Genomic DNA, 111624 nt, shown 5'->3' with positions numbered 1-111624 from the left:
CAGCGCCCGGTCACCGGCACCGAGGCCTCGACCCGGCGATCGAGCTCGATCGGCACCGGCGAGTACCGGTTCAGGTCGCCGATGACGTCGGACAGCGGCTCGCCGAGGTAGGCGATGCTGCGCTCCAGGCCGTCGCCGGCCGGCCGCGGAGCCGACGGCAGCGGCCCGGACAGGCCCTCGCCGGCGAGCCACAGGCCGCGCTCGCCCGCGGTCAGCCGCAGCGGCCGGCCGCTGGCCGAACCGCGGCCGGTGCCGAGGTCGTTGAACTGCACCACGCCCTGGTCCACCGCGACCGCCACCGCGCCGCGCGGGCGCAGGCCGACGCTGAAGCGGGTGCCGATCGCCTGCACCAGGGTGCCGGCGGCGCGGACCTCGAACGGGCGCTCCGGCGCATGCGCCACCGAGAACCGGCCCACGCCCTCCAGCAGTTCCACCTCGCGGCGCGCATCGCTGTAGCGCACCCGCACCCGGCTGGCCGCGCCGAGCTCCACCACCGAGCCATCGGCCAGCGAGACCTCGCGATGCTCGCCGACGCCGGTGGCGATCTGCAGCGGTCGCTCGTCGCCGGAGTGCTCGGCGGCGCGCCACCACAGCGCGCCGACCGCGAGCGCGGCGCACGCGGCCGCAGCCGCGGCCAGCCAGCGACGGCGGCGCGGGCGGCGGGCCGCCGGCCGCGGCGCGGCGGCCGACGCCGCCGGCGCGCTCGCCACCGCCTCCGGCGGCAGCTCGCCGGCGGCGTCCCACAGCAGGCTGATGTCGTCGAATGCGCGCGCGTGCTCCGGATCGGCCATCCAGGCGGTCCAGGCCTCCAGTTCGCGCTCGTCGAGCGCAGGCTCGCGCAGCCGGAGCAGCCAGTCGGCCGCCTGGTCGAGGGCGTCCGCGCGCCCGCCCCTGTCCATTGCCCCGGTCATCGGGTCGCTCCCTCGTCGATCTCGTCCAGGCGCTGCTGGCAGTACGACAGCGCCCTCGCCACATGGATCCTGGCCATGCGCTCGGTCACCCCGAGCCGCTCGGCCGCCTCCGCGAAACTCTTCTGCTCCATCCGCACCAGCCGGAACGCCAGCGCCGTGCGCGGCGGCAACTCGGCCAGCAGCGCCGGCAACCGCTCGATCAGGATACGCGCTCGCGCCGAACGCTCCGGGTCCACCGCGGGATCGGGCCACAACGCCAGACCGTCCGGCTCGGGCAGCTCCATGTAGCGACGCCGGCGCAGCAGATCGGTGGCCAGGTTCTGGGCGATCCTGAACAGCAGCGCCCGGTGGTAGCTGGCCGCCTGCCCCTCGTCCAGGTTCAGCAGCCGGGCATAGGCCTCCTGGGCGATCTCGCGGGCGTCCTCGTAGGACCCCAGCCGGGCCTGCAGCATCCGGATCAGGGAGCGGTTGAACTCCCGCACCAGCGCCTCGGCGTCGATCCGGGCGCCGGCCGGGCCCGGATCGACGCCGGGACCCGCGGGGGGAATGTCGTTGGCGGTGGTCATGATGCCTGGACGAAGAAGGGCCTCGGAATTGAAACGGCAGGCGCGCTTGCGCCGCCGCCCCCGCATGCAGGATAATCGCCGGCTCGCTGCGCCCCGGCCTTTCGTTCCGGGCCATCGCGACGCCGGCAACGTGTGCCGCGCGCGCGACGCGGGCCGCGACCGATCCTCCCGCACACGTGGCGAAGCCGGCGCCTGCCGGACTCGCCGGGGCCGCCGCCTCCCTGGCCAAGGGAAGCCCAACGACACCACACACTTGAGGTGCGCAATGTCCCGAGTATGCCAAGTCACCGGCAAGCGTACGACGACCGGCAACAACGTCTCGCACGCGATGAACAAGACCCGCCGCCGCTTCCTGCCGAACCTGCACGAGCGCCGGTTCTGGGTGGCCAGCGAGAACCGCTGGGTGAAGCTGCGCGTTTCCACCAAGGCCCTGCGCACCATCGACAAGAACGGCATCGACGCCGTGCTCGCCGAGCTGCGCGCCCGCGGCGAGAAGATCTGAGGAGACTGACCCATGGCTTCCAAGCGCGACAAGATCCGTCTGACCTCCTCGGCCGGCACCGGCCACTTCTACACCACCGACAAGAACAAGAAGAACACCCCCGGCAAGATCGAGATCAAGAAGTACGATCCGGTGGTGCGCAAGCACGTGATCTACAAGGAAGGCAAGATCAAGTGATCGCCTGATCGCCCGACGATTGGGGAACGACGAAACCCGCCGCGAGGCGGGTTTCGTGCTTGGAGGGGCGCCCAGCCTGCCGGCCGCTACCAGTACAACCGCATCGGATTGTCCACCAGCAGCCTGCGCTGCAGGTCCGGCGTCACGGCGATCCGGGGAATGAAATCGACCAGGCGACCGTCGTCCGGCATGTGGCTCTTCATGTTGGGGTGCGGCCAGTCGGTGCCCCACAGCACGCGGTCGGGGAAGCGCTCGACCAGGGACTTCGCGAACGGCACCACGTCGTCGTAGCCGGGCGGACCCGATGCGGACAGGCGCTCCGGGCAGGTCACCTTGCTCCACACGTTGGGATGCTCGTCCATCAAGCGCACGAAGCGGCCGAATTCCGGCCCGTCCACCGGCCGGGTCACGTCCGGCCGGCCCATGTGGTCCACCACCACCGTGGTCGGCAGCGAGGCGAAGAAGTCCCAGCGCTCTTCGAGGTCGGCCGCCTCGAAGTACACCACCACCTGCCACCCCAGCGGGGCGATACGCTCGATGATGCGCAGGTAGTACGCGTCCGGCTTGGGATCGACCAAGCGGCGCACGAAGTTGAACCGCACCCCGCGCACGCCGGCCGCGTGCAGCTCGGCCAGCTCGGCATCGGCGATGGTGTCGCGCACCGTCGCGATGCCACGCGCGCGATCGCCTGCCGCGCGCAGCGCATCGACCAGGGCGCGGTTGTCGTCGCCGTGGCAGGTCGCCTGCACGATCACGTTGCGCTCGAAGCCGAGGAAGTCGCGCAGCGCGAACAACCTGTCCTTGCCGGCGTCGCAGGGCGTGTACTTGCGCTCCGGCGCATACGGGAACACGTCGCCGGGGCCGAACACGTGGCAATGCGCGTCCACCGCGCCCGGCGGCGGCACGAAGCGCGGCTTGCTCGGGTTCGGATGGAAGTCCAGCCAGTCGGGATCCTTCCGGAACGCGGCCATCACAGCCCCCTCGCCTTCAGTTGCGCGTCCAGTCGCGGGTACACGCGCCGGGCATTGCCCTCGTAGACCTTCCGCCTGTCCTCATCGGAGATGTCCAGCGCGTCGATGTAGCGCTTGGTGTCGTCGAAGTGGTGCCCGGTCAGCGGGTCGATGCCGCGCACCGCGCCGACCATCTCCGATCCGAACAGGATGTTGTCGATGTCGATCACCTCGAACAGGAGGTCGATGCCGGGCTGGTGGTAGACGCAGGTATCGAAGAACACGTTGCGCATCAGGTGCTCGTCCAGCGACGGCTTGCCGAGCATGTCCGCCAGGCCGCGGAAGCGACCCCAGTGGTAGGGCACCGCGCCGCCGCCATGCGGGATCACGAAGCGCAAGGTCGGGAAATCCTTGAACAGGTCGCCCTGCAGGAACTGCATGAAGGCCGTGGTGTCGGCGTTGAGGTAGTGCGCGCCGGTGGCGTGGAAATTGGCGTTGCAGCTTCCGGAGACGTGGACCATCGCCGGCACGTCCAGCTCGACCATCTTCTCGAAGAACGGATACCAGGCGCGATCGGTCAGCGGCACGCCGGTCCAGTGTCCGCCGGACGGGTCGGGATTGAGGTTGCAGCCGACGAAGCCCAGCTCGTTGACGCAGCGCTCCAGCTCCGCGATGGAATGGGCGATCGGCACGCCCGGCGACTGCGGCAGTTGGCATACGCCGATGAAATGCTGCGGATACAGCGACACCACGCGCGCGATCAGGTCGTTGCAACGCCGGGTCCATTCGCGGCTGACCGCTTCGTCGCCCACGTGGTGGGCCATGGCGCTGGCGCGCGGGGAGAAGATCGTCATGTCCGCGCCGCGTTCGCGCAGCAGGCGCAGCTGGTTCGCCTCCACGCTCTCGCGGATCTGGTCGTCGGAGATGCGGGGATATTCCGGCGCCGGCAGCCTCGGGTCGTCGAAGTGCGCGATCTGCGCCTTGCGGAAGGCGTCGTGCGCGGCGGGCGCGGTGGTGTAGTGGCCGTGGCAATCGATGATCATGCGTGTCTTCGGTCAGGGAAGGATCGTGGGGAGCTACCAGCCCAGCAACTGCGCGAAATGCACGTCCACGCGCAGCCCCAGGATCAGCGCGTCGGGGATGTCGGTGGTGCGGGTCGGCGCGTAGATCGGATCGGGATTGGCGACGTATTGCAGATTGGGCATCAGGCGGATGCCCGGGCGCAGCGCCCAGCCATAGCTGATCTCGGCGATCATCTCGTCGTCGTTCGGCGTGCCGCTGCCCCCGAGGGCGATGCGGCGATCGCGCAGGTAGGCCATCTGCTCCGGATCGAAGTGGATGTTGGAGACGAACATCGCGAAGGTGTCCCGGTCGCGGCCGGCGAACGTGCCGGTCTTGACCAGGCCGACGGCGGTGAAGTGCTTCACCGGCGCGGCATTGCCGGTGTTGACGAAGCCGCGCGCGAACAGCGCCAGGTTGCGCCGCCCTTCGCCGCGCCAGACGGTGCGGTCGGCCATCGCGTACCAGCCCTCCCGCGCGCCGTCGAGTTCGGCGAAGGGCCGGCCCGTCAGCGCGGCCGAATCGCCGTCGGCATCGAAATACGGACTCCTGCCGCCGTCGGTGTTGCGGTACATGCCGATCCTGTAGGTGCGCGGCAGGCGTTCGTCGGACAGGCCGGTCTGGTAGCCGGCCTCGAACGCGCCGAGCGTGCCGGTGCCGTCGCGCCACGAGAAGTCCAGACCGTGTTTGCCGGACCGATTGAGATCGTTGTTGTAGTCGAACGCGCCCGCCTGTACGTACCAGTGCGCCTTGCCGTCGTAGCGCGCCAACGCCGCCCACGAGGCGTTCGGATAGGCGGTGATGCCCAGGTCGGCGATGGGGCCGTAAGGCGTCAGGCACATCGCGTTGCTCATGAACACGCAGTTGAGCGGCGAGTTGTTGAAGTAGCTGTTCAGCGGCGCGCGGCCCGCCATGACGCTCAGGCCGTTCTCGAAGCGGCGGGTGACGGTCAGCCGGGTCAGGCGGCCGCCGTCCACCGGTCGCCAGGTCTGCTGGGCGCTGATCGAATTGCCGATCTTCTCGCGCGCGAGATTGCCTCCGTCGAACCAGGCGGCCTGCACGTCCACCTCGGTGCCGCGCACGCCGAAGAGCCGGTCCAGGTCGAACTTCGATTGCGCCATGATCCAGTACGAGCCTTCGACGCCCTGCTCGACGCCGCCGACCGGGTTGCCGGCGACGTTGCCGACGAAATCCAGGGTCAGATCGATGCCCTCGGGCACCTTCCCACGATCGGCTTCCGGCGCGGCCGCCTGCGCGGCCGGAACGGCCACGGCGAGCAGCAGCGCCAGTGCGGATGGGCTGTATCGGGACAAAATGGTCTCCTTCCCGGCCTTCGGCCGGCTCGATCGAGGTGGCGGATCGCGCGCGACGCGCGCGCTCAGAGTTGCCCGGCGACCAGGTGACGGCGGCGCAGGGCGCGGGTGCCCACGTGCTCGGCGAGCGTGGCCTCGTCGAGCCGACCCTCCCACTTGGCGATGAAGATCGCAGCCACCGCATTGCCGATCAGGTTCACGAAGGTCAGGCCCTCGGCGAGGATCCGGTGGATGCCCAGGATCAAGGCCATGCTGGCCACCGGAATGGTGCCGGTGGTGCCCAGGGTCGCGGCCAGCACCACGAACGCCGCGCCGGCCACGCCGGCCGCACCCTTGGAAGTGAGCAGCAGGACCGCGATCAGGCCCAGCTCGTGCCAGATGGTCAGCTCGGTATTGGTGGCCTGGGCCAGGAACACCGCCACCGTCGTCAGGTACAGGCAGGTGCCGTCGAGGTTGAACGAATAGCCTGCCGGAACCACGAAGCCGACGACGCTCTCCTCGCAGCCCAGCGCCTTGAGCTTCTGGATCAGGCGCGGCAACACGGTCTCGGTGGAGGTGGTCGCGGCGACGATGACGATCTCCTCGCGGAAGTACGCCATCAGCCGCGGCAGACTGACGCCGCACCACCACGCCACGCTGCCCAGCACCAGGAAGGTGAACATCGCGCACACCACGAAGAATTCGAGAATCAACTCGCCCAGCGACAGCAGCGAACCGGCGCCGAACTGGCCGACGGTGAAGGCGATCGCGCCGAACGCCCCCAGCGGTGCGAACCACATGACGTAGCCGATGATCCTGAACAACGCGTGCGATGCGCTCTCGATGACCGCCTTCACCGGCGCGGCGCGGTCGCCGATCGAAGCCAGCGCGATACCGAAGAGCACCGAAACGAACAGCACCTGCAGCACGTTCGGCTCGACCAGCGCGCTGACCAGCGTGGTCGGAATGATGTTCATCAGGTACGCGACCATGCTCTGGTCCTGCGCGCTGTGCACGTAGCCCTGGATCGCGGCCGTGTCGATCTTCGAGGCATCGATGTTCATGCCCGTGCCCGGCTGCCACAGGTTCACCATCACCAACCCGAGCACCAGCGCCAGGGTGGTGACGATTTCGAAGTAGATCAGCGACTTCAACGCGACCCGGCCGACGCTGCGCATATCGTTCATGCCGGAAATGCCGTGCACCACGGTGACGAAGATGATCGGCCCGATCATCATCTTGATCAGCTTGATGAAGGCATCGCCGAACGGCTTCATCGTCGCGCCGAGATCCGGGGCCAGCCAGCCGAGCAGAACGCCGACCAGGGTACCCACCACCACCTGGAACCAGAGCTGGCCCAGGATGCCGAAGCGGCCGGGCCGCCTCCGTTCGATTGCCATGCTTAACCCCTCCCAAGAAAACCGTGCTGTGGCGCAACGCCCGAATCAGCCGAACAGCACCCCGTCGAACAGCTTTCGCGCGGTGCGCAGCACCGCGGCACGCAGCACCTGCGCGCGCGCGTCGAGATCGATCTCGCAGTCGATGGCGCCGCTCGGGTGCTCGACCGCGATCCGCTGCCGGTGCCCGCCCGGCAGCTTCGCCAAGGCATGCGCCGGCGAGGCCGGCAACAGGCAGGCGCTGGCGACGCTGACCGCGCCGAGTACGCCGATCGACGCATGGCAACGGTGCGGGATGAACGAGCGCACGCAGATCGCGCCGCCGGCGCGCGGCGGCGCCACCAGCATCATCTTCGGCACGCTCTTGTCGGCGACCTCGCCCAGATGCATCAACGGCCCCGCCTCCAGCCGAATGGCCTCCAGCCGGGAACGGAGCGCATCGTCGGCATCGAGCGTGGCGCGATCCTCGTAGCCTTCGATGCCCAGATCCCGCGCGCGCAGCACCACGCAAGGCATGCCGTTGTCGATCAGCGTGGCCTCCACGCCACCGACGACGTCCATGGCGTTGCCGGTCGGCAGCAATGCGCCGCAGGTCGAACCGGCGATGTCGGAGAAGGCCAGCGGCACCGGCGCGGCAGTGCCGGGCACGCCGTCTATGCGCGCATCGCCTTCGTAGCGGACCCGCCCCTGCGGCGTGCACACCGTCGCGATGGCCATCTTGCCGGTGTTGGCCATGAAGATGCGCACCTCGGTCCGGCCGTCGCGCGCCGGCACCAGACCGCGCTCGATCGCGAACGGACCGACGCCAGCGAGCATGTTGCCGCAGTTCTGCGCGTCGCTGACCAGCGCCTGGTCGACGTGGACCTGCAGGAACAGGTAATCCACGTCGGCGCCCGGCCGCGAGGAGCGCGAGACGATCGCGACCTTCGAGGTCAGCGGGTCCGCGCCGCCCATGCCGTCGATCTGGCGCGCATCGGGCGAGCCGTAGGCGCGCAGCAGGAAAGCATCGCGCGCGGCCGCGTCTGCGGGCAGATCCCCGGCCAGGAAGAACCCGCCCTTGGACGTGCCGCCGCGCATCCACATCGCGCGCACGCCGTCAGACATACTTCAGGCCCTTGGCCGCCAGGCGATCGCGCATGGCGTAGATGTCCAGCCCCAGCTCGCCCCGCGCCAGCCGTTCGCGCTTCTCGGCCTCGCGCGCCTCGCGCGCCTGCGCCTGGGCCAGCACGCGCGGCGCATCCTCGCGCGGGACCACGCACACCCCATCGTCGTCGGCCACCACCACGTCGCCCGGGTGCACCAGGGCGCCCGCGCAGACGACCGGCACGTTGACCGAGCCCAGCGTCTCCTTGACCGTGCCCTGGGCATGGACGACGCGGCTCCACACCGGGAAACCCATCGCGGTCAGTTCGCGCACGTCGCGGACACCGGCGTCGATCACCAGCCCGCGGCAACCGCGCGCCTGCGCGGAGGTCGCCAGCAGGTCGCCGAAGTAGCCGTCGCAGCAGTCGCTGGTCGGCGCCACCACCAGCACATCGCCCTCGCGCAGCTGCTCGATGGCGACGTGCATCATCCAGTTGTCGCCCGGCGGCACCGAGACCGTGACCGCGCTGCCAGCGATCCGCGCTCCGGCGTAGATCGGGCGCAAGCGATGGTGCAGCAGGCCGCGACGGCCCTGGGCCTCGTGCGCGGTCGCCACGCCGGCAACGCCCAGGCCCGCCGCCACGGCGGCATCGACGCGCTCGATTCGGGTCACCACAGTCGCCATTGCCCATCCAGTCCGCGAAGAGATGGCGGAGTCTGTGCGCTCGTCGTGCGGCAGCTCAAGATCGTTTTGCGATAACGCCATTGCATCTGGTTATAGTTCTGCGCATGGAAAGAGGGCCGGAACTGAACCTGCGGCATCTGCACGCCGCCGTCGCGGTGGCCGCCAGCGGCGGCATCGGCGCCGCCGCGCCGCAGGTGAATCTGTCGCAGCCGGCGCTGACCCAGGCCATCGCGCGGCTTGAGGCGCAATTGGGCCAGCGATTGTTCGATCGCCAGCCCGGCGGCGTTACGCCGACCGAAGCCGGACGCCTGCTGGTGCCTCGCATCGAGCGCGCGCTGGCGTACCTGACGCGCGGCGTGCGTGCGGCACGGCGGTCGCTGCGGTTGCCGGCGCTGCCCGGCCTGGAACGCCGGGTCAGCCTCTCGCAGCTGCGCGCGCTCGCGGCGGTCGACGCCGCCGGCAACTACTCCCTGGCCGCCGCGCGCAGCGGCGTTTCGCAGCCGGCGATCTACCGCGCGGTGCAGCAGCTCTCGGCGCTGATCGAGGTTCCGCTGTGCGTGCGCCGCGGCAAGACCGTGCAATCCACTCCGGCGGCGGTGCGCATGCTCCGCTTCGTGCGCCTGGCGCTGTCCGAACTGGACGCGGGGATGGACGAGCTGGCCGCCCTGCGTTCGAAGGATGCCGGCCGGGTGGCCATCGGCGCGCTGCCGCTGGCGCGCGCGGTGCTGCTGCCGCGGGTCCTGGCGCGTTTCGCCCGCGCCCATCCCGGCGCCACCGTCAGCGTGGTCGAGGGCCCTTACGCCGAAATGCTCGCGCATCTGCGCGAGGGCGGGCTGGATCTGCTGGTGGGCGCACTGCGCGATCCGGCACCGGTGGGCGACGTGGTGCAGGCCGGACTGTTCGACGACGACCCCGTGATCGTCGGTCGTGCCGACCATCCCTTGCTGCGCGAGCCCGGATTCGCCTTCGAGCGCCTGCTGGACTATCCGTGGGTGATCGCCGCAACCGGCGCGCCGGTGCGCGCGCGCTGGGAGCGGATGTTCGGCGAGCGCGGCCTCGAACCGCCGCGGCTGCGCATCGAGTGCGGCTCGGTGCTGATCATCCGCGGCCTGATGCTGGAAGACGACTGGCTGACCCTGATGTCGCGCGACCAGTTCCTGTTCGAGCGCCGCGCCGGCGTACTGCGCGAGATCGGCGTGGCCGGGCCCGGGGGGCGCCGCCGCATCGGCATGACCACCCGCGCCGATTGGCGGCCGACACGACTGCAGGCGACGTTCGTGGAAACGTTTCGGGCGGTGTGCGCCGAGTACGGCGCCGGCGCGGGCCGCGAATGGCCGTTCCGGCACGCCGCGCCGAAAGCTTGAGACCGGGCCCCGCGCCGGAGTCCGGCATTCCCTCCCGCGACATGCACCGCCCCGACCGACCGGGCGATCGCGCCGGCCGGCGGGCTTTCGCCCGGCCCCGCCGCGCCCGCAGAATCGGACCATGGACGGCATCAACCTGGGGTTGTGGATCCTCGTGGCGGATTGGGCCATCCGCATCGTCGCGCTGGCCTGGATTCCGCTGCGCACGCGGCCGGCGGCCGCGCGCAGCTGGCTGCTGCTGATCGGCTTCGTGCCGCTGCTGGGGCTGCCGCTGTACCTGCTGCTGGGCCATCCGTGGCTGTCGCGCGAACGCGTGCGCCGCCAGGCCGAGGCCTCGGCCGCCGTGCGCGACGGCCAGGCGCCGCAGGCGGCGCTGCGCTGGTGCCCGGCCGAGGGCACCGTGGCCGGCGAGGCCGTGCCGCTGGTGGAGCGGCTGGGCGCGTTCATGCCGGTGCGCGGCAACGGCGTGGCCCTGCTCGACGACTACGACGCCTCGCTGGCGCGGCTGCTGGCCGACATCGACGCCGCGACCCACCGCGTCCACCTGCTGTACTACCTGATGTTCGACGACGCGGTCGGCGAGGCGGTCGCCGACGCGCTGGAGCGCGCCGCCGCGCGCGGCGTGCGCTGCCGGCTGCTGCTCGACGCGATGGGCGCCAAGCGCGGGCTGCGGCGCTACGCCCGGCGCCTGCGCCGGGCCGGGGTCGAGGTCCACGCCATGCTGCCCGGCGGGCTGCGCTGGCGCCGCAGCGGCCGCGCCGACCTGCGCAACCACCGCAAGATCGCGGTGATCGACGACGACGTGGCCCACGTCGGCTCGCAGAACCTGGCCGACGCCCTGTTCGTGCCCGGCCACCCCAACCGCGAACTGGTCGCGCGCGTGCACGGGCCGATCGTCGCCCACCTGGAAGCGGTGTTCGCCAGCGACTGGTACCTGGAGACCGGCGAGGTGCTGGAGGTCGCGCCGGCCCGGCCCACCCACGCCGACGACGTCGCCTGCCAGCTGCTGCCCAGCGGCCCCGCCTACCCCTTCCCCAACGCCGGCGACACCATCGCCACGCTGATCCACCTGGCGCGGCGCCGGGTGGTGCTGACCACGCCCTACTTCGTGCCCGACGACGCCATCCTCGGCGCGATGCGCATCGCCGCGCTGTCGGGCGTGGAGGTGCAACTGATCCTGTCGGCCAGCAACAACCAGCGCCTGACCGCGCTCGCCCAGCACGCCAGCTACGAGGAACTGCTGGCGTGCGGCGTGAAGATCGCCCTGCACCGGCCGCGTTTCCTGCACGCCAAGCACATGAGCGTGGACGACGACATCGCCCTGGTCGGCTCGATCAACCTCGACATCCGCTCGTTCGCGCTGAACGCCGAGATCGGCCTGCTGTGCTACGACCCGAGGGTGGTCGCGCGCATGCGCGCGGTGGAGGCCGCCTACCTGGCCGACGCCGAGGCGGTGGACCTCGCCGAATGGCGCCGGCGGCCGCGCTGGCGCCGCAGCCTGGAAGGCATCGCCCGGCTGGCGGACTCCTTCATGTAGCCTGCGGCGGGGGCGGCGGCGACCGGCCTCGGCGCGTACACTCGCGGCGTCGAAAGGGGGGCCGATGCTGCCGGACTGGGTACTGCTGCTGGTGTCGCTGGGCTACGCCGCGCTGCTGTTCGCGGCGGCGTGGTGGGGCGACCGACATCCGCACCACGTGCAGCGCGCCGGCCTGCGCCCGGTGGTCTACAGCCTGGCGCTGGCGGTGTACTGCTCGTCGTGGACGTTCTACGGCGCGGTCGGCAGCGCCGCCCGCAACGGCCTGGGCTACCTGCCGATCTACCTCGGGCCGCTGCTCCTGCTGCTGTTCGGCTGGCGGATCCTGGAGCGGCTGGCGCTGGTCGCGCAATCGCAGAGCACGGTCTCGATCGCCGACTTCATCGCCGCGCGCTACGGCCGCTCGCAGCGGCTGGCGGCGATGGTGGCGATCATCGCCCTGGTCGCGGCGGTGCCGTACCTGGCCCTGCAGTACAAGGCGGTGGCGCTGTCGCTGGACGTGCTGGGCGGGCCCGGGATCGGCCGCGGCGGCTTCGGCGATCCGGCGCTGTACGTCGCGCTGCTGATGGCGCTGTTCGCGATCCTGTTCGGCACCCGCCAGGTCGATGCCACCGAGCACCGCCCGGGCATGATGCTGGCGATCGCGCTGGAATCGCTGGTCAAGCTGGTCGCGCTGGTGGCGGTGGGCGTGTTCGCCATCGCCTGGTTCGGCGATGGCGCCCGTATCGTCGAGGCCAGCCGCGCGCTGCTGTCCAACGCGCCGGCGGAAGGCTTCGTCGGCCAGACCCTGCTGGCCTTCGCCGCCATCGTCTGCCTGCCGCGGCAGTTCCACGTGGCGATCGTGGAGTGCGGCGACGTCTCCGAGATCCGCCGGGCGCGCTGGCTGTTCGGCGGCTACCTGGTGATCGTGAGCCTGATGGTGGTGCCGATCGCCGCCGCCGGCACCGCGGTGTTCGGCGACGGCACGATCGCCGACACCTACGTGCTCGCCCTGCCGCTGGCCGGCCGGCAGGACCTGCTGGCGCTGTTCGCCTACATCGGCGGTTTCTCGGCCGCCACCGGCATGGTGATCGTGTCCAGCGTGGCACTGGCCACGATGGTCAGCAACGACCTGGTCATGCCGCTGCTGCTGCGCCGGCGCGGCTGGGCGCAGCGCCACGGCGGCGACGTCGCCGGCACCGTGCTGTGGATCCGGCGCGCGGCGATCCTGGCCTTCGCCGGCCTGGCCTACGGCTACTACCGCGCCAGCGGCTCCGACGCCACCCTGGCCTCGTACGGGTTGATGGCGTTCGCCGCGGTGGCGCAGTTCGCGCCGGCGCTGATCGGCGGCCTGTACTGGCGCGGCGCCAGCCGCCAGGGCGCCGAGGCCGGCATGCTGATCGGCTTCGCGGTGTGGATGTACACGCTGCTGCTGCCCACGCTCACCGACGCCGGCTGGTTCCAGCGCGCGTGGCTGGAGGCCGGCCCGTTCGGCCTGGCCTGGCTGCGCCCGCGCGAGCTGTTCGGCATGCAGGGCTGGGACCCGCTGACCCACGGCACGTTCTGGTCGCTGCTGTTCAACATCGGCACCCTGCTGCTGGTCTCCGCACGCTGGCGGCCGAGCCTGGAGGAACACCTGCGCGCCGGCCCGTTCCTGAACCCCTACGCCGAACGCCGCGCGCTGGGCAGCGGCGAATGGCGCAGCGGGCTGCAGGTCCGCGACCTGCTGGTGCTGGCGCGGCGCATCGTGGGCGCGCAGCACGCCCAGCGCGCCTTCGTCGAGCACGCGCGCGCGCAGGGACGGGCGCTGCAGACCGCCGCGCCGGCCGACCGCGCGTGGGTGCAGTTCACCGAGCGCCTGCTCGCCTCGGCGATCGGCGCGGCCTCCGCGCGGCTGGTGCTGACCGGCTCGCTGCGCGGCTACGGCATGGACCTGGGCGAGGTGGTGGCGGTGCTGGACGAGGCCGGCCAGGAGCTGCGCTTCAACCGCGAGATCCTCTCCACCACGCTGGAGAACATCGACCAGGGCGTGAGCGTGGTCGACCGCGACATGCGGCTGGTGGCGTGGAACCGGCGCTACCAGCAACTGTTCGACTACCCCGACGGCATGCTCTACGTCGGCCGCCCGGTGGCCGACCTGATCCGCTACAACGCCGAGCGCGGCGAGCTGGGCGACCTCAGCGAGGCGGCGGTGTCGGCGGAGACCGACAAGCGCATCGGCTACATGCGCGCCGGCTCGCCGCACGTGGCCGAACGCGTGCTCAGCAGCGGCCTGGTCATCGAGACCCGCGGCCAGCCGCTGCCCGGCGGCGGCTACGTGACCAGCTACAGCGACGTCACCGAGTACAAGCGGGTGGAGCGCGCGCTGCGCGAGATCAACGAGACGCTGGAGCAGCGGGTGACCGAACGCACCCGCGAGGCGGAGGCCGCGCAGCAGTCGCGCACGCGCTTCCTGGCGGCGCTCAGCCACGACGTGCTGCAGCCGCTCAACGCCGCGCGGCTGTTCACCTCGGCGCTGCGCGAGACCCACGAGCCCGCCGAGCAGCGGCGGCTGGCCGAGCGCGTGGACACCTCGCTGCGCGCGGCCGAGGAGCTGCTCGACGGCCTGCTCGACGTCTCCCGGCTCGACGCCGGCGCGCTGCAGCCGGAATGGTCGGATTTCGACGCCGCCGAGCTGCTGCGCGAGCTGGCCGCGCAGTACGCGCCGATGGCGGCCGCGCGCGGCATCGCGCTGCGCCTGTACGTGCGCGCGCTGCCGGTGCGCAGCGACCGCCGCCTGCTGCGGCGGGTCCTGCAGAACTTCCTCGCCAACGCGCTGCGCTACACCCGCGAGGGCCGCATCGTGCTGGCCGCGCGCTCGCGCGGGCACCTGGTGCGGCTGCAGGTCTGGGACACCGGCCCGGGCATCCCCGAGCACCACATGCGGCAGATCTACGACGAGTTCCACCGCTACCAGCAGCCCTTCGACTGGGACGAGCGCGGCCTCGGCTTGGGCCTGTCGATCTGCCAGCGCATCTCGCGCCTGCTCGACCACCGCCTGGAGGCGCGATCGCGCGTCGGCCACGGCAGCATGTTCTCGATCGTGGTGCCGCGCGCGGCGCAGGCGCTGCCGGTGCGGCGCGCGACGCCGCCGGTGGACCTGAGCGAATCGCTCACCGGGCTGCGCGTGCTGTGCGTGGACAACGATCCCGACATCCTCGCCGGCATGATCGCGCTGCTGCAGCGCTGGCAGGCGGAGGTGCTGTGCGCGACCACCGTGGACGCAGCGCTCGAGGCGATGCACGGCCGCCCGGACGTGCTGGTCGTGGACTACCACCTGCACGATCGCCTAGACGGCCTGGACACCCTCGACGCCCTGCGCGCGCAGGCGCCGGGCACGCCCGGCGTGTTGCTGACCGCCGACGGCAGCGACGCGCTGAAGCAGACCGCCCGCGCGCGCGGTTACCGGGTGCTGACCAAGCCGGTCAAGCCGGCCTCCCTGCGCGCATTCCTGGCCGCGCAGGTCCGGCGGGCGAAGGGCCCGCGCTGAACGGAAGCCGCCGCGCCGGCACCTCGCCTGACGCTTGCTACACTGCGCGGCCCGCGTCGCCGCCGCGACGCCACGCGAGGCGCCTCTTCCGCATGACCGCCCACGATCCCCGCCACGCCTCCCTCGGCGACCGGCTCGAACAGATCATCGCCGACCTCGACGGCGAGCACCTGACGCTCGGCGCGATCATCGAACGCATCGGCAGCGAGGGCCTGCTGATGCTGTCGATGCTGCTGACGGTGGTGTTCCTGATCCCGGTCTCGATCCCCGGCGTGAGCACGGTGTTCGGCGCGGCGCTGCTGCTGATCGGCGTGAGCCGGCTGACCCGGCGTCCGCTGTGGCTGCCGCGGCGCCTGCGCGAGCGGCGGCTGCCGGCGGACAAGCTGCGCAACGGCCTTACCCGCGGCCTGGGCTGGGTGCGCCGGCTCGAGCGCGTGGCGCGGCCGGGCCGGCTGGCGCCGCTGGCCGAGGGCCGCGCGATCGACACCTTCAACGGCCTGGCCTTCATCTTCGCCGCGCTGCTGCTGATGGCGCCGTTCGGCTTCGTGCCCTTCAGCAACACCTTCCCGGCGGTGGCGCTGCTGTTCTACGCCATCGGCATGATCCAGCGCGACGGCGGCGCGATCCTGCTCGGGCACCTGGCCACCATCGGCACGGTGATCTACTTCGGCGTGCTGATCGGCGGCGGCGGCTACGCGCTGCACACGCTGTGGCAGCGGATGTCGGGCGGCTGAAGCCCACGGGCGCGCGCTCGCGCGCGCCTACGCGTCCTCGTGGTCTTCCGGCGGCGGCGTGACCGCGGCCGGATCCACCGCCAGCCGGCCGGCGATCAGCACCGCCTGGGTGCGGTTGGAGGCGCCGAGCTTGCGCAGAATCGCGCTCATGTGCGCCTTCACCGTGGCCTCGGACACGCCCAGTTCGTAGCCGATCTGCTTGTTCAGCATGCCCTCCCCCAGCATCTGCAGCACGCGGAACTGTTGCGGGGTCAGGTCGCTCACGCGCGCGGCGACGTCGTGTTCGTCGGCGCTGGCCGCCGGCGCGGCGCTGGCCGCGGCCGGGACCCAGCGGTCGCCGTCGAGCACCCGCTGCAGCGCCTCGCCCAGGACCTGGGTGTCGGCGGACTTGGGAATGAAGCCCATCGCGCCGTGGTCGAGCGCGCGCCGCATCACCGTGGGCTCCTCGCGCGCGGAGACGATCACGATCGGCAGCTGCGGATGCTGCGCGCGCAGGTGCACCAGCGCGCTGAAGCCCTGCGCGCCGGGCATGTTGAGATCGAGCAGCAGCAGGTCGGCGTCGGGCTCGTCCTCGACCAGCGCGTACAGCGTGGCGGTGTCGTGCGCCTCGCGCAGGCGCGCGGCCGGCAGGCTGCGCGCGACCGCGCCGCGCAGCGCCTCGCGGAACAGCGGGTGGTCGTCGGCGACGAGGATGGTCTGGGACATGAGAGCCGGGATTGGGGAAGTCGGGACTCGGGACTCGGGACTCGGGACTCGGGACTCGGGACTCGGGACTCGGGACTCGGGACCCGGGACCCGGGACCCGGGACCCGGGACCCGGGACCCGGGATGGGAGCATACGGCGGCAGAGCGTATTCGAATTCCCCGATCCCCAATCCCGAACCGCGCCGTCAGGGCACCCGGCGCTGCTTCACCAGCGCGTCGACCACCGACGGGTCGGCCAGCGTGGTGGTGTCGCCGAGCTGGTCGGGCGCGTTCTCGGCGATCTTGCGCAGGATGCGGCGCATGATCTTGCCCGAGCGCGTCTTCGGCAGGCCCGGCGCCCACTGCAGGTGGTCGGGCGAGGCGATCGGGCCGATCTCCTTGCGCACGTGCGCCACCAGCTCCTTGAGCAGTTCGTCGCTGCCCTGCTCGCCGGCCACCAGGGTCACGTAGGCGTAGATGCCCTGGCCCTTGATGTCGTGCGGGAAGCCGACCACCGCGGCCTCGGCCACCTTGGGGTGCGAGACCAGCGCGCTTTCCACCTCGGCGGTGCCGATGCGATGGCCGGAGACGTTGATCACGTCGTCCACGCGGCCGGTGATCCAGTAATAGCCGTCGGCATCGCGGCGGCAGCCGTCGCCGGTGAAGTAGGTGCCCGGGTAGGCGCTGAAGTAGGTGTCGATGAAGCGCTGGTGGTCGCCGTAGACGGTGCGCATCTGGCCGGGCCAGGAATCCAGGATCACCAGGTTGCCCTCGGCCTCGCCGTCCAGCACCGTCCCCTGCGCATCGACGATCGCCGGGCGGATGCCGAAGAACGGCTTGGTCGCCGAGCCGGGCTTGGCGGGGATGGCGCCGGGCAGCGGCGCGATCAGGATGCCGCCGGTCTCGGTCTGCCACCAGGTGTCCACCACCGGGCAGCGGCCGTCGCCGACCACCTCAAAGTACCAGCGCCAGGCCTCCGGGTTGATCGGCTCGCCCACCGTGCCCAGGATCCGCAGCGAGGCGCGCGAGGCCGCCTTCACCGGCGCCTCGCCCTCGCGCATCAGCGCGCGGATCGCCGTCGGCGCCGTGTAGAAGATCGTGACCCGGTGCTTGTCCACCACGTCCCAGAAGCGCGAGACGTTGGGATAGTTGGGCACGCCCTCGAACACCAGCGAGGTGGCGCCGTTGGCCAGCGGCCCGTAGACGATGTAGCTGTGGCCGGTGACCCAGCCGACGTCGGCGGTGCACCAGTAGATGTCGTCCTCCTTGAGGTCGAACACCGCCTCGTGGGTGTAGCTGGCGTAGACCAGGTAGCCGCCGGTGGTGTGCAGCACGCCCTTGGGCTTGCCGGTGGAGCCGGAGGTGTAGAGGATGAACAGCGGGTCCTCGGCGTTCATGCGCTCGGGCTCGCAGGTCTCGGGCTGGTCGTCGACCACGGCGTCGTACCAGCGGTCGCGCGGCATCTGCATCTCCACCGCGCCGCCGGTGTGGCGCACCACCAGCACCGTCTCGACCGTCTGCGTGCCCGGCATCTTGAGCGCGGCGTCCACGTTGGCCTTGAGCGGGATGCGGCGCCCGCCGCGCAGGCCCTCGTCGGCGGTGACGATCAGCTTGCTGCCGCAGTCGGCCACGCGGTCGGCGATCGAGCCGGGCGAAAAGCCGCCGAACACCACCGAGTGCACCGCGCCGATCCGCGCGCAGGCCAGCATGGTCACCGCGGCCTCGACGATCATCGGCAGGTAGATCGTGACCCGGTCGCCCTTGCCGACGCCCAGGCTGCGCATGGCGTTGGCCAGCCGGCAGACGCGCGCGTGCAGCTCGCGGTAGGTGACGTGGCGGGCCTCGTTGGACGGATCGTCCGGTTCCCAGATCAGCGCGGTCTTGTCGCCGCGGCTGGCCAGGTGGCGATCCAGGCAGTTGACGCTGGCGTTGAGCTCGCCGTCGTCGTACCAGCGGATGCGGAAGTCCTCCTGCCGGAAGCTGACGTCGCGGATCCGCGTGGGCGGCGTCATCCAGTCCAGCCGCCCGGCGGCGCGGCCCCAGAACGCGTCCGGGTCGCGGACCGACTCCTCGTAGAGACGGGCGTAGTCCTCCGGGCCGATCGCGGTATCGGCGGCGATGGATTCCGGGACGGGATAGACGTCTGGCGTACTGGACATGGCGCGATTCCGTATGCGGCTGGGGCCTGGACCGGCAAGTGTGCCGCATCCGCCCGCCGCCCGGCTTAGACCTTGGTCTAAGGCGCGCGCGGTCTACGACCAATGGTGAATTGGCGCACCGCGCGCCTGCGCGCAGTCTCGGCCCTCGACCGGGCGCGCACGCGGCCGGGATCGCGTACCCGAGGGAGGGAGCATGATTCGAAACAGCATCCGCGCGGCGCGGCCGCGCCTGCTCGCCGCCGCGGTGGCGGTCGCCCTGGCCACGCCGGGGCTGGCGTTCGCGCAGACGGCGAAGGAGCGCGAACTGGAAGCGCGCATCGCGCAGCTGGAGGCGCAGGTGCAGGCGCTGCTGTCGCAGCAGCAGCAGACCCAGGCCGACGTGCAGGAAGTGCGCACCGCCCAGGCCGCGCAGCCCGCGGCGCCGGCGATCGCGGCCGCGCCCGCCGGCGCGCGGCCGATCCAGTCCACCACCATCACCCCGCAGGCGAACCCGGGCACGGTGTTCACCGTGGGCGGCATGGTGCGCATGGACGCGCTTGCCACCCACACCACCGACGGCGACATCGCCAAGGGCACGGCGGGACGCGACTTCTACGCGCCCGGCGCGATCCCGGTCGGCGGCGAGGGGCCGGACACCTACATGGACGCGCACCTGAAGTTCTCGCGCCTGTGGTTCGACGCCAGCACCACGCTCGATTCCGGCGACAAGCTCGGCGCGCGCTTCGAGATGGATTTCTTCGGCGGCTCGCTGGGCAACACCGCGGCCACCAATACCTACGGCGCCACCCTGCGCCACGCCTACGTGACCTGGAACAACTGGCTGGCCGGCCAGACCTGGTCGAACTTCATGGACACCGCGGCGCTGATCGACGCGGTGGATTTCGTCGGCCCCACCGACGGCGTGGTGTTCGTGCGCCAGCCGCAGTTGCGCTACAGCAACGGCCCGTGGACGGTCTCGCTGGAGAGCCCGGAAACCACCGTGCAGCCCTTCGGCGGCGGCGCGCGGGTGATCGCCGGCGACAACAGCGCCATCCCCGACGTGATCGTGCGCCACACCACCAAGGGCGACTGGGGCCACTTCAGCGTGGCCGGCATGGCGCGGCAGCTCAAGTACGAGCCGGCCGCCGGCGCCGACGCCACCGACACCGGCTACGGCCTGACCGTCAGCGGCCTGGTCAAGCTGGGCGAGACCACGGACCTGCGCTACCAGCTCACCGGCGGCGACGGCATCGGCCGCTACATCGGCCTAGCCACGATCAACCAGGACGCGATCGCCGACGCCAACGGCGACATCGACGCGCTCGGCGGCTGGGCCGGCTACTTCGGCCTGCGCCAGGTGTTCAGCGACCGCGTGCGCGGCAACCTCTACTACGCGCGCTCGCAGTGGGACAACGACAGCGCCTGGACCGGGCTGGGCGTGACCCAGAAGGTGCAGTCGCTGCACGCCAACCTGATCTGGACGCCGTACCCGAAGCTGGACCTCGGCGTGGAAGCGATCTGGGGAGAGCGCACGCTCGAGTCCGGCGCCGACGGCGAGCTGATCCGCCTGCACACGATGGCCCGCTACACCTTCTGACCCGCCCGCCGCGCGCCCGGCCGCGCGGCGCTCCCCTCGCGGGAGCCGCGACACCGAAACGCCGCCGGCCGCCGCATGCCGGCGGCCACCACAGCGACCGGCCCGCGCCCCGGACGCCACATCCACGACGCTTCGGAGGGAGAAGCATCACATGTCCAGCACGACCGCCAACGCAGCGCCCAAGGGCGAGCTGACCAAGGGCCACAAGAAGGTCATCTTCGCGTCCAGCCTCGGCACCGTCTTCGAGTGGTACGACTTCTACCTGTACGGTTCGCTCGCGATCATCATCTCGCGGCAGTTCTTCAGCGGCGTCAACGAGACGACCGGCATGATCTTCACCCTGCTGGCGTTCGCGGCGGGCTTCTTCGTGCGCCCCTTCGGCGCGGCCTTCTTCGGCAGCCTCGGCGACCGCATCGGGCGCAAGTACACCTTCCTGATCACGATCCTGGTCATGGGCATCTCGACCTTCCTGGTCGGCGTGCTGCCCAACTACGCCTCGATCGGCGTCGCCGCTCCGGTGATCCTGATCGTGCTGCGCCTGGCCCAGGGCCTGGCGATGGGCGGCGAATACGGCGGCGCGGCGACCTACGTGGCCGAGCACGCGCCGCCCGGCAAGCGCGGGCTGTACACCAGCTTCATCCAGACCACCGCGACGCTGGGCCTGTTCCTGTCGCTGGCGGTGATCCTGGGCTGCCGCTGGATCCTCGGCGTCGAGGCCTTCGAGGACTGGGGCTGGCGCATTCCGTTCCTGGGTTCGATCGTGCTGCTGGGCATCTCGGTGTGGATCCGGCTGCAGCTGTCGGAATCGCCGCTGTTCCAGGAGATGAAGGCGCAGGGCAAGGGCTCGAAGATGCCGTTCCGGGATTCGCTCAAGGGCGGCAACCTGAAGCTGATGCTGCTGGTGCTGTTCGGCGCGACCGCCGGCCAGGCCGTGGTCTGGTACGCCGGCCAGTTCTACGCGCTGTTCTACCTGCAGAGCATGCTCAAGGTGGATCTCACGGTGTCCTACCTGCTGATCGCCGCCGCGCTGCTGCTGGCCACGCCGTTCTTCGTGTTCTTCGGCTGGCTGTCGGACAAGATCGGCCGCAAGAAGATCATCATGGCCGGCTGCCTGATCGCCGCGGTGACCTACATCCCGATCTTCAAGGGCATCACCCACTACGCCAACCCGGCGATCGAGGAGGCGAGCACCAATTCGCCGGCGGTCGTGGTCGCCGATCCCCAGACCTGCAGCTTCCAGTTCGATCCGGTAGGCATCCGCAAGTTCACCAGCTCCTGCGACGTCGCCACCGCCGCGCTGACCCGCGCCGGCGTGCCGTACAGCGTGGAAGCGGCGCCGGTGGGCTCGCTGGCGCAGGTCCGGATCGGGCAGACGGTCGTCACCTCCTATGAGGCGGAGGGCCTGGCGGGCGACGCGCTCAAGACCCAGCAGGGCGAATTCGGCGCCGCGCTGAAGGCGGCGCTGACCGAGGCCGGCTACCCGGAGAAGGCCGACACCGCCCGCATCAATATTCCGATGACGGTCCTGCTGCTGTGGATCCTGGTGCTGTACGTGACCATGGTCTACGGCCCGATCGCCGCCTACCTGGTGGAGCTGTTCCCGACCCGGATCCGCTACACCTCGATGTCGCTGCCCTACCACATCGGCAACGGCTGGTTCGGCGGCTTCCTGCCCGCGATCTCGTTCGCGCTGGTCGCCGGCACCGGCAACATCTACTACGGCCTGTGGTACCCGATCGGCATCGCGGTCATGACGCTGGTGATCGGCACGCTGTTCCTGCGCGAAACCAGGAACGTCGACATCACCCAGTAGTCCCAGGTTGCGCCGGGCACCTCGCCCGTACAGGCCGGCCCGCATGGGCCGGCCTTTTTTTCGGCTGCTCGCCGGCTCGCGCAGGATCGAAGCCGGGTCATGGCACGCCCCATCCATTGCCTGGATGGGTCGTATCGATGGCGATATCTGGCCGGCGCGCGCGCGCGTGCCTACGATGATGGCTTCGACGCAACCGGTCCATCGCCATGTCCCCGACCAAGACGCACCTCGTGCTGGCCTCGCTGGCCATCGCGTTTTTCCAGATGCCGTCCGCGCACGCACAAGGCGCGTTCGCGCCGCAGCATCCCGTACGACAGCAGGCGGGGAGCTACGCCGTGCGCATCGGCGACGTCGGGGTGACGTCGCTGACCGACGGTACGGTGCCGATCGACCTGCACCCGCTGCTCCACGGCGCGGCGACGCAGGAGATCGACCGCCTGCTGGAGGCGAGCTTCCAGCGCAATCCCGTCGAGACCTCGATCAACGTCTTCCTGCTGACCCTTCCCGGCCACCGCGTGCTGGTGGATACCGGCGCCGGCCAACTGTTCGGCGCGGGCAAGGGCGGGCGCCTGATCGAACGACTGGCCGCGCAGGGCCTCCGGCCGGAGGACGTGACGGACGTGCTGCTGACGCACGCGCATTCCGACCACGCCGGCGGGCTGGTCGAGGACGGCCGCCGGGTCTTTCCCAATGCCATCGTCCACGTCGGCCAGCCGGACGTCGAGTTCTTCTTCGACGACGGCCAGCAGGCGCGCACCGGGTACGACCAGCGCTATTTCGACATCGCCAGGCTGACCTTGAAGCCGTACCTGGATGCCGGCCAGGTGAGGTCGTTCTCGGGGACCCGGGAGATCCTGCCCGGCATCACCGCCACGGTGCATCCGGGGCACACCCCCGGCTCGGCGTTCTTCAGGCTCGCCAGCGCGGGCGAGAGCATCACCTTCGTGGGCGACATCGTGCATGCCGGGGCCGTGCAGTTCCCGCGGCCGGAGGTGACGATCGCCTACGACCAGGATCAGGCCCGGGCCGCGGCCGTGCGCGAGGCGCAGTTCGCTTCGTTCGCGCGCGAGCGCACCCTGATCGCGGCGCCGCACCTGCCGTTTCCGGGCATCGGATACCTGAGAGCGGGCGCGGCCGGGGGCTATGATTGGGTGCCCGTCGCCTATACCGATCGCGAGGAGCGCTAGCCGGCATGACCCGCGCTCGCCCGCCATGGCGCCCCGACGACGCGGGGCGCGCCGGATGAAGCTGCCTGCCGGCATCGACACGGACCTGCTGCTGACCCTGGAAGCGCTGCTGGACGAGCGCAACCTCACCCATGCCGCGTTGCGCCTGGGCATCAGCCAGCCCGCGATGTCGGCCCGGCTGGCGCGCTTGCGCAAGGTCTTCGGCGACCGGCTGTTCGTCGCCGCGCCCACCGGGCGCGGCGTCCTGCCCACGCCCCGCGCCCTGGCGCTGCGCCCCGCCCTGCAGCAGGTGCTGCGCGGCATGTCGGCCCTGCTGGAGCCTGCGGCCTTCGATCCGGCCACCAGCCGGCGGACCTTCGTCGTGGCGCTGCACGAGAACCCGGCGCTGACGCTGGGCGCCGACCTGCTCAACCGCATGCGCGCGCACGCGCCCCGAGCGCGCCTGCGCTTCGCCCTGCCCGACCCGGACACCCTGCCGCAGCGCATGGAAAACGGCGAAATCGACGTCTTCATCGGCATCGAGGCCGCGGCCGACGCCGGCTGGGCGGGCCGCCCGCTGTTGACCGACGACTTCGTCACCGGCCAGCGCAAGGGGCACCCGCGCGGGCGGCGCGAGCTGGATCTGGCGGCGTTCTGCGCCGCGCCGCATCTGCTGGTGTCTTCGGAGGGCGATCCGTTCGCCGGCTTCGTGGATCGCGCCCTGGCCAGGCTGGGCCGCAGCCGCCAGGTGGTGATGTCCACCCAGAGCTATGCGATGGCGCCGCCGCTGGTGGCGGCCACGGACCTGTTGTGCACCCTGCCGCGCCGCCTGCTGCAACGGTTTTCCGCCTCGCTGGACCTGTTCGATCCGCCCCTCGACCTGCCCGCGCTTTCGATCAATGCCTACTGGCATCCCCGCACGCGCGAGGACGACGCCAGCGTCTGGTTCCGCGAGCAGATCTTCCAGGCCGCGAGATCGACCCACCGCTGAAGGGCCGGGCGGTCCCGCGCTCGATGGCGGGCATCCGAAGCCCGCCGGCGCCCGTTCAGCGCGGCGGCGCGGCCAGCTCGCGCGCGTCCAGGCTGCCGTCGCCGTCGGCGTCCTGGCGGCGGAAGCGCTCCGCCAGCCGATCCAGATAGGCCTGCCGCGTCAGCGGCGCAGCGCGCCCGCCCGGCTGTTCCGAGGACGCCAGCACGCCGTCGCCGTCGGCGTCCATGCGCTCGAAGGCGTAGAGCATCCACGCCTGGTACTCCGCCAGGGAAACCCGGCCATCGCCGTCGGTATCCATCCGCGCCAGGTACTCGCCGGTCGCGGTCACCTGCGCGCCCGCGGCGCCCGCCGCCGACAGCAACGCGAGCGCCGTGCAGGCGACCGGCCGCCTCAGGGAGCGCACCCGGACGCGCGGGGCCATCGCCCCGTCAGGCGTGGCCGGACTGCAAGGTGTAGCCCTTCAGGCGCGCCGAGTACTCCTGCAGCGCGCGGATGCCGCTGGCCTCGGCCTCCTGGCACCAGGCCTGCAGCTGCCGCAGGCGCTCGCCGGCGTCGTGGCTGCGCGCCTCCAGCACCGCCGCCAGGCGCGCGCGGTACTCGATCAGGGTGCGGATGCGCGGGCGCTGCTCGACCCAGCGCTGCAGCTGCTCGCGCGCGTCGGGCTTCAGCCAGCGCCCGTCGTCGACCAGCCCCTTGCGCAGCCGCCGCGGCAGCAGCGCGCGCAGCCGCGCGCCCGCGGCACGGGCCTCCTCGCGCAGCGCCGGCGTGAGCACGTTGCGCTGGTAGTCGGTCATCGCCTGGAAGCGGTGCGCCAGCAGCGCCTTGACCGTATCGGTATCGGGCACGTGGATATTGGGGCGCACGTCCAGCGAGGGCGCCACGCGCAGCACCTTGGCCAGCCCCAGCTTTTCCAGGCCCTTGATCGCCGCCCAGCCGATGTCGAATTCCCAGCGGCGCAGGGCGAACTTGGCCGAGCTGGGGAACGCATGGTGGTTGTTGTGCAGTTCCTCGCCGCCGATCCACACGCCCCAGGGGCTGAGGTTGGTGGCGGTGTCGGTGGTCTCGAAGTTGCGGTAGCCCCACCAGTGGCCCAGGCCGTTGACCACGCCGGCGGCCCAGAACGGGATCCAGGCCATCTGGATCGCCCACACGGCGACGCCGGCGAAGCCGAACAGCGCGAACATCGCCAACAGCAGCACCGTCGGGCCGAGGGTGGCGTAGGGCGTGTACAGGTGGCGCTCGATCCAGTCGTCCGGGCAGCCCTTGCCGTACTGGTCGATGTCCGCGCGCATGCCGCGCGCCTCCCGGTACAGCTCCACGCCGCGCCAGAACACGTTGCCGATGCCCTTGAACTGCGGGCTGTGCGGATCGTCCTCGGTCTCGCACTTGGCGTGGTGCTTGCGGTGGATGGCCACCCATTCGCGGGTGATCATCGAGGTCGTGAGCCAGGTCCAGAAGCGGAAGAAGTGCGCCAGCACCGGATGGAAATCCACCCCGCGATGGGCCTGGCTGCGGTGCAGGTACAGGGTGACCGAGAAGATCGTGAGCTGGGTGAAGACCAGCAGGACCGCCAGCAGCGGCCAGAAGCCGAACTGCAGCAGGCCGCCGGCGAGGAAATCGAGCAGGGAAGCGGGCATCGTCGCGGAATCGGTAGGGTGGGACGCACCGCCATCATGCAAGCCGTCCCGGCGCTTTGCCATCCCTGCGGCCGGGTATGTTGGCCCCGGTACATGGCCGCGAAGGCCTCCTCGACGCCGGCCCCCGGCCTTGTCCCGGCGCCGCGCCGGGCCCACCTTGCCGGTTCCGTCGCTGCGCCCGCGCCCGCCCGATGCCCGAACTGCCCGAAGTCGAGACCACCCGCCGCGGCCTGCTGCCGCACCTGCGCGGGCGCCGGGTGCGCGCGCTGACGCTGCGCCGGCCCGACCTGCGCTGGCCGATCCCGCCCGAGCTGCCCGAGCGGCTGGCCGGCCAGCGCATCGAGGACGTGCAGCGGCGCGCCAAGTACCTGCTGCTGGACACCGCCGCCGGCAGCGCCCTGCTGCACCTGGGCATGTCCGGCAGCCTGCGGGTGCTGCCCGGCGACACGCCGCCGCGCCCGCACGATCACGTGGACATGGCGCTCGACGACGGCCGGGTGCTGCGCTTCAACGATCCCCGCCGCTTCGGCTGCCTGCTCTGGCAGCCCCCCGGCGAGACCCACCCGCTGCTGCGCGGGCTCGGCCCCGAGCCGCTGTCGGACGCCTTCGACGGCGACCACCTGTTCGCGGCGAGCCGCGGCCGCCGCGCGCCGGTGAAGACCTTCCTGATGGACCAGGCGGTGGTGGTCGGCGTGGGCAACATCTACGCGGCCGAGGCGCTGTTCGAGGCCGGCATCTCGCCGCTGCGCCCGGCCGGCCGGGTCTCGCGCGAGCGCTACCGCGCGCTGGCCGCGGCGGTGCGGCGCATCCTCGGCTACGCGATCGAGCGCGGCGGCACCACCCTGCGCGACTTCATCAGCCCCGACGGCCTGCCCGGCTATTTCGAGCAGGAACTCAGCGCCTACGGCCGCGCCGGCGCCCCCTGCCGGCGCTGCGGGCGGGCGCTCAAGCAGGCCAGCATCGGCCAGCGCGCCAGCGTCTGGTGCCCGCGCTGCCAGCGCTGAACGCCGCCCGGGCGGCGGGAGCGGCGGCCTATCCCAGCGGCAGCGCGCCCTGCGCCGGCTCGATCCGGCCCTCGCCGCGGGCGATGCGCTTGAACTCGGCACGGCTGACCGAGACGTAGCGCTCGTTGCCGCCGATCTCGACCTGCGGCCCATCGCTGACCGCGCGCCCGCCGTCGTCCACGCGCACGGTCATCGTCGCCTTCGACCCGCTGTGGCAGATGGTCTTGATCTCGTGCATCTCGTCGGCCCAGGCCAGCAGGTACTGGCTGCCCTCGAACAGCTCGCCGCGGAAATCGGTGCGCAGGCCGTAGCACAGCACCGGGATCCGCAGCGCATCGACGATCTCGGTCAGCTGCCACACCTGCGCCTTGCGCAGGAACTGCGCCTCGTCCACCAGCACGCAGTCCAGCCGCCCGTGCGCGGCGACGTCGCGCTCGGCCCACGCCAGCAGGTCGTCCCCGGGCGCGAAGGCCTCGGCCGGCGATTCCAGCCCGATCCGCGACGCCACCCGGCCCAGGCCGGCGCGGTCGTCCAGTGCCGGGGCGAGGATCAGCACCCGCATCCCGCGCTCGCGGTAGTTGTGCGCCGACTGCAGCAGCGTGGTGGTCTTCCCGGCGTTCATCGCCGAGTAGTAGAAGTACAGCTTGGCCATGACGCTAGTTTAGGCGGCCGGCGCCGGCTCAGTCCCCGTCCGGCAGCGATTCGGGCGCGCCCACGTCCACCCGCCCCTCGGGCACGGGCGTGCGCAGCGCCTCGTTCTGCCAGCGCACGTACTCGTCGATCTTCCAGTAGCGATCCGCGTAGTAGGACTCGCCGCGCTTGGGCGCGCCGGTCCGCCCGCCGGGGTCCATGCCCAGCGAGACGTCGACGCGGCCGACCCAGCCGGTGCGGCTGCCGGTGACGTTGTTGGCCACGCGGCGCATCGTGCGCTCCAGCCGCGGCAGGGCGATGGCGTCGCCGTACTCGGCATAGACCGCCTGGCCGACCTCCAGCGCGCGCGTGCGCTCGGCCTCGTCCAGGCGGTGCCAGTAACGCTCGCGATGCGCGAGCGCCAGCGGCGCGCCGCGCTCGGCGGCCAGATCCATCCAGGCGTAGCCCAGCGGCCGGTCGGCCGGTCCGCCCTGGCCTTCCCAGAGCATCTCGGCATAGGCCGCCTGCGAGAGCTTGTCGCCGAAGCGCGCCGCGCGCCGGAAATAGCCGCGGGCGTCCTCGAGCCGCCCGGCCTGCAGCGCTTCGGCGCCCAGGCGCCGGAACTGCAGGTCCGGATGCGCCGCCTCGAAACCCGCGCTGCGCAGGATCTCGGGATCGGCCCCGTCCAGCGCCTGGCGATCGACGAAGCGCGCGTCGGCGCCTTCCGCGGGCCCCGGGCCGGCCGCGACGGCCTGGCCGCCGGCCAGGGCGAGCAGCAACGCGCCGAGCCGGGAGAGAGTGCGCATGGCGGGAACGGGGGAGGCGGGACCGCCGTCATTACAGCACATCCGCCCGCGCCCGAAACGCTACAATCCGCTGCCCCGTGATTCCCCCCGGCATGCACTCCCTCAATCCCCCTCAGCGCGCCGCGGTGCTGCACTGCGAAGGCCCGCTGCTGGTGCTCGCCGGCGCCGGCAGCGGCAAGACCCGCGTGATCGTGGAGAAGATCGCCCACCTGATCTCGTCCGGCCGCTACCCGGCGCGGCGGATCGCGGCGATCACCTTCACCAACAAGTCGGCCAAGGAGATGCGCGAGCGCGTGAGCAAGCGCATCCGCGGCGACGCGGCCGAAGGGCTGACGATCTCCACCTTCCACGCGCTGGGCCTGAAGCTGCTGCAGATCGAGCACGAGCGCGCGGGACTGCGGCGCGGCTTCTCGGTGTTCGACGCCGACGACTGCGCGGCGCAGTACAAGGACCTGTGCAACGGCATGAAGCCCGACGCGATCCAGGCCCTGCAGCACCTGGTGTCGCGGGCGAAGAACGCCGGCCTGTCGCCGGAGGAAGCCGCCGCGCTGGCGCGCAGCCCGCGCGAGCTGGAGGCGGCCGAACTGTACGGGCGCTACCAGGCGCGGCTGGCCGCGTTCAACGCGGTGGACTTCGACGACCTGATCCGCCTGCCGGTGCAGCTGCTGGAATCGCACGAGGACCTGCGCCTGGCCTGGCGCGAGCGCATTGGCTACCTGCTGGTCGACGAGTGCCAGGACACCAACGACGCCCAGTACCGCCTGCTCAAGGCGATCGCGGGCCCCGCGGGCAACTTCACCTGCGTGGGCGACGACGACCAGAGCATCTACGCCTGGCGCGGCGCCAATCCGGAGAACCTCGGCCAGCTCGGCCGCGACTACCCGGCGCTGACCGTGATCAAGCTGGAGCAGAACTACCGCTGCTCCAACCGCGTGCTGCGCGCGGCCAACGCGCTGATCGCCAACAACCCGCACGAACACCTCAAGACCCTGTGGAGCGCGCAGGCCGACGGCGAGCGGATCCGCGTCTGGGAGTGCCGCGACCACGCGCACGAGGCCGAGCGCGTGGCCGCCGAGCTGCAGTTCCTGCAGGCGTCGGTGGGCATGCCGTGGAGCGAGTGCTGCGTGCTGTTCCGCAGCAACTTCCAGTCGCGCGCGCTGGAGAAGGCGCTGCAGCTGATGCGTGTGCCCTACCACCTGTCCGGCGGCACCGCGTTCCTGGAACGCGCCGAGGTCAAGGACGCGCTGTCCTGGCTGCGGCTGATCGCCAACCCCGACGACGACAGCGCCTTCCTGCGCGCGGTGCAGTCGCCCAAGCGGGAGGTCGGCGCCACCACCCTGGCGCGGCTGTCGGAACTGGCGCGCACCGCGCACCTGCCGCTGTCGCGCGCGGTGGAGTCGGTCGGCCTGCTGAAGCAGCTGCAGCCGCGCGCGGCCAACGCGCTGGGCGCCTTCGCCGACATCGTGCGCGGCCTGCGCCAGGACGCCGCCCGCGTGCCCCCCGCGGAGCTGGTGCGCAGCGTGGTCGAGCGCTCCGGCCTGCTCGCCGCGGTGCGCGCGCAGTGCAAGACCGAGACCCAGTTCGCCATGCGCCGCGGCAACCTCGAGGAACTGGCCGGCTGGTTCGAGGGCCCCCGCGGCGCCGGTCCCGGCGAACTGGCCGCGCAACTGGCCCTGCTGACCCACGCCGACCGCGACGACCCCGGCAACCAGGTCCGGCTGATGAGCCTGCACGCGGCCAAGGGCCTGGAGTTCCGCTACGTGTTCCTGGTCGGGGTCGAGGACGGCGTGCTGCCGCACGAGGCCAGCATCGACGAGGGCCGCATCGACGAGGAGCGGCGGCTGCTCTACGTGGGCATCACCCGCGCCAAGGAGCGCTTGTGGCTGTCCTACGCGCGCGAGGCCACCAAGTGGGGCAGCCGCATGAAACTGACGCCCAGCCGCTTCCTCGACGAGCTGCCGCCGGAGGAGCTGCAGCGCGACGGCGCCGACCCCGTGGCCGACGCCGCCCACAAGCGCGAGCGCGCCGGCGCCGGCTTCGCCGCGATCAAGGCGCTGCTCGACGCCTGAGCGCCCGCCGCGCCGCGATCAGCGCGCGTCGCGGGGCGCTCGGCGCCCGATCATCGCGTAGCCCGGATCGTCCGGCACCGCCTGCAGCGCGGCCAGCGCCGCCTGCAGCGCCTCGGCCTCCTGGCGGTCGAAGCCCGGCGTGTCGGCCTCGCAGGCGTACAGCCCCTGCTCGACCAGGTGCAGCCAGGTCTGCGGCAGCGTCCAGCCGCGGGCCTCGGCCACGCGGCGGATGCGCTCGGCCAGCACCTCGTCCACGTTCTGGAGCACGATGTCCATCGTCGCCTCTTCTCCACGAAGCCGTCGCACCCCTGCGGCGCATACGCTGCCATAGGGGGGGCGGGACCGACAAGGCGCGCGGCGCCAGCCCGGCGCCGCGGCGCTCGGGTAGCATACCGACGATGACGACGCCCGCCCCGGCGCGCACCGGCCTGGCCGGCTGGATCGCGCCCTACCTCGAACGCGCACCGCTGGGTGCGCTGCTGCTCGGCATTTCCTCCGGCTTCCCGTACGCCATGATCGGCGCCACCCTGACCACCCGGCTGGCGCAGGAGGGCATCGACAAGCGCAGCGTCACCGCGTTCTCGCTGGCGTTTCTCGCCTACAACTTCAAGTTCCTCTGGGCCCCGGCGGTCGACCGGTTCCGGCTGCCGGTCCTCTCGCGGTTCGGCCAGCGACGCTCCTGGCTCTGGCTGTCCGCCGCCCTGGTCGCCGCCGCCCTGGCCTTCCTCGGCCTCGCCGACCCGGCCACGCAGCTCGGCACCGTCGCCGTGGCCGCGGTGGCGCTCGGCGCGGCCGGGGCGACCTTCGACATCGTCATCGATGCCTATCGCATCGAATTGCTCGAGCCGCGCCAGCTCGGCGTCGGCTCCGGGATGTCGCAGTACGGCTGGCGCATCGGCTCGGTCAGCGCCGGCGCGCTGGCGCTGCTGCTGGCCGCGTCCATCGGCTGGAACGCGGCCTACCTGGTGTGCGCGGTCTTCGTGCTGCCGGCGGTGTTCGTCGGCTTCTGGCTGGGCGAGCCGCCGCGCCACCGCGAGCCGACGCCGCGACGCGGGATGGCCGCGGCGATCGCGGCCGTGGTCGGCCCGCTCGCCGAGTTCCTCCGCCGCCGCGGCGCCTTGCTCGTGCTGCTGTTCGTGCTGCTGCACAAGATCGGCGACACGCTGGCCAATCTGACCCTGCGGCTCTTGCTGGACGATCTCGGGTTCAGCAACGCGGAGATCGCCACCTACGACGTCGGCTTCGGCTTCGCCGCCTATCTGGTCGGCATCTTCGCCGGCGGCATTCTCTACGCGCGCATCGGCATGAAGCGCTCGGTGCTGCTGAGCCTGATCCTGATGGCGGTGTCGAACCTCTCGTTCGCGGCGCTCGCCCAGATCGGCCACAGCAACGCGATGCTCGCCTTCACCATCTGCTTCGAGAACTTCGCCAGCGGCATCGGCGGCGTGGTCGTCGTCGCCTACCTGTCCGCGCTGTGCAACCTGTCGTTCACCGCCACCCAGTTCGCGCTGCTTTCGGCCGCCGCCTCGATCGTGGGCCGCGTGGTCACCGGCACCACCGCCGGCGCGCTGATCGAACGCATGGGCTACGTGGACTTCTACCTGATGACGACCGTGGTCGCCCTGCCCGGCGTCTTCCTCTACGCCTGGATGATCCGCGCCGGGCTAGTCGATGCCTCGATCGCCGAGAGCGACGTGCGCGCCGAGGCCCGTTCCGGGTAGCCCGGCGCCGCGTCCCCAGCGGCCTGGCTCATGCGCGGTAGTCCACGGTGTAGGGCGCGTGGTCGGAGAAGCGCGGCTCGCGCAGGATCGAGCAGCCCGACAGCCGCGAGGCCAGCGATGGCGTGCACAACTGGTAGTCGATCCGCCAGCCCACATTGTTGGCGCGCGCGGCGCCGCGGTTGCTCCACCAAGTGTATTCCACCGCGTCGGGCTTCAGCGCGCGGAAGGTGTCCACCCAGCCGACCTGCGGCTGCGGCGAGCCGTCGCCGCAGGCATCGGCGATCAGGCCGTTGAGCCAGGCGCGCTCGGGCGGCAGGCAGCCGGAATTCTTCTGGTTGCCGGTCCAGTTCCTGATGTCGTTGCGCGCGCGCACGATGTTCCAGTCGCCGCACAGCACGTAGTCGCGGCCGCTGGCCAGCCACTCGTCGAGAATGGGCCGCAGCCAGTCCATGACCTCGAACTTGAAGCCCTGGCGCAGTTCGCCCGACGAGCCGGACGGGATGTAGAACGAGACCACGCTGAGGTTGCCGAAGCGCGCCTCCAGGTAGCGGCCCTCGTCGTCGAACGGCGCCCAGCCCAGCGACGCGCGCAGTTCGTCGGGCTGGCGCCGGCTGTAGATCGCCACGCCGCTGTAGCCCTTCTTGGTCTGCGCGTCGCGGAAGGCGACGTGATAGCCGGGCGGCCGGAACGCCTCGCCGGCGAGCTGGTGCTCCTGCGCCTTGGTCTCCTGCACGCACAGGATGTCGGCGTCCTGCTGCGCGAACCAGTCGAAGAATCCCTTGGTCGCGGCCGAGCGCAGGCCGTTGGCGTTGAAGCTGATGATTCGCATGGGCGGGCACGGGGACGGAAGGCGCGGCAAGGGTAACGCAGCCGCCGACCCGCCGGCACCGGCCCGCCCGGTGCCTGGCGCCTATTCCGGCTTCGGCGTGGCCGCGGTGCTCGGCGGCAGCACCGGGTAGACCACCTCCGGCGCGCGGCCGGTCAGCGTGCGCAGGAACGCGGCGATCGCCGCGGCCTCGGCATCGGCGAGTTCGCGGCCGAGCTGGCTGCTGCCCATGATCGCCACCGCCTGCTCCAGGTCCCAGACCTGCCCGGAGTGGAAGTAGGGCGCGGTCAGCTCGACGTTGCGCAGCGGCGCGGCGCGGAACACGTACTCGTCGCTGGCGGTCTGGGTCACCGCGAAGCGGCCCTTGTCGCTCTCGGGCAGGATCTCCCCGCCCGGCCGCTCGATCACCCCGAACGGGAAGTAGGCGCGCCCGCCGAAGTTCGGGCCGTTGTGGCAGGAACCGCAGCCGCTGTCGACGAACAGGCGCAGGCCCTCGCGCTCGGTGGCGTCGAGCGCGTCCTCGTCGCCCGCGATGTAGCGGTCGAAGCGCGACCCGGGCGTGACCAGGGTGGTCTCGAAGGCTTCCAGCGCCAGCGCCACGTTGTCGAAGTCGACCGGATCGGGATCGTCCGGGAACGCGGCGCGGAAGCGCTCGACGTACTGCGGGATGCTGGCCAGCGTCTGCACCACGCGCTCGGGCGTGTTGTTCATCTCCACGCTGGCCTGCACCGGGCCCTTGGCCTGCTCGGCCAGGTCGGCGGCGCGGCCGTCCCAGAACTGGGCGGCGTTGAACACCGCGTTGAAGACCGTCGGCGAGTTGCGCGGCCCGCGCTGCCAGCCGTGGCCGATCGACACCGGCACGTTGTCGGCGCCGCCGGTGCCCACGCTGTGGCAGGTGTTGCAACTGATGACGTGGCTGCGCGACAGCCGCGGCTCGAAGAACAGCATCCGCCCCAGTTCCACCCGCTCGGGCGTGACCGCCACGCCGCGCACCTCGGTAGGCGGCCCCGGAATCGCGCCGAACAGCGCCGCGGCCATGTCCCGCAGCCCGTCGTCGCCCTGCGCCAGCACCGCGCCGCCGGCGCACAGCAACGCGCCCACGGCGAGCGCCAGGCCCGTCTTTCGCATGTCCATCGGGTTCCCCGTCCTCGTCGGGATGCCCCCACTGTGGCCGCGCACGGCACGGCGTTCATTGATCGTGGTCAACCGGCCCCGCATGCTGCGCGCATGCCCGCCGCCCCTGCCGCCTCCGCGCCCGTGCGCGTGCTGCCGCTCGATGCCGGCCGCGCCGAGACGGCGCGCGCGCTGCGGGTCGATCCGGCGCAGGTCGCCTGGGCCGGGGACATCGCCTGGAACGTGCAGCGCGCGCTGGCGGATGCGGGCTGCGAGCCGATGGCGGTGCTGCTGGGCGAGACGGTCGTCGGTTTCTACCGGCTGGACCCGGGCGCCAGCCTGGTCTCGCGCGAGCGGCTGCCGGCGGCGACGCTGGCGCTGCGCGCGTTCGCGCTGGACCGCCGCTGGCAGGGCCTGGGCCTGGGCGGCCGCGCGCTGGCCGCGTGCTGCCGCGACCTGGCCAGCCGCGGCCGCGCGCGCCTGCTCGGCCTCAACGTGCACCGGGCCAACCTGGCCGCGCTGCGCCTGTACCGCGGGGCCGACTTCGTCGACAGCGGCGAGCTGGTCTGGGGCGGCCGCGCGGGTCCGCAATCGCTGCTGCTGCGCGCGATCGGGCCGGCCGCCGGCGCGTAGCGGACCGGGCGCATCGTCGCCTCGAAGCGCCCCCGGCGACCGCGCCGCGCGGCCGTGGGACAATCCCGCCATGACCGACCACCGCACCCGCTTCCTCCGGCTCGCCCTCGACGCCGACGCGCTGCGCTTCGGCGACTTCGTCCTGAAGTCCGGCCGCAGCAGCCCCTACTTCTTCAATGCCGGCCGCTTCGATTCCGGCGCCGCGCTGCGCGGCCTGGCCGCCTGCTACGCCGACGCGATCGAGGCCGCCGGGCTGGGCTTCGACCTGCTGTTCGGCCCGGCCTACAAGGGCATCCCGCTGGCGACCGCGCTGGCCTGCGAATTCGCCGCGCGCGGGCGCGACCTGCCGGTGGCCTTCAACCGCAAGGAGGCCAAGGCCCACGGCGAGGGCGGCACCCTGATCGGCGCGCCGCTGGCCGGGCGCGAGGTGCTGATCGTCGACGACGTGATCACCGCCGGCACCGCGATCCGCGAGGCGCTGGGGCTGATCGCCGGGGCCGGCGGGCGGGTGGCGGGCATCGCGATCGCGCTGGACCGCCAGGAGGTGGTGGACGAGAGCGCCACGCCGCGGCGCTCGGCCGCGCAGGCGGTCGCCGCCGAGCAGGGGGTGCCGGTGATCGCGGTGGCCGCGCTCGACGACCTGCTTGCGTTCGCCGCGCAAAGCGCGTCACTCTCCGGCCAGCGCGAGCGCCTGGCGGCGTACCGCGCGCGCTACGGCAGCGAGGCCTGATCCGGCCTCGCGCACCGACCGGGGGGACGGGAGCACCATGAAGGCGATCACCACTGCGATCCTGACCGCCCTGCTGGCGCTGTCCGCGCCGGCGGCCGCGCAGCGCAGCGACAAGGCGCCCCGCCGCGTGTACTGCTGGGAGGAAGGCGGCCGCAAGATCTGCGGCGACGCCCTGCCCGCCTCGGCGGTGGACGCCCCGCGGACCGAGTTCAATGCCGCCACCGGGCTGCCGCGGGCCGAGGTCGGTCGCGCGCCCAGCGCCGAGGAGCGCGCCGCCGCCGCGCGCGCCGCGCGCGAGGCGGCGGAGGCCGCGGACGCGGAGGCCGCGGCGCGGCGCCGCGACCTGGCGATGGTGGAGTCCTACGCCACCGAGGCCGACCTGGAACGCGCCTACGGCGAGCGGATCACCCTGATCGAGGAGTCGGTCAAGACCTCGCGCATGGGCGTGGCGAACCTGCGCGCCAGCCTGCTGAACCTGCTGCGCCAGGCCGCCGACCTGGAACTGCGCCAGCAGCCGGTGCGCAAGCCGCTGGCCGACAGCATCCTGAGCCAGCACGCCGACCTGCTGCGCCAGCAGGCGATCCTGGAGCAGCAGCTCGACGAGCGCCGGCACCTGGGCCAGGACCTGCGCGACGCGCTGGAGCGCTACCGGGCGCTGAAGCGGACGGCCCAGGCCGACTGAACCGCTCCGGCGGCACCTCGTCGCCGTGGCCCGTCCCAGGGCGGCGCCCCCGCGCTGCGGGCCCGTGGGCGCCGGGCCGATCGAGCGCGCAAATGCGAACACGTCTCACTCCGCGCCGATTCCGCGTCGTTGCGCCGTTCGCGCTGTCCGTACCTTGATTCTGATCAATGTGAACGCGCCTGGGCTGGCGCAGACTCGGGTCGCCTGAAAAACCCTGGGACGGCGACGTGGCCAACACAGAAACCTACAACGACAAGGTGGTACGCCAGTTCGCGGTGATGACCGTGATCTGGGGCATCGTCGGCATGCTGGTCGGCGTGATCATCGCCGCGCAGCTCTACTGGCCGGCGCTCAACTTCGACCTGCCCTGGCTGAGCTACGGCCGCCTGCGGCCGCTGCACACCAACGCGGTGATCTTCGCGTTCGGCGGCTGCGCGCTGTTCGCCACCAGCCTGCACGTGGTGCAGCGCACCTGCCATGTCCGCCTGCTCTCGGACAAGCTGGCGGCCTTCGTGTTCTGGGGCTGGCAGCTGGTGATCGTGCTGGCCGCGGTCACCCTGCCGCTGGGTTTCACCCAGGGCAAGGAATACGCCGAGTTGGAATGGCCGATCGACATCCTGATCACCGCGGTATGGGTGGCCTACGCGGTGCTGTTCTTCGGCACCATCGCCAAGCGGCGGGTCAAGCACATCTACGTGGCGAACTGGTTCTACGGCGCGTTCATCATCGCCGTGGCGCTGCTGCACATCGTCAACAACATCTCGATGCCGGTGGGCCTGACCAAGTCGTACAGCGTCTACACCGGCGCGGTGGATGCGATGGTGCAGTGGTGGTACGGCCACAACGCGGTCGGCTTCTTCCTGACCGCGGGCTTCCTGGGGATGATGTACTACTACGTGCCCAAGCAGGCCGGCCGGCCGATCTACTCCTACCGGCTGTCGATCGTGCACTTCTGGGCGCTGATCGCCGTCTACATGTGGGCCGGCCCGCACCACCTGCAGTACACCGCGCTGCCGGACTGGGCGCAGTCGGTGGGCATGGTGTTCTCGCTGATCCTGCTGGCGCCCAGCTGGGGCGGCGCGATCAACGGCATCATGACCCTGTCGGGCGTGTGGCACAAACTGCGCACCGACCCGATCCTGAAGTTCCTCATCGTCGCGATCTCGTTCTACATGATCGCCACCTTCGAGGGACCGATGATGTCGATCAAGACGGTCAACTCGCTGTCGCACTACACCGACTGGACCATCGGCCACGTGCATGCCGGCGCGCTGGGCTGGGTGGCGATGATCTCCATCGGCTCGATCTACGCGCTGCTGCCGAAGCTGCTCGGCCGCGAGGCGATGTACTCGACCAAGTGGATCGACCTGCACTTCTGGATCCACACCCTGGGCGTGGTGTTCTACATCGCCTCGATGTGGATCGCCGGCGTCATGCAGGGCCTGATGTGGCGCGCCACCAACGACGACGGCACGCTGACCTACAGCTTCGTCGAGGCCCTCAACGCCACCTACCCCTACTACCTGGTGCGCCTGGGCGGCGGGGTGCTGGTGCTGGCCGGCATGTTCCTGATGGCGCTCAACGTGTGGAAGACCTACGCCGCCGCACGCAGCGTGGCCGACCAGCCGGTGCTGCCGCCGGCGGTCGAACCCGAACCCGCACCGGCGAAGGGCTGAGGAAGCGCCATGTCGAACAAGCACGAGAAGATCGAGAAGAACGTCGGCCTGATGGCGGTCCTGATCGCGGTGGCGGTGTCCTTCGGCGGGCTGGCCGAGATCGTCCCGCTGATGTACCAGGCCGAGGCGATCGAGCCGCTGGAGGGCGTGGAACCCTACCCGGCGCTGGAGCTGGCCGGGCGCGACGTCTACGTCCGCGAGGGCTGCTACAACTGCCACTCGCAGATGGTGCGCACGCTGCGCTTCGAGTCCGAGCGCTACGGCCACTACTCGCTGGCCGGCGAATCGGTCTACGACCGCCCGTTCCAGTGGGGCAGCAAGCGCACCGGGCCGGACCTGGCCCGCGTGGGCGGGCGCTACTCCGACGCCTGGCACCGCGTGCACCTGCACAACCCGCGCGACGTGGTGCCCGAATCCAACATGCCCGGCTACCCCTGGCTGGAGCGCAACCCGCTCGATCCCGACCAGGTCTCCGACCGCATGCGCGCCCTGCAGCGCCTGGGCGATCCCTACACCGACGAGCAGATCGCCGCCGCGCGCGACGAGCTGATCGGCAAGACCGAACTCGACGCCATCGTGGCCTACCTGCAGGGGCTGGGGCGGCACGCACCGCGCGGAGGAGCGCCGCAATGATCTCCGGAATCGTCACCACCGTCCTGCTGATCCTGTTCCTGGCCGGCTGGGCCTGGGCCTGGAGCCCGCGCCGCAAGGCCGATTTCGAGGACGCGGCCCGGTTGCCGCTGTCCGACGGGGAGGATGCGCCGTGAGCACAGGATGGTCCTGGTACGTCATCGCGCTCATCGCGCTCAACATCGCCGGCTGCGTCTGGCTGCTGTGGTGGACGGCGCGCCGCCGCCCCGGCGACCCGGCGCCGGAGGACACCAGCCACGTCTGGGACGGCGACATCACCGAGTACAACAAGCCGCTGCCGCGGTGGTGGATCAACCTGTTCTACATCACCATCGTCTTCAGCATCGCCTACCTGCTGTGGTACCCCGGGCTGGGCAACTTCGCCGGCTTCGGCGGCTGGACCTCGGTGGCCGAGCACGACGCGGAGAAGGCGCGCCAGGACCAGCAGCTGGAGGCCACCTTCGCCGCCTACACCGGCCAGCCGATCGACGTGCTCGCCCGCGATCCGCAGGCCCGCGCGCTGGGGCGCTCGATCTTCGCCAACACCTGCGCGGCCTGCCACGGCTCGGCGGCGACCGGCGCGCCGGGCTATCCCAACCTGACCGACGCGCACTGGAACTGGGGCGGCGAGCCCGACCAGATCCTGGCCTCGGTGCTGGACGGCCGCGAGGGCGTGATGCCGCCGCTGGGCGACGTGCTGACCGGCATCGGCGGCGACGACGCCGTCGACCAGGTCATCGCCTACGTGCGCCTGCTGCGCCAGCCCGAGCAGAGCCTGCGCAACAACCACGCGGCCTCGCGCGGCAAGAAGCTCTACGACAGCCTGTGCGTGGCCTGCCACGGTCCCGACGGCAAGGGCAACATCGCCTTCGGCGCGCCGGACCTGACCCACGGCAACACCCTGTACGCCAACACCGTGGAGAGCATGCGCCAGACCATCCGCGAGGGCCGGCACGGCGTCATGCCCGCCCATCGCGACCTGCTGGGCGAGACCCGCTCCCGGCTGGTGGCCGCCTACGTGTGGTCGCTGTCCAACCCGCCCCCCGCCACGGCGTCCGCGAACTCGCCATGAGCCGTCCGCCGGACCCTCACTACGACCACCCGCCCCGCCCCCTGGCCCAGCGCCTGGGGGCGGTGCTGTGGCCGAGCTTCTTCTCCGCGGGGGTGTCGACGATGGTGTTCTTCGCCTTCGTCGATCCCCTGCTGCTGCGCGACATGACCTTTCCCGACCTGCCCCTCACCCGCGAACTCGGCTATACGGCCGGGTTCTTCATGTTCTGGCTGGCCACCGCCGGCTCGAGCCTGTTCACCTGGATCCTCCTGCGACCGGCCGCCCGCTTCAACCGCGCGCTGCCGCCGGAGTAGGCCGTGAGCAAGCGCATTCCCATCGAAGTCGCCGAGGATCGCGGCGGCTCGCTCTACGTCAGCGAAGCCAAGGTCTACCCGCGCAGCGTGCGCGGCCGTTTCGACCGCCTGCGCACCGCGGCGGTGTTCTGGCTGCTGGGCATGTTCTACCTGTTCCCCTGGCTGCGCTGGGACGGCCGCCAGGCGGTGCTGTTCGACCTGCCGGCGCGCAAGTTCCACGTCTTCGGGCTGACCTTCTGGCCGCAGGACTTCCTGTTCCTGGCGCTGCTGCTGATCATCGCGGCGATGGCGCTGTTCTTCTTCACCGCGCTGGCCGGACGGCTGTTCTGCGGCTACGCCTGTCCGCAGACGGTGTGGACCGAGGTGTTCCTGTGGATCGAGCGCTGGACCGAGGGCGACCGCAGCAAGCGCATGAAGCTCGACGCCGGCCCGTGGACGCGGGAAAAGATCCTGCGCAAGGGCGCCAAGCACCTGCTGTGGGCGCTGCTGGCGCTGTGGACCGGCTTCACCTTCGTCGGCTTCTTCACCCCGATCACCGACCTGGGCGCGCGCCTGGCGACGCTCTCCTGGGGCGGCTGGGAGACGTTCTGGGTGCTGTTCTACGCCTTCGCCACCTGGGGCAACGCCGGCTTCCTGCGCGAGCAGGTGTGCAAGTACATGTGCCCGTACGCGCGCTTCCAGAGCGCGATGTTCGACCGCAACACGCTGCTGATCGCCTACGACCCGATGCGCGGCGAACCGCGCGGGCCGCGCAAGCGCGGGCTGGCCAGCGTGCTCGAGCGCGCGCGCGGCCTGCTCGACGCCGCCACCGCCTACGACTACGTGTTCCGCGCCAACCACCATCCCTCGGCCGCCGACAACCGCTTGCAGGCGCGCAAGACCATCACCTTCGACGGCGACCTGGGCGAGATCCAGCCGCTGCCGCGGTTCGCGCCGGAGGAACTGGGCGACTGCATCGACTGCACGATCTGCGTGCAGGTCTGCCCGACCGGCATCGACATCCGCAACGGCCTGCAGTACGAGTGCATCGCCTGCGGCGCCTGCATCGACGCCTGCGACGAGGTGATGGACAAGATGGGCTACCCGCGCGGGTTGATCCGCTACTCGACCCAGAACGCCATCGACGGCCAGCCCAGCCGCGTGCTCAGGCCGCGGGTGATCGTCTACGGCGCGCTGCTGGCGGCGTTGTGCGTGGCCTGGGCCTGGGGCGTGGGCCACCGCAGCGAGCTCATCGCCGAGGTGCTGCGCGACCGCAACGCGCTCTACCGCGAGGCGGCCGATGGCCGGATCGAGAACGGCTACACTCTGAAGATCGCCAACAAGTCGCCCCAGCCGCAGGTCTACCGCATCGGGATCTCGCCGACCACGGCCGGCATCCAGATCCGCGGCGCGCCCCTGGAAACCGAGGTGGCCGCGGGCGAGGTCGCTGCCGTGCCGGTGGTGCTCGACGCGCCCGCCGACCTCGGCGGACGCCAGGCGATCCGCTTCCACGTCGAGAGCGCCGACGGCAGCGCCCGCGCCGAGATCGACAGCAGCTTCTTCGGACCCATGCAATGAACGACCCCGTACAGAAGAAACGCCCGCCGTGGCGCGAACCCATGCTCTGGCTGGTGTTCGGCCTGCCGCTGGCGTCCATCGTCGCCGGCGTTTCGCTGGTGACCATCGCCACCCGCTCCGGCGGCACCGACGCGGTGCGCGACGAGGTGCAGCGCGTCTCCCAGATCCAGACCGCCGACCTCGGCCCCGACGGCGCCGCGCGCCGCCTGCACCTGGCCGCGCTGCTGCGGCTGGACGAGGGCGGCGGTGCGATCGAGGTGATCGCGGTGAACGGCGATTTCGACCGCGCCGCGCCGCTGCGGCTGACCCTGGCGCATCCGGCGCAGGCGCGCGAAGACCTCGACCTGCTGCTGGCGCCGTCCGAGCACGGCTGGCGCGCGGACGGCGAGATCGACCTGTCCCACGACTGGATCCTGCAACTGGCGCCCGAGGACGCGGCGTGGCGCCTGCGCGGCCGCCTGCCGGCCGGTCAGCTGGCGACGCGGCTCGCGCCCGCCTCGCCGTAATCCCCGGACCCCGCGATGGCGACCGCCGCGCGCACCTGCTTCCACTGCGGCGAGCCCATCGCCGGCACGGCGACGATCGGCGCCGACGGCGCGGCGTTCTGCTGCGCCGGCTGCGAGGCCGCGGCGGCCTGGATCCGCGATGCGCGCCTGGACGACTACTACCGCCTGCGCAGCGCGCTGCCGGCGCCGGTGGGCACCGACGCCGTGGACCTGTCGGTGTGGGACCGCGACGAGGTACTGGCCGAGCACGCCCACGCCTTCGACGGCGGCCTGCGCATCACCCTGCTCACCGACGGCATGCGCTGCGCCGCCTGCGCCTGGCTGATCGACCGCGCGCTGTCGCGCGAGGACGGCGTGTCCGAGGTCGTCGCCAACGCTGTCACCGGCCGCATCCGCATCGCCTGGGACCCGGCGCGCGCGCCGCTGTCGGCGATCCTGCGCCGCCTCCTGGCGCTGGGCTACCGGCCGTACCTGGCCGCCGGGGATGCGCGCGAGCGCGAGCGCGCCCGCGAACGCCGGCGCTGGCTGCTGCGCCTGGGCGTGGCCGGCCTGGGCGCGATGCAGGCGATGATGCTGGCCGAGGCGCTGTACCTGGATTTCGACGCCAGCATGCCCACCGCGACCCGCGACGTGCTGCGCTGGCTGACCTTCGTGCTGTCCACCCCGGTGGTGTTCTATTCCGGCTGGCCGTTCCTGATCGGCTGCTGGCGCGAGCTGCGCGCCCGCCACGTCGGCATGGACACGCTGATCGCCACCTCCACCCTGCTGGCCTACTTCGCCAGCCTGGTCGAGACGATCCGCGGCGGGCCGCACGTCTGGTACGACGCCGCGGTGATGTTCGTGTTCCTGCTGCTGGCCGCGCGCATGCTGGAGCAGCGCGCGCGCAACGCCGCCAGCGCCCAGGTCGATGCGCTGGCGCGGGCGCGGCCGGCGTTCGCCACCCGCGAGCGCGCCGACGGCGAGCGCGAGACGGTGGCCATCGCGCGCCTGGCCGTGGGCGACACCGCCTGCGTTGCCGCGGGCGAGACCGTGCCCGCCGACGGCCGCCTGCTGGACGGGCCGGTGGCGTTCGAGGAATCGCTGCTGACCGGCGAATCCAGCCCGGTGCTGCGCCAGGCCGGCGAGACCGTGCACGCCGGCAGCGTCTGCCGCGAGCGCCCGGCGCGGATCGCGGTGACCGGCGTCGGCAGCGCCACCCGGCTCTCGCAGCTCACCCGGCTGGTGGAGCAGGCGCAGGCGCAGCGCCCGGCGCTGGCGCGCGCGGCCGACCGCGTCGGCAGCCGCTTCGTGGCGACGCTGCTGGTGGCCGCGATCGCGGTCTACGTCGGCTGGCGGCTCTACGATCCTTCGCGCGCGTTCGAGGTCACCCTGGCCCTGCTGGTCATCAGTTGCCCCTGCGCGCTGTCGCTGGCGGTGCCCACGGCGCTGGCGACCGCGCACGGCACCCTGGCCCGGCTCGGCGTGCTGGCCACCCGCGACGGCGCGCTGGACACGCTGGCCGCGGCCACCGACGTGGTGTTCGACAAGACCGGCACCCTCGGCGACGCCCGCGCGCAACTGGAACGGGTGGTGCCGGAGCCGGGCATGCGCGCCGACGAGGCGCTGGCCATCGCCGCCGCGCTGCAGCGCGACAGCCGCCACCCGCTGGCCGCGGCCTTCGCCGACGCGCCGGCCGCGGCCGATGCGCGCGAGGTCCGCAGCGTGCCGGGCGAAGGCGTGGAAGGCACGGTCGGCGGGCGCCGCTGGCGGCTCGGCCAGGCGCGCTTCGCCGCCGCGCGCGCGCCCGACGAGGACGTCTGGCTGGGCGACGGCGCGCAGCCGGCGGCCCGCTTCGTGCTGCGCGAGCGGATCCGCGAGGACGCACCGCAAGCGCTCGACGCGCTGCGCGCGCAGGGGCTGGCGCTGCACCTGGCCAGCGGCGACGCGCCGGCGCGGGTGGCGGCCTTCGCGCAGCGCCTCGGCCTGGACGACGCGCACGCGCGCCAGAGCCCGCAGGACAAGCTCGACCGCGTGCACGCGCTGCAGGCGCGCGGCCGCGTGGTGGCGATGGTCGGCGACGGCCTCAACGACGCCCCGGTGCTGGCCGGCGCCGACGTGTCGATCGCCATGGGCGAGGGCGCGTCGCTGGCGCAGCGCGCCGCCGACCTGGTGCTCACCGGCGGCTCGCTCATGCGCATTCCCGCCGCGGTCGCGGTGGCGCGGCGCACGCGCCGGGTGATCCGCCAGAACCTGGCCTGGGCGCTGGGCTACAACCTGGTCGCGCTGCCGGTGGCCGCCGCCGGGCTGGTCACGCCCTGGCTGGCGGCGCTGGGCATGGCGCTGTCCTCGCTGGCGGTGACCGCCAATGCGCTGCGGCTGGCGCGCACGCCGCCGCTGCCGGCGCCGCGCGCGACCGGCGCCGGGTCCACCGCCGCCGTGCCGGCCGCGCCGCGATGAGAAGCCTGCTGTTGCTGCTGCCGATCAGCCTGCTGCTGCTGGGCGTGGCGATCGGCGCCTTCGTCTGGGCGGTGCGGCGCGGCCAGTTCGACGACCTCGACACCCCGGCGCTCGACGTGCTGGTGGACGAGGACGGCCCGCGCGCCGAACGCGCGCCGAAGCGAACGCAGGCCGGTCCCGCGCCATCCGCGGATGCCACGAGCGACGCGTCCGCAGACGCGGACGCAACCGCTGACGCAACCGCAACCGCAACCGCCAGCGACGCGGGGGGAGCGCCGCGCGATGCCGGTTGACTGGCCGGTGCTGCTGGCCGCGCTGCTGGCCGGCCTGCTGGGCGGCGTGCACTGCGCGGCGATGTGCGGCGGCATCGCCACCGGCTTCTCGGCGCTGTCGCCGCGCGGCGGCTGGCCGCTGGCCTGGCAGGTCAACCTCGGCCGCGTGGCCGGCTACGTGCTGGCCGGCGCGGCCGCCGGCGTCGTCGGCGACGGCCTGCTGGCGGTGGCGCGCTCGCCCTGGCTGGCGGTCGGCCTACGCATGCTGGTAGGTGCGGCGCTGGTGGTGCTGGCGCTGCGCCTGCTGGGCGTGCGCCGTGCCGGGCTCTCCGGCCCCGGCCAGCGGCTGTGGCAGTGGCTGCGGCCGCTGCAGCGGCCGCTGCTGCCGGCCGATTCCGCGCCCAAGCGCATCCTGCTGGGCGTGCTGTGGGGCTGGCTGCCCTGCGGTCTCAGCCTGGGCCTGCTGACCATCGCCTGGCTGCAGGCCGACGCGCGCAACGGCGCGCTGACCATGGCCGCGTTCGGGCTCGGCACCCTGCCGGTGATGCTGCCGCTGACCTGGTCGGGCGCGCGCCTGGGCCGCTGGCTGCAGCGCCCGGGCTGGCGCGCCGCCGCCGGCGCGCTGGTGCTGGCCGCGGGCGTGCTCTCCCTCGCCGCCCCCTGGCTGATGCACGTGCCGGCGCTGCACGGCCCGCTGGCCGCGCTGGGCTGCCTGCCGGCGCCGCTGCCGGCGCGGTAGCCCGGGCCGGCGGGGCGCCCGCGAACGCTGAGCGGCGACCAAACGCCGGAATGCCTTCACGCCGGGTAATGATCCAGATCAATTCGGTCGCGGCCGTGCGCGCACACACTACGCGCACACCCTCTTTCCCGTTCCATCCGCAAGGAGTTCCAGATGAAGACCCTCTCCACCCTGCTCGGCCTCGCCCTGCTGTGCGCCGCCGGCGCCGCCCAGGCCAGCGACAACTGCACGATCAGCCTCGAAGGCAACGACCGCATGCAGTTCGACAAGAAGAGCGCGACCGTCTCGGCCGGCTGCCGGACGGTCACCGTCGAGCTCAAGCACACGGGCGCGCTGCCGGCGACCGCGATGGGCCACAACGTGGTGATCACCGCCAGCGGCGATGCCGCCGCGGTGGCCCAGGCCGGCATCGCCGCCGGCGCGGCCGGCAAGTACGTGCCCGCCGACGACCAGCGCGTGATCGCGCACACCGACGTGATCGGCGGCGGCGCGACCACTCGGGTCACCTTCCCGGGCAACCGCCTGCGCGCCGGCGGCGACTACGTGTTCTTCTGCTCGTTCCCCGGCCACTCGGCGATCATGCGCGGCACGCTCGTCGTCACGCCCTGACCTGCCGCGCGGCACGTCCGCAGCTCGGGCCCGCCGGCTTCGCCGGCGGGCTTTTTCGTTCAGGCGCGCCGCACCACGAAGCGCTCGAAGCGCGCGCCCAGCGCCGCCGGATCGCGCAGCGCCCAGCCCGTCGCCGGCAGCGATGCGCTCCGGCATTCCTGCAGCGCCCAGTGGCGCACGCCCTGCGCGGCGAGGCCGTCGGCCAGCCGCTGCAGTTCGTCCTCGGGGTACAGCCCCGGGTGCCAGGTGGTGCGGCATTCGTAGGCGATGCCGCTGTCGAGCACCTGCCGCAGCGAGGTGCCAACCCTGGCGGCGCTGCCGCGCACGCCGGTGATGGCGTCGTAGCGCGACGCCGGCGCCTTGACGTCCAGCCCCACCCAGTCCAGCAGCGGCAGCAGCGCGGCCAGCCGCGCCGGGTACATGCCGCCGGTGTGCAACGCGGCCTCGAAGCCCAGCGCGCGCACGCGCGCCGCGGCCTGCGGCAGCGCCGGTTGCAGGGTGGGTTCTCCGCCGGAGAACACCACCCCGTCGAGCAGGCCGCGGCGGCGGCGCAGGAACGCCTCGACCTGCGTCCAGGCGATCGCCTCCCCGCCGCGCGCCGGCAGCAGCGCGGGGTTGTGACAGTAGCCGCAGCGCCACGGGCAGCCCTGCAGGAACAGCACCGCCGCCAGGCGGTCGGGGAAATCGATCGAGGTCACCGGCGTCATGCCGCCGATGCGGATCATGCCGCGCGCGGCACCGCGCGCGCCGCCGCGGGCTCGGCGAAGAAGCGGCGTTCGGCATGCTCGCCGCGCTTGCCGAGGTTGAAGCTGGATACCGGGCGGTGGTAGCCCATCACCCGGGTCCACACCTCGCAGCGCTGGCGCTCGTCGTCGGGCAGGGTGTCGTGGTCGTCGTGTCGCATCTGCATCTCCTCGTTGGGTCGGGCGGGAGCCGGCCATGCGGCCGGCGGGAAAGTCGGACCGGCGCGCTAGGCGGCGCCGGGGCGCGCGGCCTCGCGCCGGGCGGCGAGCCGCTCGGCGTCGCAGCGCGGGCAGAAGACGTGCTCGCCGGAGAGGTAGCCGTGCACGGGGCAGATCGAGAACGTGGGCGTCACCGTGACGTAGGGCAGCCGGAACCGGCTCAGCGCGCGCCGGACCAGGTCGCGGCAGGCCGCGCCGCTGGAGAGCCGTTCGCCCATGTACAGGTGCAGCACGGTGCCGCCGGTGTAGCGCGACTGCAGCGCCTCCTGTCGCTCCAGCGCCTCGAACGGATCGTCGGTGAAGCCGACCGGCAGCTGGGTGGAGTTGGTGTAGTACGGCTGCTGGTCGGTGCCGGCCTGCAGGATGCCGGGCCAGCGCCGCCGGTCCTCCTTGGCGAAGCGGTAGGTGGTGCCCTCGGCCGGCGTGGCTTCGAGGTTGTAGAGATGGCCGGTGCGCTCCTGGAACTCGACCATCCGCGCGCGGACGTGGTCGAGCAGGCGCAGCGCGAACGCGTGGCCCCAGTCGCTGGCGATGTCGTGGGCGTCGCCTGTGAAGTTCCGGATCGCCTCGTTGACGCCGTTCACCCCCAGCGTCGAGAAGTGGTTGCGCAGCGTGCCCAGATAGCGCTTGGTGTACGGGAACAGGCCCTCGTCGATCAGGCGCTGGATCGTCTCGCGCTTGATCTCCAGGCTGCGCCGGCCCAGCTCCAGCAGCTCGTCCAGGCGCGCGAACAGCGCCGCCTCGTCGCCACGGTGCAGATAGCCCAGGCGCGCGCAGTTGATCGTCACCACGCCGAGGCTGCCGGTCTGCTCGGCGCTGCCGAACAGGCCGTTGCCGCGCTTGAGCAGCTCGCGCAGGTCGAGCTGCAGGCGGCAGCACATCGAGCGGATCATCCCGGGGTCGAGTTCGGAATTGATGAAGTTCTGGAAGTACGGCAGCCCGTACTTGGCGGTCATGTCGAACAGCCGCTGCGCGTTCTCCGACTCCCAGGGAAAATCGGACGTGATGTTGTAGGTCGGGATCGGGAAGGTGAACACCCGGCCGCGGGCGTCGCCGGCGCTCATGACCTCGATGTAGGCGCGGTTGATCGCGTCCATCTCGGCCTGCAGCTCGCCGTAGGCGAAGGGCATCTCCTCGCCGCCGATGCACGGCCGCTGCGCGCGCAGGTCGGGCGGGCACACCCAGTCGAAGGTGAGATTGGTGAAGGGCGTCTGCGTGCCCCAGCGCGAGGGCACGTTGAGGTTGTAGATCAGCTCCTGGATGCCCTGCCGCACCTGGTCGTAGGACAGCGCGTCCTTGCGCACGAACGGCGCCATGTAGGTGTCGAACGAGGAGAACGCCTGGGCGCCGGCCCATTCGTTCTGCAGCGTGCCCAGGAAGTTGACGATCTGGCCGATGGCCGAGGAGAAGTGCCGCGGCGGCGACGCCTCGACCCGGTTCGGCACCCCGTTGAGCCCCTCGTGCAGCAGGGTGCGCAGCGACCAGCCGGCGCAGTAGCCGGAGAGCATGTCCAGGTCGTGGATGTGCAGGTCGCCCTCGCGGTGGGCGCGGCCGATCTCGGGCGGGTAGACGTGCGAGAGCCAGTAGTTGGCGGTGACCTTGCCGGAGACGTTCAGGATCAGCCCGCCCAGCGAGTAGCCCTGGTTGGCGTTGGCGTTGACCCGCCAGTCGGCGCGGCTCAAGTACTCGCCGATCGAGGCGACCGGATCGACGAGAGGCCCCGCCGCCCGGCCGCCGCCCAGGGATCGCGCCGTGAATCCATCGCTCCGCATGCCAGTCCCCGACACAAGATGTTGTGGGAATGCTGATGCAAAAGCACAAGATGTGGATTGACCTGGGTCAAGCGAAGGCCAACCGTCCGGCGCGCACGGAAATCCGGGCGTGCCGGGCGGCGCGGCGGGTCAGTAGGCGTACTGCAGCTGCAGCCAGAACTTCTCGGTATCGACGCTGCGGGTGCGGTCGTCGGAGGCGTAGCGCGCGTACTTGAGCAGGCCGGTCAGGCCCTGGACGCCGGGAATGGCGCGGGCGTAGGAGAGGTCGAGCTCGTGCCCATAGTCGCCGCCGCCGCGCTCGGGCACGAAGTCGTGGTACCACGCCTGCACGGTGCCGCCCGCCAGCGGCGCGCTGGCGCCGAGATAGCGATCCACGACGCCATCGGCCGGGGTGGTCAGGAAGACGTCGGCCCAGCCCTGGAACGCGTGCTTGGTGGCCAGCGGCGTCTGGAAGGCGCGGTTGCCCGCGCCGGTGCCGCCGCCCAGCGCCTCGTAGCCGGCGGTGAACTTGGCCTGGCGCACCGCGTAGCCGAGTTCGAGCAGGCGGTAGTCGCTGTCGAGCGTCCACGGATTGCCGGCGCCTTCGGTCTGCCGGGCGTATTCCGCCGCGTAGGACAGGCTGCGCCAGGCGCCGCCCAGGCGCGCGCCCGTGGTCCGGCTGGACAGCGTGCCCAGCGGCGCGCCGGGGCTCACCGCGGCGTTGTCGAGGTCGAGCCGGTAGTGGTAGGCGGCCAGCGACAACGCGGGCGACGCCTCGTAGCGCAGGTCGAACAGATGGCTGTCGCCGTCGATGTCGGACCGGTTGGCGGCGGTCGCGGTGCGTCGATCCTCGGGACCGAAGATGGTGTTGACCCGGTCGACGAAGGCGTAGGTGAAGCGCAGGCCATCGGCCGGCGCGAGCTGCAGCTGGACGCCGTCGTAGGTCTGCTCGTTCTGGCGCCAGGCCACGCCGCCGACGAAGCGCTGGTTGCCGAGCACGATGCGCTGGCGCCCCACGGCCACGCTGCCGTAGCCGCCGTCGTGGCGCAGCAGCGCCTGGTTGAATTCGCCGCCTTCCGGATCGGCGATCGTCGCGTAGTCGCCGCGCCCGTTGCGGGTGTCGTGGTAGGTGGCGCCGCCCAGCCGGGTCACGGTGTCGAACTCCACCAGCCCGGAGAAACCGCGCCATTCGCCGCTGCGCCAGCCCAGCCGCGTGCGCAGGGTGTGCGCCTGCGCGTCGCGCAGCGCGTTGTCCTGATGGACGTGTTCGTAACGGTAGCGCAGGTCGAGGCTGGGCTTGCCCTCGGTCAGCACGTCGGAGAAGCCGGATGCGGAGGCGAGGGCCGGGATCGCCAGCAATGCGATCGCCAGCGGACGGAGGGGGCGGGATGTCATCGGGACGTTCCTGTGATGGCCGGGAAGCGGTGCACAGACCATAGGAACGCGCCGCCGGCGGCGCCTTGACCGCGGTCAAGCGCGCGCGCGCCGCGCGGCGATCGTCAGTAGCGGTAGCTCAGCTTGATCCAGCCGGTCCGGCCGGGCTCGTGGATGCGCACCGGATCGGCGGGATAGCCGAAGGCGCTGTTGCCGGCGAGATTGAGGTGCTCGCTGTAGTCGCGATCGAACAGGTTGTCGATGCCCGCCGCGATCTGCAGGCGATCGTCGAACCGATAGCCGGCGTTGAGCGAGAACACCGCGAAACCCGCGCTGGGGCCGAGGTCGCGGCCGACCACGTTGCCCAGCGACTGGCTGGTGCGGTCCTGCGAGGCGACCACGCGCAGCAGCGCGCCGGCCGACCAGCGCCCGTCGTCGTAGCCGGCGTTGAACCGCGCCTCCAGCGGCGGCACCTGCGGCATCGCCTGGCCGCTGTCGGACAATTCGCCCCAGGCGTAGGACAGCGTGCCGCCGAGCTTCCAGTCCTGCGCCGGCCGCCACTCCGCGCCGGCTTCGCCGCCGCGGATGTCGGCATCGGCGTTGCGCGCGCGCGTGGTCGCGCCCATGGCGCCGCCGCCCAGGTAGTCGAACACGATGTAGTCCTGCATGCGCCCGGCGTAGAGCGCCACCCAGGCATCGACCCGCTTGCCGCCGTAGCGCAGCCCGAGGTCGATCTGCGTGGTGCGTTCCGGGGCGACGCCGGCGAACGCGTTGGCCGCGCCGTCCGGGCCGCGCTTGGGCGAGAACAGTTCCCAATAGTCGGGCATGCGCTGGGTGTGGCCCACGCCCGCGTACCAGTGCAGCGGCCGGTCCGCGAGCGTGCGCTCGTAGCGCAGGAAGGCCGAGGGCAGGGTCTCGCTGCGGGTCTGCCCGGCGGTGGGGTTGGGCATCGGCATCATGCCGCCGGTCAGCGCGCGCGCGTCCTCGGCCTCGGCGCGATCCACGCGCGCGCCGCCGATCAGGTGGCGGCCGGGCGCGAGGTGCGCGTGCAGCTCGGCGAAGATCCCGGCCTGGCGCAGCCGCGCGTCCACCGTCCACGGCTGCGCGCGATAGGCGCCGCGGCCCATCGCGCTGCGGTTGGAATGGCGGCTCTCGCGGGCGTCGGCGCCGCCGATCAGGTCCCAGCGCTCGCCGCGCCAGGTCAGCGCGACGCGGCCGCCGGCGGTGCGGTGGGCGACGTTGCTGGCCATCGGCATCGGCATGCTGCCCGAGGGATCGGGTTCGCGCAGCGTGTAGTTGTCCATCACGTGATCGACGTCGTTGTAGTAGAGGTTGGCGGACACCTCGTCCAGCACGCCGCCGATGGCCTTCTTCTCGAAGCGCAGGCCGTAGCTGGTGCGCTCGAACTGCGCGCCGTCCATGCCGCGCCCGGCGTAGCGCGCCTCGCCGTCGCCGGCGCCGATGCTGGCCTCCAGCACGGTGTCGGCATCGGGGGTCCAGCCGAACGCGGCGTCCGCGTTCCACTTCCGCCATGCCGAGGGCACCTCGCGGCCGGCGCCGTCGCGGTAGTCGTCGGCCTGCGAACGGTTGCCGGTGAAGCGGGCGTACCCGCGCGGCGCGCCCGCCGACGCCTCCAGTACCTGGTCGTTGCGGCCGTTGCCGCCGACGAGCAGGCTGCCCGAGGCGCGCGCGCCGGCGCGGTCGAAGTAGGGGATCTCGCGCTCGAAGCGCACCGTGCCCGCCGACGCGCCGCCGCCCCACAGCACCGTCTGCGGACCCTTGACGATCGTCAACCGGTCGTAGGTCTCCGGCGAGACGTAGGACATGGCGTTGTCCATGCGCGACGGACACGCCCCCATCATCGCGCCGTCGCCGGCCAGCAGGTTGAGCCGCGAGCCGAACATGCCGCGCAGCACCGGGTCGCCGTTGGTACCGCCGCTGCGCAGCACGGCGAAGCCCGGCACCGTCTTGAGGTAGTCGGCGCCGTCGCTGGCCGGCACCGGCTGGCGCGGCAGGCGCGGATCGGTGACGAAGGTCAGCGCGGCGACCGGGGCGATGCCGGTGACCACCAGCGCGTCGAGCGTGGCGATGCGCTCGTCGATGGCGCCATCGTCGGCGGGCGCCGCGGCGGCGGCCTGCGCGGACGCCGCGGCCAGCGCGATGCAGAGCAGATGCTTGTTCATGAGGTCTCCTCGTTTCGCGCACAGTTCAGCACCGCCGGGCGCGCCACGGATGCGACCGAATGTCGCAGTGCGCACGCGGCTTGACCTGCATCAAGCGCCGCGACCGCCATCGCCTCGGCCCTGATGTGGATCAATGCGCGGCGATGCGGCGGCGTGCATGGTCGCCGCTCCGCCCCTCGTCTCGCGCGCATGCATCTGGACCTGCGCCACCTGCCGCCGCCCGAACCGATCGAGCGCATCGCCGAGGCGTTGCTGTCGCTGCCGCCCGGCGAGCGGCTGGTGGCGATCACGGCCCCGCCCCCGGAGCCGATGTGGCCGCTGCTCGACCGCCTCGGCTTCGCCTGGCGCCTGGACCGCGAGGACGCGGGCTGCGCCCGGCTGACGCTGTGCCATCCCTGCGATGCCGCTGCGCTGCTGGCGCCGCACTGGCCCGAATGAGCGTGCGGACCGCGGCTTGACCCAGGTCAGGGCGGGACGGCGCCAGCGCGCGCAAGGTGCGCCGGCGACGCGCGCAAGCGCCCTCGCCTCACCCGCCACTCCCCCAGGAGCGCCGCAATGCAGTTCGACATCCACCTGGACACCGCACCGCTCGACCTCGAGCCCATCGCCCTGCAGTTGCAGGCGCTCGACCCCGCCGCGCTCGTCGACATCGATCCGGCCACCGGCGCGCTGCGCGTGTCCACCTACGCCGGGGAGGTCGAGATCGCGCTGGCGCTGGCGCGCGCCGGACACCGCGTCGCAGCGGACCGGATCGTGCAGCTGCCGTCGGTGTGCTGCGGCGGCTGCGGCGGTTGAACCGCTCGGAGGCGCGCCCGGGCGTACGCACGGAAAACCGTCGCCCACTTGATCGGAATCAAGGTGGCTCGAACCGCACCTGCATAGCCTGTCCCCATACCGCATCGACCGCACAACGACCGGAGAACACCCAAATGAAACTCGTCAGGACCTCACTGCTCGCCGCCGCGCTCGCGCTGGCCGGCGGCGCCCTCGCCACGCCGGCGCATGCCGAGAACGCGTTCGAACTGATGACGCGCACGCGCGCCGAGGCGTCCGACCTCGCCAACCTGCCGCGGGAGCGCGTGCAACTGGTGCGCCCGCCCTTCGTGCACGAACACGAGCAGGCCGCGAGCGGCGGCCCCAAGGTGGTGCAGTTCACCCTGCCCATCGAGGAGAAGGAAATCGTCGTCGACGGCGACGGCACCAAGATGCTCGCGATGACCTTCGGCGGCTCCATCCCCGGCCCGCTGATGGTGGTGCACGAGGGCGACTACGTGGAAGTCACCCTGGTCAACCCGGCCACCAACACCATGCCGCACAACATCGACTTCCACGCCTCCACGGGCGCGCTGGGCGGCGGCGATTTCACCGTCGTGCAGCCGGGCCAGGAGGTCACGCTGCGCTGGAAAGCCACGCGCGCGGGCACCTTCGTCTACCACTGCGCGCCGGGCGGGTCGATGACGCCGTGGCACGTGGTCCAGGGCATGCACGGCACGGTGATGGTGCTGCCCCGCGAAGGCCTGAGCGACGGGCAGGGACATGCGTTGCGCTACGATCGCGTCTACTACGTGGGCGAGACCGAGTTCTACATCCCGCGCGACGAGAACGGCGCGTTCAAGACCTACGCCTCGCACGCCGAATCGCTGCCCGACACGCTGGCCGCCATGCGCAGCCTGGTGCCCACGCACGTGGTCTTCAACGGCGCGGTGGGCGCGCTGACCGGCGACAACGCGATGACCAGCCGCGTCGGCGAGACGGTCCTGTTCGTGCACTCGCAGGCCAACCGCGACACGCGGCCCCACCTGATCGGCGGCCACGGCGACTACGTTTGGGAGGAGGGCAAGTTCGCCAACGCCCCGCTCCGCAACCTGGAGACGTGGTTCATCCGCGGCGGCTCCGCCGGCGCGGCGCTCTACACGTTCCGCCAGCCCGGCCTGCACGTCTACCTCAACCACAACCTGATCGAGGCGATCGAGCTGGGCGCGGCCGCGCACGTGCGGGTCGATGGCGACAAGTGGGATCACGACCTGATGACGCAGCCGTCCGCGGCCGGCCCGATCCGGCCGACCACCGACGTCTCGCTGCCGCGCGCCGGACGCTAGCGTCGCCGACGCGCCTGCGCCCACCCCGGGCGCAGGCGCGCTCGCGCCAGCCCCGTGCGCGATCGCGCACGGGTTGACCGCCGTCAAGGCGACCGCGCCGCCCGGCGGGCAGGATTCCCAGCATGCTCAGCCCCGTCCTCGATCCCGACCTGCTGCGGCGCTACGACCGGCCCGGTCCGCGCTACACCTCCTACCCCACCGCGCCGCAATTCAGCACCGCGTTCCGGGAGGATGCGCTGCGGGCGGCGGCCAGCGCCAGCAACGGCGACCCCATCCCGCGGCGGCTGTCGCTGTACGTGCACGTGCCCTTCTGCACCAGCCCGTGCTTCTACTGCGGCTGCAACCGCATCATCACCCGCGACACCGCGCGCGGCGAGGCCTATCTGGTGCGGCTGTACCGCGAGATCGCGATGGTCGCGCAGCTGTTCGACCGCGACCGCGAGGCGATCCAGCTCCACTTCGGCGGCGGCACGCCCAACTTCCTGTCTCCCGCGCAGCTCAACGACACGGTGGACGCGCTGCGGCGGCAGTTCCACTTCTCCGACAGCCCCGAGCGCGACATCTCGATCGAGCTCGACCCGCGCCACATCGCCCCGGACGAGGTCGGGATGCTGGCGCGCGCCGGGTTCAATCGCGCCAGCCTCGGCGTGCAGGACTTCGACCCGGACGTGCAGGCCGCGGTGAACCGCGTGCAGTCGCAGGAGCAGACCTTCCGCATCGTGCGCGCCTGCCGTGAACACGGCTTCCGCTCGGTCAACCTGGACCTGATCTACGGCCTGCCCCGGCAGACGCCCGACGGCTTCGCCCGCACGCTCGACGCGGTGATCGCCGAGCGTCCGGACCGGCTGGCGGTGTACGGCTACGCCCACCTGCCGACGATGTTCCGCCCGCAGCGCCGGATCGACCCCGCCGAACTGCCCGACGCCGAAGCCCGACTCGCGCTGCTGCGGCTGGCGATCGAGCGGCTCACCGCAGCCGGCTACGTCTACATCGGCATGGACCACTTCGCCCTGCCCGACGACGAGCTGGCCCTGGCCCAGGCCCGCGGCAGCCTGCACCGCAACTTCATGGGCTACACCACCCACGCCGACAGCGACCTCGTCGGCCTGGGCGTGAGCGCGATCAGCCATATCGGCGACAGCTTCAGCCAGAACCCGCGCGACCTGCCGAGCTGGCAGGCGGCGATCGACGAGGGCCGGCTGCCGGTCTTCCGCGGCATGCACCTGTCCGAGGACGACGTGCTGCGCGCGGAGCTGATCCAGCAGCTGATGTGCCGCGCCGAGGTGCCGGTGGACATGCTGGAGCGCCGGTTCGCGATCGATTTCCGGGTCTATTTCGCCGACGCGCTGGCCCGGTTGCGCCCTTTCGAGGGCGATGGCCTGGTGCGCGTGGAGCGGGATAGAATCTCGGTCACCGCCCGCGGCCGGCTGCTGCTACGGAACATCGCCATGTGCTTCGACCGTTATCTCGCCGCCTCGCCTCCAGCCCAGGACGCTCCACGCTATTCCCGCGCGATCTGAGCGCACGGTTCCGGCGCGTGAGCGATCTCACCTTTCCCCGCATCGACGAACGGGTGCTCGCCGACGACGGCGACGCGCTGAATTTCTGCTCGACCTGCGCCTTCTCCCAGGCCTGCCTGGCCGAGGGCATGGACAAGGGGTCGCTGCAGGATCTGCACATGCTGGTGCAGCACGTGGGGCCCGTCCACGCCGGCGACCACCTGTTCCGCACCGGCGACCCGTTCGAGGCCATCGCCGCGGTGCGCGCGGGCACGGTGAAGACCTACGTCGTGGACCGCAACGGCCGCGAGCACGTGCTGGGCTTCCACCTGCCCGGCGAGGTCATCGGCCTGGACGGGATCGACGGCGACACCTACCCCTGCAACGCCGTCGCGCTGGACACGGTCATGCTGTGCCGGTTCTCGTTCCCCAAGATCTCGGTGCTGGCCGCGCGCCTGCCCGGCCTGCAGCGGCACCTGTTCCGCCTGCTCAGCCGCGATATCGGCCGCGCCGCCCTGCTCGCCGGCGACTGGAGCGCCGACGAACGCATGGCCGCGTTCCTGATCGGCATTTCGCAGCGCCTGGCGGCGCGGGGATTCTCGCCCGACCGCTTCCAGCTCACCATGGCGCGCACCGACATCGCCAACTACCTGCGCCTGGCGCCGGAAACCGTCAGCCGCGTGCTGAAGCGCTTCCAGGCCGAGGGCATGCTGGGCGTGGAGCGGCGCGAGGTCGAGATCCTCGACCGCGCGCGCATCGAGGCCCTGGCCGCGCCGGTCCTGCGTCACTGATCGCGCGCGCGGGCGCGGCTGCCGGCGGCCGACGCCCGGCCGCTTGACCTACGTCATGGCGGGTCCCCGCCCCCGGTTCGACCATGCGCGGGCTCGAATCGGAGATCCTCATGACCAGCTATCGCAAGCTGTGGCTGGGCCTCATCGCCCTGCTGCTCGCCTCGTTCGCCGTACTGCTCTGGGCCGGAAGCGGAATCTTCCGCGCCGCGCCCCCCGTGCCCGAACGGGTACTCGCCGAGGACGGCCAGGTCCTCTACACCCGCGCCGACATCGAACGCGGCCGCCAGGTCTGGCAGTCCATCGGCGGCATGCAGCTGGGCTCGATCTGGGGCCACGGCGCCTACGTCGCACCGGACTGGAGCGCGGACTGGCTGCACCGGGAAGCGACGACGATCCTCGACGCCTGGGCGCGCGAGGAAGGCGGCGAGCGCTGGGCGCAGCTGCCGGCCGAGCGGCAGGCCGGCCTGCAGCGTCGCCTGCAGGCCATGATGCGCACCAACACCTACGACGAGGCCGCCGGCACCATCACGCTGCCGGCCGATCGCGCGCGCGCGGTCGGGGACGTGGCCGCGCATTACGTCAGCTTGTTCGGCAACGATCCGGCCACCGCCGAGCTGCGCGAAGCCTACGCGATGAAGGAGAACACCGTGCCCGACGCCGCCCACCGGCAGGCGCTGACGGCGTTCTTCTGGTGGACCGCGTGGGCCGCGACCACCGAGCGCCCGACGGCCCAGGACGGCGCGCCGGCGCCCGACCGGCAGGGCGCGCAGTCCAAGCCGGTCACCTACACGAACAACTGGCCCGCCGAGCCGCTGGTGGGCAACGCCCCGGCCGCGCCGCTGTGGCTGTGGTCGGTGTTCAGCGTGCTGTTCCTGATCGCCGGCATCGGCCTGCTGGGCTGGCACCATGCGGTGTCCGAGGACCGCGATGAGCGGGGCCACACGCTGCCCGCGCGCGATCCCTTCGCGACCCTGCGCATCACCCCGTCCATGCGGGCGGTGGCCAAGTACTTCTGGGTGGTGCTGGCGCTGTTCCTGGTGCAGATCCTGCTGGGCGCGATCACCGCGCATTACCAGGTCGAGGGCCAGGTGGCCTACGGCTTCGCGCTGTCGGAGATCCTGCCCTACTCGCTCTCGCGCACCTGGCATACCCAGCTCGCGGTGCTGTGGATCGCGGTCGCCTGGCTCGGCACCGGCCTGTACATCGCGCCGGCGCTGTCCGGCCACGAGCCGCGCTTCCAGCGCCTGGGGGTGAACTTCCTGTTCCTATGCCTGCTGGTGATCGTGGTCGGTTCGTTCGCCGGGCAGTGGTTCGCGGTGATGCAGAAGCTCGGCCTGGAGCACAACTTCTGGTTCGGCCACCAGGGCTGGGAATACGCCGACATGGGGCGCTTCTGGCAGTGGTTCCTGTTCGTCGGCCTGCTGCTGTGGGTGCTGCTGGTCGGCCGCGCGCTGTGGCCGGTGCTGACCTCGAAGCAGAACGAGTCGCGCTCGATCGTGGCCCTGCTGTTCCTGGCCACCGCCGCCATCGGCCTGTTCTTCGCCTCGGCGCTGATGTGGGGCGAGCACACCCACATCTCCGAGGTGGAGTACTGGCGCTGGTGGCTGGTGCACCTGTGGGTGGAAGGCTTCTTCGAGGTCTTCGCCACCGCGGTGATGGCGCTGATCTTCACCCGCCTCGGGCTGGTGCGCACCTCGGTGGCGACGGTGGCGGTGCTGTTCGCGACCATCGTCTTCATGGCCGGCGGCGTGCTCGGCACGTTGCACCACCTGTACTTCATCGGCGGTACGCCGACCGCGGTGGTGGCCCTGGGCGCGAGCTTCTCCGCGCTGGAGGTGGTGCCGCTGGCCTACCTCGGCTTCGAGGCGTACCACACCTGGAAGCTGGGCAAGTCCACGCTGTGGATGAAGCGCTACCGCTGGCCGGTGCTGTTCTTCATCGCGGTCTCGTTCTGGAACCTGGTGGGCGCCGGCCTGTTCGGCTTCCTGATCAACCCGCCGCTGTCGCTGTACTACATGCAGGGCCTCAACCTGACCCCGCTGCACGGGCACACCGCGTTGTTCGGCGTGTACGGCATGCTCGGCATCGCGCTGATGCTGTTCTGCCTGCGCGGGCTGCGCGGCCAGATGCGCTGGGACGCCGGCGCGCTGAAGGTGGCGTTCTGGGCGCTCAACATCGGCCTCGCCCTGATGGCGCTGCTCACCCTGCTGCCGCTGGGCACGATGCAGCTGCTGGCGGCGATCGAGCACGGCTATGCCTACGCGCGCTCGGCCGAGTTCATGCAGCGGCCGATCGTCGACCTGCTGATATGGATGCGCGTGCCGGGCGACACGATCTTCAGCATCGGCGCGCTGGCGCTGACCTGGTTCGTGCTGCGGCTGTGGGTGGCGCCGAAGCGGGAATCGCCCGAGGCCATCGCCGAGGACGCGCGCGACTGACGCCGCGCCCGTTCCGGGCTCGCTGCGGCCGGCGCTGACGCAAGTCAAGGCGCCGGCCGCGTCGCGATGGCAGGCTGACCGCATGCGAACCGTTCCTTCCCCCGCCCCCGCGCCGCGCCCTTCGCCGCGCTGGCTGGCCGAGGCACCGCACCGCGCCCTGTTCTTCGTCGGCGCCAGCAACGTGCTGCTGGCGATGGCCTGGTGGGCGGCGTGGCTGGCCGCTTCGCGCTGGCAGACCTTCGCGCTCGCGCAGCCCCAGCCCTATGCCGGCTGGCTGCACGCGTTCGTGATGCAGTACCAGGTGCTGCCGAGCTTCGTGTTCGGCTTCCTGCTCACGACCTTCCCGCGCTGGATGGGGCTGCCGCCGTTCTCGCGCGCGCACTACCTGCCCGTGGGCGCGGGCCTGATCGGCGGCCAGCTGGCGACCCTGCTCGGCGCGCTCGGCTGGAGCGTCGGCATCACCGTGGGGGCCTGGCTGACGGTCGCCGCCTGGCTGGCGGGTCTGGCCACACTCGGCCCGCTGCTCTGGCGCGAACGCGGCGTCACCTGGCACGCGCGCTCCTGCTTCGCCGCGCTGGCGCTGGGCGGCCTGGGCCTGGCCGCCTGGATGGCGTACCTGCTCGGCGGCTCGGCGCTGTGGGCCTTCGCCAGCATCAAGCTGGGCAGCTTCGGCTTCCTGGTTCCGCTGTACCTCACCGTGGCCCACCGCATGTTCCCGTTCTTCGCCGGGCGCGTGGTCCCCGGCTATCGCGAGTGGCGGCCGCTGTGGCTGCTGGCCGCGCTGTGGCCGTTGTGCCTGGCCCATCTGGTCTTCGAGCTGCTCCATCTCTACGGTTGGCTGTGGCTGGCCGACCTGCCGCTGCTGGCGCTGACCGCCGCCATGCTCTGGCGCTGGTGGCCGCGCGGCCGCCAGCCCGCCCTGCTGGCCGCGCTGTTCGTGGGCCTGGCGTGGCTGCCGCTGGCCTTCGCGCTGTACGCCGGACAGAGCCTGGCGTATCTCGCGACCGGCGTGTACTGGCTCGGCCGCGGCCCCGCGCACGCGCTGTTCGTGGGCTTCTTCGCCAGCGTGCTGGTGGCGATGGTGACGCGGGTGACCCAGGGCCATTCCGGGCGCGCGCTGGTCATGCCCGGCGTGGCCCGGTATGCCTTCGTCGCCGTGCAGGTCGTCGCCGCATTGCGGGTCGCCGCCGAGGCGCTGCCCGACGCCGGCGCCTGGCAGGCGGTGGCCGCACTCGGCTGGCTGGCCGCCCTCTCCCCCTGGGTGGCGCACCTGGGCGGCATCTACCTGCGTCCGCGCGCCGACGGCCACCCCGGCTGACCCCACCCACGGACTTCCTCGATGATCGAGTTCTATCCGCAGATCAAGCACGCCCACATCGGCCTGGCGCTGACCAGCGGCGCGCTGTTCGCGCTGCGCGGCGCCTGCGCCCTGGCCGGCATGCGCTGGCCGCAGCACGCCGTGGTGCGCTGGACCAGCTACACGATCGATACCGCCCTGCTCACCGCGGCGATGATGCTGCTCACCATCCTGCCGGGCGCGCTCTACGCCAACGGCTGGCTGGCCGCCAAGCTCTCGCTGCTGGTCGTCTATGTGATCCTGGGCAGTTTCGCGCTCAAGCGAGCGCGTACGCGCCGAGCGCGCGCGGTCTGCTACGTGGCCGCGCTGGCGACGTTCGGCGCGATCTACACCATCGCCCGGGCCCACCACCCGCTGGGCCTGCTCGCGCCGCTGCTGGCCTGACGCGTGCAGCTGCCGTTCACTTCCGGCCCACAGCCCGGGCTGTATTCATAGTGGACTCGCGTTCGCCGTCCGTCCTCGCGACGCCGCCATTCTTCGACCGTGGAGTCCGCACATGGAACCGCAACCTCTCGCCCGCCATCTCGAATTCAGCCTGGGCCAGTACCTCCCGTCCGTGCTCGGCGCCGTCCTGATCCTGGTCGTCGGCCTGCTGCTCGCGCTGCTCGCGCGCGGCGGCATCCGCAAGGGGCTGAACCGCCTGCGCCTCAACGAGCGCGTCGGCTCGCAGACCCGCTCCCAGTTCGACGTGGTCGGCGTGGCCGCCTCGATCGCCTTCTGGTTCGTGATCCTGCTGACCCTGATCGGCGTTTTCAGCGTGCTGCGGATCGACGGCCTGTACGGCCCGTTCTCGGCCCTGGTCGCCGAGGTGATGCTGTACCTGCCGCGCATCGTGCTGGCCGCGGTCCTGGCGCTGGTGGCCTGGATCCTCGCCACCGTGCTGCGCGCGGGCATCGAGCGGCTGATGGCGGCCGGGCAGTGGGACGAGAAACTCTCCGCTTCGGCCGGCGTCAAGCCGCTGTCGGCGGTGCTGGGCAACGTCGTCTACTGGCTGGTGCTGCTGCTGTTCCTGCCGGCCATCGTCGGCGCGCTGCGCATCGAAGGCTTGATGGCGCCGCTCAACGAGCTCACCGGCCGCTTCATGGGCGCGCTGCCCAACGTGTTCGCCGCCGCCATCATCGGCCTCGTCGGCTGGCTGATCGCCAAGGTGCTGCGGGGGCTGGTCAGCAACCTGCTCGCTGCCGCCGGCATCGACCGCTTCAGCAACCGCGCCGACGTCACCGAAGGCGTGCGGCTCTCCGAACTGGGCGGCACGCTGGCCTTCATCCTGGTCATCGTACCGACCCTGATCGCGGCCCTGGACGCGCTGGCGATCGAGGCGATCTCCGCACCGGCCAGCGAAATGCTCGCGCTGCTGCTCACCGCCGTGCCCAACATCCTGGCCGCGGCGCTGATCCTGCTGGTGGCCTGGTTCCTCGGGCGCTTCGCGACCGGGCTGCTGGTGCGCCTGCTGCAGAACCTCGGCACCGATCGCCTGCCCGCTCGCCTCGGGCTGTCGCGCCTGGTGCCGGATGCCGGCGCGGATACCGGCTCGGCACCGTTGCGCGAGGGCCCCGGCCCGCAACGCGTCGAGCACGTGGCCGACGATCTCGCTCCGCCGGTCGACCCGCTGGCGGCCCCCGCCCGCACCGCGCCCTCGGGCGGCGGCCTGTCCGCCTTCATCGGCCGCCTGGCGCTGTTCTTCATCATGCTGTTCGCGACCGTCGAGGCGGCCCACCGGCTGGGCTTCGTCGGCGTGCGCGACCTGCTGGCGATGTTCATCGCCTTCGGCGGCGACATCCTGCTCGGCGTGGTGATCCTGGCCGTCGGCTACTGGCTGGCCGACCTCGCCGCCGGCGCCATCCAGCGCGCGAATCCCGACGGCCGCGCCGGCTTCGCGCGCATCGTGCGCGTGGCCATCCTCGGCCTGGTGATCGCGATGGGCCTGCGCGCGATGGGCATCGCCGACGACATCGTCAACCTCGCCTTCGGGCTGGTGCTGGGCGCGGTCGCCGTGGCCGTCGCCCTCGCCTTCGGCCTCGGCGGCCGCGACGCCGCCGGCAAGATCGCCGACCGCTGGGCCGAGGACTACCTCGCCCGCAAGCGGCGCGACGAACCGCCGCGCTGAGCCGCGCGACGCCGGACGACGCCCACGGCCTCGCGGCGGCGGGCGTCGTCCGGTCGGATAGCGAAATGTCGTAATGGCACCGGACGCTTAGCCTTCATGGCAACCGCTACGGCCGCGGCCGCGCCTGCTGGTACTGCTTCCTGTCGCCTCGCAGCCGTCCCTCGGGATCGACGTTGACGCAGATGCGGCCATCGCACACGACGGCATCGGAAGCGAAGAACGCCTGCACCACCGGCACGGCATGCTCGTAGCGCGCCAACTCGTCCTGGGCCTGCGCCAGCTCGCGGCGGTAGTAGCCCAGCACGGCCCAAGCGACGAGCAGCACCAGCAGCAGGATCGAGCCGGCGGCAGCGAACCAGGCCCACACGGTTCTGCTGGCTCCCTGCAGATGCGCGGAGGTCGCCGAGATGGCGCGGCCATACTCAGCCGCAACGGGGGAAACCGCATCCTTGGCCTCCCTCACGATCCGCGCACCGGCACCGCCGACGATGCCTTCGATGTCGCGTCGGAACTGCTGCACTTCCCGCCGAAGCGACTGCACTTGTTCGTTGAAAGAGGCCCCCATGCGGGCTTCGCGCTGGGCCATTTCCGAGCGCAGCATCATCAATGCTTTCACCGCATCCGGCGGCATGTCGGCATTCGGCTTCAAATCCCGGCTATCCATGACGGCGTCCCCTTGAATCCTGTCGCACGGATGCGGCTCACATCCGCATCATCGGCTCCTGCTGCCCCGCTAGCGCCTGCTGCCGCTCCAGCGCCTGTTGCTGCGCAAGCGCCTCGTCGCCCAGTCGCGCCAGGCGCTGCCCTTCCGGCGACTGCGCGAACTCGATCGCGATCCGGTCGGCGAGATCGCTGTCGCCGGCCATGACCGCGGCGAAGTAGCGGTCCGCGAACGGATCGTTGAACGGGCCGGACTGAGGTTGCTGCATGCTCCGGTGCTGCTCCGACGAGGTGCTTTCTTCCTGCGCCGGCGCTTGCTGCTGATGTGCGTTCTGGACCTCCGGCCTGCGACGCACCACTTCGACGGTCTCGGGCAGGCCGAATTCCACTGCGCGGGCATTGAGCGCATCGCGGGTGCGCTCATCGGCCAAGCCATTGGCGGGGGCGATGCCCTCGTCGCGCTGGAACCCGCGCACGGCTGCTTGCGTATCCGCGTCATAGCGTCGGCTGACCCGCAGCGGTTGTCCGTTCTCGCCGCGCGCGCCTAGTCCCTGCAACTGCCTCTGCAGGTCGGCGACCGCATCGCCGCGTTCCCCGGGAGCGAGCACGCCATCGTTCAAGGGGCCGTGCAGTTCCATGATGGTCTTGAGCCGGAAACCCGGCTCGGCCTGCAGCGCTTCGCCCCGGATCCGGTCGAACAACACCTGATCGACCGTTCCGGTCCGCGGCTCGATCCCCACCCTGCCCTGGTAGTGGCGAACGGCCTGCTCGGTCGCGGGCCCGAAGTCGCCGTCGGGCGACAAGGGCCGGCCCGCCGCATCGGCGACGTTCAACGCCGCCAGGTATTGCTGCAACTCGAATACGCGCGCGTTCGCATCGCCGCGCCGCAACGGCGCATCGTCGTCGCGCGTCGCCGGCAGTGGCGTCAGATCGACGCCATCTCGACGGACCGAGGTCACCAAATCGGCGACCTTCGGCTCCCACGCACGGGCCAGCGCGGCGATGTCGGAGGCACGATCGGTGCCGTTCACGATCCTGCGGGCGTTGAAATGATCTGCGTTTTCGGCGGTGATGTAGTGATGGAGGCCGCGGCCGGTAAACAAGCCGTCGCGCATACCGACGACAAGCACCCCGGCTGCGATCTCGGGTTCGGCCGCGAGCGACGGGTTGTCCAGCAGCTCGTCGCCGCGCCCCAGTGCCGCGCCCAGGCGCTGGTAGTTGTACCAGTGGGTCAGATGCGCATAGCCACGTCCAAAGTATTCCTCGGCGCCCAGGCCCAGTATCGCGCCGCCCTCGGTGCGCTCATTGCCTTCATAGCCCCTCTGCGCCGCCTGCTTGCGGCCGTGTTCCTCTTCGAGACTGGTGAAGTTCTGGCTCTCGTGCTGTGCGGTCGCCAGCACATAGGCGATCTGGCGCGGGTCGGTCACCCCTTCCGCCAGGCAGGTCTGCACGATCAGGCGGACCGACTGGTCGCGACTGATCGGCGAAGGCGCGCTGCGCCCATATCCATCGCTCACGGTGTCGGCTCTCCTTGCGGCGTCGTCATCCACGAATCGTCGAAGATTTCCTCCGCATCCAGTGCATTCTCTCCGCAGGCGGCGTAATCCCTGCGCGCCACGATCCGGGGAACGGCATCGTGCACCTCTATCAGCTTCTCGCCGCGATCGCACGGTCCGCTGCGATACCAGGCGTAGATGCGGCCACGCACGATCCGCGACAGGGAATGACCTTCCATCAGCGCGGCGAGCGCGGTGTTCTCAACCAGCCGCCGGGCTTGCGGATCGTACAGATAATAGGTGTAGGACGGATCGCCATAACTGCCGTCCGGACCGCTCCAGACCATCAGGTCTTCGTGTCCATCCTCGTCGATATCGGTCAAGATGATGCCGTTGCGGCCTTCGCTGAAGCCCGCCTCCAATGATCCGCGGGCACCGATGATCGCGGGAGGGTCACGGTCTGGCCGGAGTGCCTTTGGAAGCCAGACTTCCGGCAGGAAAACCGTCTGCCGACTCAGCTCCGGCGTTGAGATCGCCAAGCGAACATTGCTGCAGATCAATATGTTCACCATCCGATCGATGCAGCCATCCGACTGCATCTCGATCGACGTATCGCCCAACCGCAATTGCAGCGATCCATCGGCATCCGGCTGGTCCTTGGCCCAGAACTCCGGATCCAGCTCCGACCGCAGCCGGCCGAGTTCGCCGATCCGCGCACGCGTGCGCTGGAGGCGGCAGAGCTGGCTGGCGGGCCGGGCTTCGACCGTCGCGGCGGCGCACAGGCGATCGGTGTCCTCCTCCCACTCGCGCTGCTCGGCGCGCAAGGCGCGTGCCCGCGCTGGGTCGAGCTTGACCTCCATCCCCCACAAGAACCGCTCCATGCCGCCGTACTGATACGTCAGCTCGTCCTCCAGGCAGCGCGCCCGGGTCCGGGCATCGTCGCCAGCGGCGGCCACGCATTCGCGATACTTGCGGCCGCCCTCGTATTGGTCGCTGTCGGACGGGGGCGGGGCGGCATGCTCCACCGAGTCGGGCTGCGCTGCAGCGGGCTGCGCCAGCGCTGCGCCGTGGCAGCCGGACAACGCGGCCACCAACAGCGCGCTCGAGGCGAACGAGCGCCAATCCCGATGTCGTCGCATCCAGGCATCCATGCGGGACGTCATATCCGTTCCAACCAGGAGTTGGGAGATTGCCGGCTTTTAGCACTCGTGCATTGCGCAGACAAGCGCCGGCGTTCCTGGCGCGATGGCGCGCGCTGCTGAGCGCAGGGCCGTGTCGGAAGCCCCTCAGAACGGCAGCGCCAGCTCCGGCTCCACCGCCAGCAGCTCGGCGCGGAAGGCTTCGCGGATGCGGTCGAGCGCGGCCTCGTCGTCGGCGTCGAAGCGCAGCACCAGCACCGGGGTGGTGTTTGAGGCGCGGACCAGGCCCCAGCCGTCGGGCCAGTCGGCGCGCAGGCCGTCGATGGTGGACAGGCGCGCGCCGTCGAACCGGGCCGCGGCCTGGAAGCGCTCGACGAAGGCGTGCGGGTCGCCGCCGGGGGCCGGCACCTTGATCTCGGGCGTGGAAACGCCGGCCGGCAGCGCGGCGAGCACGGCGCTGGGCGCTTCCGGCTGCGCGGCCAGGATCTCCAGCAGGCGGGCGGCGGCGTAGATGCCGTCGTCGAAGCCGTACCAGCGTTCGGCGAAGAAGAAGTGGCCGCTCATCTCGCCGGCGAGTTCGGCCTCGGTCTCGCGCATCTTCGCCTTGATCAGCGAGTGCCCGGTCTTCCACATCAGCGGGCTGCCGCCGTGGCGCAGGATGTGGCCGGGCAGGCGGCCGGTGGACTTGACGTCGTACAGGATCACCGCACCCGGGTTGCGCTCGAGCACGTCGGCGGCGAACAGCATCAGCAGGCGGTCGGGGTAGATGTTCTCGCCATCGCGGGTCACCACGCCGAGGCGGTCGCCGTCGCCGTCGAAGGCGATGCCGAGGTCGGCATCGAGCTGCGCGACCATGCGGGCGAGGTCCTCGAGGTTGTGCGGCTCGCTCGGGTCGGGATGGTGGTTGGGGAAGGTGCCGTCGATCTCGCAGTAAAGCGGCACGACCTCCGCGCCGATCGCCTCCAGCACGCGCGGGCCGATCTCGCCGGCGACGCCGTTGCCGGCATCCACCACCACCTTGAGCGGGCGCTCGGTCTGCACGTCGGAGGCGATCCGCTCCACGTAGTCCTGGGCGATGTCGCGCTGTTGCAGTCCGCCGGGCGCGGGCGCGGCGTACAGGCGACCTTCGCTGATGCGCGAGTGGAGATCGACGATGGCGTCGCCGGACAGCGTCTCGCCGCCGACGACGATCTTGAAGCCGTTGTAGTCGGGCGGGTTGTGGCTGCCGGTCAGCGAGACGCAGCAGCCGGTGCGCAGGTGATAGGCGCCGAAGTAGGCTACCGGCGTGGGCACCATGCCGATGTCGATCACGTTGCGGCCGGCGCGGCGCAGGCCCTCGATGAGGCCGGCGACGAGGTCCGGGCCGGAGAGGCGGCCATCGCGGCCGATCACGATGTCGGTCAGGTCCTGCTCGTGCATCAACGAGCCGATCGCCTGCCCGATCAGCGCGGCGACGCCGGCATCGAGCGTCTCGCCGACCACGCCGCGGATGTCGTAGGCGCGGAAGATGCTGCGATCGATGCGGGCTGGCTGGGACTGGGGCACGTCTTTGACCTCGGATGCGTTGGCGGAAGGAACGGGTTGGGTGCGCGCGAGCGCGACCGCCTCGGACAGCGTGGGCGCGTCGTCGCCGGCGTCCGCGGCGGCGCGGCCCAGGCTGGGCAGCACGCGCCAGCACAGGTAGGCCAGCAGCAGCAGCGCCAGCGCGGCGCCGACCGTCGCCGGCCCGGACAGACCGAAAGGCGCGGCCACCGGGTGCGGCATCGCGGCGGCGATGCGCAGGCCGGTGCCGGGCACCGGCGCGGCCAGCCGTTCGGCGGCGCCGGCATACTGGGCGCTGCCGCGTTCAAGCAGGGTGACGCCGCCCTGGCGCACGGCCAGGTACATGCGCTCGCCGTCGATGTCCGCGGCCTGGAAGGCGGCCTCCACGCGCGCGAGCGGCAGGCGCGCGAACGCGACCCCGGCCAGCGCGTTGCGCGCATCGCGGACCGGCATCGCCACCGCCAGCCGCAGGGCGTCGTCCTCGCGGATGACCCAGTCCACCGCGCGGTCCTCGATCATCGCCGCCTCCAGCACCGCCGCGCGGCCGAAGCTGCCCGCCGGCAGGCCTGCGTACACGCTTTCCAGCGCCGGCGGGTAGACCGCGGCCTCCTCCAGGCCCGGCCATTCGTGCGCGAGCGCGGCCGCGGCGGCTTCCAGGCGGCCGTCGAGCAACGGCTGGCGCACCTGCGGCGACTCGAGGCGGGCGGCCATCCGATCCTGCTCGCTCTTGAGCGCGCGCCCGACCGCCTCGACGGTGGCGTCGCGCGCCTGCTGCAGGCCGGTCCGGCGATGCTCGTCCTCGATCTGGCGCCAGCCGCTCCAGGCCAGCCAGGCCGCCAGCAGGAGCAGCACGATCGCGACGGCGGGCATGGCCGGGCGTGCGCGGGCCAGCAGTTGCCGCGCCTTGTGCGGTTGGGTCTCGGTCATCCTGTCGTCCCCCTGGACCTGTCGGCCGCGAGCCGCGGCCCGCGCGCCGTCGCGGCGCCGCGACGGCGCCGCCCGTGCGCGGCATACCCTAGCGCGATTGCGCGGCCGCGGGTACCGCAGCCGCTGCGCTCAGCGCAGGCCGGTATGGCCGAACCCGCCGGCGCCACGCGCGCTCGCCTCGAAGTCGTCGACCAGCGCGAGTTCGGCGCGCACCACCGGCAGCAGCACCAGTTGCGCGATGCGATCGCCGGGGGCGATCGCATAGGGCGCGCGCCCGCGGTTCCAGGCGCTGATCATCAGCGGGCCCTGGTAGTCGGCGTCGATCAGCCCGGTGCCGTTGCCCATCACGATGCCGTGGCGGTGGCCCAGGCCCGAGCGCGGCAGGATCATCGCGCACAGGCCCGGATCGGCGATGTGGATCGCCAGCCCGGTCGGGATCAGCGCGGCATCGCCGGGGTGCAGGGTCAGGTCGGCGTCGAGCGCCGCGCGCAGGTCGAGGCCGGCGCTGCCGGCGGTGGCGTAGGCGGGCAGCGGCCACTCGGCGCCGTAGCGCGCGTCGAGGCGACGGACCTGGAGGAGATGGTGGGCGGACACGCGGGCTCCGTGCTGGACCGGCGCCGCGGCACCGGTGGGGGTTCGGCCGGGGAACGGCTCAATCGGGAAACACGAGGTCGAGCAGGCGCTCGGCCAGTTCGGTCTTGGGCGCCGGCCCCAGCGTGCGCTCGCCGCCGGGCCAGTACACCGACAGCGCGTTGTCGTCGCCCTCGAAACCCTGGCCGGGAACGTCCACGCGGTTGGCGGCGATCATGTCCAGGCGCTTGCGGACCAGCTTGTCCTGGGCGTAGCGCGCCAGGTCGCCGGTCTCGGCGGCGAACCCGACCAGGCGCCGCGGGCGCAGCGCGTGCGCGCCCAGCTCGGCCAGGATGTCGGGCGTGCGCACCAGCTCCAGCAGCAGGGTCTCGCCGGTCTTCTTGACCTTCTCGGGCGAGGGCCGGCGCGGCGTGTAGTCGGCCACGGCGGCGGCGCCGATGTAGGCATCGGCCGGCAGCGCGGCGAACACCGCCTCGCGCATCTGCGCCGCCGAGCGCACGTCCACGCGCGAGACGCCCGCCGGCGTGGCGAGCGCCACCGGGCCGGCCACCAGCACCACCTCGGCGCCGCGCCGCGCCGCGGCCGCGGCGAGCGCGAAGCCCATCTTGCCGCTGCTGCGGTTGCCGAGGAAGCGCACCGGGTCGATGTCCTCGTAGGTCGGCCCGGCGCTGACCACGACGCGCCTGCCCGCCAGCGAAGCGCTCATCCGGCCAGCTCGCGCACGATCGCCTCCGGCTCGCGCAGCCGGCCCGGGCCGGACTCGCCCTCGGCCAGCGGGCCGTCGTCCGGGCCGATCACCCGCACGCCGCGTTCGCGCAGCGTGCGCACGTTGGCCTGGGTGGCGGGGTGCCGCCACATGCGGTGGTTCATCGCCGGGGCGATGGCCACCGGCGCGTCGGTGGCCAGGCACAGGGTGGCGACCAGGTCGTCGGCGAAGCCGTGCGCCAGGCGCGCGATGAGGTCGGCGGTGGCGGGGGCGACCACCACGCGGTCGGCCCACTGCGCCAGTTCGAGGTGGCCCATGGCGGCTTCCGCCGCCGCGTCCCACAGCGAGGTGCGCACCGGTTCGCCGGAGACCGCCTGGAACGTGGCGGTACCGACGAAGCGCTGGGCGTTCTCGGTCATCGCCACCCGCACCCGGGCGCCGGCGTCGCGCAGGCGGCGCACGAGGTCTGCGGCCTTGTAGGCGGCGATGCCGCCGCCGACGCAGACCAGCACCCGCTGGTCCTGCAGCAGGCCGTGCAGAGGCGAGGAGGGGGCGCTCATCGGCTTGCGAAGAAATCCGACACGTACGGGGGCGGACAGCTTACCCGATGCCAGGCATCCGCCCGGCTGTTCGTCCGCCAGGGGCGCGCTTGAATGGGGGCCAGCGCCACGGCGGCGGCCCGCCGACGCACGGTCCCTCCCCTCGCCGTGCCGGCCGTCCGCCGTGGCGCGCCTTCCCAAGGAGAACGTCATGCGTATCTGCGATTGGCCAAAAAGCGAGCGGCCGCGCGAGAAGATCATGAAACACGGCGCCAGCGTCCTGTCGGACGCGGAACTGCTGGCGGTCTTCATCGGCAGCGGCGTGAACGGCGAGGATGCGCTCGCCACCGGCCGCGGCATCCTGAGGCGGCATGGCTCGCTGCGCGCGGTGCTCGAACGCAGCCCGCCCCAGCTGATGCGCCTGCCCGGAATCGGGCTGGCGCGCGCATCCTGCATCGCGGCCGCGCTGGAACTCGGCAAGCGCTACCTGGATGACGATCTGAAGCGCGGGGACTGGATGTCCGACCCGTCCTCGGCCGGCCGCTACTTCGCTCAGCGCCTGCGCCACCGCCCACGCGAGATCTTCGCGGCGCTGTTCCTGGATACGCGCAACCGGGCGATCCAGTTCGAGGAACTGTTCCACGGCACCATCGACAGCACGGAAGTCCACCTGCGCGAGGTCGTCCGGCGCGGCCTGAGGCACAACGCGGCCGCGGTGATCGTGGGCCACAACCATCCCAGCGGCAACCCGGAACCCAGCCTGGCCGACCGGCGCGTCACCGCCCATCTCAAGCAGGCGCTGAAGCTGGTCGACATCCGCCTGCTCGACCACTTCATCGTCGGCGACGGCCCGCCGGTGTCGATGGCCGCGCGCGGCGAACTCTGAGGACTGCCCCCGGGCCGGGGAATGAGTATCATTCCCCGCTCGCGTCGGGAGCGCTCGGTTCAAAGGCGCCCCTCGCACGACGCGCGCAAAGCGGTCCGCCCGCAAGGCCGGCCGCTTCGCGCCTGGAAGATTCGACTGGTCAGCCATCGCCGCCGGTCCGGCAGATGGTGGTCCGAAGTCCGATGTCGCACCCGTTTCCGTTGTCCCGTCGCCGCCCGCCGGCTCCGCTTCGCGTCCGCGCGCCACGGCCGCGCCCTGCGCCGGCGGCAGGCTGCCTCGTGCCCTGCCGCCGGGCATGCCGCAGGCGCTGCGCATGAGCCGTCGCGCCGGCGCCACCGCCGCCTCGATGGCCGCGTACCGGCTGGGCGTGCTGTCGCGCAGCCTCGCCGCGCTTTTGGGCGGCTACGCGTTCGCCGCCTCGGCCAGCATGCTGCTGGCGCTGGCGTTGCCCATGCCGCGTGCGCAGGCGACGCTGACCGGCCTCCTCGCCGGCATCGCGCTGTACGCCGTCGCCGCGATGTGGGCCTTCGCCGCGCGCAGCGCCGCGCGCGCCTGGCTCGGCATCGCCGGTGCGGCCGCGGCGATGTGGCTGATCGCCCGCTGGCTCGGGGGCGCGGCATGAAGGAGGGCTTCCGCCAGTCGATGGCCTGGCTGCACACCTGGACGGGGCTGCTGGTCGGCTGGTTGCTGCTGCTGATCTTCATGGCCGGCACCGCCAGCTACTACCGCGACGAGATTGGCCGCTGGACGCGCCCGGAGCTGCCGCGCACGCAGGTCGCGCCGGAGGTCGCGCTGGCGCGCGCCTTCGGCTACCTCGAGCGCCACGCCGCCGGCGCCGAGCTGTGGAACGTCGCGCTGCCCACGTCGCGCACGCCGCAGCTGACGATGTTCTGGCGCAATCCCGCGCCGGCCGACGGCCGCCCGGTCGACCGCCGCGCGCGCTTCGGCAGCGCCCTGGTCGATCCGGCCACCGGCGAGGAAGTGGCCGCGCGCGATACCCGCGGCGGCGACTTCTTCTTTCGCCTGCACTTCGACCTGCATTACATCCCGGTGCTGTGGGCGCGCTGGCTGGTCGGGCTGTGCGCGATGTTCATGCTGGTGGCGATCGTCACCGGCGTCGTGACCCACAAGAAGATCTTCATCGACTTCTTCACCTTCCGCCCCGGCAAGGGCCAGCGCTCGTGGCTGGATTTCCACAACGCCAGCGCCGTGCTCGCGCTGCCTTACCACGCGATGATCACCTACACCGGCGTGGTCACCCTGATGTTCCTGTACCTGCCGTGGGCGATCGACGCGGCCTACCCCCACGGCAGCGACCCCTTCTTCGAAGAAGCCCTGAACGCCCCCCCGCAGGTCCGTGCGGCCGCCGGCGCGCCAGGCGCGCTGCCGGAGCCGGCGCGGCTGCTGCAGGCCGCGCGCGCCGAGTGGCCCGACCGCAGCCCGGGACACGTGATCGTCCACCACCCCGGCGATGCCAACGCGGTGGCGGTGGTCCAGCCCGGGATCGACGGCCGGCTCTCGGTGCGCGCGCCTTCCCTGGTTCTCGACGCCGCCACCGGCGAGATGCTCGCGCGCAGCCCGCCGCCCGGCGGCGCCACCCAGACCCACGGCGTGATGTACGGGCTCCACCTGGGCCGCTTCGCCGGGCCGTGGCTGCGCCTGCTGCTGTTCGGGTCCGGCCTGCTCGGCTGCCTGATGGTCGCCAGCGGCCTGGTGCTGTGGGCGGTCAAGCGCAGGCCGCAGCACCTGAAGGCCGGCCGCATCGGCTTCGGCCTGCGCCTGGTCGATGCGCTCAACATCGGCTCGGTGGGCGGCCTGCCAATCGCCTTCGCGGCGTTCTTCTGGGCCAACCGCCTGATCCCCTTCGACGCGGCCGAGCGCGCCGCGCTGGAGGCGCACGTCTTCTTCGCGGCGTGGGCGCTGGCCCTGGCGGCGGCGCTGGCCTGGCCCCGGCGCGCGATGTGGGCGTGGCAGCTCTACGCCGGCGCCGCACTGTTCGCCCTGCTGCCGCTGCTCAACGCGCTCACCACGCAGGCCCACCTGGGCCGCACGCTGCCGGCCGGCGACTGGGCCCTGGCCGGCGTCGACCTCGCCTGCCTGGGGCTGGGGCTTGCGCTCGGCGTCGCGGGCCGACGCATGCAGCGCTGGCGTCCGGCGCCCACCGCGGCGCAGAAGCGCGCGCAGCAGGCCGCGGCTGCCGGGCGCGCCGCATGACGCTCGCCGCGCTGTCGCTGTGCTTCGCCGCCTTCGCCCTGCTGTGCGTGGGCCTGCCCCGGCACTACGGCGCCCTCTACGGCAGCGAGGGCGCCGTGCCGCGCAGGCTGCGCGGCCTACGCATCGCCGGCTGGGCGCTGCTGGCGCTGGCCTTCGCCGCCTCGGTGTCGGCCGAGGGCTGGAACCGCGGGCCGCTGCTGTGGCTGGGCGGGCTGACCGTCGCCGGGGTCGCGCTGGCCCTGGGCCTGTTGCCGTACCGGCCGCGCGCGCTGGCGCCGGCGGTGGTGCTGTCGCTGCTGCTCGCGCTGGCGGGCTGGGGATGGCGCGCCGCGGCCTGAACGCCGCGGTCGCGGCGCCCGCGGTCGGACGCGTCGGCTAGAATGCGCGACCCGTCTTCGCACGCGCCCACCCGTGAAATCCCAGCTTCGCGCCCTCATCGAGCAGGGCCTCGACGCCCTGCGCCGCCAGGGCACCCTGCCCGCCGACCTGCCCTCGCCCGACTTCGTCGTCGAGCGCCCCAAGGACCGCGGCCACGGCGACTTCTCCACCAACGTCGCGATGCTGCTGGCGAAGCCGGCGCGCAGCAATCCGCGCGCGCTGGCGCAGGCGCTGATCGACGCCCTGCCCGGCAGCGAGCTGCTGGCCGGCGTCGAGATCGCCGGTCCGGGCTTCGTCAACTTCCGCCTCGCCCCCGCCGCCTGGCAGGCGCAGCTGCGCGCGGTCCACGCGCAGGGCGCGGCCTACGGCCGCAACGACTCCGGCGCCGGGCGCCGCGCCGGCGTGGAGTACGTCTCGGCCAATCCCACCGGCCCGCTGCACGTGGGCCACGGCCGCGCCGCCGCGATCGGCGACTGCATCGCCCGCGTGCTGGAAGCCAACGGCTGGAACGTGGCGCGCGAGTACTACTACAACGATGCCGGCGTGCAGATCGAGAATCTCGCCCGCTCGGTGCAGGCCCGCGCCAAGGGCTTCAAGCCCGGCGATGCCGAATGGCCGGCCGATGCCTACAACGGCGACTACATCGCCGATGTCGCCGCCGCCTACCTGCGCGGCGATCGCGTCGAGGTCGAGGGCCATACGGTCGAGGGCCGCAACGATCCCGACGACCTCGATGCGATCCGCCGCTTCGCCGTGGCCAGCCTGCGCCGCGAGCAGAACGAGGACCTCGCCGCCTTCGGCGTGTCGTTCGACGTCTACTTCCTGGAGTCCTCGCTGTACGCCGACGGCAAGGTCGAGGAAACGGTGCGCCAGCTCGTCGCCCACGGCCATACCTACGAGGAAGGCGGTGCGCTGTGGCTGCGCTCGACCGACTTCGGCGACGACAAGGACCGCGTGATGCGCAAGTCCGACGGCAGCTACACCTATTTCGTGCCGGACGTCGCCTACCACCTGTCGAAGTGGCAGCGCGGCTACGAGCGCGCCATCACCGAGCTGGGCGCCGACCACCACGGCAGCCTCGCCCGGGTGAGGGCGGGGCTGCAGGCGCTGGACGTGGGCATCCCCGAGGGCTGGCCCGAATACGTGCTGCACCAGATGGTCACGGTGATGCGCGGCGGCGAGGAAGTGAAGCTGTCCAAGCGCGCCGGCAGCTACCTGACCCTGCGCGACCTCGTCGAGGAGGCGGGCCGCGACGCCACGCGCTGGTTCCTGATCGCGCGCAAGCCCGATTCGCAGCTGGTGTTCGACATCGACCTGGCGCGCAGCCAGTCGCTGGACAATCCCGTCTACTACGTGCAGCTCTCGCACGCGCGCATCTGCGGCCTGCTGCGCCAGCTCGACGAGCGCGGCCTCGCCTTCGACCTGGAGGACGGCCTGGCGCAGGCGCCCGACCTGGACAGCGCGGCCACCCGCGACCTGCTGACCGAGCTCTCGCGCTGGCCCGAGATCGTGGAGGCGGCCGGCAGCCAGCTCGAGCCGCACCTGATCGCCGCCTACCTGGTCGAGCTCGCGCAGGCGTTCCAGTCCTACTACAACGATCACCAGTTCCTGGTGGACGAGCCCGCGGTGCGCAACGCGCGCCTGGCGCTGGCGCTGGCGACACGGCAGGTGCTGGCCAACGGGCTCGGCCTGCTGGGCGTGGGCGCGCCGGAGCGCATGTAGCGCGCGGCGCCGGGCGCGTTCAGGGCGCCGGCGCGCGCGCGGGGCGGCTTCGGCATACACTAGAAACGTGATTCCGGTCGCGACGCGACCGACGATGCGAGGAACGGCAGGACGTGGCAGCAAGACGTGGCAGATCGCAGGCGCGGCGCAACGGCGGTTCGGGTGGCCTGCCCGGCTGGGCGTGGATGGTCATCGGCATCGTGCTGACCATCGCGGTGGTCATGCTGGCGCCGCGGTTGCTGAAGTCCGAGGGCGAGGACGGCTTCTACCGTCCGCGCGCCAACCCCGACGCGCAGCCGGCGCCGGCCACGGCCGGCGACGAGGAAGCGCCCGCCGCGCCGGCGCCCGCGCGCGGCAGCCAGGCGCCCGCCGCCGGGAGCGCGCCCGCACCGCTGCCCGCCACCGAGCCCGACTACGACTTCTACACCGTGCTGCCCGGCCAGGAAGTGCCGATGACCGACGCCGAGCTGGCCGCCAGCGCACGCGCGGAGGAAACCCGCAGGCAGCGCGAGGCCGCGCAGCGCAACGAGGACGCCGCCGAGCTGGCCCGGCCCGCGACTGCGGCCACGCCAGCCGCCACGCCCACGCCCGCGCCAGCCGCCGCGCCCGCGGTGCCGACCGCGCCCGCCGCGTCGGCGGCCGCCGCCCCGGCCGTCGCCGATGGCGCGCGCTACCTGCTGCAGGCCGGCTCCTTCAGCGCCTCGGGCGACGCCGAAGCGCTCAAGGCGCGGATCGCCCTGCTCGGGCTGTCGGCGCGGGTGGAATCGGGCAACGCCAACGGGCGTACCGTGTACCGCGTGCGCATGGGGCCCTACGGCAGCGCCACCGAGCTGGCCGACGCCAAGCAGAAGCTCGACAACGGCGGCCTGCCCGCGCTGCCGATCAAGGTGCAATAGCGCGCCCTGCCACCGTCTCGCCCCGTGCGGGCGATGGCGCATGGCCCGCGCGCTAAGCTATGCGCCGGTCACCGCATGCAGATCGGATGGAACGCCGTCGGCACCGCGCACATCGCCGCTCCCGCGCAGGCCTGCTCCTGTCGGCGCTGCTCGGCCTGGGCCTGACGCCCCTCGCCGCCGCCACCGAGCAGATCCCGGACACTCTCGTCGTGGATGGACAGGCGCGGCCGCTGCACGCCGAGCCGTTCGGCGCGCTGCTGGACCAGCCCGCGCACTGGGCGACCTTCCGGCGCCTGTTCGCACCGGCGCTCGGCGCCTGCACGGCCAACTGGCGCGGCTACAAGGCCTGGTGGGCGATCGAGGACGGCGAGCTGCGGCTGCAGCGGCTGGTCGCCGGCGCCTGCGGCCGGAACCCGCCCGAGGTGCCCCTGGACGCGTTCTTCCCGGGCGAGCGGGCGCCGGTGGCCGCGCGCTGGTACAGCGGCCAACTGCTCGTGCCGCTGGGCGAGCGCGGCGGCGACGACCACGCCGGGTATTCCGCGCGCTATCCGCGCTACCTGCTCCTCGACATCGACGCCGGCCGGGTAGTCGCCCGGCGCGAGATCTCCCACGACATGCTGGACGCGCTGCGCGCGCGTGCCCGCGCAGCACAGGACGACACCCCATGACCTCCACCCTCCTCGTCACCGGCGCCACCTCCGGCTTCGGCCGCGCCACCGCCGACCGCTTCGCGAGCGCCGGCTGGCGCGTGGTGGCCTGCGGACGGCGCGCCGAGCGCCTGCAGGCGCTGGTCGATGCGCACGGCGCCGAGCGCGTGCACGCGGCCGCGTTCGACGTCCGCGACGCGGACGCCATGGCCGCGGCGATCGACGCGCTGCCGGACGGCTTCCGCGACATCGACGTGCTGGTCAACAACGCCGGCCTCGCCCTCGGCACCGCGCCGGCGCAGCGCGCGAGCCTGGAGGACTGGCGCACGATGATCGACACCAACGTCGCCGCGCTGGCCACGCTGACCCACCGGCTGCTGCCGGTGCTGATCGCGCGTCGCGGCGTCATCGTCAACGTCAGCTCCGTGGCCGGCGTCTACCCCTACCCGGGCGGCAACGTCTACGGCGGCACCAAGGCCTTCGTCAGCCAGTTCTCGCTGGGCCTGCGCGCCGACCTGCACGGCACCGGCGTGCGCGTGACCGCGATCGAGCCGGGCATGGCCGAGACCGAGTTCACCCTGGTGCGCACCCACGGCGACCGCACCGCCTCGGACGCGCTCTACCGCGGCGCCCGGCCGATGACCGCCGAGGACATCGCCGAGCAGATCTTCCACGTCGCCACGCTGCCGCCGCACCTCAACATCAACCGGCTGGAGATCATGCCGGTCAGCCAGTCCTTCGCCGGCTTCCAGGTCGCGCGCGACGAGTGAGCGCCGCGGGCGCCGTGCGCGCTCGGCCATGCGCGCCTACAATGCGACCGGCGCGTCTCTCCCGCGCCCGGCCAGCCGCCGCCACGCCGTTCCGTCTTCGACCCGGAGCGCCGATCATGAGCGGCTACGTCACCGATCCCGAGCAACTGGAAGCCTGCGTCGGCCGCCTGCCGGGCCCGCGCGACCTGAAGGTCATCGACCACCTCGACCGCCACGCGATCGACTGGATCGCCGCCTCGCCCTGCGCGTTCGCGGTCTTCGGCGACGCGGCCGGCCTCGCGGTCACCGCCGCCGGCGGGGCGGCGGGATTCGCCCACGCGGAAGGCGAGCGCCGCCTGGCCTGGCCGGCGGAGGCGCTCGACGACCCTACCCTGGCGCGCGAGGGCGCCGGCGTCGGCACGCTGTTCCTCGTCCCCGGCCTCGGCGAGACGCTGCGCGTCAACGGCCGGGTCGGCGCCGTGGCCGGCGGCCGCATCGCGATCGAGGTCGAGGAGTGCTACCTGCATTGCGCCAAGGCCCTGATCCGCTCCGGCTTCTGGGCCGCCTCGCCGGCCGGCGAGGCGCCGCCGGCCGATCCGGCCACCCGGCTGGAGGCCAGCCGCTTCCTCGCCCTGGGCACGCTCGACGCCAGCGGACGCGCCGACCTCAGCCCCAAGGGCGATCCCGCGGGCGCGCTGCTGCGCCTGCGCGACGGCGCGGCCTGGTTTCCGGACCGCCCCGGCAACCGGCGGGTGGACAGCTTCCGCAACATCCTGGCGCAGCCGCGGGTGGCGGCGCTGGCGCTGGTGCCGGGCTCGCACGACGTCGTGCACCTGGCGGGCATCGCGCGGCTGTGCGCGGACGCGGACGCGTGCGCGCCGTTCGCGGTGGACGGCAAGACGCCGAAGCTGGCGACCCGCCTCGACGAGCCGCGCCTGCGCGCCTTCGCCAGCCCCGCGCTCGCCCGCGCGCGGCTGTGGCCGCTGCGGCCCACCACCGCGCGGCTGGACCCCGCCGAGATCTTCAGGGCGCACGTCGGCCTCAGCCGCGAGCGCGGCCTGCAGGCCGGCATGGCGCGCGCCGCGACTGCCGTGCCCGGGCTGCTGCGCCGCAGCCTGGACCGGGACTACAAGAAGAACCTGTACTGAGGCGGGCCGCTCAGCCCGGCGGCGAGTCGTCGAGGTAGGTGTAGCCGGTCAGCCCCGCCTCCAGCGCCTCGCGCAGGCGCGCGGCTTCCTCGCCCGGCAGGCCCGCGGCCTCGATCCGCGCGTCGTAGGCCGCGCGCAGGTCGTCGAGGCGGTAGCCGACGTAGTCGAGCATCACGTCGGTGGTGTCGCCGCGCCGCTGCTGCTGGATCGAGAAGCCGCCGTCCCCGGCGCGCACCTCGACCGCGTCGGTATCGCCGAACAGGTTGTGGATGTCGCCCAGGATCTCCTGGTAGGCGCCGACGAGGAAGAAGCCGAGCCGGTAGGCCTCGCCGGGCCGCAGCGGATGCAGCGGCAGCGAGCTGTCGAGGTCCTCGTTCTCCACGTAGGTATCGATCTGGCCGTCGGAATCGCAGGTGAGGTCGGCGATGATGCCGCGGCGCGCCGGCGCCTCGTCCAGCCGCTCGATCGGCACGATCGGGAACACCTGGTCGATCGCCCACACGTCCGGCATCGACTCGAAGATGCTGAAGTTGACGAAGTACTTGTCCACCAGCCGCTCGTTGAGCTCGTCGAGCAGCGGGCGATGGCTCTTCTCGTCGTAGGTCAGCCGCGCCTTCACCGCGTGGGCGATGGCGTAGAACAGATCGTCGATGCGCGCGCGGTGCACCAGGTCGAGCTGGCCCAGCGCGTACATCGCCAGGCCTTCGGCATGGTGGTGCTGCGCCTCGTGGAACAGCTCCACCGCGGGGCGCTCGGCCAGCTCGGCATGGATGTCGCGCAGGTGGCGGATCACCGCCGGCTCGTCGTCGTGCGGATCGGGCACGCGCCCTTCCGGCGCCCGCTCCACCTCCGACACGTTGGCCACCAGCACCGCATGGTGCGCGGTCATCGCGCGCCCGCATTCGGTGAAGATGCGCGGCGGCGCCAGGCCGTGCTCGGCGCAGGCCTGCGCCAGCGGCTGCACGATGCTGCCGGCGTACTGGCGCATGCCGTAGTTGACCGAGTTGTAGCTGCGCGAGCGGGTACCCTCGTAGTCGATGCCCAGCCCGCCACCCACGTCCACGTAGTCGATGCGCGCGCCGAGCCTGGACAGCTCCACGAAGTAGCGCGTGGCCTCGCGCATGCCGCTGGCGATGTCGCGCACGTTGGAAATCTGCGAGCCCATGTGGAAGTGCAGCAGCTGCAGGCAGCCGCTGCGGCCGGCGTCGCGCAGGGACTTCCACAGGTCGAGCAGCTGCCGCGGCGACAGCCCGAACTTGGCCTTGTCGCCGCCGGAGTTCTGCCACTTGCCCGACCCCAGCGAGGCCAGCCGCATGCGCACGCCGAGCACCGGCTCCACGCCCAGCGCGGCCGCCTCCTCCATCACCAGCGGCAGCTCCGACGGCTTCTCGATGACGATGAAGGTCTGCAGGCCCAGCTTGCGCCCGATCAGCGCCAGCCGGATGTACTCGCGGTCCTTGTAGCCGTTGCACACCACCACGCCGCCGGGCCGGCTGAGCGCCAGCACCGCCATCAGCTCGGGCTTGCTGCCGGCTTCCAGGCCGAAACCCTCGCCGTGGTGGGCGGCCAGCGTGCCGGCGACCGCGGCGTGCTGGTTGACCTTGATCGGATAGACCGCGGTATAGCCGCCGGCGTAGTCCCAGTCGGCCTGCGCCTGCGCGAACGCGGCCTGCAGCTGGCGCAGGCGCTCGCCCAGGATCTGCGGAAAGCGCAGCAGCAGCGGCAGGCTCGCGCCCTGCGCGAGCGCCGCGTCCACCACCTCCGGCAGCGCCAGCGCGGCGCCGCCGGCGCCGGCCGGCCGCACCAGCACGCGGCCGGCCGCGTCGACGTCGAAATAGCCTTCCGACCAGTGCGGGATCGAATAGGTCTTGCGGGCTTGGTCGATGGACCAGGCGGTCATGGGCGGATCCGGGAAGACGGCGGGGGCGGTAGATTCTAGCGCCCCGGCCGCAACGGCTCGCCCGCGGCCTTCTTCACCCGCCGCGCCACGATGCGGCGGCCGCTGCCGGTGACCACGACGAACGAACCGGGCAGCGCCAGCGCGTCGGCGACCGCCTGCAGCTTCGCGGACTCGCGCGCCACCAGGCCGCGCCACTTCAGCAGCAGCACGAAGTGCGGCAGGCCGTCGGGATCGGCGTCGATGCGCTTGCGCGCCACCCAGGCCGCGCCGATCCCGCCCACGCCGGCCAGCGCCGCCTCAAGCGCCGCGAGCTGCGCCGCATCGAGCCCGTGCGGCAGGAACGCGTCGCGCAGGGTCAGCACGCCGCGCGCATGCGCCGAGCGCGCGCGCTCGGCGTCCAGCCGGGCCCAACGCGCGCGCACCTCGTCCAGCCCCGCATCGTCGCCGACGCGACGGTAATGCAGCTCCAGGTGATGCAGCGCAAGTTCCGTACAGCCCGGGTCCAGCCGCATGGCTTCCTTCAGGTGCCCGATGCCGGTCGCGTCGCCGCGCTCGAGCAGCAGCGCGCCGAGCTGGCCGTGGGCGTCGGCGCGGTCGGGCGCGCGCGCCAGCGCCGCCCGGAACAGCGCCAGCGCGTCGGCCTCCGGGCGCAGCGCTGCGCTCAGGCGGGCGAATTCGACCGCCTCGTCGGCGGTGCGCGACGTCGCCCCTTCCAGCGCCTCCAGCCGCGCGACGTCCTGCGCGTGTTGGCGATGACGCTCCTCCCACACCGGGGCCACGCCCTGCCGCCAGTCCTCGCTGAAGCGCGCCTCCAGCGCCGGCAGCAGGTCGCCGAGCAGCGCCTCGGCCGCGCTCTGCGCCGGCGCCGGCGCCGCGCCCGGCTCCACCCCCAGCGCCGCCAGGCGCTGCGCGAGCGTGGGATGGGTGTCCTCGTAGTCGGCGGCGCGCGCGAGCAGCTGCGGCAGCCAGGCCGGATCGCCCGCATCGCGCAGGCTGGCGGCCATGTCGCGGTAGAGCCCCGGCGGCGGCGCGGCGCGCTCCGGGATCGAACGCTCCAGCGCCGGCCAGAACTCCCGCTGCAGCCGCAGCGCGCCCAGCTCGCAACGCACCAGCGCTTCGCCGACCACGCGCGGCCCGACCGCCTTCGCGGCCTCGGCATCGGCGCGGTACTCGGCGGCGCGCGCCAGCGCGAAGCTGTAGGCGTCGAAATAGGGCGCGTACCAGCCGAAGAACTTCACGAACGCCGCGTTGAGGCCCGATCGCTGCGCGGCGAGCGCGTCCAGCAGGCGGTACCAGCTCGTGCGTACCCGATAGATCCAGCCGGAGAAGCGGGCATCGCCGCCGCCGAAGTGCCCGAACTCGTGGGCCACCACCGCGGCGAACTGCTCGCGCCCGAGCGATTGCATCAGCGGCAGGCCCAGCACCAGGTAGTGGCGGTGGCCGAGCAGACCCATCGCCCGCGGCACGCTGGCCGCGGCGGCGTTGAACTCGCCGTCGATGACGATGCCGGCCAACCGCGGCGCGCGCGTGCGCGCGCGCAAGCGCTCGATCTCGGCCTGCAGCAGCGGCGCCTCGTGCGCCCGCAGGCGGTGACCCTCCGGCGGCGACAACGTACCCACAGCGCGCGCAGCAGCAGCCAGCCCAGCGCGACCGGGATCCACACCAGCTTGGCCAGCTTGAGCAGCAGCAGCGGGCTGATCGCCAGCAGCGCCAGCACCAGCCCCGCGGACATGCCGAACGCGGCCAGCAGCGCGCCGCCCAGCACCGCGAACCCCAGCGCCGCCAGCAGCGCCACCTTGGCCCGGTAGCGCCCGGGCGCCTCGCGCGCCTGCGCCTCCAGCCGCTCCACCAGCTCCCGATACGCCTGCACCGACGCCATGTCCGCCCCCGTTCCGTCATCCCCACCGTCTATCGTAGACGGCCCGGCGCCGCGGCGCTTCGCTACAATGCGCCCCCCGCCGCGGCCAGCCGCTCCACGTCCGCCGCTCCTCCGCCCGCCACGAGACCGCCCGCATGACCGCCAACTGGATCCACGAGACGTTCGAGCGCACCGGCTCGTCCATCGGCTTCCGCATCGAGCGCAAGCTCGACGAGGTGCAGTCGCCGTTCCAGAAGATCGAGATCTACCAGACCACCGACTGGGGCCGGCTGATGCTGATCGACGGCGCGGTCATGCTGACCTCGCGCGACAACTTCCTCTACCACGAGATGATGTCGCACCCGGCGCTGTTCACCCATCCCGACCCGAAGCGCGTGGTCATCATCGGCGGCGGCGACTGCGGCACCCTGCGCGAGGTGCTCAAGCACCCCGGCGTGGAACGCGCGGTGCAGTGCGACATCGACGAGCAGGTCACGCGGATGTCGGAGAAGCACTTCCCGGAGCTGTGCGAATCCAACGGCGACCCGCGCGCCGAGTTGCTGTTCGACGACGGCGTCGCCTACATGGCCAACGCGCCCGCCGACAGCCTCGACCTGGTCATCGTCGACTCGACCGATCCGGTCGGCCCCGCCGAAGGGCTGTTCAACCGCGCCTTCTACGCCTCCTGCTTCCGCGCGCTGAAGGCCGACGGCCTGCTGGTGCAGCAGTCGGAATCGCCGCTGGCGCTGCTGGACCTGATCGCCGAGATGCGCGCGGAGATGCGCGCGGCAGGCTTTGCCGCATTCCAGACCCTGCCGTTCCCGCAACCCTGCTACCCGACCGGCTGGTGGTCGTGCACGCTGGCGCGCAAGTCCGGCGGCTTCGATTTCCGCGAGGCCGACGCGCGCGCCAAGGCGTTCGAGACCCGCTACTACAGCGCCGACGTGCACCGCGGCGCGCAGGCGCTGCCGCCGTTCGTCGCGGCCGGGCTGGACTGAAGTCCTCAGCGGCGCCGCGCCCGCGCGCGGCGGCCGCTACAGCGCATCGGTATCCAGCTCGCCCGTGCGGATGCGGATCGCCCGCTCCAGGGCGTGCACGAACACCTTGCCGTCGCCGATCTTGCCGGTGCTGGCCGCCTTCAGGATCGCCTCGACCACGCCGTCGGCCTGGTCGTCGGCCACCGCGATCTCGATCTTCAGCTTGGGCAGGAAATCGACCACGTACTCCGCGCCGCGGTAGAGCTCGGTGTGCCCCTTCTGGCGGCCGAAGCCCTTGACCTCGGTGACGGTCATGCCGGTCACGCCGGCGTCGGCCAGCGCTTCGCGCACGTCGTCGAGTTTGAAGGGCTTGATGATCGCCACGACCATCTTCATCACGCGATCTCCATCGGAACCGGCCGCAGCATAGCGCACCGCCCCTCCGCGCGACGGCCGTTACAATGCGACGCCCCATCGATCCCGAGCGTTCGGATTATTCCTACGGCACGTCGCGTTTCGCCCCGACGGCGCTCGCGTCCGCTTCCGGGCATGCTGGGATCGAACCCGGAGACTCCCCCATGATCGACCTCACCCACATCGACGAACTCGCCCGCCGCCTCAGCGGCCTGGTCCCCGCTTCGCTGCGCGACAGCCGCGACGAGATCCAGGAGAACTTCAAGGCGGTCCTGCAGTCGGGCCTCGGCAAGCTCGATCTGGTCACCCGCGAGGAATTCGAGGTGCAGCGCGCGGTGCTGCTGCGCACCCGCGAGAAACTCGAGGCGCTGGAGCAGGCCGTGCAGTGGCTGGAGGCCGAACTGGCCCGCGGCGGCCAGCCGGAAGCGTCCGCCCACTGACGCGTTTTCCGTCATGGGGCTCGCACTCGTGCATGGACGCGCGCGTGCCGGGGTGACCGCGCCTGCGGTGCAGGTCGAGGTCCACCTCGCCGGCGGCCTGCCCTCCATGTCCATCGTCGGCCTCCCTGAGGCGGCCGTACGCGAAGCCAAGGACCGGGTGCGCGCGGCGATCCAGTGCGCGCAGTTCGAGTTCCCGGCGCGCCGCATCACCGTCAACCTGGCGCCGGCGGACCTGCCCAAGCACGGCGGCCGCTTCGACCTGCCGATCGCCCTGGGCATCCTCGCCGCCAGCGGCCAGATCCCCGCCGAACCGCTGCGCGACACCGAGTTCCTCGGCGAACTGGGCCTGACCGGCGAACTGCGCCCGGTGGACGGCGCGCTGCCCGCCGCGCTGGCGGCTGCCGGCGCCGGGCGACGGATGGTCGTGCCCGCGGCCAACGCGCCGGAGGCCGCGCTGGCGCACCGGGTGGAGGTGCTGGCGGCGCGCACCCTGCTGGAGGTCTGCGCGATGCTGCACGGGCGCAAGGCGCTGCCGCCGGGCGTCGCCCCGCGCGCCGCGGCCGCCGCAGTGCCGGACATGCACGACGTCCGCGGCCAGCACCGCGCCCGGCGCGCACTGGAGATCGCCGCCGCCGGCGGTCACCATCTGCTGCTGGTGGGCCCGCCCGGCTGCGGCAAGACCCTGCTGGCCTCGCGCCTGCCCGGGTTGCTGCCCGCGCCGGCCGAGGACGAAGCGCTGGAAGCGGCCGCCGTGGCCTCGGTGAGCGGCCGCGGGCTCGATCCCGCGCGCTGGCGCGTGCGCCCCTTCCGCGCCCCGCACCACACCGCCAGCGCGGTGGCGCTGGTGGGCGGCGGCAGCGAGCCGCGCCCCGGCGAGATCTCGCTGGCGCATCACGGCGTGCTGTTCCTCGACGAATTGCCGGAATGGGAGCGCCGCGCGCTGGAAGTGCTGCGCGAGCCGCTGGAATCGGGCGTGGTGACGATCTCGCGCGCCGCACGCCAGGTCGAGTTCCCGGCCCGCTTCCAGCTGGTGGCGGCGATGAACCCCTGCCCTTGCGGTTGGGCCGGCGATCCGTCCGGGCGCTGCCGCTGCCCGCCCGATGCGATCCGCCGCTATCGCGCGCGCATCTCGGGGCCGCTGCTGGACCGCATCGACCTGCAACTCGAGATCCCGCGACTGCCCGCATCCGAACTGCGTCCCGACGCGCCGCCCGGCGAGGCGAGCGCGGCGATCCGCCGGCGCGTGGAAGCCGCGCGCGACCGGCAGCTCGCGCGCGCCGGCCGCTGCAACGCGCGCCTGGACCAGGCGGCCACCCTGGCGTCTTGCCGGCTCCAGGCCGCCGACCAGGCCCTGCTGGAGCGCGCGGTCGAATCGCTGCAGCTCTCGGCGCGCGCCATGCACCGCTGCCTGCGCGTGGCCCGCACCATCGCCGATCTCGACGGTCGCGAGGCGATCGGCACCGCGCACCTGACCGAAGCCCTGGCCTATCGCGGTTTCGGCACCGCCGAGCCCGCCGCAGCGGCCTGAGCGGCGCCGGCGGCGCGCACGCCCTCGGCACGCGACTGAGGGCCCGTATCGCGTCCGGCGCCGCCCATCCCTGCGGCGGCGCCAGCCGCGCCCCTCCCGGACATCGCCGCGCTCAGGCCGCGGCGCGGCCCTGGAACTGCTCCTCCTCGGTGGAGCCGGTCAGCGCGGTGGTCGAGGACTGGCCGCGCTGGATCGTCTGCGTCACCGTGTCGAAGTAGCCGGTACCCACCTCGCGCTGGTGGCGCACCGCGGTGAAGCCCTTGTCCGCGGCCGCGAACTCGGCCTCCTGCAGCTCCACGAACGCGCTCATCTGCCGCCGCGCATAGCCGTGGGCCAGGTTGAACATGGAGTAGTTCAGCGCGTGGAAGCCGGCCAGGGTGATGAACTGGAACTTGTAGCCGTAGGCCGCGATCTCCCTCTGGAACTTCGCGATCGTGGCGTCGTCCAGGTTCTTCTTCCAGTTGAAGCTCGGCGAGCAGTTGTAGGCCAGCAGCTTGCCGGGATACTTGGCATGGATCGCCTCGGCGAACTTGCGCGCGAACGCCAGGTCCGGCTTGCCGGTCTCGCACCACACCAGGTCGGCGTAGGGCGCGTAGGCCAGGCCGCGGCTGATCGCCTGGTCCAGGCCCTTGCGGGTCTTGTAGAAGCCTTCCGCGGTGCGTTCGCCGGTGCAGAACGGCCGGTCGTTGTCGTCCACGTCGGAGGTCAGCAGGTCGGCGGCCTCGGCGTCGGTGCGCGCGATCAGGATCGTTGGCACCCCGCACACGTCGGCGGCCAGGCGCGCGGCGACCAGCTTGTCGATCGCCTCCTTGGTCGGCACCAGCACCTTGCCGCCCATGTGGCCGCACTTCTTCACCGAGGCCAACTGGTCCTCGAAATGCACGCCGGCCGCGCCGGCCTCGATCATGCCCTTCATCAGCTCGAAGGCGTTGAGCACGCCGCCGAAGCCGGCCTCGGCGTCGGCGACGATCGGCTGCAGGAAGTCGATGCTGTCGTCGCCCTCGGCGTGGTGCAGCTGGTCGGCGCGCAGCAGGGTGTTGTTGATCCGGCGCACCACCTGCGGCACCGAGTTGGCCGGGTACAGCGACTGGTCGGGATACATCTCGCCGGCGAGGTTGGCGTCGGCGGCCACCTGCCAGCCCGATAGGTAGATCGCCTTCAGCCCGGCCTTGACCTGCTGCATGGCCTGGTTGCCGGTCAGCGCGCCCAGCGCGTTGACGAAGTCCTCGGTCTGCAGCGAATTCCACAGCTTCTCGGCGCCCAGGCGCGCCAGGGAATGCTCCACCGCGACGGTGCCGCGCAGGCGCACGACGTCCTCGGCGGTGTAGGGGCGGGCGACGCCGTGCCAGCGCGGGTGGGTGTTCCAGTCGCGTTCGATCTCGGCGGCGGTCGGCAGTGGGGTCCGGCTCATGGCGTGTCTCCGTGGAGGAAGGGAAAGCGCCCCGCTGGGGGCGGGTCAGTCGATGCGTTCGTAGGCGGGCAGGGTCAGGAAGTCGGCCAGCACGTCGGCACGGGTGAGGCGCTCGAGTACGCCGATCGCCTCCGGCACGCGGTCCAGGCCCGGCGGGCGCTCGCGCGCCAGCCGCGAGGGCAGGCCCAGCAGCACCGCCTCGAACAGCACGAAATCGACCGGGGTGCCGTCGTCCAGGCACAGCGGCTCGCTGCCCGGCGCGTCGGCGTGGTGCAGCCATTGCCACAGCTGCGCGCGCGCGATCTCGGCGGTGGCGGCGTCCTCCATCATTCCGTGGATGGGCACGCAACCATTGCCCGAAAGCCAGGCGGCGAGGTAGCGCACGCAGACCTCGACGTTGTTCTCGAAGCCCTTGCGGCCGATCGAGCCCAGCGGCGGCGCGATCAGCTCGTCGCGGCCGACCAGCACGTCCTCGCGGCCCACGTGCTGCTGGTGGGGCGTCGGCATGCGCTCGTCGAAGATCGCGCGCGCCAGCGGGATCAGCGCCGGGTGCGCGACCCAGGTGCCGTCGTGACCGGCGGTCACCTCGCGCAGCTTGTCGGCGCGCACGCGCGCCATCGCCTCCTCGTTGGCGGCGGCGTCGCCGGCGATCGGGATCTGCGCGGCCATGCCGCCCATCGCGTGCGCGCCGCGGCGGTGGCAGGTCTGGATCAGCAGCTCCGAGTAGGCCCTCAGGAACGGCTGGGTCATCGTGACCTGGCCGCGCTCGGGCAGCACGCGGTCGCGGTGGCGGCGGAAGGTCTTGATGTAGGAGAAGATGTAGTCCCAGCGCCCGCAGTTCAGGCCGGCGACGCGCGAGCGCAGCGCGTAGAGGATCTCGTCCATCTCGAACGCCGCCGGCAGCGTCTCGATCAGCACCGTGACCTTGATCGTGCCGGCGGCCAGCCCAAGCGCCTTTTCCAGCGCCGCCAGCACCTCGTCCCACAGCTGCGCCTCCTCCATCGACTGCAGCTTGGGCAGGTACAGGTACGGGCCGCGGTCGCGGGCGGCCAGCGCCTTGCCGTTGTGAAAGGCGAACACCGCCGCGTCGAACAGCGCGCCGGACAGGCGCACGCCGTCGATCAGCACGTGCTTCTCGTCGAGGTGCCAGCCGCGCGGGCGCACGATCAGCACCGCGCGTTCCGCCTCCGGGCGCAGCGCGTAGCGCTTGCCGCCGGCGCCTTCGAAGGTCAGCGTGCCGGCCACCGCGTCGCGCAGCGCGCGCTGGCCGGCGATCAGGTTCGGCCAGGTCGGCGCGGTGGAGTCCTCGAAGTCGGCCATGTAGCAGTTGGCGCCGGAGTTCAGCGCGTTGATGACCATCTTCGGATCGACCGGGCCGGTGATCTCCACCCGGCGGTCCTGCAGCGCCGCCGGCAGCGGCGCCACCCGCCACTCGGACTCGCGGATGGCACGGGTGTCAGCGCGGAAGTCGGGCAGCTCGCCGGCATCGAAGCGGGCCTGTCGCGCCTCGCGGGCCGCCAGCAGCGACTGCCGGCGAGGCTCGAAGCGGCGGTGCAGGTCGGTCAGCAGGGCCAGGACCGGCGCGCCGAGCACGTCGTCCGGCGCCCCGGCGGGACAGTGGACGGCTTCGGGGGCGGGCTTGAGGACTGCGGACATGGAAGGCACTCCATGGGCTGTGGGGGGTGTACCCAACATCCGCCGGGGTACAGTATTGATCAAGCCAGTTTTATCAATCCGACCTATAAGTTCAGCTCATAAGGAGTCGAATTTGCCCAGGAAACAGGCACCTGCGCCCCGCTTTGCGTACAAGGGCGACCGCCTGAAGCCCCTGCGCGCGTTCTGCCAGGTGGCCCGCCTGGGCTCGGTTTCGCGCGCCGCCGAGACGTTGTTCCTGAGCCAGCCCGCGGTAACGCTGCAATTGCAGGCGCTGGAACGCGACCTCGGCGTGCGCCTGCTCGAGCGCAGCGGGCGCCGGCTGCTGCCGACCCGCGAAGGCGAGGCGCTCTACGAACTGGCGCGGCCGCTGGTCGAGGCGCTGGACGCGCTGCCCGCGGCGTTCCAGAACCAGTTGCGCGGCATGGACGGCGGCGAGCTGCGCATCGCCGCCGGCGCCTCGACGATCCTGCACCTGCTGCCGCCGATCGTGGACGCCTACCGCCGCGCGCAACCGGAAGTGCGGCTGAGCCTGGACAACGTCACCGGCGCCGGCGGCCTCGACCTGCTGCGCTCCGACGCCGTCGATCTCGCCGTCGGCTCGATGCTGGAGGTGCCTTCCGACCTCGACTACGCGCCGGTCTACCGTTTCGACCCGATGCTGATCGCGGCGCCGGACCACCCGCTGGCCCGCAAGCCCACGCTACAGCTGGAGGATCTCTCGCCCTACGGCCTGATCCTGCCACCGCGGCGGCTGACCACCTACCGGCTGGTGGACGCGGTGTTCCACCAGCACCGCGTGCCCTACACCGTCGCCCTGGAGGTCGGCGGCTGGGAGGTGATCAAGCAGTACGTGGCGATGGGCATGGGCATCAGCATCGTCACCGCCATCTGCCTGGGCGAGGCCGACCGCGAACGCCTGGCCGCGCGTTCGCTGGCGCGATGGTTCCCGCAGCGCAGCTACGGCGTGGTCGTGCGCAAGGGCAAGTACCTCTCCCCGCAGGCGCGCGCCTTCGTCGAGCTGATCAAGCCGGGGCTGTTCACCCGCCGCGACTACTACGACAGCGGGCACTCGGAGCGCTGAAGCCGCGGCGCAGCATGCGCGGGCACACGTCGGCGGCTAAGGTAGCCACATCGGACAATCGAAGGGGAAAAATCCATGGACGGACACCGGACGCGGCGCGGACGCACTCGACTGCTCCTCGCGCTGTTCGCGCTCGCCTGCGTCGGGCTGGGCGCGCTCACCGGCCGCATGCTCGTATCCCGCGGCAGCGCGCCGTCTCCCTCGCCGGAGGGCATGGTCGTCGAGGCGGCGGACAACCGGCGACTGATGGAAGGCTCGCGCCACGCGATGATCCTGTACTCGCAACCGGCCTGTGTTGCCAGCGCGCACGCGCGCGATTGGCTGACCCGTCACGGCGTGGATTTCGAGGAACGGGTGATAGAGGAATCCAACGCCCCGTGGCGGGAAGCCAAGGCCATGGACGCGCGCATGACGCCCTTCATGGTTACCGCGACCCACAGGATCCAGGGTTTCGATCCCGCGCGCATGGACGAGTTAGCGGGCGATCTCCAGGTCGCGCATTGAGCGCCCGCTGCGCTGCAAGGTGCGCGTCTGAGAGCGACGTACTAACGTCGCACGCGCCTCAATGAGGAGGCCTACAGGAAGATGACCATGACCAGGATGAAGCGGTTCTATCTTTCCCTCGCAGGCGCCGCGCTGTTCTCGCTGAGTGCGGCGTTCACTGCGATCGCTACAGGCCCTGCGGCCCAGGCGGCCGAGTGCGACTCAGGATGCGTGCGCACCTGCCAGACGGGATGCGCCCCCGATGACACCCTGTGTCGCGAGTTCACCTGCTATCGGAACTGCGGCTGCATCGTGCCCTGAGCTCTACAGGAGCGGCGCGCGCCTTGCGCGCGCCGCCCGCTTCAGCGCGTGGCCAGCTAACCGACCGCCGAGCTGACGAACGCGGTCGCATCACGGCGCGACGAACGCCCGCTCGCTGCAGGCCTCGCGGGTGAGGCCGTGGTGGATCGACGCGATGCGGCCGGAGGCCCTCCCGTCCGGTACGGATGCCATCGCGGCGGGCTCCGGAATGCGCGCGCCCGGCGGCAGCCGGTCGGTCGCCTCGGCGAGGATCTCGTCGAGGCGGACGCGCAGCGGATGCGGCTCCGGAAGCGCGGCCATCGCCGGGTGCGCCAGCGCGGCCTGCGCCCAGGCCAGCGCCCGCCCCGGATCCTCGGGCAGGGTCTGCTCCAGCAACGTCGGGAATGGCCCCTGCCCCGGCAGGCCGCCCAGGTACCCGGCGGCGAGCGCGGCTGCCGACTCCAGGTCGCCCGCCGCCGCCGCGCGACGCGCCATGACCTCCGCCTCCCGCCGGTAGATCTCGAGCTGCGGCAGCACGGCCATGATCTCGCGTACGCGGAACGCATGGCCGATCGCGTAATGCCGCATCGAGGGGAGATGGCCCGCCAGCGCCGCCTGCCGCGCATAGCGCACGCGTTCGGCGGGCGGCGGGGGCGCCACGTCCGCGCAATGCGCCAGCGCCTGTTCCCGCTCGGCCAGCGCGGCGCGAATGCGCTTGGGCATTTCGGCGTCCGTCTCGCCATCCTCCGTGCGGTGCGCGGCCATCCGCTCGGCCTGGTCCAGGGCACGCCGCAGATGCTGCACCAACTCTCGCGCCTGGTCGCAATGATCCGCCTCGGCGACCAGCCGGCAGGCCGCCAGCGGATCGCCCGCATCCGCGCGTGCGCGCAGTTCGTCCGCCGCCAGCCGCAGCGGCCGTTCCAGCGGCGGCAGGTCGGGCCACGACCGTGGTGCGGCGCCACCGGCCTGCGAACGCGGCAGCGCCGCCGGGGCTGCGGCCGCCCCGGCATCGGCGGCCCTGGGCCTGCCGGCGGCGTCGGCGCCTGGCCGCGTCCACCACCAGGCGGCGCAAACGGCCAGCGCGATCGCAGCCAGGATCAGCGCCGCGCGCGTGGATGCGGTCGCTCTCTTCATACCGTCCCGCGGTTCTTGCCCATCCACGGGCGGTACCAGGCGCGCAGTTCGGCCATGTCGGCGGCCATGTCGTCGCTGGGGTAGAACAGCGGGCCGATGCCGATGATGCGGTCGGGATAGTGGAAGTACATGCGCAGCACCGGCACGTCGGCGGCCTTGGCGATCTTCCAGAAGCCGGACTTCCAGCGCTCCACGCGCGCGCGGGTGCCTTCCGGCGCCAGGGCGTACCAGAGCCGGTCGTGGCTGCGGATGAGCTGCGCGGCCTGCTCGATCACGCCGCTGGCCTTGGCGCGGTCCACCGGGATCACGCCCAGCCTGCGCAGCAGGAAGCCCAGCCCCGGCACCCGGAACAGCGAATCCTTGCCCAGGATGCGCAGGTCCAGGCCGATCGCGGCCTTGGCGCTGAAGGCCCACAGCCCGTCCCAGTTGGACGAGTGCGGCGCGCCGATCAGCACCAGCTTCGGGATGTCCGGGAACTCGCCGACCATGCGCCAGCCCCCGAGCCGCAGGATCGTGCGGCCGAGCCAGCGGGTAAAGCGGTTGGGCTTCACCCGCGGCGCGCTGGGCGGCAGCGGGATGAGGATGTCGTCGCGGCGTTCGGGTTCGGGTGGGTACTGCAAGGTCATTCGCTCCAGTCGCGGCGGCCGCGGCCGCGCTTGACGTCGCCGCGCACGCGCTTCTCGTCGAGCCGGCGCCGCTTGGCCGCGCGGGAAGGCCGGGTGGCGATGCGCGGCGCGGGCGCGTGCAGGCCCGCGTCCAGGAACGCCTGCAGGCGGGCGCGTGCGTCCTCGCGGTTGCGTTCCTGGGTCCGGTAGCGCTGTGCGTTGATCACCAATACCCCGGCGTCGGTGACGCGGCGGTCGCGGCGCGCGAGCAGGCGCGCGCGCACGGCCTCGTCCAGCGAAGGGGAGCCGGCGATGTCGAAGCGCAGCTCCACCGCGGTGGACACCTTGTTCACGTTCTGCCCGCCGGGACCGCTCGCGCGCACGAAGCGCTCGACGATCTCGTCCTCGCCCACCCGGACGCCTCCGCTCATGCGGGGCGTGCGGACCGCGCGGTCCTGCGGCGGGTGGCGGGCGGATACGTCATGGGCGACGACGGCGGGGGCGAACGGGGATTGTCGTGGCAGCGGCGGCCTGCGATCATGCTGCGCCGCAACATCGACACCCGCATGACACGCCCGCCCGTGCCCCCGGCCCGCCAGGCGCCCGCCGACGGGTCCGGCGCGACCGCGCCCGCCGGCGGCGCGCATCCGCCGGTCACGTCCGGCCCGCTGACCCCGCCGCCCGATTCGGCCGGCACCGCCGCCGCGCGCACGCGCGATCGCCACACGCCGGCCGAGGACGTGCAGGGCCTGCTGCTGGCCACGCTCACCGCCTCGCTGGGCCTGGCCGTGTTCGCGCACGGCGGGCTGATCATCGGCGGCATGGCCGGCGTGGCGCTGATGCTGCACCACGCGCTGGGCTGGCCGTTCGGCACCATGTTCATCGTGGTCAACCTGCCCTTCTACTGGCTGGCGCTGCGCCGCATGGGCTGGGAGTTCACCCTCAAGACCTTCGCGGCGGTGGCCGCGGTCGGCCTGCTCGCCGATCGCCTGCCGGACTGGGCCGGCTACGCGCACATGAGCCCGCTGTATGCGGCGGTGGTCGGCGGCGCGCTGACCGGGCTGGGGATCCTGTTCTTCATCCGCCATCGCGCCAGCCTGGGCGGGCTGGGCATCCTCGCGGTGTACCTGCAGCGCAGCCGTGGCTGGAGCGCGGGCAAGGTGCAGATGGCCTTCGATGCCGCCCTGATGGCCTGCGCGCTGCTGCTGTTCGAGCCCCGGCAGGTGCTGTACTCGGCGCTGGGCGCGCTGGTGCTGAGCCTGGTGCTGATGTTCAACCATCGGCCCGGGCGCTACATGGGCGTATGAGCGCGATTTGACGCCGGGCCGGCCGCCCCCGAACATCGTAGCCCCACAGGCCCGCAGGGAATGCCGTCATGAACCGTCGTCTGCACCGTTTCGTCCTCGCCGCCGCGCTCGTCCTGGCGCCCGCCGCCGCCTTCGCCCAGCAGGCCACCGCCGCCCAGGTGGACCGGCTGATGGAGGTCATGCGCGCGCGCGAGACGGTGGATGCGATCCTGCCGCAGGTCGAGCTCTCGCAGCAGCAGATGGTCGCCCAGCTCACCGCCGGCCAGCAGCTCGATGACGCCCAGAAGGCGCAGATCGACCAGCAGATCCGTCGCACCAACGCACGCATCCGCGAGGCGCTGTCGTGGGAACGCCTGCAGCCGCTCTACCGCGACATCTACACCCAGACCTTCACCGGCGAGGACGTGGACGCGATGATCGCGTTCTATTCCAGCGAGGCCGGGCAGAAGCTGCTCGACAAGATGCCGCAGCTGATGCAGAACACCATGGCCGCCGTGCAGCGGCTGGTGATGCCGATGCTGCAGGAAATGGAGCAGGACCTGCGCGAGGCCGCCTCGAAGAAGTGACCGACCGCCGGCGCGTTCGCGCGCCTACGCGCCGCCGGCCTCGAACAGCGCCAGCGCGCGCGCGAACTCGCCCGTGGGCGGCGCCTCGATCCGCAGCCGCCCGCCGTCGCCGGGGTGGCGGAACGCCAGCGCTTCGGCGTGCAGCAGCATGCGGTGGATACCCAGCGCGCGGAACGTGCGGTTGTGGCGGCCGTCGCCGTGGCTGGTATCGCCGATGAGGTGGTGCGAGGCGTGCTTGAGGTGGCGGCGGATCTGGCGGAAACGCCCGGTCGTCGGGCGCGCGCGCAGCAGCGCGTAGCGCGAGGTCGGAAAGGCCCCGGCCGGCACCGGCAGCTCCAGCGTGGCCAGGCGCACGAACTCGGTGACCGCCGGCTTCTTCTGCGGTTTGCCGGGCCCGCCGTCGAGCGGGTGATCGACGACGAACGCCGGCTCCGGCCAGCCGCGGCACACCGCCAGGTACTGCTTGTCCACTTCGCGCGACATCAGTTGCTCGCCCAGCGCCGCCGCGCTCGCGCGGTCGAAGGCCACCAGGACGCAGCCGCTGGTGGCGCGATCGAGCCGGTGCGCGAGGAAGACCGGGCGCCCGAACTGCGCGCGCAGGCGATCGACCAGGAAGTCGGACTCGCCGCCGGTCAGCCGGCTGTCGTGCATGGCCACGCCGGCCGGCTTGTCGACCACCGCCAGCGCATCGTCGGCATACAGCACCGGGACTTCGCCCGCTGGCGCGTTCATCCGTCCGCGCGATTCAACGGCCGCGACGCGGCCACGCGGCGAGCCCGGCCCACAGCCCGGCCAGCGCGGCGACCCAGGCCGCCGCCGGCGCGCCGGCCAGCGCGGGGCCGCCGGCGTCCAGCGCGTACAGCACCGAGGCGGCGATCAGCAGCCCCACGCAGAGGATCGCCGCGACCACCCGCCGCTGCAGCGCCTGCACGCCGGCGGCGAGCGAGGCGAGGTCCTGCGAGCGCATGCGCAGCTCGTGGCGGCCCTCGACCTGCTGCTTCAGCCAGGCGTGCACCAGCGCCGGCATCTCCGGGGCGTGCGTGGCCAGCTCCGGCAGGCGGCGGCGGAATTCGCCGGCCAGCCGGCGCGGGCTGTAGCGCTCGCGCAGGATGTCCTCCAGCACCGGCCGCGCCACCGCCCAGATGTCGATGCGCGGATCGAGCAGCCGGCCGAGCCCCTCGATCGACAGCAGCGTCTTCTGCAGCAGGATCAGCTGCGGCTGCAGCGTCAGCTCGTAGCGCTGGGCGGTGCGGAACAGCTTGCCCAGCACCTCGGCCAGCGAGATCTCCGACAGCGGCCGGGTGAAGTAGGGCTCGCAGACCGCGCGCGCGGCCGCTTCCAGTTCGTCGATGCGGATGTGCGCGGGCATCCAGCCCGCCTCCACGTGCAGCTCGGCGATGCGGCGGTAGTCGCGGTTGAAGATCGCCATGAAGTTCTCGGCGAGGTAGTACTGGTCCTGGCGCGAGAGCTGGCCGACGATGCCGAAGTCGAGCGCGATGAAGCGCGGGTCGCGCGCGCGCGCCGGGTCGGGATCGACCCAGATGTTGCCGGCGTGGGCGTCGGCGTGGAAGAAGTTGTCGCGGAAGACCTGCGCGTAGAACACCCGCACGCCGCGCGCGGCGAGCGCGCGGCGGTCGATGCCGGCGGCATCGAGCGCGGCGATGTCGTCGCTGGGGATGCCGCGCACGCGCTCGAGGGTCAGCGCGCGCTCGGCGGTATGGCTCCAGATCACCTCCGGCACGTACAGCTCGGCCGATCCGCTCCAGTTGCGCCGCAGCACCGAGGCGTTGGCGCCTTCGCGCTGCAGGTCCAGCTCGGCGGCCAGCGTGGTCTCGATCTCGGCGACGATCTCGCGCGGGCGGATCTTGTCGGCGTTGGGATGGGTGCGCGCCACCAGCGCCGCCACCCGGCGCAGCAGCGCGATGTCGGCGGCGATGCGCGCCTCCACCCCGGGGCGCAGCACCTTGACCACCACCTCGCGCCCCGGCGCGCCGTCGGGCCCGTGCAGCGCGGCCGCGTGCACCTGGGCGATCGAGGCGGAGGCCAGCGGCCGGGTGTCGAACCGGGCGAAGGCGACGTCGATGTCGCGGCCGAGCGCGCGCTCGACGATCGCGCGCGCGTCCTCGCCGTCGAAGGGCGCCACCCGGTCCTGCAGCAGGGCCAGTTCCTCGGCCACCGGCGGCGGCACCAGGTCGCGGCGGGTCGAGAGGATCTGGCCGAACTTGACGAAGATCGGCCCCAGCTCCTCCAGCGCCAGCCGCAGCCGCGCGCCGGGCGGCAGCGCGGCGATCTCGCGCGACGCGCGCGGCACGAACGGCCGCATCAGCCGCAGCCAGCGTTCGGCCGGGGTTCCGGCCAGCAGTTCGTCGAGGCGGTAGCGGAGCAGGACGCGGCCGATGCGCAGGGCGCGCAGCGCGGCGCTCACGGCGCCGGTCCCTGCGCCGTCCCGCCGCGCGCGGCGGCCGAGGCGCGCAGGCGCCGCACCCGCGCATCGAGCCGGTCCACGCCCTCGCGCAGCGCGTCCACGTCGTCCAGGAACGCCTCCAGCTCGGCGCGCGCGACCAGATCGCGCGATTCCTCGGTCAGGAACTCGGCGCCGCTCTCGGCGAGATTGCGGCCGGCCACCCGCGCGCGCCGCAGGGCCCCGGCCAGCGCCTCGGCGACCTGCACGCCGAGCACGTCGCCGAACACGTTCGCGAACGGGCGTTGCCAGTCGGGATCGAAACCGCGCGCCAGGCCCTGCAGGCGCCGCGCGAGCTCGGCGTCGCCGGCGATGCGCACGCGACCGGTCGCGGTGGCGCCGCGGCGCTGCAGGAACGGCAGCTGGCCGATCAGCGCGCCGAGCGTGCCCCGCACCGCGAGATCGGGCTCCGGCCCGCCGGCCGGGCCGACCCGCAGGCGGCCGCCCTCGACGTCGATCCGCAGCGCCAGCGCCGGCGACTCGACCTCCAGGACGACGTGGCGGCCGTCGAGCGCGCGCAGCGCGTCGCGGGTATCGGGATCGAGCGCGATCGCGCGGTTCAGCGCCTGCTCGAGCAGGTGCCCGGCGAGCGGCTTCCAGGCGAACGGAAAGGACGGGGTGTCGGCCATGCCGGCATTGTAGCGGCGCGCGCGCGCGCGGCCGCCGGCCCGGAACGCGAAAAGGCCCGCCGGGGGGCGGGCCTTGGCGACGGCGTCGCGGCGGCGGGTCAGACCCGTCGGCCGCGGATCATCGAGATCACCGCCAGCACCAGGAACACGACGAACAGGATCCAGGCGATGTTGGTCGCGGCGCCGGCGATGCCGCTGAAGCCGAGCACGGCGGCGACGATGGCGATGACGAAGAAGATGACGGCATAGCTGAGCATCGGTGCGGTCTCCCAATCCGGCCGGAAGTGGCGTGGCCCCATCCTGTTGGCGCCGCGGTGGTCAGCGGGTGAGGGCTGCGCGCGTTTCCCAGCTGGCCTTCAGCCGGATGAGACCCTCGTGAATGCTCACCCTGGGCACGTAGCCGAAGTCGCGGGTGGCCGGCGCCATGTCGTACCAGTGCGTGGTCGCCAGCTGCTCGGCGAGGAAGCGGGTCATCGGCGGCTCGTCGCGGCGGCGCAGCAACGGCCACAGCGCCTCGCAGGCCGCGCCCGCGGCGTAGGCGACCCGGAACGGGATCGTCTTCTCCACCCGTGGCGCGCCGGCCGCGTCCAGCAGCGCGTTCACGATCTCGCGCACGGCCATCGGCTCGCCGTTGCTGATGAAGTAGGCGCGCCCGGCGCAGGCCGCGCCGGGCGCCAGGTGGGCGAAGGCGTCCAGGTGCGCCTGCGCGGCGTTGTCGATGTAGGTGGTGTCGATCCGGTTGCGTCCGTCGCCGACCCAGCGCAGGCGGCCGGCGTGCGCGCGCTCGACCAGGCGCGGCAGCAGCTGGTTGTCGCCCGGCCCCCAGATCAGGCGCGGGCGCAGCGCGACGGTCGCCAGGTCGGGGCCGTTCGCGGCGAGCACCGCCTCCTCGGCGATGCGCTTGGTCGCCGCGTAGGGCGCCTTGAGGTCCTCGCCGTAGGGCACGGTATCGGCGGTGCCGCCCTCCACCGGGCGGGTCGCGCGATGGGTGACGCTGGGCGTGGAGGTGTACACCAGCCGGCCGATGCCCTGCGCGCGGCAGGCCTCGATCACGTTGCGGGTGCCGACCACGTTGGCCCGGTGGTAGCTGTCGTAGCTGCCCCAGGCGCCGGCCTTGGCGGCGTTGTGGAACACCGCCCCGGCGCCGCGCAGCGCCTCGCGCACGGCGGCGAAGTCGGCGAGGTCGCCGCGCACCTGCTGCACGCCGATGGCGTCGAGCTGCGGATACAGGCCGCGATTGAAGCTGACCACGTCGTGGCCCTGCGCCACCAGGCCGCGGCACAGCGCCTGGCCGAGAAAGCCGCCGCCGCCGGTCACCACCACCCTCATGCGCTCGCCCCCTGCGCCGCGGCGCGCCGCCGCAGGCGCTGCGTCGCCCAGGCGGCCAGCCGCTCGCGGCCGATCTTGGCGTTGTGGCGGATGTCGACCGGGAAACCCGGATGGAACAGGAACAGGGCGATGCCGGCGGTGTGCGGGTAACGCGCGCCGATCTCGCGCAGCTCCGCGGCGATGCGGTTGCGCGCGGCGGCGTCCGCGCTGCCGCGCACCTCCACGCACAGCACCGGCGTCTGCGCCGGCGCCTCGCCGACGCCGACCAGCGCGGTGCGCGCCACCTGCGGATGGACGTTGAACACCGGCTCCACCTGCTCGGTGTAGAGCGTGCCGTCGCGGGTGCGCACGCGGTGCGACTTGCGGCCGCAGAACCACAACCGGCCGTCCTCGTCGAACCAGCCCAGATCGCCCATCCGGTGCACCGTGCGCACGCGTCCGTCCGGCAGGGACTCGGCGATCTTGGCCAGCCGGGTCTGCGCCTCGCGGTTGTAGTACGTATCGGTGACGGTCGGGCCGGCGACGGTGATCTCGCCGATCTCGCCATCGGGCAGCACCTCGGCCTGGCTCCAGTCGGCGATGGCGTCGTCGCGGGTGCGCACGATGCGCACCGTGTTGGGCGGCACCGGCCGGCCGACGCAGGTTCCGGCGCCGGCCTCGGTGCGCGCGCGCAGCGCGACCAGCTCGGCGCCCTCGATCGCCGCCACCGGCAGGCACTCGGTGGCGCCGTAGGGCGTCCAGAAGCGGGCATCGGCCGGCAGCAGCTCGCGCATGCGCGCGACCACGTCGCCGGGCACCGGCGCGCCGGCGGAGATCGCCCGGCGCAGCCGCGGCAGCGGCCGGCCGTGCTCGGCCAGCACCCGCATCAGCGCCGGCGAGCCGAACAGCTGGTCGACGCCGAAGCGCTCGATCGCGCGGTGCAGCTTGATCGGATCGGCCGCGGCCGGCCGGGTCGGGTCCATGTCGGGCACGATCGAGGTCAGGCCCAGGGCCGGGCCGAACAGCGCGAACGGCGGGAAGGTCGGCAGGTCCACCCCGCCCGGCGCGATGCCGAAGGCGGTGCGCATCATCTCGATCTGGGCGACGAAGTGCCGGTGCCGGTAGACCACGCCCTTGGGCACCCCGGTCGAGCCGCTGGTGAACAGGATCGCGGCCACGTCGTCGGGCGCGGTGGCGGCCAGTTGCGGCCCCGCGCCGGCGCCGGCGCGCTCCACCTCGGCCAGGGTGGCATCGGCCAGCAGGCGCCGCGCGCCGGTGGTGACGCGCACCCGCGCCGAGCGCGCCCAGCCCAGCAGCGCGCGGGCGACGTGCGCCAGCGGAATGCCGACGAACGCCTCCGCCTCCGCCTCGTCCAGGCACTGCTTCAGCGCGCGCTTGTCGATGCCGGGATCGACCAGCACCGGCACCGCGCCGGCCTTGAACAGCGCGAACATCAGCAGGAAGAACTCGGGCGTCGGCCGCACCATCACCACGGTGCGGGTGCCGCGCGCGATGCCGTGGCGGGCGAGGCCGGCGGCGATGGCGTCGCTGCGCGCGTCGAGCTCGCCGTAGGTGAGCGCGACGTCGTAGGCGCCGGCACGGCCCGGGCAGTGCATGGCGACCCGGTCGGCGCGTTCGGCGGCCAGGCGCGGCAGGACGGCGGCGATGTTGCAGGGGGCGTCGGGCGGGGCGGGGTCTGCGGTACTCACCGCGACAGGATACCGTCCCGCCGCGACGGGGCGCCGAAACGCTTGCCGCCGCCGGGGCGCAGCGTGGAAAATTCCGCGCCTCTCGCATCCCGCCTCCCCCCCCACCCACGCCGACGCACGCATGCCCCATCCGTGCCTGAGTTGCGGTGCCTGCTGCGCGCACTACCGCGTCGGCTTCCATTGGTCCGAGGCCGCGCCCGAACTCGGCGGACAGGTGCCGCCCGAACTGGCCGAGGTGCTCGATGGCCACCGCCTGGCGATGCGCGGCACCTGGGCCGAGCGCCCACGCTGCATCGCCCTCGATGCCGAGATCGGCGTGCGCGCCTGCTGCACCATCCACCCGCGGCGGCCGAGCGTGTGCCGCGAGGTCTGGCCGTCGTGGGAGGACGGCCGGGGCGCCAGCCCGCAGTGCGACCGCGCCCGGCTCGCCCACGGCCTGCCGGCGCTCGCGCCGTCCGACTGGGCGGCCGATCGGCGGATCGCGATCGAGGTGACGGTGCTGCCGGCCGGCGCCGAAGGCGCACCCGCGATCGAGGCGGCGGCCGTCGTCGCGGCGCCGCTCGGCGGCTGAGCGGGAGCCGGTCAGCCCGTCGAGCGCGCCGCGATCGGGTGGGCGTCGAGGAAGGCGCGGATGCGCGGCACCAGCACTGCGTGCTTGTCCTCGAGCACGTAATGGCCGGCGTCATCCCAGGCGTGTACCTCGGCCTGCGGCAGCGCGGCGCGGAAGCCATCGAGGAAGTGGTGGTCGAACACGAAGTCCTTCAGGCCCCAGCCGATGAAGGCGGGCCGGTCGGCATAGGACGGCAGCGCGCGGCCGGCGGCTTCCAGCAGCGGCCAGGCGGCGTCGCCGGGGCCGAGCGGGATGTCCTGCATGAAGCGCACCGTGGCGATGCGGTGGGCCCAGGAATCGTAGGGCGCGACGTAGGCGCGGCGCACTGCGGCGGGCATGCGGCGCTCCACGCCCAGCCAGGCGGCGCCGACGGCGAACGCATTGAAGCCGCGGATCGCCAGCTCGCCTACCTTCCAGTCGCGGCCCAGCGCGATCTGCCAGGGCATGCGCTTGGCCGCCGGCATCGGGAACGCGGCGGTGTTGAGGATCACCAGCCGGCGCACCCGCGCCGGGTCGCGCAGCGCCCAGCCGAAGCCGATCATCCCGCCCCAGTCGTGCGCCGCCAGCGTCACCGGCCCGCGGACGCCGAGCCCGTCGAGCACCGCGTCCAGGTCCTCGACGCGGGATCGCAGCGTGTAGCGGTAGTCGGCGTCGCCCGGCTTGTCGGACAGCCCCATGCCCATGTGGTCGGGCACGATGCAGCGGTAGCGGTCGCGCAGGCCCAGCACGAGGTGGCGCCAGTAGTAGCTCCACGACGGGTTGCCGTGGACCATGACCACGGGCTCGCCGTCGCGCGGGCCTTCGTCCAGGACGTGCAGCCGCAGGCCGGGGCGCACCTCCAGGCGGCGCCCGGCGAAGGGATAGTCGGGAAGATGCACGGCGGCCGGGTCGGGAACGATGGGCGGGCCATTGTAGGCAATCCCGCGCCGCCTGCCCGCCGATCATGTAGCTGAATCCACGCGCGTCCGGAGCCGGGTATGCTCGATGCGCATCGACCGCCGCCTGCGGAACGGATCGCCGCTCCGCGCGTCGGAAGGCCGCCGGCCCGCCGGTCGCCGGCGGTCGATCCAGGAGCCTTCATGACCCATGCCGTCCATCGCGCCACCGCCGCCTGCGCCGAGGAGCCGATCCACCTGTCCGGCGCGATCCAGCCGCACGGGTTCCTGATCAGCTGCGCGTTGCCGGACTGGACCATCCGCCACGTCTCGGCCAACGTGGAGGCGCTCACCGGCGCGAGCACGGACGAGATGCTCGGGCGCACCCTGCGCGAATTCTTCACCGACGACCTGATCGGCCCGATCGCCGAAACGATCGGCTTCAGCGAACCGGGGGGGCCTTCGCAGCGCGCGGTGGTCGGCAACATCGGCCCGCTGGCGCAGCTGTGCGACGTCTGCGTGCACGCCGCCGAGGGCCTGGTGCACCTGGAGATCGAGGTCCAGCCGCGCGACGCCGCCGCCGAGCGCTCGCCGAGCGCGGTCGCGCAGGCGATGATCGCGCGGCTGGCGGACGACGACGCCGGCGACGACTTCAACCAGCAGGTGGCCGAGCAGGTCCGCCTGCTGACCGGCTACGACCGGGTCCTGGTCTACCGCTTCCGCCACGACGATGCCGGCGAGGTGATCGCGGAGTCGCGCGACTCCGGGATGCCCTCCTACCTGGGCCTGCGCTATCCCGCCACCGACATCCCGCCGCAGGCCCGCGCGCTGTACCTGCGCAACCGCGTGCGGGTGATCCCGGACGCGTCCTACGTGCCGGTGCCGCTGGTGCCCGGCCGTCACCCGGACGGCCGCCCGCTGGATCTCAGCCAGCACGCGCTGCGCAGCGTTTCGCCGGTGCACATGCAGTACTTGCGCAACATGGGCGTGGCCGCCTCGGCCTCGATCTCGATCGTCTCCGGCGGCCGCCTGTGGGGGCTGATCGCCTGCCACCACCGCAGCCCGCGCCGGCTGTCGCCCGGCGTGCGCGCCGCCGCCGACCTGTTCGGGCTGTTCGTGTCGATGCGCGTGGCCGCGCGCGAGCAGCAGCGCGCGCTCGCCGCCGAGGACGCCGCCCGCAGCGCGCGCGACACCCTGGCGCTGCGGCTGGACGCAGCCGCCGACCCGCGCCTGGCCGCGATCGGCGAGCTCGACCTGCTCCAGCGCACGATCGACTGCGACGGCGTGGCGATCGCGTTCGACGGGCGTTGGCACACCGCCGGACGCGCGCCCGCAGCCGGCCTGATGCCGGCGCTGCTGGCCTGGGCCGGCCGATGCGCCGCGCCCGCTCCGGCCGCCACCCGCATGGCCGCCGACTGGAGCCCGGACGGCCGCGCCTACGACGGACTGGCCGGCGTGCTGGCGATGCCGCTGGACGCGCGGGCGGAGGATTGGCTGTTCTTCTTCCGCTGCGAGGAACTGGAGGAGATCCGCTGGGCCGGCGCGCCCGCCGAACCCATGCAGCCCGACGCCGGCGGCGAGCGCCTCGGCCCGCGCGCCAGCTTCGCCGCCTGGCACGAGACGGTGCGCGGCCGCAGCGTGGCCTGGCGCGACGCGGACTTCCGCGCCGCCGAACGCCTGTCGCTGCTGCTGCGCGAGAGCGACCGCCGCGGCGCCTCGCGCTCGGAAGTCAGCGAGCTGCGCGCCTTCCGCGCCCGCACCGAGGTCCGCGACCAGCGCCAGCGCCTGCTGCAGATGTCCGAACTGCTCGAGGGCCTGGCCCACGTGCGGCCCGACGACGCCGCCCGCCTGGCCGACCGCATCGGCTCGCTGGAGGCCGAACTGCAATCGCTGATCGCCAGCCGCGCGCCGCATTGAGCGGCCGCGCCGGCGGCGCTTGGCAAAGGGCGGGCGCTGCCGCTACATTGCGCGCGCCCTCCCCCTCGGCGCCCCCATGTCCCCGCCTTCGTCCACCCGGCCGCTCAACCCGCTGGCCGCGCTCATCTTCAGTTCCCGCTGGCTGCAGCTGCCGCTCTACCTGGGGCTGATCGTCGCCCAGGGCGTCTACGTCGTCCTGTTCGTCAAGGAACTCTGGCACCTGATCCACGGCGCCGGCAGCCTCGGCGAGCAGGCGATCATGCTGATCGTGCTGGGCCTGATCGACGTGGTGATGATCTCCAACCTGCTGGTGATGGTGATCGTCGGCGGCTACGAGACCTTCGTGTCGCGGCTGCGGCTGGAAGGCCACCCGGACCAGCCGGAATGGCTGTCGCACGTCAACGCCAGCGTGCTCAAGGTGAAGCTGGCGATGGCCATCATCGGCATCAGCTCGATCCACCTGCTCAAGACCTTCATCGAGGCCGGCATGGCCGGCGGCCTGCCGCTGTGCGGCACCGTCGAGGCGCTGCAGGCCGCGCAGGCCTACGCCCAGCTCGGCGGCGCCGCCAGCGCGCGCACCTGCACCACCTACACCGCCGACGGCATCATGTGGCAGGCGATCATCCACGCCATCTTCATCCTCTCGGCCATCGGCATCGCCTGGACCGACCGGCTGATGCAGCACACCGCGAGCCGGCGCGAGCACCAGGCCGGATAGGCCTGATGCTCGCGCGCTTCATGCGCCTGCCCGCGCCTCGCCGCTGGACAGCAGTTCGAACAACGGACGGTTCACGTAGTAGTTGTGACGTCCGACCCGGCGCTTTTCCAGCAGGCCATCCGAAGCCAGCAGATCGAGATAGCGTGTCGCGGTGACCCGCGACACGCCGAGTTCGCGCTGCACGAACTCGACGCGCGTATACGGGTGATTGAATAGATTGTTGATCAAGTCCTGGCTATAGAACTTGTAGCCCGCCCGGATACGTTGCTTGGTGGCGTGCAGCAGACCGCGTATGGCATGGATGGTCTCCACGGTTTCCGCAGCCGTGTTCGCCACCGCATCGAGCATGTAGATCACCCATTCCTCCCATGCGTCCTCGTCCCGCACGGCCTGCAGAAGCCGGTAGTAATCCGGCTTGGTCCTCACGATATGGCGGCTCAAGTACAGGACCGGGATATCGAGCAGCCCTTCCTTGACCAGATAGAGCACGTTGACGATCCGTCCGGTCCGGCCGTTGCCGTCGTAGAACGGATGGATGCTCTCGAACTGATGATGGATCAGCGCCATTCGCACCAGGGGATCGATGGCGTCGGCGGGCTCGTCATGGATGAACCGCTCCAGCTCGCCCATCAGCCGGACCACCTCGTTCGGATCCTGCGGCGGCTCGTAGACAACCCGACCGGCACCGTCGCGCAACGCCGTTCCAGGCAGCCGGCGGAAGCCGGCGCGGTTGCACTCGAGCTGCTCCTGGACACCGAGAATCGTGTTGAGCGTGAGCAACCCGGATGCGCGGACCTGCGCATAGCCGGCGCGCAGCGCCTGCCGATAGCGCAGAACCTCCTTGACCGCGGTACCGGCGGCATCGGCCGGATCTTCCTGGCGATAGAGATCGTCCTGGGTCGTGACGATGTTCTCGATGGCGGAACTGTCCCGCGCCTCCTGCAAGGTCAGGGTGCTGATCAGGATGTCCTGATTGGGAATGCTGGCCGCGACCCCCTTCAGTTCCGCCAGATGGCGGCTGGCGAGGTTCAGACGCTTCAGGATCGGCGCGGTATCGAAGCGTTCCGGGCTGAGCCGTTGAAGGGGAAGCACGCCCATGCCCGCATCTTCATGCAAAGAAATTCCGGTTTTTTATACATGTCCGGGCGCTCATGTTCAATCCAGGCCCGAATCGATGCATGTCGCCGGAACGGCGGGCTACCAGACCACCTCGGCCATCGAGCAGTTCAGGCCGGAGCCGATGCCGAGCAGGGCGACGCGGCTGCCCTTCTTGAGGCGGCCGTTCTCGCGCAGCTTCGACAGCACGATCGGCACCGAGGCCGGGCCGATGTTGCCGTGCTCGCCGAAGATGGTCATGACCTTCTTCGGGTCGATGTTGAAGGCCTTGATGAAGGCGGCGGTGTGCGCCTTGCTGACCTGGTGGATGACGAATTCGTCCAGTTCCTCCACCGCCCAGCCGAGCTTGGCCTTGGCGGCCACGAAAGTCTTCTGCGCCAGCTTGATGCCCTCGATCAGCAGCATGCGGGTGTCGGTGACCATGCGGTCGAGGTTGCCCCGGCACAGGGTGTTCCACTCGGTGGCCGCGCGGGTCACGCCGCCCTTGTAGCGCGGCGCGCCCGGCGCCAGCTCGGCGCGCGCGAGCACCATCGCCGCCGCGCCGCAGCCCAGGGTCAGGGTGGCCAGCTCGTTGCGGAAGTCCGCCTCGGTGGCCTCCGGGCGCAGCAGGCGCTCGATGGTCTTCTCGTAGGCGAGGTTGGCGGTCTCGCCGTCGACCACCAGCGCGTAGTCGATCTCGCCGCGCTCGATCATGCGGCTGGCCACGTCCATGCCGTTGAGGAAGGCCAGGCAGGCGTTGGCGAGGTCGAAGTTCTGGCAGGTGTCGGACAGCCCCAGGTTGCCGCTGACGATGCTGGCGGTGGACGGCTCCAGGTAGTCGCGGCTGACCGAGGTGTTGACCAGCAGGCCGATGCGTGACGGATCGATGCCCGCGTCGCCCAGCGCCTTGACCGCGGCCAGGGTGGCGGCGTCGGAGGCCTGCACCTCGTCGTCCCACAGCCGGCGCTCGTGGATGCCGGCGATGTCCTGCAGCACGTCGATGCGGATGTCGAGCCGCTCGAGGGTGGGCTTCAGGCGCGCGTTGATCTCGTCCGAGGACAGCCGCCGCGGCGCGTCGATGTGGGCGAGGCCGGCGATGGCGACGTGTTGGAACAGCATGGGCGCGGGACCGGGAGACTGGAAAAAGGTGACATAGGGTACCGGCTTCCGGCGCCCGCCGCATGCGCGGCGCCCGGCGGGCCTGAACGCGCGCCGTGGCCGGCCCCCAGGGGCCGGAGCGCGCTCAGCCGCCGCAGCGCCAGGCCGCGAACCGCTGGCTGCCGGCGACCGGCGGGGCCAGCGGATGCACCGTGTCGGCACCGAGCCCCGGCGCCTCGTTGCGGGCCAGGGTCTCCAGCTCCTCGCGCACGCGCAGCGGGTTGCGCTCGACGAAGGCCACGCTGTGCTTGACCGAGACCTCGACCTCGCCGCGCTTCTCGCAGCCGGTCGGCGCGGAGGCGGCCACGCGCACCGCACTGGCGCCCGGCGCCATGTGGACCCAGGTACAGCCGGAGACGCTCGCCGCCGCCGCGAGCGCCAGCGGAAGCAGGGGACGGAAACGGGATTCGCGCATGGGGCAACTCCTGGCGGGTCGTGGGCGGCCGCGCGGGGCGACCTGCGGAAAAACACGTACGCATGCGGCGACCGAGCGCGTCTGCGGCGCCCGCGCCGCTCGCCGGCCCGGCCGCAGCGGCGCCGGCGCTTCAGTCGGCGCGCGGCAGCGGCCGGCCATCGGCATCGACCACGGTGGCCTCGCCGAGTTCCAGCGCGCGCACCGGCGCCTCGATCTTCGACAGGTCGCCCACGATCACCCAGGTCAGCCGCTCCGGATCGATCGTCGCGGCCGCCGCGCGCACCTGCTCCGGCGTCAGCGCCTCGATCTCCGCGCGCCGCCGCGCCACGTAGTCGTCCGGCCGGCCGTAGCGCACGATGCCGCCGATCTCCGCCAGCACCGCGCTCGCGGTCTCGTAGGCGCCGGGCAGCCCGCGGATCTCAGTGGCCTGGATCTTGGCGACCTCGTCGGCCGTCGGCGGGCGCGCGCCGCTGGCGTACTCGGCGATCTCCCGGCGCATCTCCGCGATCGCCTCGGCGGTCTTGTCGATCTGCACCGGCGCCAGCGCGATCCACGGCCGCGGCCCGAGCGCGCCGACGGTGGTGGTGAACGCGCCGTAGGACCAGTGCTTGTCCTCGCGCAGGTTCATGTTGAGGCGCGAGGTGAAAGTCCCCCCGAGCACCGCGTTGGCGACGCCGAAGCGGATGGCGCCCGGGTCCTTGCTCGAGGGCACCAGCTGGCCGACGAAGAGGTTGGCCTGCACCGCGCCGGGCTGGTCCATCAGGTACACGCGCGTCGCGGCCGGGCGCGCCACCGCGTCCACGGCGACCGCCGCCGGCGCCTGGCCGCTGCCGCGCCAGTCGCCGAAGTGGCGCTCCAGCGCCGGCACGATCTCGTCCAGGGTGGTGTCGCCGACGACGATCAGGGTGGCGTCCTCGGGCCGCACCCAGTCGCGGTGGAAGGCGACCAGGTCGTCGCGGGTCAGCGCGGCGATCGAGTCCTCGGTGCCGGTGCCGCTGAGCGGGATCGCGTAGGGGTGGCCCTCGCCGTAGAGCAGCGGCGGCAGCACGCGCAGCGCGGCGCCGTTCGGGCGCGCCTTCTCCTGGCGGATGCCGGCGATCCAGGTCGCCTTGACGCGGTCGATGTCGGCCTGCTCGAAGCGCGGCGCGCGCACCATGTCGGCGTACAGCGCCAGCGACGGATCGAGCTGCTCCTTCAGCGCCGAGAGGTAGGCGCTGCCGCCGTCGAGCGAGGCGCTCGAGGACAGCACCGCGCCCAGCGATTCCGCGCGCTCGGCCAGCGCCAGCGCGTCGTACTCGCCCGCGCCCTCGTCGAGCATCGCCATCGCGAAGCCGGACGTCCCCAGGCGGCGCCCGCGATCGGCCGCGTAGCCGCCGCCGAACTCGTAGCTCAGCTGCACGACCGGGATGTCGCTGCGACGGGCCAGCACGACCCGGGTGCCGTTGGACAGCCGCGCGCGCTCGAGCTCGGGGAAGCGCAGTTCCGGGAAGGTCTCCGGCACCGGCACGCCGCGGCTGCGATCGACCTGCGGCGCGCCGTGCGTGTACTTCGGGTCCGGCGCCGGCAGTTCGAACGGCGCCGCCGCCACCGCCGGCTCCTCCGGGATCTCGCGGCGTTCGCCCGGCAGCACGGTCAGCACGTGGTCGCCCGAGGCCAGCCAGGCGCGGCCGGTCTCGGCCACCTGCGCCGGGGTCGAGGCGGCGACGACCTGCAGCGAGCGGCGGAAGCAGCCGGGATCGCCCTCGTAGACGGCGCACTCGGCCAGCACGTCGGCCTTGCCGCCGAAGCCGCCGATGCGCTCGATGCCGCGCACGAAGCCGGCGCGCACCGCGGTCTGCGCGCGCGCCAGCTCCTCCACGGTCGGCCCCTGCGCGAGCAGGCGATCGAGCTCCTCGTCGATGGCCGCTTCGACCCGCGCCGGATCGACGCCATCGCGCACGTTGGCCACGATCATGAAGCGCGAGCCCAGCTGGCCGCCCATGGCCATCGCGCTGACGCTGTCGACCAGGCGGTCCTGGTGCAGCAGGCGCCGATCCAGCCGCGAGGCGCGCGCGCCGCCCAGCACGTGGGCGAGCACCTGCAGCCGGTCCAGATCCGGGTTGCCGGCCTCGGCCACGTTCCACACGCGGTAGATCCGCGCCTGCGGGACCTTGTCCTCCAGCGTGCCGCGGGTGGTGGCCTCGCGCTTGGCCACGTCCACCGGCGGCTGCGCCATCGTCGGGCCGGCCGGGATGTGGCCGAAGTAGCGGGCCACCTTCTCGCGCGCGGTGGCCGCGTCGATGTCGCCGGCCAGCACCAGCACCGCGTTGTTCGGCCCGTACCAGGCGCGGAACCACTGCCGCACGTCGTCGAGCGTGGCCGCGTCCAGGTCGTTCATCGAACCGATGACGCTGTGCCGGTACGGGTGCCCCTCCGGGTACAGCGCCTTGCCCAGCACCTCCCAGACCTGGCCGTAGGGCTGGTTCTGCCCCTGCCGCTTCTCGTTCTGCACCACGCCGCGCTGCTCGTCGAGCGCGGCCTGGTCGATCGCGCCGAGCAGGTGCCCCATGCGGTCGGATTCCATCCACAGCGCCATGTCGAGCGCGGTGGTGGGCACGTTCTGGAAGTAGTTGGTGCGGTCCTGATTGGTGGTGCCGTTCATGTCGGTCGCGCCGACCCGTTCGAACGGCGCGAAGAACTCGCCGTCGTGGTGCTCGGAGCCCTGGAACATCAGGTGCTCGAACAGGTGAGCGAAGCCGGTGCGGCCGCGCGGCTCGTCCTTCGAGCCCACGTGATACCAGAGGTTGACCGCCACGATCGGCGCCTTGCGATCGGTATGCACCACCACGCGCAGGCCGTTGGGCAGGGTGAAGGTTTCGTAGGGAATGTCGACCGCGGCCTGCGTCGTCGCCGCGCGCGCGAGCGCCGCGGACGGCAGGAAGCCGGCGCCGGACGCCAGGCCCAGCACGCAGGCGAGCGTCGCGGTGCGCAGGCGGCGGAGGGGCCGGCCGGCGGGCGGGAACGCGATCGACATGAAGCTCTCCTTGGCGCGGGGCCGCATCTGAACAGGCGGCCATCGTAGCGCCCGCCGCCGCCGCGGACACTAGGCCACAAGTCCCGACCGCCCCGCGCGCCTCGCGCCGGTGCACACTGTGCGCATGGACCGACCCCGCACCGCTCTCGTCACCGGCGCCAACCGCGGCCTCGGGCTGCAGTTCGCCCGCCAGCTGCTCGCGCGCGGCGGCCACGTGGTCGCGACCTGTCGCGTGCCCGGCAAGGCCACCGCGCTCAACGCCCTGGCCGGCGAGCACCCCGGGCGGCTGCACGTGCTGCCGCTGGACGTGGCCGCGCCGAAGTCCCACGCCGAACTGGTGCGCGAGCTGCCGCTGGTGCTGGACGCCGACGCGCGCATCGACCTGCTGATCAACAACGCCGGCGTGCTGCATTCGGGCGAGCGCTTCGGCCAGCTGGGCCTGGACAACCTCGAGGACAGCTTCCGCACCAACGCAGCCGGGCCTTGCCTGCTGACCCAGGCGCTGGCGCCGCGGCTGGCCGACGGCGCGCGGGTGGTGAACCTGTCCTCGCGGCTGGGCGCGATCGGCCTGACCACGCGCTTCGGCACGCCGAGCTACGCCATCAGCAAGGCGGCGCTGAACATGGTCACCGCGCTGCTGGCGCGTGCGCTGGCCGAGCGCGGCATCGTGGTGGTGTCGGTGAGCCCGGGCTGGGCGCGGACCGACATGGGCGGGGCCGACGCCGAAGTCGCGCCCGAGGACGCGGTGGCCGGACTGCTCGCCCGGATCGACGCGCTCGCCCTCGACGACACCGGCAGCTTCTTCGACTGGCAGGGCGCCCCCGTCCCCTGGTGACACCGCGGCGCACGCACCGCCGCGCGGCCTGCCATCATCGACCGATGTTCGACGTCCTGCTCTACCAGCCCGAGATCCCGCCCAACACCGGCAACGCGATCCGGCTGTGCGCCAACACCGGCGCGCGGCTGCACCTGATCGCGCCGCTGGGTTTCTCGCTGGAGGACCGGCAACTGCGCCGCGCAGGCCTGGATTACCACGAGTACGCCCGCGTGCGCGTGCACGATTCGCTGGAGACCGCCCTGGCGGCGCTGCGCCCGCCGCGGCTGTTCGCGCTGTCCACCCGCAACAGCGTGCGCTACGACGCGCCGCGCTTCGTCGCGGGCGACGCCTTCCTGTTCGGCCCGGAGACCCGCGGCCTGCCGGACGCGGTGCTGGCGCAGGTGCCGGACGGCCAGCGCCTGCGCCTGCCGATGCGCCCGGGCAACCGCAGCCTCAACCTGTCGAACGCGGTGGCGGTGGTGGTGTTCGAGGCCTGGCGGCAACAGGGCTTCGCCGGCGGCGGCTAGCGCAAGCAGGGGGCATGTCGTCCCGTCTCCCGCAAGCGGGACCACATTGTCCCTTCTCCCGCAAGCGGGCGCATATCCTCTCTTCTCCCGCAAGCGGGACATGTTGTTCCTTCTCCCGC

The 111624-nt window shown here is 72.4% G+C and carries 105 protein-coding genes and 1 pseudogene (1 of these 106 only partly in view); 58 read left to right on the top strand and 48 right to left on the bottom strand.

Features of this window, described 5'->3' with window-relative positions:
- Both Z164_RS19715 and Z164_RS0101165 read right to left on the bottom strand, forming a co-directional pair.
- Window positions 1-911, bottom strand: the 5' portion of a protein-coding gene (locus Z164_RS19715) for a FecR family protein (RefSeq protein ID WP_081770008.1). 148 nt of this gene lie to the left of the window's left edge; 911 of the gene's 1059 nt are visible here — the first part of the coding sequence; it begins with the start codon at window positions 909-911; its stop codon lies beyond the left edge, outside the window.
- The gene (locus Z164_RS0101165) at window positions 908-1477 is read right to left on the bottom strand and encodes an RNA polymerase sigma factor (RefSeq protein ID WP_024888920.1); all 570 of its coding nucleotides are present in this window, start codon (window positions 1475-1477) and stop codon (window positions 908-910) included. Before Z164_RS0101165 ends, Z164_RS19715 begins: the two co-directional genes overlap by 4 nt.
- A gap of 265 nt (window positions 1478-1742) precedes the next feature.
- On the opposite strand from Z164_RS0101165, the gene rpmB reads away from it, so the two are divergent.
- Window positions 1743-1979, top strand: a complete 237-nt coding sequence (rpmB, locus tag Z164_RS0101160) for a 50S ribosomal protein L28 (protein ID WP_024888919.1) — start codon at window positions 1743-1745, stop codon at window positions 1977-1979.
- Between the two features lie 12 nt (window positions 1980-1991).
- Window positions 1992-2156 carry a 50S ribosomal protein L33 gene (rpmG, locus tag Z164_RS0101155; protein ID WP_024888918.1) on the top strand — a complete coding sequence of 55 codons (165 nt, stop codon included), beginning with the start codon at window positions 1992-1994 and terminating at the stop codon, window positions 2154-2156.
- A gap of 86 nt (window positions 2157-2242) precedes the next feature.
- Here rpmG and Z164_RS0101150 read toward each other — a convergent pair whose 3' ends face one another.
- The 6 genes from Z164_RS0101150 to Z164_RS0101125 form a co-directional block, all read right to left on the bottom strand.
- Window positions 2243-3127, bottom strand: a complete 885-nt coding sequence (locus Z164_RS0101150; protein WP_024888917.1) for an amidohydrolase family protein — start codon at window positions 3125-3127, stop codon at window positions 2243-2245.
- Window positions 3127-4149 carry an amidohydrolase family protein gene (locus Z164_RS0101145; RefSeq protein WP_024888916.1) on the bottom strand — a complete coding sequence of 341 codons (1023 nt, stop codon included), beginning with the start codon at window positions 4147-4149 and terminating at the stop codon, window positions 3127-3129. The genes Z164_RS0101150 and Z164_RS0101145 overlap by 1 nt, the downstream gene beginning before the upstream one ends.
- 33 nt (window positions 4150-4182) lie before the next feature.
- Complete coding sequence (locus Z164_RS0101140; protein ID WP_024888915.1) at window positions 4183-5478, bottom strand: carbohydrate porin; 1296 nt, start codon at window positions 5476-5478, stop codon at window positions 4183-4185.
- 65 nt (window positions 5479-5543) lie between these two features.
- Complete coding sequence (gene dctA / locus Z164_RS0101135; RefSeq protein ID WP_024888914.1) at window positions 5544-6857, bottom strand: C4-dicarboxylate transporter DctA; 1314 nt, start codon at window positions 6855-6857, stop codon at window positions 5544-5546.
- Between the two features lie 45 nt (window positions 6858-6902).
- On the bottom strand, window positions 6903-7958 hold the full coding sequence (locus Z164_RS0101130) for a 4-oxalomesaconate tautomerase (RefSeq protein ID WP_024888913.1): 1056 nt from the start codon (window positions 7956-7958) through the stop codon (window positions 6903-6905).
- Window positions 7951-8622: a 4-carboxy-4-hydroxy-2-oxoadipate aldolase/oxaloacetate decarboxylase gene (locus Z164_RS0101125; protein WP_024888912.1), complete on the bottom strand. Its 672-nt coding sequence runs from the start codon at window positions 8620-8622 to the stop codon at window positions 7951-7953. The genes Z164_RS0101130 and Z164_RS0101125 overlap by 8 nt, the downstream gene beginning before the upstream one ends.
- Before the next feature lie 104 nt (window positions 8623-8726).
- Between Z164_RS0101125 and Z164_RS0101120 the strand changes: the two genes are divergently transcribed.
- From Z164_RS0101120 to Z164_RS0101105, 4 genes are all read left to right on the top strand, one after another.
- Window positions 8727-9986, top strand: a complete 1260-nt coding sequence (locus Z164_RS0101120) for a LysR family transcriptional regulator (protein WP_024888911.1) — start codon at window positions 8727-8729, stop codon at window positions 9984-9986.
- 121 nt (window positions 9987-10107) lie between these two features.
- Window positions 10108-11523, top strand: a complete 1416-nt coding sequence (gene cls / locus Z164_RS0101115; protein WP_024888910.1) for a cardiolipin synthase — start codon at window positions 10108-10110, stop codon at window positions 11521-11523.
- 64 nt (window positions 11524-11587) lie between these two features.
- A complete protein-coding gene (locus tag Z164_RS0101110; protein ID WP_024888909.1) occupies window positions 11588-15028 on the top strand; it encodes a hybrid sensor histidine kinase/response regulator in 3441 nt (1146 codons plus the stop codon).
- A gap of 92 nt (window positions 15029-15120) precedes the next feature.
- A complete protein-coding gene (locus tag Z164_RS0101105; protein WP_024888908.1) occupies window positions 15121-15762 on the top strand; it encodes an exopolysaccharide biosynthesis protein in 642 nt (213 codons plus the stop codon).
- A 27-nt stretch (window positions 15763-15789) separates the two neighbouring features.
- Here Z164_RS0101105 and Z164_RS0101100 read toward each other — a convergent pair whose 3' ends face one another.
- A complete protein-coding gene (locus Z164_RS0101100) occupies window positions 15790-16467 on the bottom strand; it encodes a response regulator transcription factor (RefSeq protein WP_024888907.1) in 678 nt (225 codons plus the stop codon).
- Between the two features lie 185 nt (window positions 16468-16652).
- Entirely contained in the window at window positions 16653-18605 is a 1953-nt protein-coding gene (gene acs / locus Z164_RS19710) for an acetate--CoA ligase (RefSeq protein WP_043688887.1), read from the bottom strand.
- A 193-nt stretch (window positions 18606-18798) separates the two neighbouring features.
- On the opposite strand from acs, the gene Z164_RS0101090 reads away from it, so the two are divergent.
- The 4 genes from Z164_RS0101090 to Z164_RS0101075 all read left to right on the top strand — a co-directional run bounded on the left by Z164_RS0101090 (window position 18799) and on the right by Z164_RS0101075 (window position 24151).
- Window positions 18799-20181, top strand: a complete 1383-nt coding sequence (locus tag Z164_RS0101090) for a DcaP family trimeric outer membrane transporter (protein WP_081770006.1) — start codon at window positions 18799-18801, stop codon at window positions 20179-20181.
- A 151-nt stretch (window positions 20182-20332) separates the two neighbouring features.
- Complete coding sequence (locus Z164_RS0101085) at window positions 20333-21994, top strand: MFS transporter (protein WP_024888905.1); 1662 nt, start codon at window positions 20333-20335, stop codon at window positions 21992-21994.
- Window positions 21995-22200: 206 nt separating this feature from the next.
- Complete coding sequence (locus Z164_RS0101080) at window positions 22201-23181, top strand: MBL fold metallo-hydrolase (RefSeq protein ID WP_024888904.1); 981 nt, start codon at window positions 22201-22203, stop codon at window positions 23179-23181.
- A gap of 55 nt (window positions 23182-23236) precedes the next feature.
- Window positions 23237-24151, top strand: a complete 915-nt coding sequence (locus Z164_RS0101075) for a LysR family transcriptional regulator (protein ID WP_024888903.1) — start codon at window positions 23237-23239, stop codon at window positions 24149-24151.
- 55 nt (window positions 24152-24206) lie between these two features.
- Here Z164_RS0101075 and Z164_RS0101070 read toward each other — a convergent pair whose 3' ends face one another.
- Together Z164_RS0101070 and Z164_RS0101065 are read right to left on the bottom strand one after the other, a co-directional pair.
- Window positions 24207-24572 carry an EF-hand domain-containing protein gene (locus tag Z164_RS0101070; protein ID WP_024888902.1) on the bottom strand — a complete coding sequence of 122 codons (366 nt, stop codon included), beginning with the start codon at window positions 24570-24572 and terminating at the stop codon, window positions 24207-24209.
- A 7-nt stretch (window positions 24573-24579) separates the two neighbouring features.
- Entirely contained in the window at window positions 24580-25788 is a 1209-nt protein-coding gene (locus Z164_RS0101065; protein WP_024888901.1) for a DesA family fatty acid desaturase, read from the bottom strand.
- A 191-nt stretch (window positions 25789-25979) separates the two neighbouring features.
- Between Z164_RS0101065 and mutM the strand changes: the two genes are divergently transcribed.
- Window positions 25980-26792: a bifunctional DNA-formamidopyrimidine glycosylase/DNA-(apurinic or apyrimidinic site) lyase gene (gene mutM / locus Z164_RS0101060; protein WP_024888900.1), complete on the top strand. Its 813-nt coding sequence runs from the start codon at window positions 25980-25982 to the stop codon at window positions 26790-26792.
- A 28-nt stretch (window positions 26793-26820) separates the two neighbouring features.
- Here the strand turns inward: mutM and Z164_RS0101055 are convergent, their stop codons facing one another.
- A complete protein-coding gene (locus Z164_RS0101055; protein WP_024888899.1) occupies window positions 26821-27444 on the bottom strand; it encodes a thymidine kinase in 624 nt (207 codons plus the stop codon).
- 28 nt (window positions 27445-27472) lie between these two features.
- On the bottom strand, window positions 27473-28228 hold the full coding sequence (locus tag Z164_RS0101050) for an SEL1-like repeat protein (RefSeq protein WP_043688886.1): 756 nt from the start codon (window positions 28226-28228) through the stop codon (window positions 27473-27475).
- A 92-nt stretch (window positions 28229-28320) separates the two neighbouring features.
- Between Z164_RS0101050 and Z164_RS0101045 the strand changes: the two genes are divergently transcribed.
- Complete coding sequence (locus Z164_RS0101045) at window positions 28321-30297, top strand: UvrD-helicase domain-containing protein (protein ID WP_024888897.1); 1977 nt, start codon at window positions 28321-28323, stop codon at window positions 30295-30297.
- A gap of 18 nt (window positions 30298-30315) precedes the next feature.
- On the opposite strand, the gene Z164_RS0101040 is transcribed toward Z164_RS0101045, so the two are convergent.
- Window positions 30316-30573 carry a hypothetical protein gene (locus Z164_RS0101040; protein ID WP_024888896.1) on the bottom strand — a complete coding sequence of 86 codons (258 nt, stop codon included), beginning with the start codon at window positions 30571-30573 and terminating at the stop codon, window positions 30316-30318.
- 122 nt (window positions 30574-30695) lie between these two features.
- On the opposite strand from Z164_RS0101040, the gene Z164_RS0101035 reads away from it, so the two are divergent.
- Window positions 30696-32018 carry an AmpG family muropeptide MFS transporter gene (locus Z164_RS0101035; protein ID WP_024888895.1) on the top strand — a complete coding sequence of 441 codons (1323 nt, stop codon included), beginning with the start codon at window positions 30696-30698 and terminating at the stop codon, window positions 32016-32018.
- A gap of 28 nt (window positions 32019-32046) precedes the next feature.
- Here the strand turns inward: Z164_RS0101035 and Z164_RS0101030 are convergent, their stop codons facing one another.
- Together Z164_RS0101030 and Z164_RS0101025 are read right to left on the bottom strand one after the other, a co-directional pair.
- A complete protein-coding gene (locus tag Z164_RS0101030) occupies window positions 32047-32847 on the bottom strand; it encodes an exodeoxyribonuclease III (protein ID WP_024888894.1) in 801 nt (266 codons plus the stop codon).
- Window positions 32848-32928: 81 nt separating this feature from the next.
- Window positions 32929-33972, bottom strand: a complete 1044-nt coding sequence (locus tag Z164_RS0101025; RefSeq protein WP_081770014.1) for a cytochrome-c peroxidase — start codon at window positions 33970-33972, stop codon at window positions 32929-32931.
- A 99-nt stretch (window positions 33973-34071) separates the two neighbouring features.
- On the opposite strand from Z164_RS0101025, the gene Z164_RS21210 reads away from it, so the two are divergent.
- From Z164_RS21210 to azu, 14 genes are all read left to right on the top strand, one after another.
- A complete protein-coding gene (locus tag Z164_RS21210) occupies window positions 34072-34590 on the top strand; it encodes a GNAT family N-acetyltransferase (protein ID WP_024888892.1) in 519 nt (172 codons plus the stop codon).
- A gap of 70 nt (window positions 34591-34660) precedes the next feature.
- Window positions 34661-35320: an orotate phosphoribosyltransferase gene (pyrE, locus tag Z164_RS19700; protein ID WP_043688884.1), complete on the top strand. Its 660-nt coding sequence runs from the start codon at window positions 34661-34663 to the stop codon at window positions 35318-35320.
- 37 nt (window positions 35321-35357) lie between these two features.
- Window positions 35358-36002, top strand: a complete 645-nt coding sequence (locus Z164_RS0101010; RefSeq protein WP_024888891.1) for a hypothetical protein — start codon at window positions 35358-35360, stop codon at window positions 36000-36002.
- 227 nt (window positions 36003-36229) lie between these two features.
- Complete coding sequence (gene ccoN / locus Z164_RS0101005; RefSeq protein WP_024888890.1) at window positions 36230-37678, top strand: cytochrome-c oxidase, cbb3-type subunit I; 1449 nt, start codon at window positions 36230-36232, stop codon at window positions 37676-37678.
- Window positions 37679-37687: 9 nt separating this feature from the next.
- Window positions 37688-38311, top strand: coding sequence for a cytochrome-c oxidase, cbb3-type subunit II (gene ccoO, locus Z164_RS0101000; RefSeq protein ID WP_024888889.1), 624 nt, complete (start codon window positions 37688-37690; stop codon window positions 38309-38311).
- Window positions 38308-38445: a cbb3-type cytochrome oxidase subunit 3 gene (locus Z164_RS21620; RefSeq protein WP_081770005.1), complete on the top strand. Its 138-nt coding sequence runs from the start codon at window positions 38308-38310 to the stop codon at window positions 38443-38445. The genes ccoO and Z164_RS21620 overlap by 4 nt, the downstream gene beginning before the upstream one ends.
- Window positions 38442-39380 (top strand): cytochrome-c oxidase, cbb3-type subunit III, encoded by a 939-nt coding sequence (ccoP, locus tag Z164_RS0100990; RefSeq protein WP_024888888.1) that lies wholly within the window; start codon window positions 38442-38444, stop codon window positions 39378-39380. Before Z164_RS21620 ends, ccoP begins: the two co-directional genes overlap by 4 nt.
- Window positions 39377-39673, top strand: a complete 297-nt coding sequence (locus Z164_RS0100985) for a hypothetical protein (RefSeq protein WP_024888887.1) — start codon at window positions 39377-39379, stop codon at window positions 39671-39673. Before ccoP ends, Z164_RS0100985 begins: the two co-directional genes overlap by 4 nt.
- A 3-nt stretch (window positions 39674-39676) precedes the next feature.
- Window positions 39677-41230 carry a 4Fe-4S dicluster domain-containing protein gene (locus Z164_RS0100980; protein WP_024888886.1) on the top strand — a complete coding sequence of 518 codons (1554 nt, stop codon included), beginning with the start codon at window positions 39677-39679 and terminating at the stop codon, window positions 41228-41230.
- Complete coding sequence (locus tag Z164_RS0100975) at window positions 41227-41736, top strand: FixH family protein (protein WP_024888885.1); 510 nt, start codon at window positions 41227-41229, stop codon at window positions 41734-41736. Before Z164_RS0100980 ends, Z164_RS0100975 begins: the two co-directional genes overlap by 4 nt.
- A 15-nt stretch (window positions 41737-41751) precedes the next feature.
- Window positions 41752-44172, top strand: a complete 2421-nt coding sequence (locus tag Z164_RS0100970; protein ID WP_024888884.1) for a heavy metal translocating P-type ATPase — start codon at window positions 41752-41754, stop codon at window positions 44170-44172.
- 11 nt (window positions 44173-44183) lie between these two features.
- Window positions 44184-44465 (top strand): cbb3-type cytochrome oxidase assembly protein CcoS, encoded by a 282-nt coding sequence (gene ccoS / locus Z164_RS23610; protein WP_160170672.1) that lies wholly within the window; start codon window positions 44184-44186, stop codon window positions 44463-44465.
- The gene (locus tag Z164_RS0100960; RefSeq protein ID WP_024888882.1) at window positions 44455-45183 is read left to right on the top strand and encodes a sulfite exporter TauE/SafE family protein; all 729 of its coding nucleotides are present in this window, start codon (window positions 44455-44457) and stop codon (window positions 45181-45183) included. Before ccoS ends, Z164_RS0100960 begins: the two co-directional genes overlap by 11 nt.
- Window positions 45184-45336: 153 nt before the next feature.
- The gene (gene azu, locus Z164_RS0100955) at window positions 45337-45792 is read left to right on the top strand and encodes an azurin (protein WP_024888881.1); all 456 of its coding nucleotides are present in this window, start codon (window positions 45337-45339) and stop codon (window positions 45790-45792) included.
- A 59-nt stretch (window positions 45793-45851) separates the two neighbouring features.
- On the opposite strand, the gene Z164_RS0100950 is transcribed toward azu, so the two are convergent.
- The 5 genes from Z164_RS0100950 to Z164_RS0100930 all read right to left on the bottom strand — a co-directional run bounded on the left by Z164_RS0100950 (window position 45852) and on the right by Z164_RS0100930 (window position 52062).
- A complete protein-coding gene (locus Z164_RS0100950; protein ID WP_024888880.1) occupies window positions 45852-46517 on the bottom strand; it encodes an anaerobic ribonucleoside-triphosphate reductase activating protein in 666 nt (221 codons plus the stop codon).
- Window positions 46514-46696, bottom strand: coding sequence for an anaerobic ribonucleoside-triphosphate reductase (gene nrdD / locus Z164_RS23765; protein WP_236621730.1), 183 nt, complete (start codon window positions 46694-46696; stop codon window positions 46514-46516). The genes Z164_RS0100950 and nrdD overlap by 4 nt, the downstream gene beginning before the upstream one ends.
- A gap of 66 nt (window positions 46697-46762) precedes the next feature.
- Window positions 46763-48526 carry a ribonucleoside triphosphate reductase gene (locus tag Z164_RS0100940; RefSeq protein ID WP_024888878.1) on the bottom strand — a complete coding sequence of 588 codons (1764 nt, stop codon included), beginning with the start codon at window positions 48524-48526 and terminating at the stop codon, window positions 46763-46765.
- A 129-nt stretch (window positions 48527-48655) separates the two neighbouring features.
- Entirely contained in the window at window positions 48656-49900 is a 1245-nt protein-coding gene (locus Z164_RS0100935) for an alginate export family protein (protein ID WP_024888877.1), read from the bottom strand.
- A 104-nt stretch (window positions 49901-50004) separates the two neighbouring features.
- Window positions 50005-52062, bottom strand: coding sequence for a TonB-dependent copper receptor (locus tag Z164_RS0100930; RefSeq protein ID WP_024888876.1), 2058 nt, complete (start codon window positions 52060-52062; stop codon window positions 50005-50007).
- 189 nt (window positions 52063-52251) lie between these two features.
- Here Z164_RS0100930 and Z164_RS0100925 point away from each other — a divergent pair, with 189 nt between their 5' ends.
- The 9 genes from Z164_RS0100925 (at window position 52252) to Z164_RS0100885 (ending at window position 62353) form a co-directional block, all read left to right on the top strand.
- Window positions 52252-52500, top strand: a complete 249-nt coding sequence (locus Z164_RS0100925) for a DUF2249 domain-containing protein (protein ID WP_024888875.1) — start codon at window positions 52252-52254, stop codon at window positions 52498-52500.
- 117 nt (window positions 52501-52617) lie between these two features.
- Window positions 52618-52857 carry a hypothetical protein gene (locus Z164_RS0100920; protein WP_024888874.1) on the top strand — a complete coding sequence of 80 codons (240 nt, stop codon included), beginning with the start codon at window positions 52618-52620 and terminating at the stop codon, window positions 52855-52857.
- A gap of 134 nt (window positions 52858-52991) precedes the next feature.
- Window positions 52992-54161, top strand: coding sequence for a copper-containing nitrite reductase (gene nirK, locus Z164_RS0100915; RefSeq protein ID WP_024888873.1), 1170 nt, complete (start codon window positions 52992-52994; stop codon window positions 54159-54161).
- 122 nt (window positions 54162-54283) lie between these two features.
- Window positions 54284-55681, top strand: coding sequence for an oxygen-independent coproporphyrinogen III oxidase (gene hemN / locus Z164_RS0100910; protein ID WP_024888872.1), 1398 nt, complete (start codon window positions 54284-54286; stop codon window positions 55679-55681).
- A 17-nt stretch (window positions 55682-55698) separates the two neighbouring features.
- Window positions 55699-56451 carry a helix-turn-helix domain-containing protein gene (locus Z164_RS0100905; RefSeq protein WP_024888871.1) on the top strand — a complete coding sequence of 251 codons (753 nt, stop codon included), beginning with the start codon at window positions 55699-55701 and terminating at the stop codon, window positions 56449-56451.
- Between the two features lie 110 nt (window positions 56452-56561).
- Entirely contained in the window at window positions 56562-58889 is a 2328-nt protein-coding gene (locus tag Z164_RS0100900; protein WP_024888870.1) for a nitric-oxide reductase large subunit, read from the top strand.
- Window positions 58890-58971: 82 nt separating this feature from the next.
- Window positions 58972-60207, top strand: a complete 1236-nt coding sequence (locus Z164_RS0100895; RefSeq protein ID WP_024888869.1) for an NnrS family protein — start codon at window positions 58972-58974, stop codon at window positions 60205-60207.
- 21 nt (window positions 60208-60228) lie between these two features.
- Window positions 60229-60630, top strand: a complete 402-nt coding sequence (locus tag Z164_RS0100890; RefSeq protein WP_024888868.1) for a SirB2 family protein — start codon at window positions 60229-60231, stop codon at window positions 60628-60630.
- A gap of 112 nt (window positions 60631-60742) precedes the next feature.
- On the top strand, window positions 60743-62353 hold the full coding sequence (locus Z164_RS0100885; RefSeq protein WP_024888867.1) for a mechanosensitive ion channel: 1611 nt from the start codon (window positions 60743-60745) through the stop codon (window positions 62351-62353).
- Between the two features lie 106 nt (window positions 62354-62459).
- Here Z164_RS0100885 and Z164_RS23175 read toward each other — a convergent pair whose 3' ends face one another.
- From Z164_RS23175 to coaBC, 6 genes and pseudogenes are all read right to left on the bottom strand, one after another.
- Complete coding sequence (locus tag Z164_RS23175; protein ID WP_236621728.1) at window positions 62460-63017, bottom strand: hypothetical protein; 558 nt, start codon at window positions 63015-63017, stop codon at window positions 62460-62462.
- Between the two features lie 37 nt (window positions 63018-63054).
- Window positions 63055-64530 (bottom strand): peptidoglycan-binding protein, encoded by a 1476-nt coding sequence (locus Z164_RS19685; protein ID WP_024888866.1) that lies wholly within the window; start codon window positions 64528-64530, stop codon window positions 63055-63057.
- Window positions 64527-65660, bottom strand: a complete 1134-nt coding sequence (locus tag Z164_RS21205; RefSeq protein ID WP_152540827.1) for an XAC2610-related protein — start codon at window positions 65658-65660, stop codon at window positions 64527-64529. The genes Z164_RS19685 and Z164_RS21205 overlap by 4 nt, the downstream gene beginning before the upstream one ends.
- Before the next feature lie 135 nt (window positions 65661-65795).
- Window positions 65796-68117: a phosphomannomutase/phosphoglucomutase gene (locus tag Z164_RS0100865; RefSeq protein ID WP_024888864.1), complete on the bottom strand. Its 2322-nt coding sequence runs from the start codon at window positions 68115-68117 to the stop codon at window positions 65796-65798.
- A gap of 129 nt (window positions 68118-68246) precedes the next feature.
- Complete coding sequence (gene dut, locus Z164_RS0100860; protein ID WP_024888863.1) at window positions 68247-68711, bottom strand: dUTP diphosphatase; 465 nt, start codon at window positions 68709-68711, stop codon at window positions 68247-68249.
- A 58-nt stretch (window positions 68712-68769) separates the two neighbouring features.
- Window positions 68770-69974 (bottom strand): annotated as a pseudogene (coaBC, locus tag Z164_RS19675) (bifunctional phosphopantothenoylcysteine decarboxylase/phosphopantothenate--cysteine ligase CoaBC).
- A 190-nt stretch (window positions 69975-70164) separates the two neighbouring features.
- Between coaBC and radC the strand changes: the two are divergent.
- The 9 genes from radC to Z164_RS0100810 all read left to right on the top strand — a co-directional run bounded on the left by radC (window position 70165) and on the right by Z164_RS0100810 (window position 78593).
- Window positions 70165-70839: a RadC family protein gene (radC, locus tag Z164_RS0100850; protein WP_024888862.1), complete on the top strand. Its 675-nt coding sequence runs from the start codon at window positions 70165-70167 to the stop codon at window positions 70837-70839.
- A 313-nt stretch (window positions 70840-71152) separates the two neighbouring features.
- Window positions 71153-71461, top strand: coding sequence for a hypothetical protein (locus tag Z164_RS0100845; RefSeq protein WP_052338320.1), 309 nt, complete (start codon window positions 71153-71155; stop codon window positions 71459-71461).
- Window positions 71458-73053, top strand: a complete 1596-nt coding sequence (locus Z164_RS0100840) for a PepSY-associated TM helix domain-containing protein (protein ID WP_024888860.1) — start codon at window positions 71458-71460, stop codon at window positions 73051-73053. Before Z164_RS0100845 ends, Z164_RS0100840 begins: the two co-directional genes overlap by 4 nt.
- On the top strand, window positions 73050-73391 hold the full coding sequence (locus tag Z164_RS0100835; RefSeq protein WP_024888859.1) for a DUF3325 domain-containing protein: 342 nt from the start codon (window positions 73050-73052) through the stop codon (window positions 73389-73391). Before Z164_RS0100840 ends, Z164_RS0100835 begins: the two co-directional genes overlap by 4 nt.
- Before the next feature lie 73 nt (window positions 73392-73464).
- Window positions 73465-75153: an arginine--tRNA ligase gene (argS, locus tag Z164_RS0100830; protein ID WP_024888858.1), complete on the top strand. Its 1689-nt coding sequence runs from the start codon at window positions 73465-73467 to the stop codon at window positions 75151-75153.
- Window positions 75154-75266: 113 nt separating this feature from the next.
- The gene (locus Z164_RS0100825; protein WP_024888857.1) at window positions 75267-76049 is read left to right on the top strand and encodes an SPOR domain-containing protein; all 783 of its coding nucleotides are present in this window, start codon (window positions 75267-75269) and stop codon (window positions 76047-76049) included.
- 86 nt (window positions 76050-76135) lie between these two features.
- Window positions 76136-76717, top strand: coding sequence for a hypothetical protein (locus tag Z164_RS0100820; RefSeq protein WP_024888856.1), 582 nt, complete (start codon window positions 76136-76138; stop codon window positions 76715-76717).
- Window positions 76714-77466: an SDR family NAD(P)-dependent oxidoreductase gene (locus tag Z164_RS0100815; RefSeq protein ID WP_024888855.1), complete on the top strand. Its 753-nt coding sequence runs from the start codon at window positions 76714-76716 to the stop codon at window positions 77464-77466. Before Z164_RS0100820 ends, Z164_RS0100815 begins: the two co-directional genes overlap by 4 nt.
- A gap of 116 nt (window positions 77467-77582) precedes the next feature.
- Window positions 77583-78593, top strand: coding sequence for a pyridoxamine 5'-phosphate oxidase family protein (locus Z164_RS0100810; protein ID WP_024888854.1), 1011 nt, complete (start codon window positions 77583-77585; stop codon window positions 78591-78593).
- A gap of 10 nt (window positions 78594-78603) precedes the next feature.
- Here the strand turns inward: Z164_RS0100810 and speA are convergent, their stop codons facing one another.
- From speA to Z164_RS23170, 3 genes are read right to left on the bottom strand one after another with little or no spacing between them, the layout of a single operon-like run.
- On the bottom strand, window positions 78604-80493 hold the full coding sequence (speA, locus tag Z164_RS0100805; protein WP_024888853.1) for an arginine decarboxylase: 1890 nt from the start codon (window positions 80491-80493) through the stop codon (window positions 78604-78606).
- A gap of 35 nt (window positions 80494-80528) precedes the next feature.
- A complete protein-coding gene (locus tag Z164_RS21200) occupies window positions 80529-81899 on the bottom strand; it encodes a M48 family metalloprotease (RefSeq protein WP_236621731.1) in 1371 nt (456 codons plus the stop codon).
- On the bottom strand, window positions 81899-82372 hold the full coding sequence (locus Z164_RS23170) for a hypothetical protein (protein WP_024888851.1): 474 nt from the start codon (window positions 82370-82372) through the stop codon (window positions 81899-81901). Before Z164_RS23170 ends, Z164_RS21200 begins: the two co-directional genes overlap by 1 nt.
- Window positions 82373-82506: 134 nt before the next feature.
- Between Z164_RS23170 and speE the strand changes: the two genes are divergently transcribed.
- On the top strand, window positions 82507-83349 hold the full coding sequence (speE, locus tag Z164_RS0100790; RefSeq protein ID WP_024888850.1) for a polyamine aminopropyltransferase: 843 nt from the start codon (window positions 82507-82509) through the stop codon (window positions 83347-83349).
- Between the two features lie 36 nt (window positions 83350-83385).
- Here speE and Z164_RS0100785 read toward each other — a convergent pair whose 3' ends face one another.
- Window positions 83386-83724, bottom strand: coding sequence for a P-II family nitrogen regulator (locus Z164_RS0100785; protein WP_024888849.1), 339 nt, complete (start codon window positions 83722-83724; stop codon window positions 83386-83388).
- A 182-nt stretch (window positions 83725-83906) separates the two neighbouring features.
- Between Z164_RS0100785 and ubiK the strand changes: the two genes are divergently transcribed.
- Together ubiK and Z164_RS0100775 are read left to right on the top strand one after the other, a co-directional pair.
- Complete coding sequence (gene ubiK / locus Z164_RS0100780; RefSeq protein WP_024888848.1) at window positions 83907-84182, top strand: ubiquinone biosynthesis accessory factor UbiK; 276 nt, start codon at window positions 83907-83909, stop codon at window positions 84180-84182.
- Window positions 84183-84195: 13 nt separating this feature from the next.
- Window positions 84196-85710, top strand: a complete 1515-nt coding sequence (locus tag Z164_RS0100775) for a YifB family Mg chelatase-like AAA ATPase (protein WP_024888847.1) — start codon at window positions 84196-84198, stop codon at window positions 85708-85710.
- 112 nt (window positions 85711-85822) lie between these two features.
- Here the strand turns inward: Z164_RS0100775 and aceA are convergent, their stop codons facing one another.
- Window positions 85823-87121: an isocitrate lyase gene (gene aceA, locus Z164_RS0100770; protein ID WP_024888846.1), complete on the bottom strand. Its 1299-nt coding sequence runs from the start codon at window positions 87119-87121 to the stop codon at window positions 85823-85825.
- 45 nt (window positions 87122-87166) lie between these two features.
- On the bottom strand, window positions 87167-88816 hold the full coding sequence (gene aceB / locus Z164_RS0100765; protein WP_425477199.1) for a malate synthase A: 1650 nt from the start codon (window positions 88814-88816) through the stop codon (window positions 87167-87169).
- Window positions 88817-88889: 73 nt separating this feature from the next.
- Here aceB and Z164_RS0100760 point away from each other — a divergent pair, with 73 nt between their 5' ends.
- The 3 genes from Z164_RS0100760 (at window position 88890) to Z164_RS0100750 (ending at window position 90662) form a co-directional block, all read left to right on the top strand.
- Window positions 88890-89858, top strand: coding sequence for a LysR family transcriptional regulator (locus Z164_RS0100760; protein ID WP_024888844.1), 969 nt, complete (start codon window positions 88890-88892; stop codon window positions 89856-89858).
- Window positions 89859-89933: 75 nt separating this feature from the next.
- Entirely contained in the window at window positions 89934-90362 is a 429-nt protein-coding gene (locus Z164_RS0100755) for a glutaredoxin family protein (protein WP_024888843.1), read from the top strand.
- A gap of 87 nt (window positions 90363-90449) precedes the next feature.
- Window positions 90450-90662, top strand: a complete 213-nt coding sequence (locus Z164_RS0100750) for a hypothetical protein (protein WP_152540826.1) — start codon at window positions 90450-90452, stop codon at window positions 90660-90662.
- A 90-nt stretch (window positions 90663-90752) separates the two neighbouring features.
- On the opposite strand, the gene Z164_RS0100745 is transcribed toward Z164_RS0100750, so the two are convergent.
- The 3 genes from Z164_RS0100745 to arfB are packed head-to-tail and all read right to left on the bottom strand — an operon-like array spanning window position 90753 to window position 92811.
- Window positions 90753-91775: a hypothetical protein gene (locus Z164_RS0100745; protein ID WP_024888841.1), complete on the bottom strand. Its 1023-nt coding sequence runs from the start codon at window positions 91773-91775 to the stop codon at window positions 90753-90755.
- A complete protein-coding gene (locus tag Z164_RS0100740; protein ID WP_236621727.1) occupies window positions 91772-92395 on the bottom strand; it encodes a lysophospholipid acyltransferase family protein in 624 nt (207 codons plus the stop codon). Before Z164_RS0100740 ends, Z164_RS0100745 begins: the two co-directional genes overlap by 4 nt.
- Window positions 92396-92397: 2 nt before the next feature.
- Complete coding sequence (arfB, locus tag Z164_RS0100735; protein ID WP_024888839.1) at window positions 92398-92811, bottom strand: alternative ribosome rescue aminoacyl-tRNA hydrolase ArfB; 414 nt, start codon at window positions 92809-92811, stop codon at window positions 92398-92400.
- Between the two features lie 135 nt (window positions 92812-92946).
- Between arfB and Z164_RS19665 the strand changes: the two genes are divergently transcribed.
- Both Z164_RS19665 and Z164_RS0100725 read left to right on the top strand, forming a co-directional pair.
- On the top strand, window positions 92947-93687 hold the full coding sequence (locus Z164_RS19665; RefSeq protein WP_081770012.1) for a YitT family protein: 741 nt from the start codon (window positions 92947-92949) through the stop codon (window positions 93685-93687).
- A 68-nt stretch (window positions 93688-93755) separates the two neighbouring features.
- Complete coding sequence (locus tag Z164_RS0100725; protein WP_024888837.1) at window positions 93756-94253, top strand: DUF2059 domain-containing protein; 498 nt, start codon at window positions 93756-93758, stop codon at window positions 94251-94253.
- Window positions 94254-94277: 24 nt separating this feature from the next.
- Here Z164_RS0100725 and Z164_RS0100720 read toward each other — a convergent pair whose 3' ends face one another.
- The 6 genes from Z164_RS0100720 to oleC form a co-directional block, all read right to left on the bottom strand.
- Window positions 94278-94985, bottom strand: a complete 708-nt coding sequence (locus Z164_RS0100720; protein WP_024888836.1) for a pseudouridine synthase — start codon at window positions 94983-94985, stop codon at window positions 94278-94280.
- A gap of 13 nt (window positions 94986-94998) precedes the next feature.
- Window positions 94999-96678 (bottom strand): ubiquinone biosynthesis regulatory protein kinase UbiB, encoded by a 1680-nt coding sequence (ubiB, locus tag Z164_RS0100715; RefSeq protein WP_024888835.1) that lies wholly within the window; start codon window positions 96676-96678, stop codon window positions 94999-95001.
- On the bottom strand, window positions 96675-97343 hold the full coding sequence (locus Z164_RS0100710) for a ubiquinone biosynthesis accessory factor UbiJ (protein WP_024888834.1): 669 nt from the start codon (window positions 97341-97343) through the stop codon (window positions 96675-96677). The genes ubiB and Z164_RS0100710 overlap by 4 nt, the downstream gene beginning before the upstream one ends.
- 98 nt (window positions 97344-97441) lie before the next feature.
- Complete coding sequence (locus Z164_RS21610) at window positions 97442-97600, bottom strand: DUF1328 domain-containing protein (protein ID WP_024888833.1); 159 nt, start codon at window positions 97598-97600, stop codon at window positions 97442-97444.
- A gap of 61 nt (window positions 97601-97661) precedes the next feature.
- Window positions 97662-98672, bottom strand: coding sequence for a 2-alkyl-3-oxoalkanoate reductase (gene oleD, locus Z164_RS0100700; protein ID WP_024888832.1), 1011 nt, complete (start codon window positions 98670-98672; stop codon window positions 97662-97664).
- A complete protein-coding gene (gene oleC / locus Z164_RS0100695; protein ID WP_081770001.1) occupies window positions 98669-100483 on the bottom strand; it encodes an olefin beta-lactone synthetase in 1815 nt (604 codons plus the stop codon). Before oleC ends, oleD begins: the two co-directional genes overlap by 4 nt.
- On the opposite strand from oleC, the gene Z164_RS19660 reads away from it, so the two are divergent.
- Window positions 100482-100931: a YkgJ family cysteine cluster protein gene (locus tag Z164_RS19660; protein WP_024888830.1), complete on the top strand. Its 450-nt coding sequence runs from the start codon at window positions 100482-100484 to the stop codon at window positions 100929-100931. The two genes, oleC and Z164_RS19660, sit on opposite strands and share 2 nt — an antisense overlap.
- 11 nt (window positions 100932-100942) lie before the next feature.
- On the opposite strand, the gene Z164_RS0100685 is transcribed toward Z164_RS19660, so the two are convergent.
- Window positions 100943-101848 (bottom strand): alpha/beta fold hydrolase, encoded by a 906-nt coding sequence (locus Z164_RS0100685; RefSeq protein ID WP_024888829.1) that lies wholly within the window; start codon window positions 101846-101848, stop codon window positions 100943-100945.
- Window positions 101849-102049: 201 nt separating this feature from the next.
- On the opposite strand from Z164_RS0100685, the gene Z164_RS0100680 reads away from it, so the two are divergent.
- Together Z164_RS0100680 and Z164_RS0100675 are read left to right on the top strand one after the other, a co-directional pair.
- Entirely contained in the window at window positions 102050-103762 is a 1713-nt protein-coding gene (locus tag Z164_RS0100680) for a GAF domain-containing protein (RefSeq protein WP_024888828.1), read from the top strand.
- Between the two features lie 76 nt (window positions 103763-103838).
- A complete protein-coding gene (locus Z164_RS0100675) occupies window positions 103839-104480 on the top strand; it encodes a TIGR00645 family protein (protein WP_024888827.1) in 642 nt (213 codons plus the stop codon).
- Window positions 104481-104498: 18 nt separating this feature from the next.
- Here Z164_RS0100675 and Z164_RS0100670 read toward each other — a convergent pair whose 3' ends face one another.
- From Z164_RS0100670 to Z164_RS0100655, 4 genes are all read right to left on the bottom strand, one after another.
- Window positions 104499-105578 carry a Fic family protein gene (locus Z164_RS0100670; protein ID WP_024888826.1) on the bottom strand — a complete coding sequence of 360 codons (1080 nt, stop codon included), beginning with the start codon at window positions 105576-105578 and terminating at the stop codon, window positions 104499-104501.
- Window positions 105579-105677: 99 nt separating this feature from the next.
- Window positions 105678-106694, bottom strand: a complete 1017-nt coding sequence (locus Z164_RS0100665; protein ID WP_024888825.1) for a 3-oxoacyl-ACP synthase III — start codon at window positions 106692-106694, stop codon at window positions 105678-105680.
- Between the two features lie 124 nt (window positions 106695-106818).
- Window positions 106819-107148 (bottom strand): DUF4156 domain-containing protein, encoded by a 330-nt coding sequence (locus tag Z164_RS0100660; RefSeq protein WP_043688882.1) that lies wholly within the window; start codon window positions 107146-107148, stop codon window positions 106819-106821.
- 130 nt (window positions 107149-107278) lie between these two features.
- On the bottom strand, window positions 107279-110161 hold the full coding sequence (locus Z164_RS0100655) for a M16 family metallopeptidase (RefSeq protein ID WP_024888823.1): 2883 nt from the start codon (window positions 110159-110161) through the stop codon (window positions 107279-107281).
- 124 nt (window positions 110162-110285) lie between these two features.
- Here Z164_RS0100655 and Z164_RS0100650 point away from each other — a divergent pair, with 124 nt between their 5' ends.
- Window positions 110286-110996: an SDR family oxidoreductase gene (locus Z164_RS0100650; RefSeq protein ID WP_024888822.1), complete on the top strand. Its 711-nt coding sequence runs from the start codon at window positions 110286-110288 to the stop codon at window positions 110994-110996.
- 44 nt (window positions 110997-111040) lie between these two features.
- Window positions 111041-111505 (top strand): tRNA (cytidine(34)-2'-O)-methyltransferase, encoded by a 465-nt coding sequence (locus tag Z164_RS0100645; protein ID WP_024888821.1) that lies wholly within the window; start codon window positions 111041-111043, stop codon window positions 111503-111505.
- Window positions 111506-111624 lie beyond the last annotated feature (119 nt).

It is taken from the genome of Luteimonas huabeiensis HB2 (genome assembly GCF_000559025.1).
Taxonomy (GTDB): Bacteria; Pseudomonadota; Gammaproteobacteria; order Xanthomonadales; family Xanthomonadaceae; genus Luteimonas; species Luteimonas huabeiensis.
The sequence above is the reverse complement of the archived record's forward strand: the minus strand, read 5'-3'. Positions and strand labels throughout refer to the sequence as shown.

Excerpts from the sequence above, each read along its gene's own strand:
- Z164_RS0101050 (WP_043688886.1), bottom strand. The coding sequence starts at position 28,228 with ATGCGCACTCTCTCCCGGCTCGGCGCGTTGCTGCTCGCCCTGGCCGGC.
- speE (WP_024888850.1), top strand. The coding sequence starts at position 82,507 with ATGACCGCCAACTGGATCCACGAGACGTTCGAGCGCACCGGCTCGTCC.
- hemN (WP_024888872.1), top strand. The coding sequence starts at position 54,284 with ATGCTCAGCCCCGTCCTCGATCCCGACCTGCTGCGGCGCTACGACCGG.
- Z164_RS0101025 (WP_081770014.1), bottom strand. The coding sequence starts at position 33,972 with ATGCGAAAGACGGGCCTGGCGCTCGCCGTGGGCGCGTTGCTGTGCGCC.
- Z164_RS0101090 (WP_081770006.1), top strand. The coding sequence starts at position 18,799 with ATGATTCGAAACAGCATCCGCGCGGCGCGGCCGCGCCTGCTCGCCGCC.
- Z164_RS0100820 (WP_024888856.1), top strand. The coding sequence starts at position 76,136 with ATGGAACGCCGTCGGCACCGCGCACATCGCCGCTCCCGCGCAGGCCTG.
- radC (WP_024888862.1), top strand. The coding sequence starts at position 70,165 with ATGCGTATCTGCGATTGGCCAAAAAGCGAGCGGCCGCGCGAGAAGATC.
- cls (WP_024888910.1), top strand. The coding sequence starts at position 10,108 with ATGGACGGCATCAACCTGGGGTTGTGGATCCTCGTGGCGGATTGGGCC.
- Z164_RS0100665 (WP_024888825.1), bottom strand. The coding sequence starts at position 106,694 with ATGCTGTTCCAACACGTCGCCATCGCCGGCCTCGCCCACATCGACGCG.
- Z164_RS0101100 (WP_024888907.1), bottom strand. The coding sequence starts at position 16,467 with ATGTCCCAGACCATCCTCGTCGCCGACGACCACCCGCTGTTCCGCGAG.
- pyrE (WP_043688884.1), top strand. The coding sequence starts at position 34,661 with ATGACCGACCACCGCACCCGCTTCCTCCGGCTCGCCCTCGACGCCGAC.
- Z164_RS0100845 (WP_052338320.1), top strand. The coding sequence starts at position 71,153 with ATGAGCCGTCGCGCCGGCGCCACCGCCGCCTCGATGGCCGCGTACCGG.
- Z164_RS21200 (WP_236621731.1), bottom strand. The coding sequence starts at position 81,899 with ATGCAATCGCTCGGGCGCGAGCAGTTCGCCGCGGTGGTGGCCCACGAG.
- Z164_RS0100835 (WP_024888859.1), top strand. The coding sequence starts at position 73,050 with ATGACGCTCGCCGCGCTGTCGCTGTGCTTCGCCGCCTTCGCCCTGCTG.
- Z164_RS0100645 (WP_024888821.1), top strand. The coding sequence starts at position 111,041 with ATGTTCGACGTCCTGCTCTACCAGCCCGAGATCCCGCCCAACACCGGC.
- Z164_RS0100950 (WP_024888880.1), bottom strand. The coding sequence starts at position 46,517 with ATGATCCGCATCGGCGGCATGACGCCGGTGACCTCGATCGATTTCCCC.
- Z164_RS19665 (WP_081770012.1), top strand. The coding sequence starts at position 92,947 with ATGACACGCCCGCCCGTGCCCCCGGCCCGCCAGGCGCCCGCCGACGGG.
- Z164_RS23170 (WP_024888851.1), bottom strand. The coding sequence starts at position 82,372 with ATGGCGTCGGTGCAGGCGTATCGGGAGCTGGTGGAGCGGCTGGAGGCG.
- aceA (WP_024888846.1), bottom strand. The coding sequence starts at position 87,121 with ATGAGCCGGACCCCACTGCCGACCGCCGCCGAGATCGAACGCGACTGG.
- nrdD (WP_236621730.1), bottom strand. The coding sequence starts at position 46,696 with ATGCGACACGACGACCACGACACCCTGCCCGACGACGAGCGCCAGCGC.
- Z164_RS0100940 (WP_024888878.1), bottom strand. The coding sequence starts at position 48,526 with ATGCGGAGCGATGGATTCACGGCGCGATCCCTGGGCGGCGGCCGGGCG.
- Z164_RS0100895 (WP_024888869.1), top strand. The coding sequence starts at position 58,972 with ATGCGAACCGTTCCTTCCCCCGCCCCCGCGCCGCGCCCTTCGCCGCGC.
- Z164_RS23175 (WP_236621728.1), bottom strand. The coding sequence starts at position 63,017 with ATGGATAGCCGGGATTTGAAGCCGAATGCCGACATGCCGCCGGATGCG.
- speA (WP_024888853.1), bottom strand. The coding sequence starts at position 80,493 with ATGACCGCCTGGTCCATCGACCAAGCCCGCAAGACCTATTCGATCCCG.
- Z164_RS0101130 (WP_024888913.1), bottom strand. The coding sequence starts at position 7,958 with ATGTCTGACGGCGTGCGCGCGATGTGGATGCGCGGCGGCACGTCCAAG.
- Z164_RS0100810 (WP_024888854.1), top strand. The coding sequence starts at position 77,583 with ATGAGCGGCTACGTCACCGATCCCGAGCAACTGGAAGCCTGCGTCGGC.
- Z164_RS0100745 (WP_024888841.1), bottom strand. The coding sequence starts at position 91,775 with ATGAAGAGAGCGACCGCATCCACGCGCGCGGCGCTGATCCTGGCTGCG.
- Z164_RS0101145 (WP_024888916.1), bottom strand. The coding sequence starts at position 4,149 with ATGATCATCGATTGCCACGGCCACTACACCACCGCGCCCGCCGCGCAC.
- oleC (WP_081770001.1), bottom strand. The coding sequence starts at position 100,483 with ATGCGTGCGTCGGCGTGGGTGGGGGGGGAGGCGGGATGCGAGAGGCGC.
- Z164_RS0100815 (WP_024888855.1), top strand. The coding sequence starts at position 76,714 with ATGACCTCCACCCTCCTCGTCACCGGCGCCACCTCCGGCTTCGGCCGC.
- Z164_RS0100670 (WP_024888826.1), bottom strand. The coding sequence starts at position 105,578 with ATGGGCGTGCTTCCCCTTCAACGGCTCAGCCCGGAACGCTTCGATACC.
- Z164_RS0101045 (WP_024888897.1), top strand. The coding sequence starts at position 28,321 with ATGCACTCCCTCAATCCCCCTCAGCGCGCCGCGGTGCTGCACTGCGAA.
- Z164_RS0100925 (WP_024888875.1), top strand. The coding sequence starts at position 52,252 with ATGCATCTGGACCTGCGCCACCTGCCGCCGCCCGAACCGATCGAGCGC.
- Z164_RS0101055 (WP_024888899.1), bottom strand. The coding sequence starts at position 27,444 with ATGGCCAAGCTGTACTTCTACTACTCGGCGATGAACGCCGGGAAGACC.
- Z164_RS0101035 (WP_024888895.1), top strand. The coding sequence starts at position 30,696 with ATGACGACGCCCGCCCCGGCGCGCACCGGCCTGGCCGGCTGGATCGCG.
- Z164_RS0100650 (WP_024888822.1), top strand. The coding sequence starts at position 110,286 with ATGGACCGACCCCGCACCGCTCTCGTCACCGGCGCCAACCGCGGCCTC.
- mutM (WP_024888900.1), top strand. The coding sequence starts at position 25,980 with ATGCCCGAACTGCCCGAAGTCGAGACCACCCGCCGCGGCCTGCTGCCG.
- azu (WP_024888881.1), top strand. The coding sequence starts at position 45,337 with ATGAAGACCCTCTCCACCCTGCTCGGCCTCGCCCTGCTGTGCGCCGCC.
- nirK (WP_024888873.1), top strand. The coding sequence starts at position 52,992 with ATGAAACTCGTCAGGACCTCACTGCTCGCCGCCGCGCTCGCGCTGGCC.
- Z164_RS0100920 (WP_024888874.1), top strand. The coding sequence starts at position 52,618 with ATGCAGTTCGACATCCACCTGGACACCGCACCGCTCGACCTCGAGCCC.
- Z164_RS21620 (WP_081770005.1), top strand. The coding sequence starts at position 38,308 with ATGATCTCCGGAATCGTCACCACCGTCCTGCTGATCCTGTTCCTGGCC.
- Z164_RS0100900 (WP_024888870.1), top strand. The coding sequence starts at position 56,562 with ATGACCAGCTATCGCAAGCTGTGGCTGGGCCTCATCGCCCTGCTGCTC.
- oleD (WP_024888832.1), bottom strand. The coding sequence starts at position 98,672 with ATGAGGGTGGTGGTGACCGGCGGCGGCGGCTTTCTCGGCCAGGCGCTG.
- Z164_RS0101070 (WP_024888902.1), bottom strand. The coding sequence starts at position 24,572 with ATGGCCCCGCGCGTCCGGGTGCGCTCCCTGAGGCGGCCGGTCGCCTGC.
- Z164_RS0100710 (WP_024888834.1), bottom strand. The coding sequence starts at position 97,343 with ATGGCCGACACCCCGTCCTTTCCGTTCGCCTGGAAGCCGCTCGCCGGG.
- Z164_RS0100750 (WP_152540826.1), top strand. The coding sequence starts at position 90,450 with ATGACCAGGATGAAGCGGTTCTATCTTTCCCTCGCAGGCGCCGCGCTG.
- Z164_RS0101075 (WP_024888903.1), top strand. The coding sequence starts at position 23,237 with ATGAAGCTGCCTGCCGGCATCGACACGGACCTGCTGCTGACCCTGGAA.
- aceB (WP_425477199.1), bottom strand. The coding sequence starts at position 88,816 with ATGTTGGGTACACCCCCCACAGCCCATGGAGTGCCTTCCATGTCCGCA.
- Z164_RS0100935 (WP_024888877.1), bottom strand. The coding sequence starts at position 49,900 with ATGACATCCCGCCCCCTCCGTCCGCTGGCGATCGCATTGCTGGCGATC.
- Z164_RS0100840 (WP_024888860.1), top strand. The coding sequence starts at position 71,458 with ATGAAGGAGGGCTTCCGCCAGTCGATGGCCTGGCTGCACACCTGGACG.
- Z164_RS0100960 (WP_024888882.1), top strand. The coding sequence starts at position 44,455 with ATGCCGGTTGACTGGCCGGTGCTGCTGGCCGCGCTGCTGGCCGGCCTG.
- ubiK (WP_024888848.1), top strand. The coding sequence starts at position 83,907 with ATGATCGACCTCACCCACATCGACGAACTCGCCCGCCGCCTCAGCGGC.
- dctA (WP_024888914.1), bottom strand. The coding sequence starts at position 6,857 with ATGGCAATCGAACGGAGGCGGCCCGGCCGCTTCGGCATCCTGGGCCAG.
- Z164_RS0101030 (WP_024888894.1), bottom strand. The coding sequence starts at position 32,847 with ATGCGAATCATCAGCTTCAACGCCAACGGCCTGCGCTCGGCCGCGACC.
- Z164_RS0100865 (WP_024888864.1), bottom strand. The coding sequence starts at position 68,117 with ATGACCGAGACCCAACCGCACAAGGCGCGGCAACTGCTGGCCCGCGCA.
- Z164_RS0101040 (WP_024888896.1), bottom strand. The coding sequence starts at position 30,573 with ATGGACATCGTGCTCCAGAACGTGGACGAGGTGCTGGCCGAGCGCATC.
- Z164_RS0100680 (WP_024888828.1), top strand. The coding sequence starts at position 102,050 with ATGACCCATGCCGTCCATCGCGCCACCGCCGCCTGCGCCGAGGAGCCG.
- Z164_RS21610 (WP_024888833.1), bottom strand. The coding sequence starts at position 97,600 with ATGCTCAGCTATGCCGTCATCTTCTTCGTCATCGCCATCGTCGCCGCC.
- Z164_RS21205 (WP_152540827.1), bottom strand. The coding sequence starts at position 65,660 with ATGGATGCCTGGATGCGACGACATCGGGATTGGCGCTCGTTCGCCTCG.
- Z164_RS0100970 (WP_024888884.1), top strand. The coding sequence starts at position 41,752 with ATGGCGACCGCCGCGCGCACCTGCTTCCACTGCGGCGAGCCCATCGCC.
- arfB (WP_024888839.1), bottom strand. The coding sequence starts at position 92,811 with ATGAGCGGAGGCGTCCGGGTGGGCGAGGACGAGATCGTCGAGCGCTTC.
- Z164_RS0100775 (WP_024888847.1), top strand. The coding sequence starts at position 84,196 with ATGGGGCTCGCACTCGTGCATGGACGCGCGCGTGCCGGGGTGACCGCG.
- Z164_RS0100975 (WP_024888885.1), top strand. The coding sequence starts at position 41,227 with ATGAACGACCCCGTACAGAAGAAACGCCCGCCGTGGCGCGAACCCATG.
- Z164_RS0101110 (WP_024888909.1), top strand. The coding sequence starts at position 11,588 with ATGCTGCCGGACTGGGTACTGCTGCTGGTGTCGCTGGGCTACGCCGCG.
- rpmB (WP_024888919.1), top strand. The coding sequence starts at position 1,743 with ATGTCCCGAGTATGCCAAGTCACCGGCAAGCGTACGACGACCGGCAAC.
- Z164_RS0100720 (WP_024888836.1), bottom strand. The coding sequence starts at position 94,985 with ATGAACGCGCCAGCGGGCGAAGTCCCGGTGCTGTATGCCGACGATGCG.
- Z164_RS0100885 (WP_024888867.1), top strand. The coding sequence starts at position 60,743 with ATGGAACCGCAACCTCTCGCCCGCCATCTCGAATTCAGCCTGGGCCAG.
- Z164_RS0101105 (WP_024888908.1), top strand. The coding sequence starts at position 15,121 with ATGACCGCCCACGATCCCCGCCACGCCTCCCTCGGCGACCGGCTCGAA.
- Z164_RS0100755 (WP_024888843.1), top strand. The coding sequence starts at position 89,934 with ATGGACGGACACCGGACGCGGCGCGGACGCACTCGACTGCTCCTCGCG.
- Z164_RS21210 (WP_024888892.1), top strand. The coding sequence starts at position 34,072 with ATGCCCGCCGCCCCTGCCGCCTCCGCGCCCGTGCGCGTGCTGCCGCTC.
- ccoO (WP_024888889.1), top strand. The coding sequence starts at position 37,688 with ATGTCGAACAAGCACGAGAAGATCGAGAAGAACGTCGGCCTGATGGCG.
- rpmG (WP_024888918.1), top strand. The coding sequence starts at position 1,992 with ATGGCTTCCAAGCGCGACAAGATCCGTCTGACCTCCTCGGCCGGCACC.
- Z164_RS0100785 (WP_024888849.1), bottom strand. The coding sequence starts at position 83,724 with ATGAAGATGGTCGTGGCGATCATCAAGCCCTTCAAACTCGACGACGTG.
- Z164_RS0101010 (WP_024888891.1), top strand. The coding sequence starts at position 35,358 with ATGAAGGCGATCACCACTGCGATCCTGACCGCCCTGCTGGCGCTGTCC.
- Z164_RS0100890 (WP_024888868.1), top strand. The coding sequence starts at position 60,229 with ATGATCGAGTTCTATCCGCAGATCAAGCACGCCCACATCGGCCTGGCG.
- Z164_RS0101165 (WP_024888920.1), bottom strand. The coding sequence starts at position 1,477 with ATGACCACCGCCAACGACATTCCCCCCGCGGGTCCCGGCGTCGATCCG.
- Z164_RS0100930 (WP_024888876.1), bottom strand. The coding sequence starts at position 52,062 with ATGAACAAGCATCTGCTCTGCATCGCGCTGGCCGCGGCGTCCGCGCAG.
- Z164_RS0101125 (WP_024888912.1), bottom strand. The coding sequence starts at position 8,622 with ATGGCGACTGTGGTGACCCGAATCGAGCGCGTCGATGCCGCCGTGGCG.
- Z164_RS0100985 (WP_024888887.1), top strand. The coding sequence starts at position 39,377 with ATGAGCCGTCCGCCGGACCCTCACTACGACCACCCGCCCCGCCCCCTG.
- Z164_RS0100675 (WP_024888827.1), top strand. The coding sequence starts at position 103,839 with ATGTCCCCGCCTTCGTCCACCCGGCCGCTCAACCCGCTGGCCGCGCTC.
- Z164_RS0101065 (WP_024888901.1), bottom strand. The coding sequence starts at position 25,788 with ATGCCCGCTTCCCTGCTCGATTTCCTCGCCGGCGGCCTGCTGCAGTTC.
- Z164_RS0101085 (WP_024888905.1), top strand. The coding sequence starts at position 20,333 with ATGTCCAGCACGACCGCCAACGCAGCGCCCAAGGGCGAGCTGACCAAG.
- Z164_RS0101120 (WP_024888911.1), top strand. The coding sequence starts at position 8,727 with ATGGAAAGAGGGCCGGAACTGAACCTGCGGCATCTGCACGCCGCCGTC.
- Z164_RS0100655 (WP_024888823.1), bottom strand. The coding sequence starts at position 110,161 with ATGTCGATCGCGTTCCCGCCCGCCGGCCGGCCCCTCCGCCGCCTGCGC.
- acs (WP_043688887.1), bottom strand. The coding sequence starts at position 18,605 with ATGTCCAGTACGCCAGACGTCTATCCCGTCCCGGAATCCATCGCCGCC.
- Z164_RS0101080 (WP_024888904.1), top strand. The coding sequence starts at position 22,201 with ATGTCCCCGACCAAGACGCACCTCGTGCTGGCCTCGCTGGCCATCGCG.
- Z164_RS0100660 (WP_043688882.1), bottom strand. The coding sequence starts at position 107,148 with ATGCGCGAATCCCGTTTCCGTCCCCTGCTTCCGCTGGCGCTCGCGGCG.
- Z164_RS19660 (WP_024888830.1), top strand. The coding sequence starts at position 100,482 with ATGCCCCATCCGTGCCTGAGTTGCGGTGCCTGCTGCGCGCACTACCGC.
- Z164_RS0101150 (WP_024888917.1), bottom strand. The coding sequence starts at position 3,127 with ATGGCCGCGTTCCGGAAGGATCCCGACTGGCTGGACTTCCATCCGAAC.
- Z164_RS0100725 (WP_024888837.1), top strand. The coding sequence starts at position 93,756 with ATGAACCGTCGTCTGCACCGTTTCGTCCTCGCCGCCGCGCTCGTCCTG.